We start from the raw sequence: 115,343 nt of genomic DNA on the forward strand, positions 1-115,343 counted from the left end.
CAGGTTCCTGGCCTGCGAGGTGCGCGACATTTTCCCCTCCCGGGAAAATACTCTCAATATTCCGAGTAGACAGAGCGAAGAGGATCCTATTTTGCGGCTTTGCTCTCTTTTTGCCCACCCCTGACCGGGACAATATTTTTTTATCAAAAGTCCGTCTTGATAGAGAGTTTTTATCAAAATGCAGGAATAATTCAAATAATGGCAAATCGTGCTTTTCACAGGGCGGTTTTGCACAGGTATAGTAAGTGAATCAGGGTGTCATGACGATTCGGGAAGGAGTTGAAATATCTATGTTTGGCTATCGCAGTAACGTGCCAAAAGTGCGCTTAACCACTGACCGTCTGGTCGTGCGTTTAGTGCATGAGCGTGATGCCTGGCGTCTGGCGGACTATTACGCGGAAAATCGTCATTTTTTAAAGCCCTGGGAACCGATTCGCGATGAAAGCCACTGCTATCCTTCCGGATGGCAGGCACGGCTGAGTATGATTAGCGAATTTCATAAGCAGGGCTCGGCCTTTTACTTTGCGCTGCTTGACCCGGAAGAAAAAGAGATCATCGGCGTGGCAAACTTTTCAAACGTGGTCCGCGGTTCATTTCATGCCTGTTATCTGGGCTATTCGATTGCGCAAAAATGGCAGGGACAAGGGCTGATGTTTGAAGCGCTCAGCGCCGCTATTCGCTATATGCAGCGCACGCAACATATTCATCGCATTATGGCAAACTACATGCCGCACAATAAACGCAGCGGTGATTTACTGGCGCGACTCGGCTTTGAGAAAGAGGGTTACGCCAAAGATTATCTGTTGATTGACGGGCAGTGGCGCGACCACGTGCTGACGGCGTTAACGACAACGGAATGGACCCCCGGACGGTGAGGAGAAAATAATGAAATACGAATTAACCGCCACGGAAGCCCGCGTGATTGGCTGCCTGCTGGAAAAACAGGTCACGACACCAGAACAGTATCCACTTTCCGTGAACGGCGTGGTCACCGCCTGTAACCAGAAGACCAACCGCGAACCGGTGATGAACCTGTCGGAACACGAGGTGCAGGAACAGCTTGATAATCTGGTTAAACGTCACTTCCTGCGCACAGTAAGCGGTTTTGGCAATCGCGTCACCAAATATGAACAGCGCTTCTGTAATTCCGAATTCGGAAACCTGAAGCTGAGCCCGGCGGAAGTGGCGCTGGTCACGACATTGCTGCTGCGCGGGGCGCAAACGCCAGGGGAATTGCGTAGCCGCGCCTCGCGGATGTATGAGTTTAGCGACATGGCTGAAGTTGACGCCACGCTGGAACAACTGGCGACGCGCGAGGATGGCCCTTACGTTGTTCGTCTGGCGCGTGAACCGGGTAAGCGCGAAAGCCGTTTCATGCATTTGTTTTGCGGCGAAGTGGATGAACTGGCATTGGCAAGCGACGCGGGCGTCTCCGCGGCGTCAGGCGATCTGCTGGCGCGGGTAGAGGCGCTGGAAGGTGAGGTTGCGGAGCTCAGGCAACGACTCGAGTCACTGTTGGCGCACCTGGGGGAGTAACGTGAAAAAATTACGCATCGGGGTGGTTGGATTGGGCGGTATCGCGCAAAAAGCCTGGTTGCCGGTTTTAGGCGCATCCGCAGACTGGACGCTCCAGGCTGCGTGGTCGCCATCGCGCGAAAAAGCAGAGAAAATCTGTGCAAGCTGGCGCATCCCTTACGCGGGCTCGCTGACCAGCCTGGCAAGCGACTGCGACGCGGTTTTCGTCCACTCAAGCACCGCAAGCCATTATGCGGTCGTCAGTGAATTGCTGAATGCGGGGGTGCATGTTTGTGTCGACAAGCCGCTGGCTGAGAATCTGCGTGATGCTGAGCGACTGGTGGCGCTGGCGGCGGAGAAAAAGCTCACGTTGATGGTTGGCTTTAACCGCCGCTTTGCACCGCTGTACCGCGAACTGAAAGCGGAGCTCGGCAACGCCGCTTCGCTGCGCATGGATAAACACCGTACCGACAGCGTGGGACCACACGACCTGCGGTTCACCCTGCTCGATGATTATCTGCACGTTGTCGACACCGCGCTGTGGCTGGCGGGCGGGACTGCCGCGCTCAGCAGCGGGAGTCTGCAAACCAACGACGCAGGCGAAATGCTGTATGCGGAACACCATTTCGCCACCAGCCGACTCCACATCACCACCAGTATGCACCGTCGGGCGGGAAGCCAGCGGGAATGGGTGCAGGCGGTGACCGACGGCGGCCTGATTGATGTTACCGATATGCGCGAATGGCGCGAGGAGCGCGGGCAGGGGGTGGTGCATAAACCGATTCCCGGCTGGCAGAGCATCCTTGAACAGCGCGGTTTCGCCGGTTGTGCGCGTCATTTTATCGAATGCGTGCAGAATCAGACGGTTCCGGAAACCGCTGGCGAGCAGGCGATCCTGGCCCAGCGGGTAGTGGAAAAGCTCTGGCGCGAGGCGATGAGCGAATAATCATCTGTCACAACTGCCGGTAGTAATTCAGCATAATCACGGTAGACTAAGCGCCTCTTCCAACGCCTGCACTGCAGGCGTTTTGCCGTAGGGTGTGGAATAACAAGAAATGAACTTATTGAAATCGCTGGCGGCCGTCAGCTCAATGACCATGTTTTCGCGCGTGCTTGGCTTTGCGCGTGATGCGATTGTCGCCAGAATCTTTGGCGCAGGTATGGCGACCGACGCCTTTTTTGTGGCATTCAAATTACCTAATCTGTTACGCCGCATTTTTGCCGAAGGCGCATTTTCTCAGGCTTTTGTGCCGATTCTGGCGGAATACAAAAGTAAGCAGGGCGAAGATGCGACCCAGGTATTTGTCTCGTATGTGTCGGGACTGCTGACGCTGGCACTGGCGGTGGTGACAATCCTCGGGATGCTGGCCGCGCCGTGGGTGATCATGGTGACCGCGCCTGGCTTTGCCGATACTGCCGATAAATTCGCGCTGACCACCAAACTGCTGCAGATCACCTTTCCCTATATTTTGCTGATTTCACTGGCCTCGCTGGTGGGGGCGATCCTCAATACCTGGAACCGCTTCTCGATCCCGGCGTTTGCGCCGACCTTTCTGAACATCAGCATGATCGGCTTCGCACTGTTCGCGGCGCCTTATTTTAACCCACCGGTACTGGCGCTGGCGTGGGCGGTGACTGCAGGCGGGGTGCTGCAACTGGTGTACCAACTGCCTCACCTGAAGAAAATCGGCATGCTGGTACTGCCGCGCATTAATTTCCGCGATGCGGGGGCGATGCGGGTAGTCAAACAAATGGGGCCGGCGATCCTGGGGGTGTCGGTCAGCCAAATTTCACTGATTATCAACACTATTTTCGCCTCTTTTCTGACGTCGGGATCGGTATCGTGGATGTACTACGCGGATCGTCTTATGGAGTTTCCGTCCGGCGTACTGGGCGTGGCGCTGGGGACCATCCTGCTGCCGTCGCTGTCGAAAAGTTTTGCCAGCGGCAATCATGACGAGTATTGCCGCCTGATGGACTGGGGGCTGCGTCTGTGCTTTCTGCTGGCGCTGCCAAGCGCGGTGGCCCTGGGGATCCTCTCCGGGCCGCTGACCGTCTCGCTGTTTCAGTACGGTAAATTTACCGCCTTTGACGCGCTGATGACGCAAAAAGCGTTGATAGCCTATTCGGTGGGGCTGATGGGATTAATCGTGGTAAAAGTGCTGGCGCCGGGCTTCTATTCTCGTCAGGACATCAAAACGCCGGTTAAAATCGCGATTGTGACGTTGATCATGACCCAGTTGATGAACCTGGCGTTTATTGGCCCGCTGAAGCACGCGGGGCTGTCTCTTTCGATCGGTCTTGCCGCCTGCCTCAATGCTTCCCTGCTGTACTGGCAGTTACGCAAGCAGGACATTTTTACGCCGCAGCCGGGCTGGCTGGGCTTTTTCTCGCGTCTGGTCATTGCGGTGCTGGTGATGTCCGCTGTGCTGGTGGGAATGCTGCACATCATGCCGGAATGGTCCCAGGGCACGATGCCGTGGCGTCTGCTACGCCTGATGGCGGTGGTGGTGGCTGGCGCTGCCGCTTACTTTGCCGCGCTGGCGGTGCTGGGCTTTAAAGTGAAAGAGTTTGCGCGCCGGACGGCGTAATGGTTGTCATTGCCGGAGGGCGGCGTTCCGCCTTTTCCGGCCTGTGCCGATCGTCATTGCGAATGCCTGAAACGTCGGGCGACATCGGGCAACGCTAAATAGAGAATTTTTTCCCACCGCGGTGGGCTGAGGCAGTTTGACCGTTCGCGCCGTAAAGCGTCGGTTCCTGATACGGTTTCAGCACGTCGAGCGCCTGTCGGTTGCGAACAATCTGATCCTCCAGCAGCCAGCCGTTATGCTGGTTCAGGTCGCGCAGATGCTGTGTTTTTTCGGTAATCGCCTGCCAGCGCGCGCTGATATCATCATCGCCGCCATGCCCGGCATTCTGCTCAATGCGTCGCTGCTGTTCAAGGTAGTCAAGGGTCGCCAGCAGAGAACTTTTTTCTTCTGTAATCCGCTGCAGCTGGCTACCGTTAATATGGCCGACGGAAAGCTGTTGTTGTTCGGCATCCATTACCCTTTTCAGGTCATTGAGTACCGCCGTCATGTGGTCAAGTATTTCTGCCAGACGAGTCATACGTTTATTTACTCTGGAGATAGCTCTGCGCCTCGCGGATCAGCGCGTCGGCAATATTGCCAGTGTCCATTTTCAGCTCGCCGTTGCGAATCGCCGTTTTTAACGCTTCAACGCGCTCCATGTTGATATCGCTGGCGCCGGGCTGCATCAGTTTGGCCTGAGCATCGCTTAACGTCACGCTGGTGCTGTTTGCCGTCGAGGTTTTTTCCTGACGGGTCTTTTGTACCGGCGTATCGCTGGTTTCACGCGGTTGCACGGTGCTAACGGGTTTCAATGGTGAGGTACGGTCAATGCTCATTTTATCATCCTCATCGAGGGGCTACGCTGTCGCGGCCAGCTATCATCAAATGTTTCTTCACTATCGGCAGCCGCCACAAAATCTTTAACTGATTACAGATTAATAAGAATATTCCCATCAGGACCAACGGTACCGCTGACGACCTGACCCGATAACATCCTCACGCGCGCATTCTGGGCTACCGCAGCGTTGTTCAGCGCCTGCCCTTCGGCATTAACGCTAAATCCCTCGCCGCTGGCAACCACCAGCACGCGCTGACCGGCCTTGATTCGCCAGGCCTGGCGCAGCATCGTAAGCTGAATCGGTTGTCCAGGCGCGAGATCGCGCAGGCTGACCGCGTCCTGAATCTGATTGATATCCAGCACGGTGCGCGGAGGCAACTGATCCAACCGTCCACGCTTTAACGTGACGCTGGCAGGTCCGAGCTTGCCGCCACGCGCAACGGGCCCCGCGGCGACCACATAGTTTCCCGTCGCCTGCACATTGACTTGCAAATAACGCTTTTCGTTGGCGCAGCGCGTGAGCACGTTAACGTTTCCCCATAGCTTCGCGCTGCCGGTTACGCTAAAGGCGGGGGATTCACAACGTGGCAACAGATTCGGCGCGGTACGAAGTGTCACAACCACCTCATCGCTAAACCCGGCCAGCCGCTGGGTAAACCAGTCAGTCAACTGGGCGTTTAAATCCTGCGCCAGCGTCAGGGGACTGAACAACAGCGCCGCCAGGGCTATTCCACGCTTTAACGTTTGCATTGTCATCTCCCGCTGTTTCAGCAATGACAGGATTCTACCCGTGTGACGCAACCATCAACGCAATAAATAGCGACGCATTTTGCGTTTATTCCGGCGATAACGCGCGCGTAATGGGATTTAAGCTGTCGGCTGAATTTTGTCATCCGCGGGGGAGATATGCTCGATAAGCTCGATGCCGCTTTACGTTTTCAACAGGAAGCGCTGAATCTGCGCGCGCAGCGGCAGGAGGTACTGGCTGCCAATATCGCGAACGCGGACACGCCGGGTTACCAGGCGCGCGATATGGATTTTGCCAGTGAGTTAAAAAAAGTCATGGTGCGGGGAAGGCCGGAAACCAGCGGCATTTCCCTGGCATTGACCTCTGCGCAGCACATTCCCGCCCAGACCTTCTCGTCACCGTCTACGGAATTGCTTTACCGCGTTCCCGACCAGCCGTCGCTGGATGGCAATACCGTTGATATGGACCGCGAGCGCACGCAGTTTGCAGATAACAGCCTGAAATACCAGATGAGCCTGACCGCATTGAGCGGACAGATTAAAGGCATGATGAACGTGCTACAGGGAGGGAACTAATCCGTGGCGCTGCTGAATATTTTTGATATCGCCGGTTCGGCCTTAACGGCGCAATCCCAGCGCCTCAACGTGGCGGCCAGTAATCTGGCGAACGCCGACAGCGTGACGGGACCGGACGGTCAGCCGTATCGCGCGAAGCAGGTGGTTTTTCAGGTGGATGCGGCGCCCGGTGCGCCGACGGGCGGCGTGAAGGTGTCCAACGTGATTGAAAGCCAGGCGCCGGACAAGCTGGTCTATGAGCCGGGTAATCCTCTGGCGGACGCCAATGGCTACGTGAAAATGCCGAACGTGGATGTGGTGGGCGAAATGGTCAACACCATGTCCGCCTCCCGCAGCTATCAGGCAAACGTAGAAGTTCTCAACACCGTTAAAAGCATGATGCTTAAAACGCTGACACTTGGCCAGTAAAGGAGACGGCAATGTCTATCGCGGTAAACGTTAACGATCCGACTAACACCGGTGTGAAGAGTACCGGTAGCGGCAGCTCGCTGACCGGCAGCAACGCTTCCGATCTGCAAAGCAGCTTTCTGACGCTGTTGGTGGCGCAACTGAAAAACCAGGATCCCACCAATCCGATGCAGAACAACGAGCTGACCACTCAGCTTGCGCAGATCAGTACCGTCAGCGGTATCGAAAAGCTTAACACCACGCTGGGCGCTATTTCGGGCCAAATCGATAACAGCCAGTCGCTGCAGGCCAGCGCGCTGATTGGTCACGGGGTGATGATCCCCGGCACCACGATTCTGGCGGGCAAGGGAACGGAAGAGGGCGCGACCACCACGACCACGCCGTTTGGCGTTGAGCTACAGCAGCCCGCCGATAAAGTCACCGCCACGATCACCGATAAAGACGGCAAAGTGGTGCGCACTATTGAGATCGGCGCGCTGAAAGCGGGCGTTCATACCTTTACCTGGGACGGCACACTGACCGACGGCACCACGGCGCCAAACGGTTCGTATAACGTGGCGATCAACGCCAGCAACGGCGCGACGCAACTGGTGGCGCAGCCGTTGCAGTTTGCGCTGGTGCAAGGGGTGATCCGCAGTAACGGCGGCAATACGCTCGATCTCGGCACTTACGGAACCACCACCCTCGACGAAGTACGGCAGATCATTTAAGCCTTCTCACTTATCAGGAGTCAACATGGCCTTTTCACAAGCGGTTAGCGGTCTGAATGCCGCAGCCACCAACCTCGATGTCATTGGTAACAACATCGCTAACTCCGCCACGTACGGTTTTAAATCGGGTACCGCCTCGTTTGCGGATATGTTCGCCGGTTCCAAAGTCGGGCTGGGGGTAAAAGTGGCGGGTATCACCCAGGACTTTACCGACGGCACCACCACCAATACCGGACGCGGCCTTGATGTCGCCATCAGCCAGAACGGTTTTTTCCGTCTGGTGGACAGCAACGGCGCCGTTTTCTACAGCCGCAACGGCCAGTTCAAACTGGACGAAAACCGTAATCTGGTGAATATGCAGGGGATGCAACTGACAGGTTACCCGGCAGCCGGCACGCCGCCGACCATTCAGCAAGGGGCGAACCCGGGGCCGATTACTATCCCGAACACGCTGATGGGCGCGAAAAGTACCGATACCGCGGCGATGCAGATTAACCTTAACTCGTCAGATAAAGTGCCCGCTAACAAGCCGTTTTCACCGACCGATGCTGACAGCTATAACAAGCGCGCTCCGCTGACCGTATTCGACAGCCAGGGCAACCAGCACGACATTAACGTGTTTTACGTGAAAACCGGCGATAACACCTGGGACGTCTGGACTCAGGATTCCAGCGTAGCCAACTCGCCGCTGGTGAAAGCCGCCCAGATGAAGTTCGACGAGAACGGCGCACTGGATAACGTAGAAGAATATACCCCAGACGCTGGCGTACCGGCCCAGGACTGGGTGCTGAGCGGCACGCCGAATGCCACGCCAACCTTCCGGATCACCTCCGGCACGGTTAACGGCGCGGAACCGGCGGAATTCACCTTAAGCCTGCAGAACTCCATGCAGCAGAACACCGGTGCGAACAACGTCATTGCCACCACCCAGAACGGCTACAAGCCGGGGGACCTGGTCAGCTACCAGATTAACGACGACGGTACCGTGGTGGGCAACTACTCCAACGAGCAAAAGCAGGTGCTGGGGCAGATCGTGCTGGCGAACTTCGCCAACAACGAAGGGCTGTCGTCACAGGGCGATAACGTTTGGGCGGCGACCCAGGCATCCGGCGTCGAGCTGCTGGGTACGGCGGGCACGGGTAACTTCGGCAAACTGACCAACGGCGCGCTGGAGTCCTCGAACGTGGATCTCAGTAAAGAACTGGTGAACATGATCGTCGCGCAACGTAACTATCAGTCGAACGCGCAGACCATCAAAACCCAGGATCAGATCCTCAATACGCTGGTTAACCTGCGCTAAGCGCCTGACGGGATAGCTTAATGGATCACGCAATCTATACCGCAATGGGGGCAGCGAGCCAGACCCTGAATCAGCAGGCGGTAACGGCCAGCAACCTGGCAAATGCCTCGACGCCGGGCTTCCGCGCCCAGCTTACCGCACTGCGAGCGGTTCCGGTTGAAGGGCTGTCGCTGCCCACCCGGACGCTGGTAACGGCCTCCACGCCGGGGGCGAACATGACGCCGGGCCAGATGGACTACACCTCGCGTCCGCTGGACGTGGCGCTGCAGCAGGACGGCTGGCTGGCGGTGCAAACCGCCGACGGCGGCGAAGGGTATACCCGCAACGGCAATATTCAGGTGGGCCCCACCGGTCAGTTGACCATTCAGGGGCATCCGGTGATTGGCGAAGCCGGGCCGATAGCGGTGCCTGAAGGGTCGGAGATAACCATTGCCGCCGACGGCACTATCTCGGCGCTGAATCCGGGCGATCCGGCGAACACGGTGGCCCCGGTAGGACGTCTGAAGCTGGTAAAGGCTGAAGGGAATGAAGTACAGCGCGGCGACGACGGAATGTTCCGTCTGACCGCCGCGACTCAGGCCGCCCGTGGTCCGATATTGCAGGCTGACCCGACGATCCGCGTCATGTCAGGGGTACTGGAAGGCAGTAACGTCAATGCGGTGGCCGCGATGAGCGACATGATCGCCAACGCCAGACGTTTTGAAATGCAGATGAAGGTTATCACCAGCGTGGATGACAACGCCGGGCGCGCTAACCAACTGCTGTCGATGAGTTAATACAGGACATTTTATGATCAGTTCATTATGGATCGCCAAAACCGGCCTGGACGCGCAGCAAACCAATATGGATGTGATTGCCAACAACCTGGCAAACGTCAGCACGAATGGTTTTAAACGCCAGCGCGCGGTATTTGAAGATCTGCTCTACCAGACGATTCGCCAGCCTGGCGCACAGTCTTCCGAGCAGACTACCCTGCCTTCGGGCCTGCAAATCGGTACCGGCGTACGACCTGTCGCGACCGAACGCCTGCACAGCCAGGGCAACCTGTCGCAGACTAACAACAGTAAAGATGTGGCGATTAAAGGTCAGGGCTTCTTTCAGGTAATGCTGCCGGACGGCACGTCGGCGTACACCCGCGACGGTTCGTTCCAGGTTGACCAGAATGGTCAACTGGTGACGGCGGGCGGCTTCCAGGTACAACCTGCGATCACCATTCCGGCGAACGCGCTGAGCATTACTATTGGCCGCGACGGCGTTGTCAGCGTGACCCAGCAGGGACAGGCAGCCCCGGTGCAGGTGGGGCAGCTCAACCTGACCACCTTTATGAATGACACCGGCCTGGAGAGTATCGGCGAAAACCTGTACACCGAAACCCAGTCTTCCGGCGCGCCGAATGAGAGCACGCCGGGGCTGAACGGCGCGGGCTTGCTGTATCAGGGCTATGTCGAAACCTCAAACGTTAACGTCGCGGAAGAACTGGTCAACATGATCCAGGTTCAGCGCGCTTACGAAATCAACAGCAAAGCGGTCTCAACGACCGATCAGATGCTGCAAAAACTGACGCAACTCTAAGGTGATGCCCGGTGAGGCGAAAGCCTCCCCGGCACCCGGTTTCAGAAGATAAAGGCAATGCAAAAAAACGCTGCGCACGCTTACCCGATCATGGCCCTGCTGGTGGTTTCGCTGTCAGGATGCGCCTGGATCCCTTCCACGCCGCTGGTACAGGGCGCGACCTCGGCCCAGCCTGTTCCGGGACCGACGCCGGTGGCGAATGGTTCGATTTTTCAGTCCGCGCAGCCCATCAACTATGGCTATCAGCCACTGTTTGAAGACCGTCGCCCGCGCAATATTGGCGACACGCTGACCATCGTATTGCAGGAAAACGTCAGCGCCAGTAAAAGCTCGTCGGCGAACGCCAGCCGCGACGGCAAAACCAACTTTGGTTTTGATACCGTGCCGCGTTATCTGCAAGGACTGTTTGGCAATGCCCGTGCCGACGTAGAAGCGTCCGGCGGTAACACCTTTAACGGTAAAGGGGGGGCAAACGCCAGCAATACCTTCAGCGGCACGCTGACCGTGACCGTCGATCAGGTGCTGGTCAACGGTAATTTACATGTTGTGGGTGAAAAACAGATCGCCATCAATCAGGGGACTGAATTCATCCGCTTCTCCGGCGTGGTTAATCCACGCACCATTAGCGGCAGTAACTCCGTTCCGTCAACCCAGGTGGCGGATGCCCGTATCGAATATGTCGGAAACGGCTATATCAACGAAGCGCAAAATATGGGCTGGCTCCAGCGTTTCTTCCTTAACCTGTCCCCGATGTAAGCGAGGTCTTCCATGTTTAAATCTGTAGTTGGACTGGTCCTGGTTCTCGCCGCCACGCTGGCCCATGCCGATCGTATTCGCGATCTCACCAGCGTACAGGGCGTACGTGAAAACTCGCTCATTGGCTACGGGCTGGTGGTAGGGCTGGACGGTACCGGCGACCAGACCACCCAGACGCCGTTTACCACCCAAACGCTGAACAACATGCTTTCCCAGCTCGGCATCACGGTGCCAACCGGCACCAATATGCAACTGAAAAACGTGGCGGCAGTTATGGTGACCGCCACCTTCCCGGCGTTTGGTCGTCAGGGGCAAACCATCGACGTGGTGGTGTCTTCGCTGGGTAACGCCAAAAGTCTGCGGGGCGGCACGCTACTGATGACCCCCTTAAAAGGGGTCGACAGCCAGGTGTATGCGCTGGCGCAAGGGAACATTCTGGTCGGCGGCGCGGGCGCCTCCGCGGGCGGCAGCAGCGTGCAGGTGAACCAGCTTAACGGCGGGCGCATCACCAACGGGGCGATTATCGAGCGCGAGCTGCCCAGCCAGTTTGGAGCGGGTAATACCCTGAATCTGCAGCTTAATAATGAAGATTTCACCATGGCCCAGCAGATCGCGGACACCATCAACCGCGCCCGTGGCTTTGGCAGCGCCACCGCGCTGGATGCACGAACCATTCAGGTGCGGGTGCCGAGCGGCGGCAGTTCGCAGGTCCGCTTCCTCGCCGATATTCAGAACATGGAAGTCAACGTCACCCCGCAGGACGCGAAGGTGGTGATCAATTCACGTACCGGCTCGGTGGTGATGAATCGTGAAGTGACCCTCGACAGCTGCGCCGTGGCTCAGGGGAATCTCTCTGTAACGGTTAACCGTCAGGCGAACGTCAGCCAGCCGGATACACCGTTCGGCGGCGGGCAAACGGTGGTGACGCCACAGACGCAGATCGACCTGCGCCAGAGCGGCGGCTCGCTGCAAAGCGTGCGGTCCAGCGCCAACCTGAACAACGTGGTGCGGGCGCTCAACGCGCTGGGCGCGACGCCAATGGATCTGATGTCGATCCTCCAGTCGATGCAGAGCGCGGGCTGCCTGCGCGCCAAACTGGAAATTATCTGATGATTAGCGACAGCAAACTGCTGGCCAGCGCCGCCTGGGACGCGCAGTCCCTGAACGATCTGAAGGCCAAAGCGGGCCAGGACCCGGCGGCGAACATGCGTCCGGTGGCGCGTCAGGTGGAGGGGATGTTTGTACAAATGATGCTGAAAAGCATGCGTGAAACGCTGCCGAAGGATGGCCTGTTCAGCAGCGATCAGACGCGTTTGTATACCAGCATGTACGACCAGCAGATCGCCCAACAGATGACTGCCGGTAAAGGGCTGGGTCTGGCGGAAATGATGGTTAAACAGATGACCCAGGGGCAGGCGCAACCGGTGGAAGAGGTGCCGCAGGTACCGATGAAATTCCCGCTGGAAACGGTGACCCGCTATCAACATCAGGCCTTGACCCAACTGGTGAGCAAGGCAATGCCGAAAGCGCCGGTCAGCAGCGACGAACCGCTCTCCGGCGACAGCAAAGATTTTCTGGCGCAGCTTTCGCTGCCGGCGCGACTGGCCAGCGAGCAGAGCGGCGTGCCGCATCATCTGATTCTGGCGCAGGCGGCGCTGGAGTCTGGCTGGGGGCAGCGGCAAATTCGCCGCGAGAACGGCGAGCCGAGCTTCAACCTGTTTGGCGTGAAGGCGTCCGCCAGCTGGAAAGGGCCGGTGACAGAAATCACCACCACCGAATACGAGAATGGCGAAGCGAAAAAGGTGAAGGCGAAGTTTCGCGTTTACAGTTCGTATCTGGAGGCGCTGTCGGATTATGTCGGTCTGCTCACCCGCAATCCGCGCTATGCCGCCGTTACGACGGCCGCCACGGCCGAGCAGGGCGCTCAGGCGCTACAGAAAGCCGGTTATGCGACCGACCCCCACTACGCGCGTAAACTGACCACCATGATCCAACAGCTGAAGTCGATGAGCGAGAAGGTAAGCAACGCCTACAGCGCAAATCTCGACAATCTCTTCTAAATGGCTCAAGTCCCGCGACCTGCTGCCGATAATGGTTTGTAACTGAAGGATTAAAAGGAACCTCCATGTCCAGCTTGATTAATAACGCCATGAGCGGGTTGAATGCAGCCCAGGCGGCGCTGAATACTGCCAGTAATAATATTTCCAGTTATAACGTGGCGGGATATACCCGACAAACCACGATTATGGCGCAGGCCAACAGCACGCTGGGCGCTGGCGGCTGGGTAGGTAACGGCGTGTATGTGTCCGGCGTACAGCGCGAATACGATGCGTTTATTACTAATCAGTTGCGCGCCGCGCAGAACCAGAGCAGTGGCCTGACGACCCGTTACGAGCAGATGTCGAAAATCGATAACCTGCTGGCGAGCAAAACCAGTTCCATTTCGACCTCAATGCAGGACTTTTTCACCAGTCTGCAAACGCTGGTGAGCAACGCCGAAGATCCGGCGGCGCGCCAGACGCTGATTGGCAAGGCGAACGGTCTGGTGAATCAGTTTAAGACCACCGACCAGTACCTGCGCGACCAGGACAAACAGATCAATATTTCGATTACCTCCAGCGTCGATCAGATCAATAACTACAGCAAGCAAATCGCCAGTCTGAACGACCAGATTTCGCGTCTGACCGGCGTGGGCGGCGGGGCATCGCCGAACGATCTGCTGGACCAGCGCGACCAGTTGGTCAGCGAACTGAATAAACTGGTTGGCGTGGAAGTCAGCGTGCAGGACGGCGGCACCTATAACATCACAATGGCGAACGGCTATTCGCTGGTACAGGGCAGTAATGCGCGTCAACTGGCGGCGGTTCCGTCCCATGCCGATCCGTCGCGTATTACCGTGGCGTATGTTGACGAGCAGGCCGGGAATATTGAAATTCCGGAAAAACTGATTTCAACAGGTTCGCTGGGGGGACTGCTCAGCTTCCGTACCGAAGAACTCGACAAGACGCGTAACACGCTGGGACAGCTGGCGCTGGCGTTTGCGGACGCATTTAACCAGCAGCACCGCAAGGGCTATGACGCCAACGGCAATACCAATACGGATTTCTTTACCATCGGCAGCCCGGCAGTACTGAAAAACGACAAGAATACCGGTAGCGCAGCCGTGAGCGCAGCGGTGACCGATGCCTCAGCGGTACAGGCAACCGACTATAAAATGGTCTACGACGGGGCAAAATGGCAAATCACTCGCCTGGCCGATAATACCCGCTTTGAAGCGACCGCCACCAATGGAAAACTGACCTTTGACGGTCTGGAAGTGACGGTGGGAACCGGGGCGAATGCTAACGACAGTTTCACGCTGAAGCCAGTCGGCGACGCCATAATGAATATGAGCGTTAAGGTGACCAATGAATCGCAAATCGCCATGGCGCAAGACGCCACGTCAGGGGCGAGCGATAACCGTAACGGCCAGGCGCTGTTAGATCTGCAAAACGACGGCACCACCGTGGGCGGGTCAAAATCGTTTAACGACGCTTATGCCACCCTGGTGAGCGATGTTGGCAGTAAAACTGCGACGCTGAAAACCAGCAGCACCACTCAGAACGATGTGGTTACGCAGTTGACCCGACAACAGCAATCGATCTCCGGGGTCAACCTTGACGAAGAGTATGGCAACCTGCAGCGCTTTCAGCAGTACTATCTTGCCAATGCCCAGGTGCTGCAAACGGCGAACTCATTGTTTGATGCTCTGTTGAACATCCGCTAAGGGAGAAGGAACTCATGCGTATCAGTACCCAAATGATGTACCAGCAGAACATGCGTGGTATCACCAATGCTCAGGCCGAATGGATGAAATACGGTGAGCAGATGTCGTCGGGGAAGCGGGTTATTAATCCTTCAGATGATCCTATCGCGGCATCCCAGGCCGTGGTGCTTTCACAGGCGCAGGCGCAAAACAGCCAGTTCGCGCTGGCCCGTACTTTTGCCACGCAGAAGGTCTCGCTGGAAGAAAACGTGCTGAATCAGGTGACAACGGCGATTCAGACGGCACAGGAGAAAATTGTCAGTGCGGGAAACGGCACCTTAAGCGACGACGACCGTGCCTCGCTGGCGACCGATCTGCAGGGGATCCGCGATCAGCTGATGAACCTGGCGAACAGCACCGACGGCAATGGTCGCTATATTTTTGCTGGCTATAAAACCGAAACGCCCCCGTTCGCGCAGGCGGACGGGACCTATAACGGCGGTACCGAAAGCATTAAGCAGCAGGTGGACTCGGCGCGCTCGATGGTCATTGGTCATATTGGCAGCGACATCTTCAATTCCATTACCAGCAACGCGGTACCGGAGCCTGACGGTAAACCATCCGAAACGAACCTGTTCAGAATGCTGGACTCAGCCATCGACTCGCTCAATACCGCGGTAGGCGACGATGAAGCGTTGAAAGAGCAAGCTCAGGCGGTGATTGATAAAACCAACCGCGGGCTGAAAAATTCACTGAACAATGTGCTGAGCGTACGGGCGGAGCTGGGTACGCAACTGAGCGAACTCAGTTCTCTCGACACGTTAGGCAGCGACCGCGCGCTGGGACAAAAGCAGCAGATGAGTAATCTGGTCGACGTTGACTGGAACGAGGCGATCTCCTCGTACGTTATGCAACAGGCGGCGCTGCAGGCCTCGTATAAAGCCTTTACAGACATGCAGGGAATGTCGCTGTTTCAGCTCAACCGTTAACCGCACGTTTTGAAACATATCAAGAAACTGGGTATGTTTTGTCTGCCCGCTCCAGTACACCCCGGGGCGGGCATTTTTTTAGCGTTCTGTCTGCGGCTGTGCAGGTTGGCGTTTTGCCGTCATGCGGATAGCCAGCGCAACGGCACCGCATAGCGTTGCCAGCGTCACGACACCTGGCCAGTTTGCCCGCGCGTAAACCTGACTGCCGACCACCGACCCCAGCGCCATACCGATAAACACGACCGTGAACAGCAGGGCGTTGAGGCGACCCCGGGCCTGAGGCTCAAGGCTGTACACCAGATTCTGATGCGCCACCAGGCTTGACTGCAGCCCCAGATCGAACCCGACGGCGCAAAGCGCGATCAGAACCCATTGACCCGGCGCGGACAGGAACGGTAAGGCATACATTACGGCGAAAGAGAGTGTCACCAACAGCGCGCCGAGTTGCGCAACTTTCTCCACGCCCATTTTATCCGCCAGATGGCCTGCCAGCGGGGCCGCCAGCGCGCCTGCTGCGCCGGCGATGCCGAACGCGCCCGCCGCAGCGCTGCCCATCCGGTAGTGTTCCGCCAGCATCACGGCAAGCGTTGACCAGAAGGCGCTAAAGGCGACAGAAAGCGCACCCTGCGCCAGCGCCGCCCGGCGCAGGGTTGGGTAACGCCGCCATAGCTGCGCCATGGTGCCTAACAGCGCCGGATAGTTCAGGGTGGAGTGGGCGGCAAACGGCGGCAGCGCTTTCCATAGCAGCAGACCTGCCAGCGCGATGCTGACCGCGGCAAGCTGATACATCTCACGCCAGCCAAACGCTTCGCCCACCAGGCCGCTGACGGTACGCGACAGCAGGATCCCCAACAACAGGCCGGTCATCACTGTGCCTACGGTCTTTCCCTTTTTCCCTTCCGGCGCCAGGATCGCCGCCGCCGGAACAATATCCTGCGCCATGGTGGCCGCCATGCCAATGAGAAGGCTGACCAGCAGCAGGGAAGAGGCGTATTCGCTCACGCTACAGATCAGTAGCAGCAGGGCAAGGACGACGCTCTTTATCAGAATCAACATCCGGCGGTCAAAACGGTCGCCCAGCGGCAATAAAAACAGAATACCTGACGCGTAACCGGCTTGCGTCAGGGTGGGAACCAACCCCATGCCGGTGATGCTCATGCCAGGATCTTCCCCCATTAACGGCAACAGCGGCTGGGAATAATAAATGGCGGCAACGCTAAATCCGGCGCCCAGCGCCAGTACTAAAATAAGCCAACGGGAAGGTGTGTTCATACTGCTGTCCTCAATGACGGGTGTGAGGCTATTTTTCTCTCATACGCCGTGGTCGGGTAGCAGGCGAAATGGTAAAACAGTTATACGTTTAACGTATGGGAAAAAAGCACATGCTAAAAAATGAACGTATAGACAGGGTGGAGCTGATGCGGACGTTTGTGCGTATTGTCGAAGCCGGATCGCTCTCGGCAGCGGCAAGACAGTTAAATACTACCCAGGCCACTATCAGCCGTCGTTTACAGTCGCTTGAAGCCATGCTGGGCGTCAAACTGTTGTTACGTACCACTCATGCAATGAAGCTGACAGACGACGGCGAGCGCGGTTATCAGCACGCGAAACACATCATTGACGCCTGGCTGGCGCTTGAGGACGGGCTTAACGCGGCGGAAGACGAACCCGTAGGTACGCTGCGGGTACGCGCGCCGCATGCTTTCGGCCAGCAGCAGCTCCTGACGCCGTTACTCCATTTTTTGTCCCGTTACCCGAATCTGTCAGTGGAGTGGATGCTCAACGATAAAACGGTCGACTTCCTGAGCGACAACATTGATTGCGCTATTCGGGTGGGGGCAGAGGTTGATCCGGCCACGGTGTCGGTGTTGCTGGCGGAAGTGCCGCGTAGCGTGGTGGCGACGCCAGAGTTACTGGCGGAATTTGATCCTGTCAGCGAACCGCATCAGTTGTCTGCGCTGCCCTGGATCGCGCTCAACACTTTCTATCAACATAACGTCTCGCTGAGCCATCAGACTAGTCGCCAACCGGTGAGCTTCCCGATTACGCCACGGCTGAGTACTGACAGTATTTACGTCGCACGCAATGCGGCGCTGGCGGGGCTGGGCGTTGCGATTGTCTCCAGCTGGACGGTGGAAGAAGATATCGCCAGCGGGCGTCTGGTTGAACTGGTTGCCGACTGGCAGGCTGCGCCGTTACCGGTACATCTGGTCTATCCGTGGGCGCGTTATTATCCTTCCCGACTGCGCCGTTTCCTGGAATTAATGAAAGAGGTGATGCCAGAACTGGCGGGAATGCGCCAACCGCAGGGGGAATAAAAAAGCCGACCCGGAGGTCGGCTTTCTCAGACAGTCCGCCTGTTATTCGACAGGCTGAGGGCGGGTCGGACCCGCAGACGCGTGATGCGTCGCGCTGTGGCCGCCAGCGGCGCCTTTACCTTCAAAGGCGAAGGCAGGACGCTGCCAGTCGCTGTGGCGCGGTGCTTCCGGCACGTACTCCGGCGCAGGCGCGCGGGTCATCGGTGCGGTAGCGTGGCTGTGCTCAACCGGCGCGACGACAACGGCAGGTTTTTCCTCTTTTGCCGCTTCAACCTGGACGGCAACAGGCGCAGGGGAAACGACCACTTCCACTTCATCCTGTGCTTCAACGTCCTGTTCGTTAACCGGTTCGGCAATGACTTCAGGCTCAACGGCAACCGGTTCCGCCACGGCTTCAGGCTCAACGACCACGACATCGGCGGGTTGTTCTGCGACCGGCGCAGTCTCCTGCGTTTCGGCGACCGGCTCTGCTTCGGCGGCGACGTTTTCAGCAACGGGCGCATCGGCGTCGGCAATGATTTGCGGCTGTTCATCAACCGGGGCGGCAATCACCTCCGGATGCGTCGTTTCCACCGTATCCTGCGGCTGAACAGGCGCGTCGGCAATCGTCTCCGCCATGGCCTGAACCGGCTCAACGGCAGCGGCTACGGCCTGCGCTTCAGTTACCGCTGGCTGCGCCTGAACCTGCCCGAGTTCCTGCTCTTGCTGCTCGATATCCTGAGGACGGGCCACCGGGTAGCGGATCCACACTTTACCGGACGCCATCTCCGGCGATGCGCAGGCAACGGTCAACGGCATGGGTGACTGGAGCGGATAGCGTTCGTCACGGTAGCGACGACGGCGTTGACCGCTTACACGCAGGTGACGTGGAGAACGACGGGAGCGACGCGGCATACCGGCGTTATCACGCGCGTCGCCATTATCTTCCTGCTCCTGAGCAACCTCGGCAACGACCGGCAGCGGGACTTTTGCCAGCTCGGTGCTCTGCGCAGGCGCGGTCTCTGCCACGACCGGCGCGGCAACGGTATCTTCGTTTGCTGCCGTACTTACCGCATCCGCTTCCGTCGCATTGTCGGTGTAACGCACTTTTTGACTCAGCTGGCGTTGTTTACGGCGCGGCTGCGCCTGACGAACACGTTCTTCCTGCTCGGTATCCTGAGTCTGCTGCTCGTCCAGATTCAGCGCTTTCACTTCCTGCTGGGCCTGGCGTTTTTCTTCGCTACGGCGACGATTACGTTCGCGACGCTGCGGCTGTTGCGGCTCATCGCCTGCCTTCGCTTTTTCCGCCACGTCACTGGACTGCTGACGGCTATCGCGTTCGGTATTCTGCTGGGCCTGACGACGATTACGGCGGTTCTCGTCACGGCTTTCACCGTTTTCTGAACGGTCGCCGCGTTCGCTGCGATTATCGCGGTTGTCACGGCGCTCGCTGCGATCGTTACGGTCGCGGCGGTTGTTCTGACGTTTACGACGATCCTGCTGGCGTTCCGGTTTTTCTGCCGCTTTTGGCGCGGGTTGCTCTGCAGGCTTCGCTTCTTCACTGCCGCTGAACAGCGACTTCAGCGCGCCAAAGAAGCGGCTGAGCAGACCCGGTTCTGCAGGCGTAGCCGGTGCGGCTGCGGCTTTCGGCGCGGCAGTTTTGACCACCGGTTCGGCAGCCGCCGGCGCTGGCGCAGGCGGAACATCCGGCATTGCAAAAGTCGCAAGGGCAGGCTGTTCCGGACGTTTACGCTCGGCGTACTCTTCTTCAGACGGCAACGCCATCGCTTCTTCATGCAGTTTTGGCAGCATGTAGCTCAGGGTTGGTGTCTCTTCGCCTTTACGTACGCGCAGTACGGAGTAATGCGGCGTTTCCATCTGATCGTTAGGGACGATCACACAGCGCACACCGTTCTGACGCGTTTCAATCGCGTTAACGGCAGTACGTTTTTCGTTAAGCAGGTAGGACGCAATCGGCACTGGAACAATCGCATGAACTTCCTGAGTGTTCTCTTTCAGCGCTTCTTCTTCGATCAGGCGCAGAATGGACAGCGACAGCGACTCGTTGTCACGAACGGTGCCGGTACCGCTACAGCGCGGACAAACGTGATGGCTGGATTCGCCCAGTGACGGACTCAGGCGCTGACGGGACATTTCCAGCAGGCCAAAGCGCGAAATATGGCTGATCTGAATGCGGGCCCGGTCCTGACGCACCGCTTCACGCAGACGGTTTTCCACCGCGCGCTGGTGGCGAACCGGCGTCATGTCGATGAAGTCGATAACAATCAAGCCGCCAAGATCGCGCAGACGCAACTGGCGAGCGATTTCATCGGCCGCTTCAAGGTTGGTGTTAAACGCGGTTTCTTCGATATCGCCGCCGCGGGTGGCGCGAGCGGAGTTGATGTCGATAGCGGTTAACGCTTCGGTGCTGTCGATTACAATGGAACCGCCGGACGGCAAGCGTACTTCACGCTGGAACGCGGACTCAATTTGCGACTCGATCTGGTAATGGCTGAACAGCGGTATTTCACCGGTGTACAGTTTAATTTTGCTGCTGAAGTCCGGACGACCCAACGCGGCGATATGCTGGCGCGCCAGTTCAAGCACTTTCGGGTTATCGATGAGAATTTCACCGATATCCTGACGCAGGTAGTCGCGAAACGCGCGAACAATCACGTTGCTTTCCTGATGGATCAGGAATGGCGCCGGGCGGCTTTCCGCTGCTTTCTGGATGGCTTCCCAGTGCTTCAGACGGAAGCTTAAGTCCCACTGCAACGCGTCGGCAGACTTGCCGACGCCTGCGGTGCGCACAATAAGCCCCATGCCGTCGGGCAGCTCAAGGCTTGCCAGCGCTTCTTTCAGTTCAGTGCGATCGTCGCCTTCGATACGGCGAGAGATGCCGCCCGCGCGCGGGTTGTTTGGCATCAGCACCAGATAACTACCCGCCAGGCTGATAAAGGTGGTCAGCGCAGCGCCTTTGTTGCCGCGTTCTTCTTTATCAATCTGAACAATGACTTCCTGACCTTCGCGCAACACATCTTTAATGTTGGGACGACCATGCGCGTTGTAACTGGCGGGGAAATATTCGCGGGCAATTTCTTTTAACGGGAGGAAACCGTGACGTTCAGCGCCGTAATCAACAAAAGCCGCTTCCAGACTCGGTTCAATACGGGTAATTTTGCCTTTATAGATGTTCGCTTTTTTCTGCTCGTGTCCAGGACTTTCAATATCCAGATCGTACAGACGCTGCCCATCTACAAGGGCAACACGCAACTCTTCCTGCTGAGTTGCGTTGATTAACATTCTTTTCATCGTAACTTACTCATTATTCTTACATTGACGACTAAGCTGCGGGCAGAGTATCGCCTTTCCGGGTGTGAACCGATGGCCTCGTGTCTATTCGCGTCGCCAACCTCACGGTTATCGTCAGCTCAAAGAGGCGCAGAGTGTCGGTTGCCTGTATTTCATACGGAAACACAGCGCAATTATCAGGGGAACTGCCTGGGTGTTACTCTCCAGAGAAGATCCGATCTACCGGTAAGGACTGCAACCCGCAGCCCGCTAACTGCCTGAAAGATCAATACGTCTTACGCCATTGCTGCGTGGATGATCGTTCGGGCAAAATGGGTCATTCCGTAAAATTGCTTGTTCTAACAAGTTTTGACACGGAAACGGTGACATTATTCCACTGCTAACCTTGTTATAGCAAGATGACTTTTACCATTTATCTCCCACTTACTCACAGTTTTTTCACTTATCCGCGGTGATTGGTTTAATAACCACCAAATCTATGGCGAATACGCTGTGCGGCGGCAGATAAAGATAAATATAAGCATAGAAAAATGAGTGGCGCGAATCCTTGCCGCTATTTAGAATCGGCCCCCATGAAAACAGAGACTCCATCCGTAAAAATTGTTGCTATTTCCGCTGACGAAGCAGGGCAACGCATCGATAACTTTTTGCGTACGCAGTTAAAAGGCGTGCCGAAAAGTATGATTTATCGCATTTTGCGCAAAGGCGAAGTGCGGGTGAATAAAAAACGCATCAAGCCCGAATATAAACTCGAAGCGGGCGATGAAGTGCGTATTCCGCCTGTTCGCGTGGCCGAGCGGGAAGACGACGCCGTGTCGCCACACCTGCAAAAGGTGGCGGCGCTGGCCGATGTCATCCTGTACGAAGATGACCATATCCTGGTGCTCAATAAGCCCTCGGGCACGGCGGTGCATGGCGGCAGCGGCCTGAGCTTCGGCGTGATTGAAGGATTGCGCGCTCTGCGTCCGGAGGCGCGGTTCCTCGAACTGGTGCACCGCCTCGACCGCGACACCTCTGGTGTGCTGCTGGTGGCGAAAAAGCGCTCGGCGCTACGTTCGCTGCATGAGCAACTGCGTGAGAAAGGGATGCAGAAAGACTATCTGGCGCTGGTTCGCGGCCAGTGGCAATCGCACGTGAAAAACGTGCAGGCGCCGCTATTAAAGAACATCCTGCAAAGCGGCGAGCGTATCGTCCGTGTGAGTCAGGAAGGTAAGCCTTCAGAAACCCGCTTTAAAGTTGAAGAGCGTTATGCCTTTGCCACGCTGGTGCGCTGTAGCCCGGTTACCGGCCGTACGCACCAGATCCGCGTGCATACCCAGTATGCCGGGCATCCGATTGCGTTTGACGATCGCTACGGCGACCGCGAATTTGACAAGCAACTGGCGGGAACCGGGCTTTCGCGCCTCTTCCTGCATGCTGCCGCGCTGAAGTTTACCCATCCGGGAACGGGGGAGATACTGCGCATTGAGGCGCCGATGGATGAGCAGTTAAAAAGATGTCTCCAGACATTGCGTAAATGAGTCTGATCGCGTCGCTGACGTGTTTTATCAGACGACGTTTGCCTCCCGCGCCTTTCCGCGGGTCTGAAAGTGAAGCGCCATCAGGCGCTTCACTGCGTTAGGCTTTCAGCGGGTTCATCTCTTCCCGACGCAACATCTGGCACAGGGCGATCAGCGGTAAGCCAATCAGCGTATTGGGGTCCCGACCCTCTAAGCGCTCAAACAGCGCAATGCCCAGTCCTTCGCTTTTAAAACTCCCGGCACAATGCAGCGGACGCTCTTTGCGCACGTAGTCTTCTATCTCTGCTTCGCTCAGATGACGAAAATGGACGTCAAACGGTTCCACTTCCGTCTGTAAATGGCCGGTCGCGGAATTATACAGCGCCAGCCCCGTATAGAAGGTGATGATGTTGCCGCTGGCTTTCGCCAACTGCTGGCAGGCTTTTTCTTCTGTTAACGGCTTGCCGGCGATTTCGCCATCCAGCACACATACCTGATCGGAGCCAATAATCAGGTGAGCAGGGAAGCGGTGGGCCAGCGACTGCGCCTTTTCTTTCGCCAGACGACTGACCAGGTGACGGGGACTCTCGCCAGGCATCGGCGTTTCGTCAACGTCCGGCGCGGCGCATTCAAAGAGGATCGCCAGTTTTTCCAGCAGGGCGCGACGCCAGGGCGAAGTAGAAGCGAGAATAAGATTAGGCATATTTTTTCTACCAGATATAGCGTATTGATGAGACCCATTTTAAACTATGTCTTTCGTCATTCAGACGCGCAAGCAGGGCGTCTGCTGAGCGAAAATAAGTCTGTTAACCGCAATGTGTGCGAATTATTGGCAAAAGGCAACCGCAGGCTGCCTTTTTCTTTGACTATATGACGTTACAAAGTTAATATGCGCGCCCTATGCAAAAGGTAAAATTACCCCTGACTCTGGATCCGGTTCGTACGGCTCAAAAACGCCTCGATTATGAAGGTATCTATACTTCCGATCTGGTAGAGCGCGTCGCCGATTCTGTGGTCAGTGTGGACAGTGATGTGGAATGCTCGATGTCGTTCGCTATCGACAACCAACGTCTCGCCGTAATTACCGGCGACGCTGCGGTTTCGGTCACGCTCGAATGTCAGCGTTGCGGTAAGCCGTTTACCCATCAGGTTCACACAACGTATTGTTTTAGTCCGGTTCGTTCTGACGAACAGGCTGAAGCACTCCCGGAAGCGTATGAGCCGATTGAGGTTAACGAATTCGGTGAAATCGATCTGCTTGCAATGGTTGAAGATGAAATCATCCTCTCCTTGCCGGTAGTTCCGGTGCATGATTCTGAACACTGTGAAGTGTCCGAGGCGGACATGGTCTTTGGGGAACTGCCTGATGAAGCGCAAAAACCAAACCCATTTGCCGTATTAGCCAGCTTAAAGCGTAAGTAATTGAGGAGTAAGGTCCATGGCCGTACAACAGAATAAACCAACCCGTTCCAAACGTGGCATGCGTCGTTCCCATGACGCGCTGACCGCAGTCACCAGCCTGTCTGTAGACAAAACCTCTGGTGAAAAACACCTGCGTCACCACATCACCGCCGACGGTTACTACCGCGGTCGCAAGGTCATCGCTAAGTAATCACGCGTTATTCGCGTGATGAAGCTTAGTGAGGAATTTCCCCGTTCAGGCGGGGAATGACCAAACCAGGCGGCGAAGATACCTTGACACGTCTAACCCTGGCGTTAGATGTCATGGGGGGAGATTTCGGCCCTTCCGTGACAGTGCCTGCAGCATTGCAGGCACTGAATTCTAATTCACAACTCACACTTCTTTTAGTCGGGGATCCCGATACAATCACGCCATTACTTGCTAAAGCTGACTTTGAACAACGTTCGCGTCTGCAGATTATCCCTGCGCAGTCAGTTATCGCCAGTGATGCCCGGCCTTCGCAGGCTATCCGCGCCAGTCGCGGTAGTTCCATGCGGGTGGCGCTGGAACTCGTGAAAGAAGGGCGAGCGCAGGCCTGTGTGAGCGCCGGTAATACTGGGGCGCTGATGGGTCTGGCAAAATTATTGCTCAAGCCGCTGGACGGCATTGAGCGTCCCGCGCTGGTCACGGTGTTGCCGCATCAGCAAAAAGGGAAGACGGTGGTCCTGGATTTAGGGGCTAACGTCGATTGCGACAGCACGATGCTGGTGCAGTTTGCGATTATGGGCTCGGTGCTCGCGGAAGAAGTGGTTGGCATTGATAACCCTCGCGTGGCCTTGCTCAACATCGGCGAAGAAGAAACTAAGGGTCTCGACAGTATTCGGGACGCTTCGGCTGTGCTAAAAACGATCTCCTCCATCAATTACATCGGCTATCTCGAGGCCAATGAATTATTGACGGGAAAAACGGATGTGTTGGTATGTGACGGTTTTACAGGCAATGTCACATTAAAGACGATGGAAGGGGTTGTCAGAATGTTCCTTTCACTGCTGAAATCTCAGGGTGAGGGTAAAAAACGGTCGTGGTGGCTGCTGATAGTAAAACGTTGGTTACAAAAAAGCCTGACGAGGCGATTCAGTCACCTCAACCCCGACCAGTATAATGGCGCCTGTCTGTTAGGATTGCGCGGCACGGTGATTAAGAGTCATGGTGCGGCCAATCAGCGAGCCTTCACAGTCGCGATTGAACAGGCAGTGCAGGCGGTGCAGCGACAAGTTCCTCAGCGAATTGCCGCTCGCCTGGAATCTGTATACCCGACTGGATTCGAACGGCGGGACGTGGGTCATGGCGACACATCGCAGCCACACTGACAGCGATGTGGCTAACGCGCCCGGCCTCTTCGTCGTTGTTGATCCGCGGTATATAACCAAAAAGTGACTGAGCGTACATGTATACGAAGATTATTGGTACTGGCAGCTATCTGCCTGAACACGTGCGGACTAACGCCGATCTGGAAAAAATGGTCGATACCTCTGACGAGTGGATTGTCACTCGCACAGGTATCCGTGAGCGCCATATTGCCGCCCCGGATGAAACCGTCTCAACGATGGGATACACCGCAGCGCAGCGGGCGCTGGAAATGGCGGGCATTGATAAAGATCAGATTGGCTTGATAGTGGTGGCGACCACCTCAGCAACTCATGCTTTCCCCAGCGCGGCATGCCAGATCCAGAGCATGCTGGGCATTAAAGGATGCCCGGCGTTTGACGTCGCGGCGGCCTGTGCGGGCTTCACCTACGCGCTCAGCGTGGCCGATATGTACGTGAAATCCGGCGCCGTTGACTATGCGCTCGTCGTCGGGTCCGACGTGCTGGCTCGTACCTGCGATCCGACCGATCGCGGCACTATTATTATTTTTGGCGATGGCGCAGGCGCGGTTGTGCTCGGCGCATCCGAAGAGCCGGGCATTATCTCCACCCATCTACATGCGGATGGCAGCTACGGTGAATTACTGACGCTGCCCAATGCCGATCGTGTGAATCCGGACAACCCGATTCACCTGACGATGGCGGGTAACGAAGTGTTCAAAGTGGCGGTAACCGAGCTGGCGCATATCGTTGACGAGACGCTGGCGGCCAATAATCTGGACCGTTCGCAGCTCGACTGGCTGGTTCCTCACCAGGCTAACCTGCGTATTATCAGCGCGACGGCGAAGAAACTGGGTATGTCGATGGACAACGTTGTGGTCACGCTGGACCGTCACGGCAACACGTCTGCGGCTTCCGTACCGTGCGCGCTGGATGAAGCCGTGCGCGACGGGCGTATCAAAGCCGGGCAACTGGTTCTGCTTGAAGCCTTCGGCGGTGGTTTCACCTGGGGCTCCGCGCTGGTTCGTTTCTAGTATAAGGATTTAAACATGACGCAATTCGCATTTGTGTTCCCTGGACAGGGTTCGCAGACCGTTGGGATGCTGGCCGATATGGCGGCAAGCTATCCGGTTATAGAAGAAACGTTTGCTGAAGCTTCAGCGGCGCTGGGCTACGACCTGTGGGCGCTGACTCAACAGGGGCCAGCGGAAGAATTGAACAAAACCTGGCAGACCCAGCCTGCGCTGTTAGCGGCGTCTGTCGCACTATACCGCGTCTGGCAGCAGCAGGGCGGTAAAGCGCCTGCGCTGATGGCGGGTCATAGCCTGGGTGAATACTCTGCGCTGGTGTGCGCGGGCGTCATCAATTTTGCTGATGCGGTGCGTCTCGTGGAACTGCGTGGTAAATTTATGCAGGAAGCGGTACCGGAAGGCACAGGCGGCATGTCTGCTATTATCGGTCTGGATGATGCTTCCATCGCTAAAGCCTGCGAAGACGCGGCGGAAGGCCAGGTGGTTTCGCCAGTGAATTTTAACTCGCCGGGACAGGTGGTTATCGCCGGGCACAAAGAGGCGGTAGAGCGCGCGGGCGCCGCGTGTAAAGCTGCCGGCGCGAAACGTGCGTTGCCGCTGCCGGTAAGCGTACCGTCGCACTGTGCGTTGATGAAACCCGCTGCGGAAAAACTGGCCGTTGAATTAGCGAAAATCACCTTCAGCGCGCCGACAGTGCCGGTAGTGAACAACGTGGATGTGAAATGTGAAACCGAGGCTGACGCGATTCGTGATGCGCTGGTTCGCCAGCTGTACAGCCCGGTTCAGTGGACCCGTAGCGTTGAGTTTATGGCCGCGCAGGGCGTGGAACACCTTTACGAAGTCGGTCCGGGTAAAGTCCTCACCGGTCTGACGAAACGCATTGTCGATACCCTGACCGCCTCGGCGCTGAATGAACCGGCGGCGGTATCTGCGGCGCTTGAGCAATAAAAGAGGAAAACCATGAGTTTTGAAGGAAAAATCGCGCTGGTTACCGGTGCAAGTCGCGGTATTGGCCGCGCTATTGCAGAGACGCTCGTTGCCCGTGGCGCGACCGTTATCGGTACAGCGACCAGCGAAAATGGCGCTCAGGCCATTAGCGATTACTTAGGTGCGAAAGGCAAAGGTCTGATGTTGAACGTGACCGATCCTGCATCTATCGAATCCGTTCTGGAAAAAATTCGCGCAGAATTTGGTGAAGTCGATATCCTGGTCAATAATGCCGGTATCACTCGCGACAATCTGCTGATGCGAATGAAAGATGATGAGTGGAACGATATTCTCGAAACCAATCTTTCATCTGTTTTCCGCCTGTCAAAAGCGGTAATGCGCGCTATGATGAAAAAGCGTCATGGACGTATTATCACTGTCGGTTCTGTGGTTGGTACCATGGGAAATGCGGGTCAGACCAATTACGCTGCGGCGAAAGCAGGTCTGATTGGCTTCAGTAAATCGCTGGCGCGCGAAGTTGCGTCACGCGGCATTACTGTAAACGTTGTTGCTCCGGGCTTTATTGAAACGGACATGACGCGTGCGCTGACCGATGAGCAGCGTGCGGGTACGCTGGCGGCAGTACCTGCGGGTCGTTTAGGCGATCCAAAAGAAATTGCCAGCGCGGTTGCATTTTTAGCTTCTGACGAGGCGGGTTACATCACTGGTGAAACCCTGCACGTCAATGGCGGAATGTATATGGTTTGACCACGAGCTACGCAAATTCGGCCAGGCTGGAGCAGTCTGAAGGAAAATGCGTAGAAAAATATTTGCGTTATTTGGGTGAAAAGCCGCAAAATAGCGTAAAATCGTGGTAAGACCTGCCGGGATTTAGTTGCAAATTTTTCAACATTTTATACACTACGAAAACCATCGCGAAAGCGAGTTTTGATAGGAAATTTAAGAGTATGAGCACTATCGAAGAACGCGTTAAGAAAATTATCGGCGAACAGCTGGGCGTTAAGCAGGAAGAAGTTACCAACAATGCTTCTTTCGTTGAAGACCTGGGCGCAGATTCTCTTGACACCGTTGAGCTGGTAATGGCTCTGGAAGAAGAGTTTGATACTGAGATTCCGGACGAAGAAGCTGAGAAAATCACCACCGTTCAGGCTGCCATTGATTACATCAACGGCCACCAGGCGTAAGTGAACATCTCCAGGCGGTCATTCGACCGCCTGAGTTTTATCTTTTTGTCCCACTAGAATTTTTTTCCCTCCCTGGAGGACAACCGTGTCTAAGCGTCGTGTAGTTGTGACCGGACTGGGCATGTTGTCTCCTGTCGGCAATACCGTAGAGTCTACCTGGAAAGCTCTCCTTGCCGGTCAGAGTGGCATCAGCCTGATCGACCATTTCGATACTAGCGCCTATGCAACGAAATTTGCTGGCTTAGTAAAGGATTTTAACTGTGATGACATCATCTCGCGTAAAGAACAGCGCAAGATGGATGCCTTCATTCAATATGGAATTGTCGCTGGCGTCCAGGCCATGCAGGATTCTGGCCTTGAAGTAACGGAAGAGAACGCAACCCGTATTGGCGCCGCTATTGGTTCCGGTATCGGTGGTCTCGGTCTGATTGAGGAAAACCACAGTTCTCTGGTGAACGGTGGACCGCGTAAGATCAGCCCATTCTTCGTTCCGTCGACGATTGTTAACATGGTGGCAGGCCACCTGACCATCATGTATGGCCTGCGTGGGCCAAGCATTTCTATCGCAACCGCCTGTACCTCAGGCGTACACAACATCGGTCATGCCGCACGTATCATTGCTTACGGCGACGCGGACGCGATGGTTGCGGGCGGTGCTGAAAAAGCCAGTACGCCGTTGGGCGTGGGGGGCTTTGGCGCAGCGCGTGCGTTGTCCACACGTAACGACAACCCGCAAGCGGCAAGCCGCCCGTGGGATAAAGAGCGTGACGGTTTTGTGCTCGGCGACGGTGCCGGGATGGTTGTACTCGAAGAGTATGAACATGCGAAAAAACGCGGCGCGAAAATTTATGCTGAAGTCGTTGGCTTCGGGATGAGCAGCGATGCATACCATATGACGTCGCCGCCGGAAAATGGCGCAGGCGCGGCGTTGGCGATGGTCAACGCACTGCGTGATGCGGCGATTGAACCGGGCCAGATTGGCTATGTCAACGCGCACGGGACCTCTACCCCGGCAGGCGATAAAGCTGAAGCGCAGGCGGTTAAGTCTGTCTTTGGCGAAGCGGCAAGCCGCGTGATGGTCAGCTCTACCAAATCCATGACCGGTCACTTGTTGGGTGCGGCAGGCGCGGTAGAATCCATCTACTCCATCCTGGCGCTGCGCGATCAGGCTGTTCCGCCAACCATTAACCTGGATAATCCGGATGAGGGTTGCGATCTGGACTTCGTTCCGCACGAAGCGCGTCAGGTCAGTGGAATGGAGTATGCGCTGTGTAACTCCTTCGGTTTTGGCGGCACGAACGGTTCTTTGATCTTCAAAAAGATCTAACCGCCTGTCCGTTGTTGCTTAAAGGTCCGCTCGTCGGGCCTTTTTTATTGCGTTTTCTTCCCTTGTCCTGCACTCGTCATCCTGCCACACTAACGGGCCACCGATGAGGAGCCACTATGTTCTTGATAAATGGTCGTGAACAGGAATCGCTTACTGCAAGCGATCGCGCAATACAGTTTGGCGATGGCTGCTTTACTACCGTACGTATTTTAGACGGTCAGCTTTGCCATCTGGCTGCGCATCTCCGGCGTTTGCAGGATGCCTGTAATAAACTGCTGATCGCCTTTGAGTTCTGGGATGAGCTTGAGCGTGAAATGAACACGCTTGCCATGGGGCATTCACGTGGCGTGCTGAAGGTGATCATCAGCCGCGGCAGCGGCGGTCGAGGCTACAGCGCGGCAAACTGCTCGCAGCCTACCCGAATTCTGTCCGTTTCGCCGTATCCGACGCATTTCGATGACTGGCGAAATCGAGGAATCACGCTAACCCTCAGCCCGGTTCGTCTTGGTCGCAACCCGCTGCTTGCCGGGATCAAACATCTTAACCGTCTTGAACAGGTCCTGATTCGTTCTCATCTTGAGCAGACGGAGGCGGATGAGGCGCTGGTTCTTGACAGCGAAGGTTGGGTTACGGAATGCTGTGCGGCTAATGTGTTCTGGCGAAAAGACAATGTGGTCTATACACCGCGTCTCGATCTGGCAGGTGTCAACGGCATAATGCGACAATTCTGTTTGCAGCAGCTGGCACAATCGTCTTTTCGGGTTGTCGAAACCAGTGCCCGTGAAGAAGATGTCCGCCGCGCTGACGAAATCGTGGTTTGTAACGCGCTGATGCCGGTTATTCCTGTCTGCGCTTTTGACGCTGTGCCGCTCTCTTCACGCGCGCTCTATGAATTCCTGGCCCCACTGTGTGAGTATCCGAATTAGTCATGAAAAAATTGTTATACGCTGTCCTCTTATTGGGTGTGGTATTAGGCATTGCTGGGGGAGTGGGAATGTGGAAGGTTCGCCAACTGGCGGACAGCAAGATCCTGATTAAAGAAGAAACCATTTTTACCCTCAAACCGGGAACGGGTCGTCTGGCGCTCGGTGAGCAACTGTATGCCGACCGGGTTGTGAACCGTCCCCGGGTATTTCAGTGGCTGCTGCGCGTTGAACCGGCGCTTTCGCACTTCAAAGCGGGCACGTATCGCTTAACGCCAGGAATGACCGTGCGGGAGATGCTGCAACTGCTGGAAAGCGGAAAAGAGGCACAATTTCCGCTGCGCTTTGTGGAAGGGATGCGGCTTAGCGACTATCTCAAACAGCTGCGCGATGCGCCTTACGTCAAGCATACCCTGACCGACGATAGCTACGCGAGCGTGGCAAAGGCGCTCGAACTGAAAGAAACCGACGGTCTCGAAGGCTGGTTCTGGCCTGATACCTGGATGTACACCGCCAACACAACCGATGTGGCCTTGCTTAAGCGCGCGCGTCAAAAAATGGTGAAAGTGGTTAATGAGGTTTGGGAAGGCCGCGCGGAGGGGTTACCGTATAAAGATCAGAATCAACTGGTCACCATGGCCTCGATCATCGAAAAAGAGACGGCGGTTGCCAGCGAACGCGATCAGGTTGCGTCGGTATTTATCAACCGACTGCGCGTCGGAATGCGACTGCAGACCGATCCTACGGTGATTTACGGGATGGGTGAGCGCTATAATGGCAAGATCTCACGTGCAGATCTGGAAACCCCGACGGCCTATAACACCTATACCATCACCGGGCTGCCGCCGGGACCGATCGCCATGCCGGGCGAAGCCTCGCTGAAGGCGGCGGCGCATCCGGCCAAAACGCCGTATCTCTATTTTGTCGCCGACGGCAAAGGGGGCCATACGTTTAATACCAATCTTGCCAGCCATAACCGGTCTGTGCAGGACTACCTGAAAGTGCTTAAGGAAAAAAATGCGCAGTAAGTATATCGTCATCGAGGGGCTGGAAGGCGCCGGTAAAACGACCGCGAGAAATATCGTGGTTGAGACGCTCGAACAGCTCGGCATCCGCGACATGGTTTTTACCCGCGAGCCGGGCGGCACGCAACTGGCGGAAAAACTGCGCAGTCTGGTGCTGGACATCAAATCTGTCGGCGATGAGATCATCACCGATAAAGCCGAAGTGCTGATGTTTTATGCAGCGCGCGTCCAGCTTGTGGAAACGGTCATCAAACCCGCGCTGGCAAAGGGGACGTGGGTGATTGGCGACCGTCACGATCTTTCCACCCAGGCGTACCAGGGCGGCGGACGCGGTATCGATCAGCAGATGCTTGCCACACTGCGTGACGCAGTACTCGGCGATTTCCGGCCGGATTTGACGCTTTATCTGGATGTTACGCCTGAAGTTGGGCTGAAACGCGCGCGCGCGCGCGGCGAGCTGGACCGTATTGAGCAGGAGTCTTTTGACTTTTTTAATCGCACCCGCGCCCGCTATCTGGAGTTGGCGGCCCAGGATGCAAGCATTCGCACGATTGATGCGACGCAGCCGCTGGACGTTGTAATGAATGCTATTCGTACCACTGTGACCGGGTGGGTGAAGGAGCAGGGCGCATGAAATGGTATCCATGGTTACGACCGGACTTTGAAAAACTGGTAGCAAGCTATCAGGAAGGACGGGGTCACCATGCGCTACTGATCCAGGCACTGCCGGGAATGGGCGATGATGCCCTGATCTACGCGCTCAGCCGATTTCTGCTCTGTCAGCAGCCGGACGGTCATAAAAGCTGCGGCCACTGCCGCGGCTGCCAGCTGATGCAGGCGGGCACGCATCCGGACTATTATTCCCTGTTTCCGGAAAAAGGGAAAAACGTGCTGGGCATCGACGCGGTTCGCGAAGTGGGGGAGAAACTCTACGAGCGGGCGCGTCTTGGCGGGGCGAAAGTGGTGTGGATCCCCGACGCGGCGCTGTTGACCGATGCCGCGGCGAACGCCTTGCTTAAAACCCTGGAGGAACCGCCTGAGCAAACGTGGTTCTTTCTCGCTACGCGGGAGCCTGCGCGTCTTCTGGCGACGTTGCGCAGCCGCTGTCGTTTGCATCACCTTGCGCCACCTGCGGAAAACTATGCGATCACGTGGCTCGCGCGCGAAGTGACGGTGTCACAAACGTCGCTGTTGACCGCGCTGCGCCTGAGCGCAGGCTCGCCGGGCGCGGCGATGGCGTTACTGCAATCCGACGGTTGGGCGCAACGCGAAGCGCTGTGCCAGTCGCTTTCAGGCAGCGTGCCCGGCGGTGACTGGTACAGCTTGCTGCCGGTGTTGAATCATGAGCATGCGCCCGCGAGACTACACTGGCTGGCGACCCTGCTGATGGATGCGCTGAAGCGCCAGCATGGGGCGACATGGTTAACCAATGCGGATGCCGGAGAGCTGGTGGCAATGCTTGCCGGGCAATTGTCTACAAACCGGATCCAGGCGATCCTGAGCGCCGTCTGCCATTGCCGTGAACAGTTGCTCAGTGTGACGGCAATAAACCGTGAACTGGTCTTAACCGATCTCCTTTTACAAATTGAGCATTACCTGCAACCTGGCGCCGTGTTGCCAGTTTCCCATCTTTAAGAGAGACATTATGTTTTTAGTCGACTCGCACTGCCATCTTGATGGCCTGGATTATCAATCTCTGCATAAGGACGTGGACGATGTGCTGACGAAAGCCGCCGCACGCGATGTGAAGTTCTGTCTGGCGGTGGCGACCACGCTGCCAGGCTACCGCGCGATGCGCGAGCTGGTGGGTGAGCGCGATAACGTGGTGTTCTCCTGCGGCGTACATCCGCTTAACCAGGATGAGCCGTTCGAAGTGGAAGAACTGCGGCGACTGGCGGCAGAAGAGGGCGTTGTGGCGATGGGGGAAACCGGGCTGGACTATTATTACACCCCCGAAACGAAGGTTCGTCAGCAGGCGTCATTTATTCATCATATTCAGATTGGCCGTGAGCTGAACAAACCGGTGATTGTGCACACTCGTGACGCCCGCGCCGACACGCTGGCGATTCTGCGTAATGAAAAGGTGACGGATTGCGGTGGCGTACTACACTGTTTTACTGAAGACAGAGAAACGGCGGGTAAATTACTGGATTTAGGCTTTTATATCTCCTTTTCCGGTATTGTGACCTTCCGTAACGCCGAGCAGTTACGCGATGCCGCACGCTACGTGCCGTTGGATCGCCTGTTGGTGGAGACGGATTCTCCTTATCTCGCTCCGGTTCCGCACCGTGGCAAAGAGAACCAGCCGGCAATGGTACGTGATGTTGCGGAATACATGGCCGTATTGAAGGGTGTTGCCGTTGAAGAACTGGCGCAAATCACCACCGATAACTTTGCCCGCCTGTTCCATATCGACGCGTCCCGCCTGCAATCCGCCTCTTAAGCGAGTTTTTTTAAAGCTCGTAATTAATCAGCAAAGCGAGTAAAGTTCACCGCCACAAACTGGGCGGTGAATGAACAGCTTGACACATTATGAAACGATTTTTGTCAAAATGTGCAACTTATGGCATCGGGCGGAGTTGAAACGTGATGGTCGTCAAACAAAAATAAGCTGATTTATTTTACTCTGTGTAATAAATAAAGGGCGCTTAGATGCCCTGTCCACGGCGAGGCTCTCCCCCCTTGCTAATGCGTGAAAACGTAGAAAAACACCAATACTCAGGAGCACTCCTAATTATGTTTAAGAATGCATTTGCTAACCTGCAAAAGGTCGGTAAATCGCTGATGCTGCCGGTATCCGTATTGCCTATCGCAGGTATCCTGCTGGGCGTCGGTTCCGCAAACTTCAGCTGGCTGCCAGCCGTTGTCTCGCATGTCATGGCAGAAGCAGGCGGTTCTGTTTTTGCAAACATGCCGCTTATTTTCGCTATCGGTGTCGCGCTTGGTTTTACCAACAACGACGGCGTGTCCGCTCTGGCGGCGGTGGTTGCCTATGGCATCATGGTGAAAACCATGGCCGTGGTTGCGCCGCTGGTTCTGCATTTACCGGCTGAAGAGATCGCAGCAAAACACCTTGCGGATACCGGTGTTCTCGGGGGGATTATCTCCGGTGCGATTGCGGCGTACATGTTCAACCGTTTCTACCGCATCAAGCTGCCTGAGTATCTTGGCTTCTTTGCTGGTAAGCGCTTTGTGCCGATCATCTCCGGCCTGGCGGCAATCTTTACCGGCGTGATCCTCTCCTTTATCTGGCCGCCTATCGGTACGGCTATCCAGACGTTCTCGCAGTGGGCGGCTTACCAGAACCCGGTTGTGGCGTTCGGTATCTACGGCTTCATTGAGCGTTGCCTGGTGCCGTTTGGTCTGCACCATATCTGGAACGTTCCTTTCCAGATGCAGATCGGCGAATACACCAACGCGGCAGGTCAGGTCTTCCACGGCGACATTCCTCGCTATATGGCGGGCGACCCGACGGCGGGCAAACTGTCCGGCGGCTTCCTGTTCAAAATGTATGGTCTGCCGGCGGCGGCTATCGCCATCTGGCACTCGGCAAAACCGGAAAACCGCGCGAAAGTGGGCGGTATCATGATCTCCGCAGCGCTGACCTCGTTTCTGACCGGTATCACCGAGCCGATCGAGTTCTCCTTCATGTTCGTTGCGCCGATCCTGTACATTATCCATGCGATCCTGGCCGGTCTGGCGTTCCCAATCTGTATCCTGCTGGGTATGCGTGACGGTACTTCCTTCTCGCACGGTCTGATCGACTTTATCGTCCTGTCCGGTAACAGCAGCAAACTGTGGCTGTTCCCGATTGTCGGCGCAGGTTATGCGATCGTTTACTACACCGTCTTCCGCGTTCTGATCAAGGCGCTGGACCTGAAAACTCCGGGTCGTGAAGACAGCACTGACGACGCGAAAGCGGGCGCGACCAGCGAAATGGCTCCGGCACTGGTGGCGGCATTTGGTGGTAAAGAAAACATCACCAACCTGGACGCGTGTATTACCCGTCTGCGTGTCAGCGTGGCTGACGTCGCGAAAGTGGATCAGGCTGGCCTGAAGAAACTGGGTGCGGCAGGCGTGGTTGTTGCGGGTTCTGGCGTTCAGGCGATTTTCGGTACAAAATCCGATAACCTGAAAACGGAAATGGATGAATATATCCGTAACAGCTAAGCAGTAAGACGTTGGGGAGAACTAAGGCAGCCGCATGGCTGCCTTTTTTACATCCTGATCGGTGCGTATGAAAAGCCGAACAGGGTCCGGCAGCTATATCAGAACTGATACGTGGCGGTGATGCTCACGTTACGCGGTTCGCCGTACACGATAGACCCTTCGATGTTGGTGTCGTAGGTTTTATCAAACAGATTGTTCACGTTACCCTGCAACGAAAAGTTTTTGGTCACCTGGTAGCGGGTGAAAAGATCCACCAGCGCGTAGCTGCCCTGTTCCGCGCGGAAAGTGCCGTATGGCGTGACGGTATCGCTGTAGACGCGGTTCTGCCAGTTAACGCCGCCGCCAACGGTCAGTTCTGGCATCGCCGGCAGGCGATAACGGGTGAACAGTTTGACCGACGTGCGCGGCAGATATGGATTCACCGCATTGCCTTCGTTATCGTCAGCGAGGTAGCGCGTTGCGCCAAAGGTCATCTGCCAGTTATCGGTGATCGCGCCGTTGATCTCAAATTCGACCCCTTTGCTGACGGTGCCGTTCGCGGCTTTATACGCGGTCTCTCCGTTGCTCCCGGCGATAGGTGAACCGGTGGACTGAGCAAGGTTGTCCTGCTCGATGCGGAACAGAGACAGGGTGGTGGTCAGACGGCTATTCATCCAGTCAGATTTCAGGCCCACCTCATAGTTATTTCCGGTGATGGGGGAAAGGTATTTACCCGAGCTGTCGCGCTTGTTCTGCGGCTGGAAGATCGATGTATAGCTGGCATAGGTGGACCAGTTATCGTTGATGTCATAAACCAGACCGGCATACGGCGTGGTATGGTTTTTCTCCATGCTGTAGGTCAGGGTGTCGATACGCCAGTTAGTGTAGCGCGCGCCGAGGATCAAATGCAGCGGGTCAGCCAGAGAAACACGGGTCGCGGCATACAACGACTTCATATGCGTGGTGTCATCCTGGGCCAGCGACTGCGGCGTCCATTGAGTTTGTGGGAAATGGCCGTCGAAGTCAGCGAAATTGCCAATTTCGTCCGGGAAAACATTCGCCCACGAGCTGAAATAGCGGTTATTTTGCTTACTGTAGCTACCACCGAACATCAGGTTATGCTGACGACCAAACAGGTCGTAGCCGCCGTCGGCAAACAGATCCACCGCGTCGACCTTACGCTTACCGCTGTTCCAGCCGGTACCGCCTACGTAGTCAAAACCGGGGCCATAGCTGGCGTAAGGGCCAACCAGCGTACCGTCGGCTTTATTGACTAACGCATCGATATACATTGTCTTACTGTCGAATTTCACTTCAGAGTGAGTGGCATTCATTGTTGCCTGCCAGGTATCGGCAAAGCGCTGCTTGAGTGTGACGAAAACCTTGTTGATCTCTTTATCGTTGTAAGCCCAGTCCGGCGCTGTGCTACGGGCGCGATCATAGCTGTTTTTGCTGCCGTCGGTGTTCCAGCGCGGCAGGCCGCCCCATGTCGGGCTGTTCACATCGATTTTTTGATATTCATAACCTGCCGCCAGGCTGGTGCTCTCGCCCAAATCCGCGTCGAGAATACCGGAGAAGAAGGTTTTTTCGCTATTGTAGCGATCCAGCCATGAGTCATTATTTTGATAACCGGCCACGACGCGCGCGCGAACATTTCCGTCATCCGTAAGCGGACTTTGCAGATCCATCACGTAACGCTGTTTATTCCAGCTGCCGTATTCCGCAGAAACATCTCCCGTAAACTCCCGACGGGTGGCATGCTTGCGGATCATATTGATGGAGGCCGACGGGTTGCCGGTTCCTGTCATCAGACCGTTGGCGCCGCGTACCACTTCCACGCGTTCAAAAAGCGCGGTGTCGGACAACGCGTCACCGAGATTCCAGCGCGATTCAAAGTACGTAGGAATACCGTCGACCATATAATTGTCGATCTCAAACCCGCGCGAATAATAGCTGCTGCGGTCTGAATCCGCCTGGCTTCGGCTAATTCCCAGCGTGTTATCCATCACGTCACCGAGAGTGTGCAGTTGTTGGTCTTCCATACGCTGCTGGCTGACGATGCTTACCGATTGCGGAATATCGCGCTGCGTCATTGCCATTTTCGTGGCGGCGTTGGTGGTTTTTACGCTGTAATCGTGTTCATCGCTGGCATCAGAAATGTCCGGGACGGAACCGTCCACAATGACGGTATCTTCGGTAACGGAAGCTGCGAAACTTGCGGAGGGCATCATTGCCACTGCGATACAGGCTGCCAGCAACGATGGGGTTGCGGCAGGTTGGCGCTGTTCGTCCCTGCGGTGTGTGATGAAAGACATGAGAAAACCCTTAATAGTGAAGATAGTGATTCAGGCTGCGCGGGGCGGCGATGAACCCTTTTTTATTGTCTGGCTTATCATTGCGCATGAAAATGCAAATGAGAAATATACGCATTCATATTCACTGTGTAAACAGAGGTTACAGGCTTTCTGAAATCTTGTTTCAGAACTTTTAGACGTCGCGGGGAGGGGAAAGCAGAGAACCTGTACGGCGATGCGCGTTTTTTGCTTAAGAAATCGTGGCTTAAGGTTGAAAGAGCGGCTTTAAGTCGATCATACTCTATACTGGCAGTGTGGCTCAGCGTAGCATGGCATCACGCATGGCAATTTTAAGAAAAGGAAAACGTCGTGGCAGAAGAAACTATATTCAGCAAAATTATTCGTCGTGAAATCCCGTCAGACATTGTTTACCAGGATGAACTGGTTACCGCATTCCGGGATATCTCACCGCAGGCGCCCACCCACATCCTGATTATCCCCAATATTCTGATCCCGACGGTCAATGATGTCACTGCCGAGCATGAACAGGCGCTGGGACGGATGATCACCGTAGCGGCGAAAATTGCTGCGCAGGAAGGCATCGCAGAAGATGGCTATCGCTTGATTATGAATACTAACCGTCACGGCGGCCAGGAGGTGTATCACATCCACATGCACCTGCTGGGGGGCCGCGCGCTGGGGCCTATGCTTGCGCATAAAGGGCTGTAATGATGAAAAAAGGATGCCTTGCGCTTTCGCTGGGACTGCTGCTGCTGGCGGGGTGTCGTTCGCATCCTGAAATACCGGTCAGCGACGAGCAGTCTCTGGTGATGGAATCAACGCTGCTGGCTGCGGGGATCACGGCGCAGCCGCCGTCGTTGAGGACCTCTGATCTTCAGCCTTCCGCGTCCTCAGTGCTGTACAACGAAAGGCAAGAGCCCGTTACCGTTCATTATCGTTTTTACTGGTATGACGCCAGAGGATTAGAAATGCATCCTCTGGAAGCGCCACGCAGCGTGACAGTTCCGGCGCGTTCGTCGGTCACGCTCTATGGCAGCGCCAATTATCTGGGGGCGCACAAAGTCAGACTTTATCTTTTTTTGTAAGGGGTGAATCTTGAAGAGTAAATTGAGTCGCTATGCACTGTTAGTCGGGCTGGCGATAGTGCTTTCCGGCTGTGTGGCGCAGCGTGAGCCTGCGCCAGTGGAAGAAGTCAAACCGGTGCCGGAGCAGCCCGCGCAGCCTCAGCAGCCTGCGCCTGTCGTACCTTCTGTGCCGGAAATACCGGGTCAGCCTGGTCCAATTGAGCATAAAGATCAGACGGCGGCGCCTGCGCCCCGCGTTCGTCACTACGACTGGAATGGCGCCATGCAGCCGATGGTGGCTAAAATGCTGCAGGCCGATGGCGTAACCTCGGGCAGCGTGCTGCTGGTGGACAGCGTCAACAACCGGACAAACGGGTCGTTGAACGCGAGCGACGCCACGGAAACCCTGCGCAACGCGCTGGCTAACAACGGCAAATTTACGCTGGTCTCCGCCCAGCAGTTGTCGATGGCGAAACAGCAGTTAGGCCTTTCTCCGCAGGACAGCCTGGGAACGCGTAGTAAAGCCATTGGTATTGCCCGCAACGTTGGCGCGCACTATGTGCTGTATTCCAGCGCCGCCGGCAACGTCAATGCGCCATCGCTGCAAATGCAATTAATGCTGGTACAAACTGGCGAGATAATCTGGTCAGGTAAAGGTGCCGTTCAGCAACAATAACGCGCTGTCGCGCGACGAGGTCTTGTCGCGCTTCTTTCCGCATTATCGCCCCGTTGCTGACGGTCAGACCGGTCTCAGCGGCGGGAGCGTTATCCTGGCCAGCGCCGAAACGCGTCTGGTGCTTCGCCGCCATCACGATCCCGATGCGCGCGGATACCCATTTTTGCGCCAGTACCGTGCGCTTAATCGCCTACCTGAACGTCTTGCGCCGAAGCCGCGTCTGTATATTCCCGGCTGGATGGCGGTGGACTATCTGCGCGGCGAGGTAAGATCGCAATTGCCGGATACCGACGATCTCGCGGGCTTGCTGTATTATCTGCATCAGCAGCCGCGCTTCGGTTGGCGTATTCACCTTCTGCCGCTGCTTGAACAGTACTGGCGAGGCAGCGATCCGTCACGCAGAACGCCGCGCTGGCTGAGGCGGTTAAAACGTTTGCGTCAGCAAGGGGAGCCACAACCGCTGCGTCTGGCGCCACTGCACATGGATGTCCACGCCGGAAACATCGTACACACTGAGTCGGGGCTGAAGTTAATCGACTGGGAGTACGCCGGGGACGGCGATATCGCGCTTGAGCTGGCGGCGGTGTGGGTGGACGATGTGGCCCGGCGCCGGCAACTGGTGAACGACTATGCGGTGCGCGGCAATATGTCGCCGGAAAGCCTGTGGCAGCAGGTCCGACGCTGGGATCCGTGGGTACAGATGCTGAAGGCTGGATGGTATGAATACCGCTGGCGACAGACCGGCGAACAACACTTTATCGGGCTGGCCGACGCAACCTGGCGGCAGCTTTTAACGAAGGATTAAGGAGAGCAGTGTGGGTCCAGTTATGTTGGATGTCGAAGGGTTTGAACTGGATGCGGAAGAACGGGAAATTTTGGCCCATCCGCTGGTCGGTGGTTTGATCCTCTTCACGCGTAATTATCACGATCCGGCGCAGCTGCGCGAACTGGTGCGCCAGATCCGCGCGGCGTCGCGCAATCATCTGGTGGTGGCGGTGGACCAGGAAGGCGGCCGCGTACAGCGCTTTCGCGAAGGCTTTACCCGACTGCCTGCCGCTCAGTCTTTTGCCGCGCTACACGGGATGGAAGAGGGCGGCAAACTGGCGGAAGACGCAGGCTGGCTGATGGCCAGCGAAATGATAGCAATGGATATCGACATCAGTTTTGCGCCGGTACTTGATGTCGGGCATATCAGCGCCGCGATTGGCGAGCGATCCTATCATGCCGATCCGGCAAAAGCGCTGGCGATGGCGACGCGCTTTATCGACGGGATGCATGCCGCGGGCATGAAAACCACCGGTAAACATTTTCCGGGTCACGGCGCGGTGACCGCCGATTCGCATAAAGAGACGCCGACCGATCCGCGCCCGGAAGCGGAAATTCGCGCTAAAGATATGTCCGTGTTCCGTTCGCTGATTACCGACAACAAACTTGATGCGATTATGCCTGCGCATGTGATTTACAGCGAGGTTGATCCGCGTCCGGCAAGCGGCTCGTCGCACTGGCTGAAAACGGTCCTGCGTCAGGAGCTGGGTTTTGACGGGGTGATTTTCTCCGACGATCTCTCGATGGAAGGGGCGGCGATCATGGGCAGCTATGCCGAGCGCGGCCAGGCGTCGCTGGATGCAGGTTGCGATATGATCCTGGTCTGCAATAATCGTAAAGGTGCGGTCAGCGTGCTGGATAATCTGTCGCCGATCAAAGCAGAACGTGTTACACGTTTGTATCATAAAGGTTCATTTTCTCGTCAGGAACTGATGGACTCGGCACGCTGGAAACAGGTCAGCGCGCAGCTCAACCAGTTACACGAACGCTGGCAGGAAGAAAAAGCAGGTCATTAACGCAAGTTTGGTGAGGGTGCGATGATTATCTATTTACACGGTTTTGACTCTAACAGCCCGGGTAACCACGAAAAAGTGTTGCAGTTGCAGTTTATCGACCCGGACGTCAGGCTGATCAGCTACAGCACGCGGCATCCGAAACATGACATGCAACATCTGCTGAAGGAAGTGGACAAAATGTTGCAGCTTAACGTTGACGATCGTCCGCTGATTTGCGGTGTGGGTCTGGGAGGCTACTGGGCCGAGCGCATCGGCTTTCTGTGCGACATCCGTCAGGTGGTGTTTAATCCGAACCTGTTCCCGTATGAGAACATGGAAGGCAAAATCGACCGCCCGGAAGAATACGCCGATATCGCCACCAAATGCGTGACGAACTTCCGTGAAAAGAACCGCGACCGCTGCCTGGTGATTCTTTCCCGTCATGACGAAGCGCTTGACAGTCAGCGCTCTTCTGAAGAACTGCACCATTTTTACGAAATTGTATGGGATGAAGAACAGACGCATAAGTTCAAGAATATTTCACCCCATCTGCAGCGAATCAAAGCGTTCAAAACGCTGGGTTGACCGTCAACCACTGCGTATGCGCGTCCTGACCGCCAGCCTTCGGGCTGGTTTTTTTTTGGCGAAATGGCAGAAGGTGTCTATCTTTTCAGCATCAAAACTTGATGCACATCAATTTTGGTATGACCAATGCACCGCATGTGTTATTCTCACTCTCGAAGAACATTTTCATTGTCGTAACCTGTTGTTAATTAAAGGCTATGTTAATAACTTTTAATTAACAATTGGTTAATCATTTAAGGGGGTCGCGTTGACTACACCATTGAAAAAGATCGTGATTGTCGGCGGGGGTGCTGGCGGGCTGGAAATGGCTACGCAACTGGGGCACAAACTGGGCCGCAAGAAAAAAGCGAAGATTACGCTGGTTGACAGAAATCATAGCCATCTGTGGAAACCCCTGCTGCACGAAGTGGCGACGGGGTCTCTTGATGAAGGCGTGGATGCGCTGAGCTACCTGGCGCACGCGCGGAATCACGGCTTCCAGTTCCAGTTGGGGTCGGTAATGGATATCGATCGCGAGGCCAAAACAATTACCATTGCCGAACTGCGCGACGAGAAAGGCGAACTGTTGGTGCCGGAGCGCAAAATCGCATACGACACGCTGGTGATGGCGCTGGGCAGTACTTCTAACGATTTCAACACGCCGGGGGTGAAAGAGCATTGCATCTTCCTCGATAACCCGCATCAGGCGCGCCGTTTCCATCAGGAAATGCTCAACCTGTTCCTGAAATACTCCGCGAACCTGGGCGCGAACGGCAAGGTGAATATCGCCATTGTCGGCGGTGGGGCAACCGGCGTTGAGCTTTCGGCTGAACTGCATAACGCAGTGAAACAATTGCACAGCTATGGCTACAAAGGGCTGACCAACGAAGCGCTGAACGTCACGCTGGTGGAAGCGGGCGAGCGCATCCTGCCTGCGCTGCCGCCACGCATTTCTGGCGCGGCGCATAATGAACTGAGCAAACTGGGCGTCCGCGTACTGACCCAGACAATGGTGACCAGCGCCGACGCGGGCGGTTTACACACGAAAGACGGCGAATACATTGAAGCCGACCTGATGGTCTGGGCGGCAGGGATTAAAGCGCCGGACTTCATGAAGGAGATCGGCGGGCTCGAAACCAACCGTATTAATCAACTGGTGGTGGAGCCCACGCTGCAAACCACCCGCGATCCTGACGTGTATGCGATTGGCGACTGTGCTTCCTGCGCGCGTCCGGAAGGCGGATTTGTTCCACCGCGCGCCCAGGCTGCGCATCAGATGGCGACCTGCGCGATGAATAACATTCTGGCGCAAATGAACGGTAAACCGCTGAAGGCTTACCAGTATAAAGACCATGGCTCGCTGGTTTCGTTGTCTAACTTTTCTACCGTTGGCAGTCTGATGGGGAACCTGACCAAAGGTTCGATGATGATCGAGGGGCGCATTGCCCGCTTCGTGTACATCTCTTTGTACCGGATGCACCAGATTGCATTGCACGGTTACTTCAAAACCGGGTTGATGATGCTGGTGGGCAGTATTAACCGCGTTATCCGTCCGCGTCTGAAGCTGCATTAATTACCTTCCTCCCAGCGTCGCCAATGGCGGCGCTGGGCGTCTGCGCCGTTCTGCACACTGAATATTCCTGTCGCTCTCCTCAGAGTTCTCTGAATCATGCTGTTTTAAGGTCAACCCACGATATTTTCATCCGCAATCTGATGTGCTTCTGCTTGCTTTAGTTGCAATATTGTTACCAATAGCAAAGAAGGAGGATTTCCCGTGAATAAATCAATGTTGGCGGGTATAGGGATTGGCGTAGCTGCTGCGCTGGGCGTGGCGGCGGTGGCCAGTCTGAACGTCTTTGATCGCGGCCCGCAGTATGCGCAAGTGGTTTCTGCAACACCTATCAAAGAAACCATTAAGACCCCACGTCAGGAGTGCCGTAACGTCACGGTGACCCACCGCAGACCTGTCCAGGATGAAAACCGCATCGCCGGTTCTGTTCTTGGCGCAGTGGCTGGCGGAGTGATTGGTCATCAGTTTGGCGGGGGCCGTGGTAAAGATGTCGCCACTGTTGTCGGGGCGCTGGGCGGTGGTTACGCGGGTAACCAGATCCAGGGATCAATGCAGGAAAACGACACCTACACCTCTACGCAGCAGCGTTGCAAAACCGTCTATGACAAATCGGAAAAAATGCTCGGCTACGACGTGACCTACAAGATCGGCGATCAGCAGGGCAAAATCCGGATGGATAAAGATCCGGGTACACAAATTCCGCTGGATAACAACGGCCAGTTGATTCTGAATAACAAAGCATAAAAAAGCTGTACTCTGCTGATTAGCCCCTCATTCGCTCAGGCTGAGGGGCTTTTTTTATCAGAAAGTTAACGCGTAGTTCAGGCCAAAGGTCCGCCCGCGGCCCTTGTATTCATACTGCGATGGGCTGCCGTAGGTTGGGCTGTACAGCAGCGGCGCGCGCTGTCCCCAGAGGGTGGTGTAGTCTTCGTCCAGCAGGTTTTCGATGCTGAAGGTCAGTTTACCCAGCGGGAGCTGATAACTGCTGATAACGTCAACGGTATTGTATCCATCCAGTTTATTACCGCTGGCATCCGTCAGATCGAAAGACTGTTGGGTTTGCACCCGCAATGACCACGGCTCTGGCGCCCAACCCACCCAGGCGGTGGCTTTTGACGGCGAGGCCAGCGTCACATCCCATTTTTCCCATTTCCCGTTTTGCTTCACTTCAGACTTCAGTACGTTGAAGTTTGCGCCGAGGCTCCAGTCGCTGTCAGGAATGAAATAGTCCACAGCGCCTTCCACGCCGTAAATCCGGCGGTCGTCAGGTTCCACGCGAATGGTCATATCGCTGCGGTTAATCACAATGGATTTGTCGGAGGTAGAGTAATAGGCCGCCAGTTGCGTGCGCAGACTCTCGCCGGTATAGCGCCATCCCAGTTCATAGGAGTTGACTTTGATCCCTTTCAGACGCGAGTCAGCGACGTTTACGCTGCGCTGAAGCTGGTAATGATCGCCTATCAACTGATAGGTGCCGTTACCATAGTATTTCCCCGGATCCGGCAATTCGACGCCCTGGGAAAAGTTGAACCACGCCTGCTGGCGTTCGGTCAGATGCGCAAGCAGCCCGGCGTTGAACAGGACGTTATCGTAATCGGTTTTGCCGCCCGGTATCGCATCGGCAGAACTCGCCAGCCCATTGGCGATCCCCTGCTGCTGCGCGTAGCCGATGAAATCATCAACCCGGTTTTCAGTCCATTGATAGCGGATGCCGCCGCTCAGGGTGAAAATATCGTTGATGTCATAACTGCTTTGCAGGAACGGCGCGAAATTAGTGATGCTGTAGCCGGGGTAACGTCCGGTGGTATAGGCCGTACGGTTGTCCATGCCGCCGGAGGGAAGCGACCATGCGAGGTCGAAAAATTTCTGATTAGCGTCGAAGGTCTCGTGATCCGCATCGATACCCCAGGTCAGTTCCCAGTTATCCATCAACTGACTGTTGAGGGTAATTTTGGCGCCGTACTGATCGGTGTCCTGCTGCGAGGCAGAAAAGCTGGTGACCTGACCCCTGGTCAGCGACGGGAAGGGATAAAATTTCAGCGATTCATCACGGTAATAAATTTGGCTGACCAGATTTTGACCGAAGAAGTCGGCGTCTGAATATTGCAGGCTAATCAGATGACGCTCTGTTCCGGGGATGCGATCGGCGCTGAGTCCGCTACGGGTGCTGGCTTTACCGTCACCAGTGACGGCAGACATATTTTCGCCCAGATACAGGCCGTAGTCGTCATCGCCCTGGCTTTTATAATATTGGGTCACCAGCTGTAGCTGACGGTTGTCGTCAATCTCAATAGTGCCCGTACCCATCACATCCAGACGATCGGAGTGCTGCAAGCCGGTTTGCGTATTGTCGAGCATTAGCGCATCGCCGTTGCCATCGTACCAGCCGCCGAAGCGCTGCCAGGCGACAGAGAGACGGCCAGAGGCGCGATCCGTCCCCCCGCTGACCGCGGCGGCAACGCGCTCGTCACGATCGTTACTGTTATTGAAGCCCGATTTAGCACCCAGTTCTAGTTCCACTTCGCGTTCCGGCTGGCCTTTTTTGGTCACGATGTTGATCAGGCCGCCAGTACTGCCGCCGCCATAGAGCGACGTCGCGCCGGAAATCACTTCAATGTGGGCAATGTTGAACGGATCGATGGCGTCCAGCTGTCGGCTGTCGGTACGCGAAGAGTTAAGGCGTACGCCATCAATCAGCACGACCAGCGCGCGCCCGCGCATATTCATACCATAGTTGGTTCGTCCCTGGCTGCTGACATCAATACCGGGGATCAACTGCGCCAGCACATCTTTAAACTCTTTGCCGCCCTGAACCTGTTGTTCAATTTCCTGACCCTCGATCACCCAGGTGGTCTGTGCCATTTCCGCCACCGTTTTTTGACTCCGGTTAGCGCTGACGATGAGGTTTTCTTCTTCTGTTTGCGTCGCTGCCGTTGCAGGCAGGGTTAACGCAAGCAGGACTGGGTTGAGCACCCAAAGACGCTTATTCATTCGCATTCCCTTCTGAAAATATCTGTAAAAGTGGTGTTCTTCTTGCCGGGCAGGCTCCGGCTGTTACATTGTGAAACAGATAGAAAATCAAATGCGAATATTGCTGATAATGGTTTCTATTATCAAATAATATTTTAAGAAATTTGAGTCTAACCCAGTGAAAACATTACTGTTTGTAGGGGAAAGGTGAGAGAAGGACCGGGAAACGGATTCCCCGGTCAGCAGGATCAATCAGGCTTTTAACAGCTCGGGCCACAGGCGAAGAGTGGTACGGGTGATCTGCATCAGTGTGTCAAACGACGCGCCTTCGCGGGCGCTGATCGACATCCCCTGTAAGATGCAGTTCAGGTATTCGGCAAGGTGCTGTACGTTGCACTGCGCCGGGATCTCTGCGCGCATCTGGCGCTGTTGCAGGAAACGGGTCAACGTTTGCTCCTGCATGGCGTGGCGTGATTTCACCGTATGCGCAATATCCCGTGACGCGGCAGCGAGCGTCGGCGAAGTGTTGATCATAAAACAACCCGCCGGGGTGTCTTTACTGGTAAAACAGGTAGCCACGGCGGTGAAGTAATCTTCCAGCGCGGCCTCCACGCTTTTTTCTTCGCAAAATAGCTGCGCTTCATGCTTTGCGGCGAAACGGGCGATGTACCTGTCGAGCACCGCGCGAAATAGACCTTCTTTATTGGTGAATTCTGCGTAAAGCGTGGGGGCTTTCGCCCCTGTCGCTTCAACAAGATCAGAGAGCGACGTCGCCTCATAACCGTGCTGCCAGAAGAGTGTCATGGCCTTATCAAGCGCGGCTTCCCTGTCGAACACTTTTGGTCGGCCACGGCTTTTTTTTACACAACCTGTCGAGTCAGTTGTCATGATGCCGGTGTACCTGTCTGGGTTTAATGAATAACCATTATAAAAATAAAACCGTCCAGTCTCCAGCGCATTCCTGTGAAAAATAATTACGTTGCATTGTCATGAAAGATAAGTGCTTTTTAATTTATATAACGACCGTTATAAAAAAGAGTTGACGTGTGACCTGGATCACATCTATCATTTATCTATCGATCGTTAAGTAAATACTTACGACCCCGTTCATCTGCAAAAGGTTACTATTATGAAAAACGTCAAAGCCCTCATCGCTGCTGCTGTACTCAGCTCTCTTTCATTCGCCAGCTTCGCTGCCGTTGAAGTGCAATCTACGCCTGACGGCCAGCAAAAAGTTGGGACCATCTCTGCCAGCGCAGGTACTAACCTGGGTTCTCTGGAAGAACAACTGGCGCAAAAAGCAGATGAAATGGGGGCGAAATCTTTCCGCATTACCTCGGTTACTGGCCCGAACACGCTGCACGGTACCGCGGTAATTTATAAATAAGCATTAACCCCTCATTAATGCCTGACTAAGATTTGCCACTGCACAAAAAAGCCCCGCTGAACCACAGTTCAGCGGGGCTTTTTCGTTCAGGCTTACAGGGATTGCTGTTTAACGTCGTGATGTCGAGTGACGTCGACCGGCATGCCGGAGCGGACATCCATTACATGCTGCATCAGTGGCGCATCGGTTTGCGCGGCATCTTTAAATGCCTGCAATGTGCTGTTCAGGACGATAGGCAAAACCTGCGGGTCATCATCAATATTTTTTGACAGCGGCTGATGTACCTCAACCAGACGTACGCCGCCTGGCTCGACTGAGGCTTTGATCGGCGTATTAATAATGTTGACTTTGGTTCCCGGGGTAACCTGCTTAAACAGCGTTTCAATATCGCCATCACGCAGGCGAATGCAGCCGGAACTGACCCGCATTCCGATGCCGAAATCGGCGTTGGTGCCGTGCAGCAGATACACGCCGCCGTAGGCGGCTAAACGAATCGCGTGGTGACCCATCGGGTTATCCGGCCCGGCAGGGACAACCGCAGGCAAATCGATCCCCTGTGCTTTATAGCGGGCGCGAATATTGGCCGTCGGCGTCCAGGTCGGATTCGCACGCTTGTCGGAAACGGTGGTTACCATGGTGGGTGTAAGCGTATCGCCCCCCAGTTGACCAATGCCGATAGGGTAAACCGTGACCACGTTTTTACCCGGTGGATAATAATAAAGGCGCAGTTCAGCAAGGTTAATGACGATACCTTCGCGCGGCGCATCCGGCAGGAGGGTTTGCAGCGGAATGGTCAAGACGCTGCCAGCGCGCGGCACGTAGGGATCAACGCCGGGATTTGCCTGTAACAGCGCCAGGAATCCAACGTTGTATTTCTTCGCAATGGCCTCCAGGGAACCGCCGTTGTTTTCGACAACGTGATATTTATTTTCGCCCACCAGTTTGCTGCCGGGCGGCGGAAGTGGCCAGGTATTCGCCTGCGCAGGTAGCGCAAGCGCCATGCCGGCGGCAAAGGTGACAAACGCCAGCCAGCGGGAAAGTCGCAGAGTTTTCATTATCATCATAAATCAAAGGGTTATTGGAATAAAAGACGCCAACGATCATTATGGCGGGTTGGCATGTCCTGAAATGCAAGGGAAGTGCAAAGAGTTGTAAAGATCTGCGAGGCGGGGGAGATCATGCCGGACGGCGGTTTCGCCTTATCCGGCATCGGGTTATTACGCGACCGCGTTTTCTTCCAGTTGCGCCATAAACTGACGCACCCAGTCCATACGCGTTTTCCGCTCCGTCAGATCCTGCATAAACTTCAGGCGGGTCGGACCGTCGAGGCGGAAGTGCTGAGGCTGCTTTTGCAGCAGACCGATAAGCCAGCCCGGGTTCACGTGATTTTTCTCGGCGAATTCAATGGTGCCGCCTTTCTCGTTACCTTCGAGTTTACGGATCCCCAACTTTTGCGCCTGCTGACGCAAACGGGCGATATCCAGCAGATTACGCGCGGGATCCGGCAGAAGACCAAAGCGGTCGATAAGCTCCACTTTGATCTCTTCCAGCTCGTTTTCGCTTTTGGCGCTGGCGATTCGCTTGTAGAACGACAGGCGCGTATTGACGTCGGGGATATAATCATCCGGTAGCAGCGACGGCATTCGCAGTTCGACTTCTGTCTGCTGGCTGGTGAGATCTTCCAGCGACGGTTCCCGTCCGGCTTTTAGCGCATCGACGGCGTTTTCCAGCAGTTCCATATACAGCGAGAAGCCAATGGTTTCCATCTGCCCGCTCTGGTCTTCGCCAAGCAGTTCGCCCGCGCCGCGAATTTCCAGATCGTGTGTCGCCAGCGCAAAGCCCGCGCCCAAATCTTCCAGTGACGCAATCGCCTCCAGACGCTTTTGCGCGTCGGTGGTCATCGCTTTCGGATGCGGCGTCAACAGCCAGGCGTACGCCTGATGATGCGATCGGCCCACGCGTCCGCGCAACTGATGCAACTGCGCCAGTCCAAAGTGATCCGCGCGTTCGATGATAATGGTGTTGGCGGTCGGGATGTCGATCCCGGTCTCGATAATCGTGGTACACACCAGCACGTTAAAGCGCTGATGGTGGAAGTCGTTCATTACCCGTTCCAGTTCGCGCTCGCGCATCTGCCCATGACCAATCGCGATGCGCGCTTCCGGCACCAGTTCCGCCAGACGGTCGGCGGCTTTCTGGATGTTTTCGACGTCGTTATACAGGTAATAGACCTGGCCGCCGCGCAGGATTTCACGCAGGATCGCCTCGCGCACGACCAGGTTATCGTATTCACGGACGAAGGTTTTCACCGCCAGCCGTCGCGCCGGTGGGGTGGCAATGATCGACAGATCGCGCATCCCGCTCATCGCCATATTGAGCGTGCGCGGGATGGGCGTGGCGGTCAGGGTCAGAATATCGACGTCGGCGCGCATCGCTTTGATACGCTCTTTATGACGCACGCCGAAACGGTGCTCTTCGTCGACAATCAATAAGCCCAGATCTTTCAGTTTGACATCGCTTTGTAACAGCTTGTGCGTGCCGATCAGGATATCGATTTTCCCTTCAGCCGCCTGTTCGAGGATCTGCGCCTGTTCTTTGGCGCTACGGAAGCGGGACAGCATTTCGATACGCACCGGCCAGTTGGCAAAGCGGTCGCGGAAGTTGTCGAAGTGCTGCTGGGCGAGCAGGGTGGTCGGCACCAGAACGGCCACCTGCTTATGGTTTTCAACGGCGAGAAACGCCGCGCGCATTGCCACTTCGGTTTTGCCGAAGCCCACGTCGCCGCAGACCAGACGGTCCATCGCCAGCGGCTGACACATGTCGCTGAGTACAGCGTTAATGGCCTGGGCCTGGTCGGGCGTGGTCTCGAACGGGAAGCTGTCGCAAAATAGCTGGTACTGCTCGCGGTCGTGCTTAAAGGCAAAGCCTTCTTTCGCCGCACGTTGGGCATAAATATCCAACAGTTCCGCCGCCACGTCGCGGACTTTTTCCGCTGCTTTTTGCCGCGCGCGGGACCAGGCGTCGCCGCCAAGCTTATGCAGCGGCGCGTTTTCCTCGGCTCCGCCTGCATAGCGGCTGATGAGATGCAACGAGGAGACCGGCACATACAGTTTGGCGTCGTTGGCGTAGGTGAGCATCAGATATTCACCCTTGATGCCGCCCGCTTCCAGGGTCGTCATTCCAGCATAACGACCAACGCCGTGTTCCAGATGAACCACCGGCTGACCCGTATGCAGTTCGGCCAGGTTACGGATCAACGTGTCCGGATTAATGGTGCGGCGTGAATCCTGGCGGCGACGCGCCACGCGCTCGCCGAGCAGGTCGCTTTCGCAAATCATCGCCAGGTTGCGCTGGGTATCGACAAACCCGCGTTCCGCGGCGCCGATCATCAGATAGCGCCCGTTACCACTTGCTTCATCAAGACGCAGAATGCGCTTCGGCGCGAGCTTAATTCGCGCGAGCAGTTCGCCGAGCGCCTCGCGGCGGCCTTCGCTCTCCACGGAAAAGACAACCGGACCCGTGAACGACTCGAGGAATTTGCGCAAAGCGTCAAGCGGCGCTTTTTGCTGCGCCTGTACCGCCAGATCGGGCAATTGCTGGAAACCCAGATTGGTATTGGCCGCTTTGTCCGGCAGGTGCTCCGTTTTAAGCTGAATGCGCGGCCAGCGCTTCAGTTCCGAGAACAGCGCGTCAACGCGCAGCCAGAGCGATTCTGGCGGCAGGAGCGGGCGCATCGGGTCAACGCCCCGGTTCTCGAAACGCGCCAGCGTGTCGGCCTGGAAGCGTTCGGCGCTGGCTTCCAGATCGCCGGTATTGACAAGTAAGGTGTTGGCCGGGAAGTAACTGAACAGTGGGGGCAGCGGTTCGCTGAAAAACAGCGGTTGCCAGTATTCAATCCCCGCAGGCAGCGTGCCTTTACTGACCTGCTGATAAATATGTTCAGCGTCGCGTTTCACTTCAAATGTATCGCGCCACTGGCTGCGGAACAGCTCGATGGCGGTTTTATCAGTCGGAAACTCATGCGCTGGCAGCAGGTTGATGGCATCCACTTCTTCCAGCGTGCGCTGGGTATCCGCATCAAACAGGCGAAGGCTGTCAATTTCGTCGTCAAAGAAATCCAGACGGTAGGGTTGTTCGCTACCCATCGGGAAGAGATCCAGCAGCGCGCCGCGCGTCGCGTATTCGCCGTGTTCCATTACCTGATCAACGTGCCGATAGCCTGCGCTGTCGAGCTGCGCGCGCAGGGCGTCGCGCGATAATCGCTGACCTTTTTTCATTACCAGCGCATGGCCGTGCAAATAACTGTGCGGGCAGACGCGCTGCATCAGCGTATTCACCGGCACAATCAACACGCCGCGTTGCATAGAAGGCAACTGATACAGGGTGGAAAGGCGTGATGAGATGATTTCCTGATGCGGCGAGAAGCTGTCGTAAGGAAGCGTTTCCCAGTCCGCGAGGTTCATCACCATCTGGTCGGTAAACTGGCGGATTTCATCATGCAGGCGCAGGGCGTTTTGCATATCCGGGGCGATGAGTACGACGGGGCCGGGATGGCGTTCAGCAATGTCCGCCACCAGCGTGGCGCAGGCAGCCCCGGTCAGTTCGCCCAGCAGGCGCTGATCGCCCGCTTTGACGGGCAGCGTGTAACGTTGTTGTTCAGGCATTCGGTTGTCAGAATCTCTTTTAGGTATACGTCTGATAAGCAATGCTCTTTATTATCCGCGATCGTTTCTCTTTAGCAAATTGAATCGCCCTCGGTATCGTCATGCGTAATATTCTTCATTTGGATGATTCAGGAGAAAGATCAGAACGGTAAGCGCGCCGGGGAAAGAATATATTTAGCATATCGATTTCTCATCCCCTCTCACGGGTACGCTGACGAACACTTACGGTTCAGACGTTTACCCATTCCGCTTTCGCTTATATACTCGTGACTTTGCTAATCGCAACCAGACGGATTTCATGTACCAACCTGTCGCTCTATTCATCGGCCTGCGCTACATGCGTGGGCGTGCAGCAGACCGCTTCGGTCGCTTCGTCTCCTGGCTTTCCACCATCGGCATTACCCTTGGGGTGATGGCGTTGGTCACGGTTTTGTCAGTGATGAACGGCTTTGAACGTGAACTGCAAAATAACATCCTGGGCCTGATGCCGCAGGCCATTCTTTCCGCTGAGCAAGGCTCGCTGAATCCCGGCCAGTTACCGGAAAACGCCGTCAAGCTCAACGGCGTGAGCCGTGTCGCGCCGCTGACCACCGGCGATGTGGTTCTGCAAAGCGCGCGCAGCGTGGCGGTGGGCGTAATGCTGGGTATCGATCCGGCGCAAAACGATCCGCTGACGCCGTATCTGGTCAATGTCAGACAAACCGATCTCCAGCCGGGTAAGTATAATGTCATCCTCGGCGAACAGCTTGCGGGGCAGCTTGGCGTTAATCGCGGCGACCAAATCCGCGTGATGGTGCCCTCAGCCAGCCAGTTCACGCCGATGGGGCGTTTGCCGAGCCAGCGTCTGTTTACCGTCATTGGCACGTTTGCGGCGAACAGTGAAGTCGACGGCTATCAGATGCTGACCAACATTCAGGATGCGTCGCGTCTGATGCGCTATCCGGCGGGAAACATTACCGGCTGGCGTTTATGGCTTAACGAGCCGCTGAACGTGGACTCTCTCAGTCAGCAGACGCTGCCGGAAGGCACGAAATGGCAGGACTGGCGCGAGCGCAAGGGCGAACTGTTCCAGGCCGTAAGGATGGAAAAGAACATGATGGGACTGCTGCTTAGCCTGATCGTGGCGGTGGCGGCGTTCAATATTATTACCTCGCTGGGTTTGATGGTGATGGAGAAGCAGGGCGAAGTAGCGATTCTGCAAACGCAAGGGCTGACGCCGCGCCAGATCATGATGGTCTTTATGGTGCAGGGAGCCAGCGCCGGGATTATCGGCGCAGTGTTGGGGGCGGCGCTTGGCGCGTTGCTTGCCAGTCAGTTAAACAACCTGATGCCGGTTATCGGTGTGCTGCTCGATGGCGCTTCGCTGCCGGTGGCGATCGAGCCGCTACAGGTGATTGTGATTGCGCTGGTGGCCATGGCCATCGCGCTGCTTTCTACGCTTTATCCTTCCTGGCGCGCTGCCGCCACTCAACCCGCTGAGGCTTTACGTTATGAATAAGATCCTGTTGCAATGCGACAAATTGTGCAAACGCTATCAGGAAGGCGCCGTGCAGACCGACGTGCTGCACGATGTCAGCTTCAGCGTGGGCGAAGGAGAGATGATGGCGATTGTCGGTAGCTCCGGCTCCGGCAAAAGTACGCTGCTGCATCTGCTGGGCGGACTGGATACGCCGACCTCTGGCGATGTGATTTTCAGCGGTCAGCCGATGAGCACACTTTCCCCGGCGGCGAAAGCGGAACTGCGAAACCAAAAACTTGGCTTCATTTATCAGTTTCACCACCTGCTGCCGGACTTCACCGCGCTGGAAAACGTAGCGATGCCGCTGCTGATCGGCAAGAAAAAGCCGTCGGAGATCGACCAGCGGGCGCGTGAGATGCTGAAAGCGGTAGGGCTGGATCATCGTGCGAACCATCGTCCGTCTGAACTTTCCGGCGGTGAGCGTCAGCGCGTGGCTATCGCGCGCGCGTTGGTGAATAACCCGCGTCTGGTGCTGGCGGATGAACCGACCGGTAACCTCGATGCGCGCAATGCGGACAGCATTTTCCAGTTGCTCGGGGAACTGAATCGTTCGCAGGGCACCGCGTTTCTGGTGGTGACGCACGATCTGCACCTGGCGAAGCGCATGAGTCGCCAGCTGGAAATGCGTGACGGACGCCTGACCGCGGAACTGAGCCTGATGGGGGCGGAGTAATGGCGTCGCCTTTATCGTTATTGATTGGTTTGCGCTTTAGCCGGGGACGTCGGCGTGGCGGTATGGTGTCATTGATTTCGGTGATCTCCACCATCGGCATTGCGCTGGGCGTGGCAGTGCTTATCGTTGGCTTAAGCGCGATGAACGGCTTCGAGCGTGAGCTGAATAACCGCATTCTGGCGGTGGTGCCGCACGGTGAAATCGAGGCCGTCAATCAGCCATGGAACAACTGGCGCGACGCGCTGGAAAAAGTGCAGAAGGTGCCGGGCATCACGGCGGCGGCCCCTTATATCAACTTTACCGGTCTGGTGGAAAGCGGAGCCAATCTGCGCGCCATCCAGGTCAAAGGCGTCGATCCGCAGCAGGAGCAGCGGCTGAGCGCGCTACCGTCCTTTGTGCTGAATAACGCCTGGTCCGGCTTTAAGGCCGGAGAGCAACAGATCATCATTGGCAAAGGCGTCGCCGATGCGCTGAAAGTGAAGCAGGGGGATTGGGTGTCGATCATGATCCCCAACGCCAGTGCCGATCATAAACTGATGCAGCCAAAACGCGTCCGCCTGCACGTTGCCGGCATCCTGCAACTGAGCGGTCAGTTGGATCACAGCTTTGCAATGATCCCGATGGCGGATGCCCAGCAGTATCTCGACATGCCTGACACGGTTTCCGGTATTGCGCTGAAGGTTAACGACGTCTTTAACGCGAACAAATTGGTTCGCGCCGCGGGCGAAGTCACCAACAGCTACGTTTACATCAAGAGCTGGATTGGCACTTACGGCTATATGTACCGCGATATCCAGATGATCCGCGCGATTATGTATCTGGCGATGGTGCTGGTGATCGGCGTGGCTTGTTTTAACATTGTTTCAACATTAGTGATGGCGGTTAAAGACAAGAGCGGCGATATTGCGGTATTAAGAACGCTGGGGGCGAAAGATGGTCTTATTCGCGCCATTTTTGTCTGGTACGGCCTGCTGGCGGGACTGTTTGGTAGCCTGATTGGCGTGGTGATTGGCGTGGTGGTTTCGCTTCAGTTGACCCCAATTATCAACGGCATTGAGAAACTGATCGGCCATCAGTTCCTCTCCGGCGATATCTATTTTATTGACTTCCTGCCATCGGAGTTGCACTGGCTGGATGTGATTTACGTGCTGGTCACGGCATTGTTGCTGAGCCTGTTAGCAAGCTGGTATCCGGCGCGGCGCGCCAGCAATATTGACCCGGCAAGAGTGCTCAGCGGCCAGTAACGCCAAAAGAAAAAAGACAAGGAGCGGCAATGTATTACGGGTTTGATATTGGCGGTACAAAAATTGCGTTAGGCGTGTTTGACAACCAGCGCAAACTCCAGTGGGAAAAACGTATACCTACGCCACGCGACGGTTACGCGGCCTTTTTAGACGCCGTATGTCAGCTGGTGGCGGAAGCTGACCAGCGCTTTGGCGTCAAAGGATCGGTCGGTATTGGTATTCCGGGCATGCCGGAAACTGAAGATGGCACCCTGTATGCCGCGAACGTTCCCGCCGCCAGTGGCAAACCCTTGCGTGCAGACCTTAGCGCGCGTCTTGACCGTGATGTTCGCCTCGATAACGATGCGAACTGCTTTGCGCTTTCTGAAGCCTGGGACGATGAATTCACCCAATATCCGTTGGTGATGGGGTTGATCCTCGGCACCGGCGTAGGCGGTGGTTTGATCCTTAACGGAAAACCGATCACTGGCCGCAGTTATATTACCGGCGAATTTGGGCATATGCGTCTGCCGGTTGATGCCCTCACGCTGATGGGGTTCGACTTTCCGTTGCGTCGCTGCGGCTGCGGTCAACTGGGCTGCATTGAAAATTATCTTTCCGGGCGGGGATTTGCCTGGCTGTATCAGCATTATTATCATCAACCGCTGGAGGCGCCTGAAATCATTGCGCTGTGGGAGCAGGGCGACGAACAGGCGCGGACGCATGTTGAACGTTATCTGGACTTACTGGCCGTTTGTCTGGGAAATATCCTGACGATTGTCGATCCGGATCTGGTGGTTATTGGCGGCGGCTTGTCGAATTTTACCGCCGTCACCACGCAGCTGGCAGACAGACTGCCGCGCCACTTATTGCCTGTCGCACGCGTACCGCGTATTGAACGTGCGCGTCACGGCGACGCGGGCGGAATGCGCGGTGCGGCCTTCTTACATCTTACCGATTAATCAATAGAGGTTGCTATGCTGTCGCGTCGGGGTCATCGGTTAAGTCGATTTCGTAAAAACAAACGCCATCTACGCGAACGTCTGCGTCAGCGGATCTTTTTCAGAGACAGAGTGGTGCCGGAAGTGATGGAAAAACCGAGAGTATTAGTGCTTACAGGGGCTGGCATTTCTGCGGAGTCCGGAATTCGCACCTTCCGCGCGGCGGACGGTTTATGGGAAGAACATCGCGTCGAAGACGTAGCGACGCCGGAAGGCTTCGCCCGTGACCCGGAGCTGGTGCAGTCATTCTATAATGCGCGTCGTCGACAGCTGCAACAGCCTGAAATTCAGCCGAATCCGGCGCATCTCGCACTGGCGAAGCTGGAAGAGGCGCTGGGCGATCGTTTTATGCTGGTAACGCAAAATATCGATAACCTGCATGAACGGGCGGGTAATCATAATATTATTCATATGCACGGCGAGCTGTTGAAGGTGCATTGTTCGCAGAGCGGGCAGATTCTGGCGTGGACCGGTGACGTTACGCCGGACGATAAATGCCATTGCTGCCAGTTCCCGGCGCCGCTGCGCCCGCATGTCGTCTGGTTTGGTGAAATGCCGATTGGCATGGATGAGATCTATATGGCGCTGGCCATGGCGGATGTCTTTATCGCCATTGGCACTTCCGGGCACGTTTATCCGGCGGCCGGTTTTGTCCACGAAGCGAAACTGCACGGCGCGCACACGGTTGAGCTGAACCTTGAGCCCAGTCAGGTCGGCAGCGAATTCGATGAGAAGTATTATGGCCCCGCAAGCCAGGTGGTGCCTGAGTTCGTCGAGAAGTTACTGAAAGGACTGTGACGCGTTACTGCCCGGAAAGAATGCCGGGCAGCATTTCTCCGTTTTAGCGCAACAGCACCTTGCCCGTCAGATAGGTCGTTGCCTGCCCACCGATGTAAACCCGATCCCCCTTTAGCTGGCAGCGTAGTTCGCCGCCGCGTTCACTCCCCTGATACGCGAGCATCTGCGTTTTATGCAATTTTTCAGCCCAGTAAGGGATGAGCATGGTGTGCGCTGAACCGGTGACCGGATCTTCTGCAACCGCTTCACCGGGGCAGAAGAAACGGCTCACAAAGTCGTATTCCCCGGCACCGGGCGCGGTGACGCACACCATTTTCTCAAGAGGCAGCATGGCGCTGATATCCGGGCACAGCGCTTCCACCTCGCGCTGATGTTCCAGGACCACCAGATAATCTCGTGCGGCGCGCACTTCTGTGTACTGCGTAATGCCTAATGCCTCAAGCAATAAAGGCGGTGGCGTGACGGGATCCGTCTGCCAGGCCGGAAAATCCAGCGTCAACCACTCGCCGCTGCGGGTGACGGTCAGCGGCCCGACAAATCGGGTATCGAAGTGAATGGTCGAATAGGGATAATTCAGATGTTCGAAGATGACGTGCGCCGCCGCAAGGGTGGCATGTCCACACAGATTAATTTCCCCCTGAGTGGTAAACCAGCGCAGCGTAAAACCCTTGTCGTTGACCACAAAGAAAGCGGTTTCCGATTGATTATGCTGCTTCGCCATTTTTAAAAGTGTCTCATCGGGCAGCCATTCGGTAAGCGGGCAGACCGCCGCGGCATTACCGCCAAAGGTGGTGTTGGCAAAGGCATCTATCATGTAGAAATCAATTTGTTGCATAGCGTCAACCTCACGGCATATCCGGAAAACTTACACCTTATCATGACACGGCAATGCGTAGTTTGATTCTCTTTCCCAAGACCGAAGCGCGGCCTGCAATTTAAGGTAGGTATGGTTTCAGATGATTTGCTCTTTCACGTATGCCGGTAACATTCTGCCTGCCAGGTGTGGGGGCTGGTGCGTGAAACACTGGCATGGCGCTGCTCCTGAGATGGCCATGTCGCATATCGCCATTGCCGGGGCGCAGGAAGGCAAGGGTGTTGACTGGATGGAACACGGGGCCAGCGAAATGATCATACATGTGAAAAATGAAGCGAAGCGTCAGCATGGCGTGTAATGTGTGTATGTCGCTTTATTCCGTTGACAGATAATTTGTATTCCCACGGGGACCAACACAATGAAGATGGATGCGTTTGCTTTTGGCACAACGAACTGGAACGAAGTTGAAAGAACAGAGTACCCTGGAGAAACGGGCATCGCTTACTGGCGTACACAATACTTTGGTAACAAACCCAATCAAATCCGTGTACGTATGGTTGAGTATACGCCTGGCTACCTTGCGGACCATTGGTGTCAAAAAGGGCATATCCTTTTCTGTGTTGAAGGCGAGTTAAAAACCGTGCTGGAAGATGGACGAGAATTTGTCCTGAAGGCCGGAATGAGTTATCAGGTTGGCGATAACGCTGAGCGGCATCAATCCAGCACAACGACAGGCGCAACGCTGTTTATTGTTGATTAACGTGCCAGCAAACCTGGTTGCCATAAAACGTGCTTTTGGTTCAAAGGACAAAATATAACTTACTGATATAATTACCGAATTGAATGAAACTGCCATCCCTCACGTTGTGTTTTGTCAGGGCAATCATCCAAAAAAATCCACGCTAAGGCGTGGATTTTGCAGAGTGTGAATGAACAGGAATTAGCGCTTCCTGATGCATCAATGCCGTTAGACGTTGAACAAGAAGTTCATCACATCACCGTCTTTAACGATGTAATCTTTACCTTCGGCGCGCATCTTACCGGCTTCTTTCGCTCCCTGTTCGCCCTTATAGGTAATGAAATCGTCAAACGCAATAGTCTGCGCGCGAATAAACCCTTTTTCGAAGTCAGTATGGATTTTTCCTGCCGCCTGCGGGGCTGTTGCGCCGACAGGGATAGTCCAGGCACGGACTTCTTTCACGCCAGCGGTGAAATAGGTCTGCAGGTTAAGCAGGCGATAGCCCGCGCGAATCACGCGGTTCAGACCCGGTTCTTCCAGCCCCAGTTCCTGCATGAACTCGTCGCGTTCTTCATCGTCCAGCTCAGCGATATCGGCTTCAACAGCGGCACAAACTGGAACAACCACGGAGCCTTCTTTCGCCGCGATTTCACGAACCTGATCCAGGTATGGGTTGTTCTCGAAACCGTCCTCGTTGACGTTGGCGATGTACATGGTAGGTTTCAGGGTCAGGAAGCTCAGGTAGCGGATTGCCGCTTTATCTTCGTCGGTCAGATCCAGAGAGCGCAGCATTCCCGCTTCGGCCAGGTGCGGCAGACATTTTTCCAGCGCCGCCAGTTCGGCTTTAGCGTCTTTATCACCGCCTTTCGCTTTTTTCTGCACACGGTGAATCGCTCGTTCACAGGTATCGAGGTCCGCCAGCGCCAGCTCGGTATTGATAACGTCGATATCTTCCGCCGGGTTAACTTTACCTGCAACGTGAATGATGTTGTCGTTCTCGAAGCAGCGCACGACGTGGCCGATCGCTTCGGTCTCACGAATGTTGGTCAGGAACTGGTTACCCAGACCTTCACCTTTGGACGCGCCTTTTACCAGACCCGCGATATCCACGAACTCCATGGTCGTCGGCAGAATTCGTTGCGGTTTAACGATCTCAGCCAGTTGATCCAGACGCGGGTCAGGCATCGGTACGACGCCGGTATTCGGTTCGATCGTACAGAACGGGAAGTTGGCCGCTTCAATACCGGCTTTGGTCAGCGCGTTGAACAGGGTGGATTTCCCGACGTTGGGTAAACCAACGATACCGCATTTGAATCCCATGATTTAAATCACCTTAATAACTTGATAATCAACCTGTTACAGAAAACAGATTGTAGAAATGAAAACAACTTTGCCTATTATACACAGCGTACGGCAAAAATGCCGCACATCCCGGTTTATTGTGCCTTAAAGGTATGCAAGCGGCTTGTCGCTTTGGTCAGACCGTCTTTAAACCAAATCTCCGTACAGCGAGCCGCTTCGTCAATCGCGTCGTCAATCAGCTTCTGTTCAGAGACCGGTGGCTTTCCTAACACAAAGCCTACAACTTTATTTTTATCGCCCGGATGGCCAATTCCGATGCGTAAGCGATGAAAGTTTGGGTTATTGCCAAGTTTGCTGATAATGTCCTTCAGGCCGTTATGACCGCCATGCCCACCGCCCAGCTTAAATTTGGCAACCCCTGGCGGCAGATCCAGCTCATCATGCGCCACTAAAATCTCATCAGGATTAATGCGATAGAAACTGGCCATCGCGCTGACCGCTTTCCCGCTCAGGTTCATAAACGTGGTAGGGACCAGCAGGCGAACATCTTCACCCTCAACGGTTACCCGGGACGTATAGCCAAAGAACTTCGGCTCTTCGCGTAACGGCGCTCGCAGCCGCTCAGCCAGTAAATCGACGTACCATGCGCCCGCATTGTGTCGTGTTGCTGCATACTCCGCGCCGGGGTTTGCCAGGCCGACAATCAGTTTAATCGTCACGTTTTCTATCCTGCATAGGTCAATCACTGGCGCGTAGTGTACTGTCTGCAGCCCCGCTTGACAAAAAACAGCGTCAGAGGAGAGAGAAATGAATAGTTGCTGCTGTCGACTATTAGAAAGTCAAGGGCTTCAGGGGCTTATTTGTAAAGTTTTGTTGAATGCGACGTTGTATTTGTGATCGCACCCGCACTCAGAATGGTGCGTGTTGTCTATACTTTACACATAAGGATTAGGGGTATTCCCTGAAACAACCCAAAAGTTCCGGAGGTGACATATGAAACGCAAAAACGCTTCGTTACTCGGTAATGTGCTAATGGGGTTGGGGTTAGTGGTGATGGTTGTTGGCGTTGGTTATTCAATTTTAAACCAACTGCCGCAATTTAACCTGCCACAATTTTTCGCACATGGTGCAGTGCTGAGTATTTTCGTCGGCGCCATTCTCTGGCTTGCAGGGGCGCGTGTTGGCGGGCATGAACAAGTTTGTGACCGCTACTGGTGGGTACGCCACTACGATAAACGTTGCCGCCGTAACGACAATCGCCGTCATAGTTAACGCTGATTGCCGGATAGCGAGCCAAATGTCGTCTCCGGTCTGACAGTTGGCAAGAAAGGGAGGCCCGGTAAGCGTGAACGCCACCGGGCTTTTGCTTATTTATGTCAAATCCGCCAGGGCGGCGTCGCGATTCGGGAAAAACGCCAGGCGTCCCGGAATCGGCTGGATGCCGGCGCGCGCCATGGTGCGCAGCGGCTGAAATTCAAGATTGCTCACCCGCAGTTCGCATCCCTCCGGCAGCCTTTTAACAAAGCGCTGGAACGCATCCAGTCCGCCCGCATCCAGCACAGGCACTGCGTCCCACTTCAGTACGACAACGCGCTTGCCTTCAATACGTGATTCCAGATCGGTAAACAGCCCTTCAGCGGCGGCAAAAAACAGCGGGCCAATTACGCGCAGCACCAATACATCCTCCGGCACGTCCACGTTAACCGCCGCCAGGCGCGTCATACGCGCGATACGCCGCATAAACAGCAGGGATGCCAGCACAATGCCCACGCTGATGGCGATCACCATATCAAACAGTACCGTCAGCGACATACACATCAGCATCACGATAATGTCGTCTTTCGGCGCATGGCGCAGCAGGTCCACCACTTTATGCGCTTCGCTCATATTCCACGCCACCATCAGTAGCAGCGCGGCCATCGCCGACAGCGGCAACCAGGAGAGCAGCGGCGCCAGCACCAGCAGCGCGAGGATCACCAGAATCGCGTGAATGACGGCGGAGATCGGCGACGTCGCGCCAGCGCGTACGTTTGCGGCGGAACGGGCAATCGCGGCGGTGGCGGTGATCCCGCCAAAGAACGGCGCGACAATGTTGCCGAGCCCTTGTCCTATCAGTTCGCTATTGGCTTTGTGCTTGGTGCCGGTCATTCCGTCAAGCACCACGGCGCACAGCAGCGACTCGATAGCCCCGAGCATCGCCATTGAAAAAGCCGCAGGCAGCAGGGCGCGCAGCGAGTCCCAGCTTAACGTAAAATCGGAATCCGGCAGGTTCCATGGCAGCACCAGCTGAGGTAACAACTGTGGGATCCCGTTGCCCTGAGAACCGTCGGCGAGGATGTAATGAAACTGCGAACCGATGGTTGCGACATGACCGCCGAACAGGTTAACTATCCCCATCACCGCGCAGCCCAGCAGCAGAGCCGGAAGGTGACCGGGCAGACGAATACCCAGCCGTGGCCAGAAAATCAGAGTGCCCAGCGTCACGATGCCAATGGCGGCGTCGCCGAGGTTGATCGTTGGCAGCGCCATAAACAGCGCGCCCACTTTCTGCAGATAATGCTCGGGAACGTGCGCCATCTGCAGACCCAGAAAGTCCTTGATTTGCATGGTACCAATGGTGATACCAATCCCTGACGTAAAGCCTAACGTCACGGAAACCGGAATGTATTCGATCAGGCGGCCAAAGCGGGCCAGTCCAAAGAGGATCAGAAATATGCCGGACATCAGGGTCGCGACCAGCAGGCCTGCCAGCCCAAACTGTTGCGACACCGGGTAGAGGATCACCACAAAGGCGGCGGTAGGGCCAGAGACGCTAAAGCGCGAGCCGCCGGTTAAGGCAATGACAATACCTGCAACCGCCGCGGTGTAGAGACCGTATTGGGGAGCGACGCCGCTGCCTATAGCCAGCGCCATTGCGAGCGGAATCGCAATAATCCCGACCGTTATCCCGGCGATGAGATCACGGGTAAACCGTGAAGCGGTATATTTTTCTTTCCAACAAGCGTCGATGAGGGCGCGGAAAGGCATCACATGTGAGGAAAAGATTCTGTTCACAATAATGTTTCATCCATGAGCGCATCATCTGTCAACTAAATGGCAGATGAAGGAGGCATAAGTCATACAAATAGTGGTTAAAGATAAAAAAACCGCCGTAGCGGAAGTTCTGAAATGACAGGCCGTGTGCATCGTCCAAAAACGTTGCCGCTTACCGGGCTGATTCATCATCAAAAAAACCCGCCGCAGCGGGTTTTTGCGCCGGGTTCGATTAATGTTCGAACATGGCAGAGATGGATTCTTCATTGCTGATACGACGAATCGCTTCGGCCAGCATACCCGACAGGGTCAACGTACGTACGTTCGGCAGCGCTTTGATTTCATCGGTCAGCGGAATGGTATCGCAGACGACGACTTCATCAATCACGGAATTACGCAGGTTGTTAGCTGCATTGCCAGAGAAGATCGGATGCGTTGCGTAAGCGAATACGCGTTTTGCGCCACGCTCTTTCAGGGCTTCTGCGGCTTTGCACAGCGTACCGCCGGTGTCGATCATATCATCAACCAGCACGCAGTCACGGCCCGCAACGTCACCGATGATATGCATCACCTGAGAAACGTTTGCACGCGGACGACGTTTGTCGATGATCGCCATGTCGGTGTCATTCAGCAGCTTAGCGATAGCGCGGGCACGCACGACGCCACCGATATCCGGAGAAACCACAATCGGGTTATCCAGATTCAGCTGCAGCATATCTTCTAACAGAATTGGGCTACCGAATACGTTATCAACCGGTACGTCGAAGAAGCCCTGGATCTGTTCAGCATGCAGGTCAACGGTCAGGACGCGGTCCACGCCGACGCTGGACAGGAAGTCCGCGACAACTTTAGCCGTGATTGGCACACGTGCGGAACGGACGCGACGGTCCTGGCGCGCATAGCCAAAGTAAGGGATAACGGCGGTGATGCGGCCTGCGGAAGCACGGCGCAGGGCATCAACCATAACGACCAATTCCATCAGGTTGTCGTTAGTGGGGGCACAAGTGGACTGGATGATGAAAATATCACCACCGCGTACATTTTCGTTGATTTGTACGCTGACTTCGCCGTCGCTAAAGCGACCTACAGCGGCGTCGCCGAGAGAAGTGTACAGGCGGTTGGCAATACGTTGTGCTAGTTCCGGGGTGGCGTTACCAGCAAAAAGCTTCATATCAGGCACGAGAAGAACCTCAGGCATGCGTCCATTGGTGGAAAGAATCTGCCAAAAACTGTGCGGGCCAGGCAGGATTCTCTCCATGCGGTGTATTAAAGAGCGCGATGCAACGTCTGGAACAGGGTGACGTTGTCACCGAAACTCAGCTTGCCCGGCTTACTCGCCATCATTCCTCTCTCATGTATGTTGGCTCTAATGCTTCACACCCGTCACATACTGAAGTACGCGGCTGGTGATTCGTCATCTCGCCATCTTCCTGAAACGTGGATGATTTAGAGTAACGCCCGATGCAAAGGGGAGAGGTTGACGCCTTTCGCCACAAAGCCTTCGAGCCATTCCGGGGCTTGCTCAAGCACCTGGCGAGCACGAGACTCTGTATCGAATTCAGCAAAGACACAGGCCCCTGTACCAGTCAGGCGCGACGGCGCGTATTCTAACAGCCAGGAAAGCGCGGCATCAACCTCGCGAAAACGTTTTCTTGCGATAACCTCGCAATCATTGCTGAATTCACAATTTAATAACGTTTCTATTGACCTTTTTGGCGTGTTACGGGGCAAATCCGGATCGTTGAAGATCGCCGGAGTCGGAATACTGACGCCCGGATGCGCCACCAGATACCATTTTTCGGGCGGATTAACCGGCGTGAGGATTTCTCCCACGCCTTCGGCGAAGGCGGCATGGCCACGAACAAATACCGGGACGTCCGCGCCAAGCTGGATCCCCAGTTCCGCCAGTTCATCCACCGACAGGCCGCATTGCCAGAGGTGGTTAAGCGCCACAAGGATCGTCGCAGCGTTAGAGGAACCGCCGCCGAGTCCGCCGCCCATCGGCAGACGCTTGTCGATGCGAATATCCGCGCCGCTGCCGGCCGGCAGACGACCGTGTTGCGCGGCTGTTTTCATCAGCAAACGCGCGGCGCGAACGATCAGGTTATCCTCATGCGCCACGCCGTCTACCGGCGTCAGCAGACGAATCTCGCCGTCGCTGCGCGGCGTAATGTCGATCGTGTCGCCGTAATCGAGGAACTGAAACAGGGTTTGCAGCGTGTGATAACCGTCCGCGCGCTGGCCGGTAATGTATAAAAACAGATTCAGTTTTGCCGGGGATGGCCAGTGGGTCATCATTTCACAATCCAGTTATCCATTTTCAACTTGATGCGCAGGTCGCCATCCGAAAGTTCCATATTGGCAGGCATGGCCGGTTGCGTTTTACTGTCATAGGCGCTGTAAACGACCTTCCAGTTTTTGCCATCCTGACGGTAATTCACTTCGCGCAGGCGATACTGATCGTCAAGTTTATAGTCGGTAGCGTCACCCGGCAGGCCCAGAATCCACTGGCGCAGGCTGTTCAGCGGAATCGGCATCCCGGTCAGCTTGCCGATCATCGCTTCGCCGTCTTCGGCGGTATAGCGTTGGCCCTTGTTATCCACCAGTTGAACGTGACCTGGCTGCGCGTTCAGCTCCAGCTCAGTGCTGCCCAGCGGGTTCGTCAGCAGCAGGCGATAGCGGTCCTGGCCGGTTTGCTGCCAGAAGAAGCGGGCATAGACCTTCTGATCGTCAGAAATAAAGGCAAACGCCCCGCGGGTCTGATACTGATTTAACTGAAGCACAGCCTGCTGGTGCTGTCGCCACTGCGGGGAATCGGGACTTTTGCCCGGTCCTTTTGGCGCGTTGATCGTACAGGCGGTGAGTACCAGGCTTGCCAGCGGAAGCAGGCGGATCAGGCGAAAGTCAGGCAGGGTCATAGTGATGACGAATCCTTGTGATACGTTGCAATAATAACCCTTAATGCTAGCGCCGCGCGGGTATATCGTCTACGTTCACGTTATCTTAATTTAAGCGTTAAGCGATTACTCCAAAAGGGGGCGCTCTCTTTTATTGATTACGCGCATCCTGTATGATGCGAGCAGACTAACCATATCAACGCTGGTACTACTCCCGCAGACATGACCCTTTTAGCGCTCGGCATTAACCATAAAACGGCACCTGTATCGCTGCGAGAACGTGTAACGTTTTCGCCGGACACGCTCGATCAGGCGCTGGACAGCCTGCTCGCGCAGCCTATGGTGCAGGGTGGGGTGGTGCTGTCGACCTGTAACCGTACAGAGCTGTATCTCAGCGTTGAAGAGCAGGACAATTTGCAGGAGGCGCTGATTCGCTGGTTATGCGACTACCATAGCCTTAACGAAGACGATCTGCGCAGCAGCCTCTACTGGCATCAGGATAACGCCGCCGTTAGCCACCTGATGCGCGTCGCCAGCGGGCTCGACTCGCTGGTACTCGGCGAACCGCAAATCCTCGGCCAGGTGAAAAAAGCCTTTGCCGATTCGCAGAAAGGCCACCTCAACGCCAGCGCGCTGGAACGCATGTTCCAGAAATCCTTCTCCGTCGCGAAACGCGTGCGCACTGAAACCGACATCGGCGCCAGCGCGGTATCCGTCGCCTTCGCCGCCTGTACGTTGGCGCGCCAGATCTTCGAATCACTGTCTACTGTCACCGTGCTGCTGGTCGGCGCAGGAGAAACCATCGAGCTGGTGGCGCGTCATCTGCGCGAACACAAGGTGCAGAAGATGATCATCGCTAACCGTACTCGCGAACGGGCGCAGGTGCTGGCCGATGAAGTCGGCGCCGAGGTCATCGCGCTGAGCGACATCGACGCGCGTTTGCAGGAGGCGGACATTATTATCAGTTCCACCGCCAGCCCGCTGCCGATCATTGGCAAAGGGATGGTGGAGCGCGCGCTGAAAAGCCGCCGCAACCAGCCGATGCTGCTGGTGGATATCGCTGTCCCGCGCGATGTCGAGCCGGAAGTCGGCAAGCTGGCGAATGCCTATCTCTACAGCGTTGACGATCTGCAAAGCATCATTTCGCATAACCTGGCGCAGCGTAAAGCCGCGGCCGTGGAAGCCGAAACCATCGTGGCGCAGGAAACCAGCGAATTTATGGCCTGGCTGCGCGCGCAAGGCGCCAGCGAGACCATCCGCGAATACCGCAGCCAGTCTGAACAGGTGCGCGACGAGCTGACCGCCAAAGCGCTGGCTGCGCTGGAGCAGGGCGGCGATGCCCAGGCGATTATGCAGGATCTGGCCTGGAAGCTGACCAACCGCTTGATCCACGCCCCAACCAAATCTCTACAGCAGGCTGCCCGTGACGGGGACGACGAACGCCTGAATATTCTGCGCGACAGCCTCGGGCTGGAGTAGCAGCACACCCCTCTTTTTTTACAAGGTGCATTTACGCCTATGAAGCCTTCTATCGTTGCCAAACTGGAAGCCCTGCATGAACGCCATGAGGAAGTTCAGGCGTTGCTGGGTGATGCGGGAACCATCGCAGACCAGGAACGTTTTCGCGCGCTGTCGCGTGAGTATGCACAATTAAGCGATGTTTCTCGCTGTTTTACGGACTGGCAACAGGTTCAGGAAGATATCGAAACGGCACAGATGATGCTCGACGATCCTGAAATGCGTGAAATGGCGCAGGAAGAACTGCGCGAAGCAAAAGACAAAAGTGAACAACTGGAACAGCAGCTCCAGCTTTTGCTGCTGCCCAAAGATCCGGACGACGAGCGCAACGCGTTCCTCGAAGTGCGCGCCGGCACCGGCGGCGACGAAGCGGCGCTGTTTGCCGGCGATCTGTTCCGCATGTACAGCCGCTACGCCGAAACCCGTCGCTGGCGGGTAGAGATCATGAGCATGAGCGAAGGCGAACACGGCGGTTATAAAGAGATCATCGCCAAAATCAGCGGCGACGGGGTCTATGGGCGACTGAAGTTTGAGTCCGGCGGTCATCGCGTCCAGCGCGTACCGGCAACGGAGTCACAAGGACGTATCCATACCTCCGCCTGCACCGTCGCGGTGATGCCGGAACTGCCGGAAGCAGAACTACCGGATATTAACCCGGCCGATCTGCGCATTGATACCTTCCGCTCCTCGGGCGCGGGCGGTCAGCACGTTAACACCACCGACTCGGCGATCCGTATTACTCACCTGCCGACCGGCATTGTGGTGGAGTGCCAGGACGAACGTTCGCAGCACAAAAACAAAGCGAAAGCGCTCTCTGTGCTCGGCGCGCGTATTCGCGCGGCGGAAGTGGCGAAGCGCCAGCAGGAAGAGGCCTCCACCCGCCGAAACCTGTTAGGCAGCGGCGATCGCAGCGACCGTAACCGTACCTACAATTTTCCACAGGGGCGGGTCACCGACCACCGTATCAACCTGACGCTGTATCGCCTGGACGAAGCGATGGAAGGCAAGCTGGATATGCTGATCGAGCCCATCGTGCAGGAATACCAGGCTGACCAACTGGCGGCGCTGTCCGAGCAGGAATAATGAATTTTCAACACTGGTTGCGTGAAGCCATAAGCCAGCTACAGGAAAGCGATTCGCCACGTCGTGACGCCGAGATCCTGCTTGAATATGTCACCGGCAAGGGGCGCACCTGGATTCTGGCGTTTGGCGAAACGGAATTAACCGACGCCCAGCGCCAGCAACTGGCTGCGCTGCTGGCGCGCCGTCGCCGTGGCGAACCGATCGCCCATCTGATCGGCGAACGGGAATTCTGGTCGCTGCCGCTGTTTGTCTCGCCAGCTACTCTGATCCCGCGCCCGGATACCGAATGTCTGGTTGAACAGGCTCTGGCGCGTCTGCCTGCTGCGTCATGCCGGATCCTGGATCTGGGCACCGGTACCGGGGCGATTGCGCTGGCGCTGGCTTCCGAGCGCCCTGACTGCGACGTCACGGCGGTGGACCGGATGCCGGAGGCCGTTGCACTGGCGCAGCGAAATGCCACCCGACACGCCATCACAAACGTCAGAATCCTGCAAAGCGACTGGTTCAGCGCCTTAGCCGGGAACCAGTTTGAGATGATTGTCAGCAACCCGCCGTACATCGATGAGCAGGATCCGCATCTTTCGCAGGGCGACGTTCGCTTTGAGCCGCTGACGGCGCTGGTCGCGGGCGATCACGGGATGGCGGACATCAAGCACATCATCGAACGTGCGCGCGCCGTTCTGATGCCGGAGGGCATGTTGCTACTGGAACACGGCTGGCAGCAGGGGACCGCGGTGCGCGACGCTTTTGTCCGCGCGGGCTATCACGACGTGGAGACCTGCCGGGACTACGGCGATAACGAGCGGGTGACGCTGGGACGCTGGCGGCCGTGAGTAGCTTTACGCTTTTGCTTACCCTCCACTTGCTGAGCATCGCCCTCTCAGTCAGCCTGTTTGTGCTGCGTTTCTGGTGGCGGGAAAGCCATTCTCCGCAGGCTGATGCCCGCTGGACGCGAGTTGTACCGCCCGTTGTTGATACGTTCCTGTTACTCAGCGGTATCGGCTTAATCGCTAAAACGCACATCCTGCCATTCACCGAACAGTGCTCATGGCTGACTGAGAAGCTGTTTGGCGTTATCATTTACATCGTTTTGGGTTTTATCGCGCTTGATTACCGTCGGGCGCGCAGTCGGCAGACGCGGTGGATCGCGTTTCCGCTGGCGTTGGTGGCGCTGTACATCATCGTTAAACTCGCCACCACAAAAATATCGTTACTGGGGTAAGTCATGAGATCGTTAGCTGATTTCGAATTTAATAAAGCGCCACTGTGCGACGGAATGATTCTGGCGTCGGAAGCTATCCGCCTGGATTTTCCCTCACAAACTGTCTACGACGAGCTGGAACGTCTGGTCAGCCTGGCGCAAGAAGAAATTAGCCAGCTCCTGTCTCAGGATGAGCAACTGGAAAAATTGCTGGCACTTTTTTACGGCGAATGGGGCTTTACTGACAGCCGCGGCGTCTACCGTTTGTCCGATGCATTATGGCTTGACCAGGTCCTGAAAAACCGTCAGGGCAGCGCGGTGTCGCTGGGCGCGATCTTACTGTGGGTCGCCAACCGCCTGTCATTACCGCTGGTGCCGGTCATTTTCCCGACGCAGCTTATTTTGCGCATTGAGTCGCTGGAAGGGGAAATGTGGCTGATTAATCCCTTCAACGGCGAAACGCTGAATGAGCATACGCTGGAAGTCTGGCTGAAAGGCAATATCAGTCCGGTCGCGGAACTGTTTAACGAAGATCTGGACGAAGCCGATAACGCGGAAGTCATTCGCAAGCTGCTCGACACGCTGAAATCCTCTCTGATGGAAGAACAGCAGATGGAACTGGCGCTGCGGACCAGTGAAGCGTTGCTGCAATTTAATCCGGAAGATCCGTATGAAATACGCGACCGGGGATTAATCTATGCGCAACTGGAATGTGAACACGTGGCGTTGACCGATTTAAGCTATTTCGTTGAACAGTGTCCGGAAGACCCGATCAGCGAAATGATTCGTGCGCAGATTAATAACATCTCGCACAAGCAAATTGTTCTGCATTAATTTATCGACACTCTTACTCACCATTAAGGCGATCCTATGAAACAAAAAGTGGTTAACATTGGCGACATCAAGGTAGCGAACGATCTGCCGTTCGTGCTGTTTGGCGGCATGAACGTGCTGGAATCCCGCGATCTGGCGATGCGCATTTGTGAGCACTACGTAACCGTGACCCAGAAGCTGGGTATCCCTTACGTGTTCAAAGCCTCTTTTGATAAAGCCAACCGTTCCTCTATCCACTCTTACCGTGGTCCAGGCCTGGAAGAAGGGATGAAAATTTTCCAGGAACTGAAGCAGACCTTTGGCGTAAAAGTGATCACCGACGTTCACGAAGCGAGCCAGGCGCAGCCTGTTGCTGATGTGGTGGATGTCATTCAGCTGCCGGCGTTCCTCGCCCGTCAGACCGATCTGGTGGAAGCGATGGCGAAAACCGGCGCGGTGATTAACGTGAAAAAACCGCAGTTTGTTAGCCCGGGCCAGATGGGAAATATCGTGGATAAGTTCCACGAAGGCGGTAACGATAACGTTATTCTTTGCGATCGCGGCGCTAACTTCGGCTATGACAACCTGGTCGTGGATATGCTGGGCTTCAGCGTGATGAAAAAAGTGTCCGGTAACAGCCCGGTGATTTTTGACGTGACGCACGCGCTGCAGTGCCGCGACCCGTTTGGCGCGGCAAGCGGCGGTCGTCGCGGTCAGGTGACCGAACTGGCGCGTGCCGGTATGGCAGTGGGTCTGGCCGGTCTGTTTATTGAAGCGCATCCGGATCCGGACAACGCTAAATGTGACGGTCCGTCCGCGCTGCCGCTGGCGAAGCTGGAACAGTTCCTGGTGCAGATGAAGGCGATTGACTCCCTGGTGAAAAGTTTCGACGAACTGGATACCGAGAGCTGAGTTTCGCTGAGAGAAAACCGCAAGCGCAATGCCGTTCCGCTGACGTGAACGGCATTGCGGTATTCAGTACGGGCGCCGTCAGAAGGCTATCGCCACGTTGAGCTGGCCCGCGACGCCATCATCGCTGTGCGTATCGGCGGTGAGATAATCCACCCGAGTGCCGACGGTGATAGTGTTAAAGGTCGCGCTCAGTTGCAGGCCCGCTTTATAAAGCGCTTTGCTGCCGAAGGCCGAGGTTTGATCGACGCCCAGCCCATAGAGCGTGGCATGACTGCTCGTCGATTTATCATTCAGCATCCGCTCATAGCCCAGCGCAATGCCCGGTTTCAGCGTCCAGTTTCCCACCTGCTGCGGCAATATCCCGATCCCTAAGTCAGCCGTCAGGCTGGTTTGCGTCTGGTTCACCCCATCCACGTCGAGCGCCGCTTCACTGCCGCGTTCACGAAAGCCGTCGAGGGTTAAATGCGTCACCTGCACGCCGATGGCCGGGTCGAGAGTCAGCGTTGAAACGGTACTGAACCAGCCGAGAGAGGCTCGTCCGCTGTAGAACTGGCCGTGGGTATCGCCCGATGCGGCGCCCAGCCCGCCGCCGAGACGGCGGTCGCTCTGGTAGTCGATATACCCGGCGCTGCCCTGCAGACCGACCCAGGGGCCGCTGTCCAGCGAGGAGAGCGCGTAGCGTGCGCCGAGTCCCAGCGTCGGGGTATGGGTTTTCACCTTGCCGCCTGCCGAAGAGATACTGCCGTCGCCATAGCCAATCGAGGCGTTTGCCGCGCTGCGCGCGTTGAAGCGATGAGTGACGCCGACCAGCGTTCCCCAGCTGTGTTCGCTGCTGGAGCTGGCTTCACTGCTCGCATCCGTTCCCAGATAGGTCGCCAGCCCCTGCAACCAGACCTGAGACTCTTCGTCCTGAAGGCCGCGGGCGGAAATCACCGGGGCGAGCGCATCGTACAGGCGTGACGGCTGGCGCAGCAGATAGCTGCTGGCGTCGGCGAAAACCTGTCCGCCAATCTGTTTTTCAACCCCGCCGAGGGAGCCTTGATCGATAGCGCTTTGCAGATAGTAGTTATATGCCGTGTCACGTCCCGACAGCGGGGAGTCCTGCAGGGCGTTCAGCAGCGACGCCCCCTGCGCGGCGTTGCCGCTGAAGCCGGATTCGCCGGGCAGCGTCTGATAGCGCACCATTTTGCCGCGCAGTACATAGATCGTCGCCTGATCGAGGCCGAGGCCCGTTTTCAGATAGTTGTCCATCGACCCGTAGCTGGCGATAACGCTATCCAGCCCGGCCTGCAGCCAGCTGGCGCGAACGCCCATCAGCGCGCCGTAAGTATCGCGCATGGATGTCGGCATCGTGGCAAGCGTCGCACTGATACGATCGGCGGTGTAGTCGTTGGTCGCCAGATAGTTTGCCATGATATCCCTGTCGCTGACGCCCGCGATGGTTTGCAGCACGGCGCTGACCCAGCCGGTACGATCTTTGCCCGCGGTGCAGTGGAACAGGGCGGCGTCATCTGCGGCGGCAAGCTCGCGGAAAACCTTGCCCAGTCCCTGACGGGCGTAGTCGCTGGTAACGAAGCTGCGCTCGCCGTCCTGCATCATTTTGTCGATGTCGCTGACGTTCATATTGTTGAGATCGATGACGAAGGCGCCGTTATTACCGATTAAATCGACGGCGACATAACGGCTGCCCGCCGGCAGTGTGTCGGCCTGAGCGGTGATTTCTGCCGGGGAGCGCAAATCAACGACCGTGGTGACCTGCAGATCTTCCAGTGCCGCCAAATCGTTTCCTGTCGGCGTCAGGGCGTTTGAGCGATAGAATACACCCGCGCGCATCACGCCGTTATGGGCGGTGGTATAGGCGGTGGTTAGCCCGGCGATATCGCGGAAGTTGTCGATACCGCTTAGACGTGGGGTATTGAGTAAAAGATCTGCAGCCTGCGCGTTGACGCAGGTGAAAAGAACAAGTGCTGTAAGCGGGCTCAGGGATGCTTTCATGACCAAACTCCTTGTCTGTTAACGTTAACAGGCGCGGAGTATAGGGAGCATGCGTGAACAATTTGTGACGGTTCGGCAATTTAACTGCGAAAATAGATTAATGATTACAGTCGGTTAATGGGTGATACAGCAGTCGTTAACCCTCAGGCCAGGCGATGTCGCGAAACATCGGCCCGGCCGTCGCTGGGCCGTCAGGCGAAAATCGTCATCAGATAGGCGGCAAACAGCGCCAGGTGCGCCGCGCCGTTCAGCACATTCGTCCTTCCCGTTGAGAACGAAATTTGGCACAGCAGCAAAGAGGCCACCATCACCACCATTTGCGGAGCGCCTAAGCCGAACAGCAGCTCGTTACCTGTTGCCCACGCAATCAGCGTCACGACGGGTACCGTCAGTGAAATGGTCGCCAGCACCGAGCCGAAGAACAGGTTCATCGCCCGCTGTACCTGATTATTCAGCACCGCTTTCAGCGCGCCAAGCCCTTCCGGGGAGAGGATCAGAAGCGCCACGAGGAAGCCGGTAAACGCCACCGGGGCATTCATTTCCGTCAGCAAGGTTTCCAGCGGATTCGCGTTCATTTTAGTCACGGCGATCACGGCAACCAGATGTACAATCAGCCACGCCGCATGCCATATGTTGCTGTGTGCGGAGGGTTTACCATGGTGCGGATCGTCGTCATCGCCTTCGTCTTCATGCTCATAGACAAACAAGCTCTGGTGCGTCTTGGTCTGAATCAGCAGGAATACGCCGTACATCGCCGCGGAAATCAGGGCCACGAGCAGCGCCTGACTGGTGGAGAAGTTGGCGCCGGACAACGTCATGGGAAAGACCAGCACAATAATGGCCAGCGGAAACAGAGCAATCAGATACTGCTTGATGCCATAGAGATTCATATACTGCGTGGCGAATTTACGTCCGCCGAGCAGCAGAGAAAAACCGACCAGGCCGCCGGTGACGATCATAATGATGGAATAAAGCGTATCGCGCATCAGCGTTGGCGCAGCGTCGCCGGTGGCCATTAATGCCGATATCAGGCTGACTTCAAGAATAACTACCGACAGGCTTAAGATAAGCGAGCCGTAAGGCTCACCGAGGCGGTGGGCTAATACATCGGCGTGACGAACCACGCTAAACGCGCTACTCAAAATCCCAATCAGGGCAAGAATATTAATACCGATCACCGCTGGTAGTGACTGGCTGCTCCCCCACAGGAACAGCACTACCAGCGCCAGAACCGGGAAAATAAGCGATGTCTCCTTGTGGCGGGTTTTCACCGCCTCCTGTGCATGTGTCATTCATACTCTCCATTAAAGTGATGCAGGCAAACTGTCGTTATAAATGTAATAAAGATGATAAAAAATAACAGAAAACGTAAGGTTGTAGGGGCATTTTTACGAAATTTTACCCCAACTCTCCGTTTTAATTGTGAAACGATAAAAAGAAGCGCTTTTGTTTATAGAATAATTCAATAACAGTGAGTTAGATAAAGTGTTTTAGCAAAACATCCACCTGGGTGGCGAAATAAAGGGGCGTTGACCACACTTAAGGTTTAGCCGAAAGAGGAGGCAACCATGCCGTATAAATCGAAAAAAGATTTGCCGGAAAGCGTACAGAATGTGTTACCCGCTCATGCTCAGGATATTTATAAAGAGGCTTTTAACAGCGCCTGGGATCAGTACAAAGACAAGGCGGATCGGCGGGATGACGCCAGCCGCGAAGAGACAGCGCACAAGGTCGCGTGGGCGGCGGTCAAAAATGATTATGAAAAGGGCGATGATGATAAATGGCATAAAAAATCATAAGCGCTTCAAATGTAAGGTTTAACAAAATGACCGTGTTCAGTCGCTTCGCGAATCGTGCTGCCTGACCCTGTCGCCGCCTTGCAAGCGGCCCGCGAATTGCATATTGTCCTGCTGTTGGTTTCAAAATGAGCAGTTAAAAGGCCCGGAAGGCGTCAAAAGTTGTCGCAGGGAAGTAGGCAGTGGCGGAGGTGTAAGGTGTTAACGCGTGATTTCTTGATGAATGCCGATTGCAAAACGGCATTTGGCGCTATTGAAGAATCACTCTTATGGTCGGCAGAGCAACGTGCGGCGTCCCTTGCGGCGACGCTGGCCTGCCGACCGGACGACGGACCGGTGTGGATCTTCGGGTATGGATCATTGATGTGGAACCCGGCGTTGGAGTTCGATGAGTCGTGTACCGGTACGCTGGTGGGCTGGCACCGGGCCTTTTGCCTGAAGCTGACCGCCGGACGCGGGACTGCCTGCCAGCCTGGACGGATGCTTGCACTGAAAGAGGGCGGACGCACCACTGGCGTGGCCTATCGCCTGTCGGATATCTCGCTTGAACAAGAATTGACTCTGCTATGGAAGCGCGAAATGATCACCGGCTGTTACCTGCCAACCTGGTGTCAGCTGGCGCTGGACGATGGTCGCACGGTGAACGCGCTGGTGTTTATTATGGATCCGCGTCATCCGTTGTATGAGTCGGACACTCGCGCGCAGGTGGTTGCGCCGTTGATCGCCAAAGCCAGCGGTCCGCTTGGCACCAATGCGCAGTATCTGTTTTCGCTGGAACTAGAGCTGAAGAAGCTGGGCATGCAGGATGATTGTCTGAACGATCTGGTGGCGAACGTGCGGGGGCTGTTAGAGGAAACGCTGCCCGAAGGGGTAATGCGTCCCGGCTTCGCGTAGCGCCAGGTTATTTTGCCCGGTCAGCGTCAGCGCGGCCGGGCTTATAATTATCAGGCTGCGATATAGCTGATGGAATGTTCCAGCGACTGGCTGTGACTGTCGATGAGTACATTCCAGACGCCGGTGTAAGGGACGGTCAACCACGCGTTATCACGATCCTGCACGCTTAAAATGTCGGTCTGCGTGTCTTTTACGTGTTTTTTCTCGCTCATCAGGTGGATGTGACAACGCTCCGAGCAGCGCACCACTACGGTATCTCCACCAAATAACTTCAGACTTGCTTTCACTAATGCCATTTTTCACCCCGTTATTGAAAACAACCCACTTCCTCGCGGAAGTATTGCGTGATGTTGTTCACATTTCACTCAGTGCATAACACCAAAGAGTGAGTCGGGGAATGCTGATTTTGATCAAAAAATGGCATAACGATTAAACAAAAATGACAAAATCGGGCGAAAAAGCGTGATCGGGCGCACTTACTTTTGCGGGAAATGCGCCACGGGAAGATTAAATTCGGCAATTCCCGGTCGTTACAGCAAGCCGGGCTGCGCAACCGTCAGAAGGTGAGTACTTTATCGGCAGCCAGCGTCCACTGCGCCAGCTCCACCAGCGTGCCGACTTCCACGCCGTCGATCAGCGGCAGAGCGGTGATCCCGCGCCCGTCGGCGCAGGTTTTGCACAGCTTCACCGGTACGTTCTGGGCGGTGAGGATCTCAATCATCTGCTGAATATTATACCCTTCCGCCGGTTTCTGGCCGCGCAGTCCTGCCGTGACGGCATCTGACATCAAAAACAGTCGGAGGTCGAGTTCGGGCGACTGTTCACGTAACGCAATGGCGAGACGCAGGCTGTTAAACAGGGACTCACTTCCGTAGGCCGCACCGTTGGCGACGATCGCTATCTTTTGCATTTTAACTCCTGTTGTCTGAAGGGGCATGGATATTGCTTACTCCTGAATAAATCTGTTATCCGGGAGAGCTGACATGATGACAAACGTGGAAACGCCAGGGGCGACGCAATGGTTCCGCTACGCGCGCCAGCTTGAAAACACGCAGCTTCGGCAACTGGCGCAGTCCGGAAAACTGGTCTCGCGCATCAGCCATCTGGTGCATATGCTACAGTGCGAACGCGGGGCTTCCAACATTTGGTTATGCTCTCAAGGCACGCTGTATGTGGCAGAAATCCGTGCCAGCCGGGCGCTGGTGGATGAGGAGCACCGGCGGTTGCAGCACCTGCTACAGGACTATTTGCCGACAGCCAACAGCGCGCTGTGTCATCGCATTGCCAGCGCGGTATGGTGTCTTGAGCAATTACCGGCGCTGCGCGATAGCGTCAGCGGACGCAATCAGCCCGCGCTACAGGCGATGGAACAGTACAGCCGACTGTTACGCCATTTACTGAGTATCGTGCCGGAGCTTAACGACAGTATCGATCATCCGCACGTCGCCGGAGGTTTAGTCGCCCTGTACAGCTTTATGCAGGGAAAAGAGCTGGTTGGCCAGGAGCGGGCGCTGGGGGCGATAGGCTTCACCCACGGTGAATTTAGCCCGCAGATGCGTCAGGAGCTGGTTGATCGCATCGATGGTCAGCAGCTCTGCTTTGATACCTTTCTTTCACTGGCGTCCCCGGCGGTGGTGCATCAATTCCGCCAGTATGGCGAGGCGGAAGGGGCGGTCGAACAACTGCGACGCCATGCCTGTACCCGCCAGCCTGACGCCGACAACGGCACAAGCGCGTTACGCTGGTTTACCCTTCAGACTCAGCGCCTCGAGCAGTTGCGCGCTATCGAAGAAATGCTGATTGCTGAGTTGATGAACGCGGTAGAGCGTCGACTGAACCAGCAAGAGTGCGCACTGCCGCTGGAAAGCTGGCTCAACGACGCCGCCGCGGATACCTTCTCGCTGCGGCGCGATAAACAGTTACTGCTGGTGGTGCGCCAGCAGGCGCGACAGCTGGAGCAGCTCAGTGGGCAGTTGGCTTCGCTACAGGACTCGCTGGAAGAGCGCAAGGTGATTGATAAAGCGAAAAGCGTGTTAATGAATCACCAGCAGCTCAGCGAAGAACAGGCCTGGCAAACGCTGCGCAAAATGGCGATGGATAAAAACCAGCGAATGGTGGATATCGCCCGCGCAGTGCTTACCGTGAAATCGCTGATGCAAAGCGCGCGCTAAGACACGCTGCACGGTGAATGGGCAAACGTTGCCTGTTTGCGGTGCAGCGCGGCGACACACTACACCGTTTGTCCGCCAGACAGGCCTCTGCAAAGTTGGCATCTGAATTGCAAATCGTATTACAGACATTTTAGCGACGGACCAACGGCGGTCTGTTCGTTTTGAGGATAAAGGCGTCCTGCAATGCGTTGGCATTGCCGGGCGCTTTTTTTTTGCCATGGGGAGCGGATATGGAGAACAACACGGTTTCGTTAACGCGCAGGCGACTGCTTCAGGCCAGCGCTGTGCTGGGCGCAACCTGCCTGCTGCCGGGGGCGATGTCAGCGGTCTGGGCGGCAGGGTCGGACAAGCCCGAGCAGGCGACAGTGAGAGTGGGATTTATTCCGCTGACTGACTGCGCGCCGGTGATTATCGCCGCCCTGAAGGGCTTTGATAAAAAGTACGGTATTACCCTCGTACCCACCAAAGAAGCCAGCTGGGCAGCTGTGCGCGACAAGTTGGTTTCCGGCGAACTGGACGCCGCCCACGTGCTGTATGGCCTGCTGTATGGGCTTGAACTGGGAATAGCCGGCAAAGCGCAGCCGATGGCGAACCTGATGACGCTGAATCAGAACGGTCAGGCGATCACGCTTTCTGCGGAATTACAGGCGCAGGGCGTCACCGATGCGGCGGCGCTGAAAAAGAGGATCGCCGCGCAGGCGCCCGGTACGTTTACCTTTGCGCATACCTTCCCGACAGGCACCCACGCCATGTGGCTGTACTACTGGCTTGCCAGCGCGGAGATTAATCCGTTTACCGATGTCCGGACTGTGGTTGTTCCACCGCCGCAAATGGTGATGAACATGCGCATTGGAAACATGAGCGGTTTTTGCGTCGGCGAACCGTGGAACGCACGGGCGATTAACGATCGGATCGGGTTTACCGCCGCCACCTCGCAGGCGATCTGGCCCGATCATCCGGAAAAAGTGCTTGGCGCGCGCCGCGCATGGGTGCAACAGAACCCACATACCGCGCGGGCGCTGGTCTGCGCGGTGCTGGAGGCTTCGCGCTGGATTGACGCGTCGGAAGGGAATAAACGCGAAACGGCGCAGATCCTCTCTCGTCGGGCGTGGCTGAATACCAAAGAACAGTATCTGACCGGGCGCATGCTGGGGGAATACGACAACGGCGCAGGGCGTCGTTGGCAGGATCCGCATCCGATGCGTTTCTTCCGGGAGGGTGAAGTGAGCTTTCCCTGGCACTCCGACGGCATGTGGTTTCTGACCCAATTCCGTCGCTGGGGATTGCTGAAGGATGCGCCCGACTACGCCGCCATTGCCGCGCGGGTCAACCGTACCGACATCTGGCGTGACGCCGCCACCGCCATTGGCGGCGGCATAACCGCGCCTTCTGGCCTGTTGCGCAGCAGCACGCTGCTGGACGGTTCCGTCTGGGACGGGCGCGAGCCGGAAACCTACGCCACCCGTTTCTCGCTTAACCGTATGGGAGTCTGATATGCAGAACAACACACAAAAGAAAGTGGCTGAACCCGTCGTGGCCGACGTGGTCGTCCTGCCGCCGGTACAGGTCCGCAGGCGCGCGTCTCCGCTTTCCGGCTGGTTGCGTCATGGGGTGCAGCGAACGGTGCCGGCGGGGCTGGGAATCGGCCTTCTGCTGTTCTGCTGGCAGCTGGCGGCCATCAACAGTAAAGGCTTTCCCACGCCGCTCAGCACCCTTGACTCGGCGCTGACGCTATTCGCCGACCCCTTTTACAATGGCGGACCCAACGACATGGGGATTGGCTGGAACGTGCTGGCGTCGTTACAGCGGGTGGCGACGGGCTTTGGCCTTGCCGCGCTGGTCGGGATCCCGCTGGGCTTTCTGATTGGCCGCTTCACCTTCTTCTCAAACATGTTTTCGCCGCTTATCGCGCTGCTGCGCCCGGTCAGCCCGCTGGCCTGGCTGCCTATCGGCTTGTTGTTGTTTCAGAAAGCGGAACCCGCCTCAAGCTGGACCATTTTTATCTGCTCGATCTGGCCGATGGTCATCAACACCGCAGAAGGCGTGCGGCGCATTCCCGCTGACTATCTCAATGTCGCCCGGGTGCTACAGCTGTCCGAGTGGACGATCATGCGCCGCATTCTGTTCCCCGCCGTTGTGCCTGCCGTTCTGACCGGCGTTCGACTGTCTATCGGCATCGCCTGGCTGGTGATTGTCGCCGCCGAAATGCTGACCGGGGGGCTGGGTATCGGCTTCTGGATCTGGAACGAGTGGAACAACCTCAATGTGGAAAACATTCTCATCGCTATCGTGATCATCGGCGTGGTTGGCCTGCTGCTGGAGCAGGGTCTGATGCTGATGGCGCGGCGTTTTAGCTGGCAGGATAAATAGGAGGCAAACATGAAACCGTTAATACAGATACAGGCGGTCAGCCAACGCTTTTCAACCGCCAGCGGCGAGTTTCTGGCGCTGCAAAATGTCTCCTTTGACATTCACGAAGGGGAAACCGTCAGTTTGATCGGCCACTCGGGCTGCGGTAAATCCACGCTGCTGAACCTTATTGCCGGCATCACATTGCCCAGTGAAGGCGGGTTGATTTGCGATAACCGCGAAATTGCCGGACCGGGGCCGGAGCGGGCGGTGGTGTTTCAGAATCATTCACTGCTGCCATGGCTGACCTGTTTCGACAACGTGGCGCTGGCGGTGGATCAGGTCTTTCGTCGCACCATGAGCAAAGCCGAGCGGCGCGACTGGATCGAACACAATCTGGCGCGCGTGCAGATGGGCCACGCCATGCGCAAACACCCCGGCGAAATTTCCGGCGGCATGAAGCAGCGCGTGGGGATCGCAAGGGCGCTGGCGATGAAGCCGAAAGTGCTGCTTATGGATGAGCCGTTCGGCGCGCTTGACGCACTGACCCGCGCGCATCTGCAGGACACGGTGATGCACATCCAGCAGTCGCTCAACACCACTATCGTGCTGATTACCCATGACGTCGACGAGGCGGTACTGCTGTCTGACCGTGTGCTGATGATGACCAACGGTCCGGCGGCGACGGTAGGCGAGATTTTAGCGGTGAATCTGCCGCGCCCGCGCCATCGCGTGCAGTTGGCAGACGACAGTCGTTATCACAACCTGCGTCAGCGGGTGCTCCATTTCCTCTACGAAAAACAGCCGAAGGCGGCGTAAGGAGGAGCAGATGACGCGACTGGTGATTATCGGCAACGGTATGGCGGCCACCCGACTGGTGGAAATACTCGTTGCCGACGAACGGCGTCGGTATCGCATTACTCTGATTGGCGATGAGCCGCAGCCTGCTTACAACCGCATCCTGCTGACGCCGGTGCTCGGTGGCGAAAAACCCTTTGCTGAAACGGTGCTGCACGCGCCGCAATGGTATCGCGACCACGGTATTACGGTACTGAACGGGGAGGCGGTGATCGCCGTCGATGTCCACGCCAGAACGCTTACCACCACCCGGCGCAGCCTGGGCTGGGATGAGCTGGTTTTTGCCACCGGTTCCGACCCTTTTATCCCGCCGGTTGAGGGGGCTGACCAGGCGCATGTCACGGCGTTCCGCACCGTCCAGGATGTAGAAAAGATCCGGCAGACAGGTGGCCCCGCGATAGTACTGGGCGGCGGGGTGCTCGGGGTAGAAGCCGCCGCGGCGTTACGCTATTTGTGTGACAACGTCACGTTGGTGCACCGGGCAGATCGTCTTATGGAACAACAGCTTGACCATCAGGCCAGTGCGCTACTGGAAGCGCAACTCACCACCCGCGGGATCCACTGTTTCCTTTCATCCGGCATCGCGCGTATTGCAGAACAGACCGTGACGCTACAGGACGGGCGGGTATTGGCGGCAAATCGGGTGATTATCGCCACCGGCGTGAAGCCCAATATTCGTCTGGCGCAGGAAAGCGGCATTGCGTGCCAGCGCGGCATTGTTGTTGATGCGCAGTTACGTACCAACATAGCGAATGTCAGCGCCATGGGCGAGTGCTGTGAAATCAACGGTCAGACATGGGGGCTGGTCGCGCCATGTCTGGCGCAGGCGGCGGTGCTGGCGGCCCGTCTTTGTGGCGCGCCGCAGGACGGTTTTCGCTGGCAGGAGTCGGGAACCCGCCTGAAAGTGACCGGCATTGACCTGTTCAGCGCAGGCGCGGTGGAAACCCTTCCCGGCGACGAGGTGTATTCCAGCCTTGATCCACTCAGCGGACATTATCGGCGTCTGCTTATTCGTGGCGGCAAACTTGCCGGCGCGTTACTGATGGGCGATTGCCGCAGCGCCGCGCCGTTTACCGAACTGCTGGCGCAGCGCGCGACGGCACATCCTGACTGGTTATTCGACCACTTTGACACGCAACCGACGGTTGCAGGACTGAAGACGATGACAAAACCGACGCTGGCCGTTGTGGGACATGGAATGGTAGGCCACCATTTCCTTGAGCAGTGCGTAAGCCGCAACCTGCATGAGCAGTATCAGATTGTGGTATTCGGTGAAGAGCGCCACGCCGCCTATGACCGGGTACATTTGTCGGAATACTTTGCCGGACGTAGCGCGCAGTCGCTGTCGCTGGTGGAGGAGGGCTTTTTTATCCGCTACGGCATTGAGTTACGACTGTCGCAGCGCGTCGTCGCTATCGACAGGGAGAGGCGGATAATTCGTACCGCCAGCGGTCATGAAACCCACTGGGATAAGCTGGTGCTGGCTACCGGATCGTATCCGTTCGTGCCGCCGGTCAAGGGCAATGATTCGCCTGGCTGCTTTGTTTACCGCACGCTGGACGATCTGGACGCCATTGCGGCGAAGGCCAAAGCGGCGCGTCGTGGGGTTGTGATCGGCGGCGGGTTGTTGGGGCTGGAAGCGGCAAACGCGCTGCGCCAGCTTGGGCTGGAAACGCACGTTGTTGAATTTGCGCCAAACCTGATGGCAGTGCAGCTGGATGACGCTGGCGCGGCGATGTTGCGCGAGAAAATCGACGCGCTGGGCGTAGGCGTGCACACCGCGAAAGCGACCACCGGGATTGTGACCACGGCGGACGGTCTGATCCTGCATTTTGCCGATGGCGAGCGTCTGGAAACCGATATGGTGGTCTTTTCTGCCGGGATCCGCCCGCAGGATGCGCTGGCGCGCGACGCCGGATTAGCCGTCGGTGAACGCGGGGGGATCCGCATAGACAGCCGGTGTTTGACCTCTGATGACGCCATTTACGCCATTGGCGAATGCGCGCTCTGGGAAGGGCGGATTTATGGACTTGTTGCGCCGGGGTATCAGATGGCGCGAGTGGTTGCCGCCGGACTGGCGCAGGAGTCGGCGTGTTTTAGCGGCGCGGACATGAGCACCAAACTGAAACTTCTGGGCGTGGATGTCGCCTCGTTTGGCGACGCGCAGGCCCGCACGCCAGGCGCAAAAAGCTACCAGTGGACCGACGGTCCTGAGCAAATCTATAAAAAAATCGTCGTTAGCGCCGACGGCAAAACGTTGCTCGGCGGTGTGCTGGTGGGGGACGTGAGCGACTACGCCACGCTGTTGCCGATGATGCTGAACGGGATTGCGCTTCCCGCCCGGCCGGAGTCGCTGATTTTACCTGCGCTTTCCGCTGGCGCGCCTGCTGCCCTCGGCGTGGCGGCGCTTCCGGACAGCGCGCAGGTTTGCTCCTGTCATAACGTCAGCAAAGCGGATATCTGCCAGGCGGTCAGCGCGGGCGCAACCGATATCCCCGCGATCAGGCAGTGCACCAAGGCGGCGACCGGCTGCGGCGGCTGTAGCGCGCTGGTTAAACAGGTGATGGAACATCAGCTTGCCGCTCAGGGCGTGGAGGTCAAAAAGGATATCTGCGAACACTTCTCGTATTCGCGTCAGGAGATCTATCACCTGGTGCGGGTTAACCGGATCCATACCTTTGAGCAATTGATTAGTCGCTACGGACAGGGCCACGGCTGCGAAATTTGTAAGCCGCTGGTCGGTTCGGTGCTGGCCTCGTGCTGGAACGACTATCTGCTGAAGCCTGCGCACAGGCCGCTACAGGATACCAACGATCGTTTTTTCGCCAATATTCAGAAAGACGGTACCTATTCGGTTGTGCCAAGAATGGCGGCGGGAGAAGTGACGGCTGAGGGGTTGATCGCGATGGGCGAGATCGCCAAACGCTATCGGCTGTACAGCAAAATTACGGGCGGTCAGCGCATCGATCTCTTTGGCGCGCGACTGGAGCAACTGCCGGATATCTGGCGCGACCTGATTGCCGCCGGATTTGAAACCGGGCACGCCTACGGCAAGTCGCTGCGGACGGTGAAATCCTGTGTTGGCTCGACCTGGTGTCGCTACGGCGTACAGGACTCCACCGGACTGGCGGTGAGGCTGGAGCATCGCTATAAAGGGCTGCGCGCGCCGCATAAAATCAAAATGGCGGTGTCCGGCTGTACCCGAGAATGCGCCGAAGCACAGGGCAAAGATGTCGGGGTTATTGCTACCGATAAGGGCTGGAACCTGTACCTGTGCGGCAATGGCGGCATGAAGCCGCGTCACGCCGATCTGTTTGCCAGCGATATGGACAGCGACACGCTGATACGCACCATCGATCGCTTTCTGATGTTCTACATTCGCACGGCCGACCGCTTACAGCGTACCAGTACCTGGATGGATAATCTCGAAGGCGGCATTGCTTACCTCCGCGAGGTGATCCTCAACGATAGCCTCGGCATTGCCGACGAGCTGGAGCAGGAGATGGCGCGCGTGGTGGAAAGCTACCAGTGTGAGTGGCAAACCACGTTGAACGACCCGCAGCAGTTGGCGTTGTTCCGGTCAACCCTCATCAGCCAGCCGCAGGAGGAAAACCAGCGACCCTGGCAGGCGGTGTGCGACGTTGAGGCGATCCCGGAACGCCTGGGCGTCGGCGCGCGACTGGGTGAGCGGCAGATTGCGCTGTTCCGCTTTGGCGAAACGGTGTTCGCGCTGGACGATCGCGAGCCGGGCAGCGACGCCAACGTGCTTTCCCGCGGCATTCTGGGCGACGCCGGCGGCGAACCGATCGTCATTTCACCACTGTATAAACAGCGTATTCGCCTGCGCGATGGCCGTCAGTGCGACAGCGGCGAACCGATGGTACGCGCGTGGCCGGTGAAAGTGGAAGGCGGGACGGTGTGGGTCGGCAATCAGGCGCTGCTGCTGCGCGCGGAGGCATCATGAGCGAAACCCGAACCACTTGTCCCTACTGCGGCGTCGGCTGCGGGGTAATTGCCGAGGTAAGCGAAAAGGGCGTCACCGTAAGAGGCGATCCGTCGCATCCGGCAAACTATGGGCGGCTGTGCGTGAAAGGCGCAGCACTCGGCGAAACCACCGGGCTGGCGGAACGTTTACTGCACCCGACCGTGGACGGTGAAGTCACCGACTGGCAGCAGGCGCTGGATACCGCAGGCCATCGGCTGCAGGCGATTATTGACCGTTACGGTCCGAAGGCGGTCGCGTTCTATGCCTCAGGTCAGTTGCTCACCGAAGACTATTACGCGGCGAACAAGCTGATGAAAGGTTTTATCGGCGCCGCCAATATCGACACCAACTCCCGACTTTGCATGTCGTCGGCGGTAACCGCCTACAAACGCGCCTTTGGCGCAGACGTGGTGCCGTGCAGTTACGAGGACGTCGAGCAGAGCGAACTGGTGATCCTGGTCGGCTCAAACGCCGCCTGGACGCATCCGGTGCTCTACCAGCGCCTGGCGCAGGCAAAGGCCGACAACCCGTCGATGCGGGTGGTGGTGATCGATCCGCGCCGTACGCCCACCTGTGACATCGCCGACCTTCATCTTCCTCTCGCGCCGGGCAGCGACGGCGGGCTGTTTGTCGGTCTGCTCCACGCGCTTCAGCAGAGTGGGCTGGCGAACAGCGACTTTGTCGATGGTCAGGCGGCGCTGGCGCTGGCTGACGAATGGCCGCTGGCGCGGGTGTCGGAATTTTGCGAGCTGGAACGGCAGACCGTCGCCACCTTCTATGACTGGTTTCTCAGCGCCCGGACCGCCATCACGCTTTATTCCATGGGCATTAACCAGTCGGCCAGCGGCAGCAACAAGTGTAATGCTATTATCAACGTTCACCTCGCCAGCGGAAAGGTCAACCGCGCAGGCTGCGGCCCCTTTTCGCTGACCGGACAGCCAAACGCGATGGGCGGTCGCGAGGTCGGCGGACTGGCGACCCAGCTTGCCGCTCACATGGATTTTGAACCCGCTGACGTGTCGCGCGTCGCCCGTTTCTGGGGGACGGAACGCCTGGCGCAAACGCCGGGGCTGATGGCGGTCGATTTGTTTGCGGCTATCGCCAGCGGCGAGGTCAAAGCGGTGTGGATCATGGGCACCAATCCTGCGGTGTCGCTACCGGACAGCCATGCGGTATGTCAGGCGCTGGCGGCGTGCCCACTGGTGATTGTCTCCGAGGTAATGGAAAAGACGGATACCAGCCGTTATGCGCATATCCGTTTTCCGGCGCTGGCGTGGGGGAAAAAGATGGCACAGTAACCAACTCCGAACGGCGGATCTCGCGCCAGCGGGCGTTTTTACCCGCGCCCGGCGAAGCGCGCGCCGACTGGTGGATTGTGGCGCAAATGGCGAAACGACTGGGATTCGCCAGCGCATTTGCCTGGCAGGACGCGTGGCAGGTCTTTCGCGAACATGCGGCGCTTTCCGGGTTTGAAAATAACGGTGAGCGGGCATTTGATATCGGCGCGCTGGCGGCACTCTGCCGTGAACAGTGGCAGGATCTGACGCCTGTACGCTGGCCGGTAAGCCGCACGCAAGACGCGCCGCCGGCATGGCGGCGTCTGCGGATGGTGCCGGTTGCGCCGCAGGGCATGAATACCTGCGGCGATCCGCTGTATCCGCTGGTGCTCAATACCGGGCGCATTCGCGACCAATGGCATACGCTGACCCGCACCGGAAATGTCCCACGCCTGATGCAGCATATCAGCGAACCGACCGTCGAGCTGTCGCCGCAGGATGGCGCGCGACTTCAGCTTGTTGACGGCGCTCTGTGCCGGATCCATTCGCCGCGCGGCGTGATGGTCGCAAGGGTGATGATACACCCCGGTCAGCGCGAGGGGAGCGCTTTTGCACCTATGCACTGGAACAATCAGTTTGCCCGTCAGGGGAGGGTGAACGCGCTGGTCGCGCCGGTGTGTGACCCGCATTCCGGTCAGCCGGAAAGCAAACAGACGGCGGTGCGTATCACCCCGTGGCAGCCGCGCTGGCAGGGGGAGCTGTTCTGCCGCGATCCGCTGACGCTACCGCCTTATGTTCACCGCTGGCGAAAAGCCACGCGATGCGGGCTGCGCTATACGCTGGCTGCCGATCGTCCCGTTACCGACTGGCTGGAAAATCACTACACTGAGCAGGGCTGGCAGATACAGCGGGCCACGACGCCGTACGGGCAGCATCTGCTCGCCTGGCATCAGGGAAGGCTGATGTCCGGGTTCTGGTCAGGAACGTTACTGCCTGCGCTTGATGAGGCGCTGATCGTCTCCGCTTTTCGCCAGCCGCCGGAAACCGCCAGGGCGCGCCATGCGCTGCTGAGCGGAAACGCTGACGGCGAGCAAGCCGATCCGGGGGCGATCGTCTGCAGTTGCTTTAGCGTCGGGGAGAAAACCATTGCTCAGGCCATAGGTCAGGGGTGCGACTCGGTGGCGGCGTTGGGGTTAAGCCTGCGTTGCGGTACGCACTGCGGCTCCTGCGTACCGGAGCTAAAAGCGATTCTGGCGCGGATGCTTCCCTGCAAAGCGTAAGGATTATCCTGAAAGTGTGAGAAAGCCTGCAAAACGGCGAAAAATCGGATAGGCTTTTACCGTGTTTTATTGATCGATAGACGTAAGAAGCCGCCGCTGATTTGAGCCGTTTTGTTTCTCATCCCACGCTGTTCTCCCTGTTCCTGCTGCTGGCGGGCGGTCACGCCTGCGCGCAATCTACGTTTATCCATCAGGCCGAGAATCCGTTCGATAATAATCAGGATGGTTTGCCCGACCTGGGAATGACCCCAACGTCAAACGAGGGGGAAAAGCATTTCGCGGAAATGATGAAGGCCTTTGGCGAAGCAAGTATGACCGATAACGGCCTGGATGCGGGCGAGCAGGCGAAACAGTTCGCCTTCGAACAGGTGCGCGACGCCCTCAGCGAGCAGGTGAACCAGCAACTGGAAACCTGGCTGTCGCCGTGGGGCAACGCCAGCGTCAATGTCCAGGTCGACAACGAAGGCAATTTCAACGGTAGCCGCGGAAGCTGGTTTATCCCCTGGCAGGATAACACCCGCTACCTCACCTGGAGTCAACTGGGCCTGACGCAACAGGACGATGGGCTGGTGAGCAATGTCGGTATCGGACAGCGTTGGGCGCGCGACGGCTGGTTGCTGGGCTATAACACCTTTTACGACAATCTTCTCGATGAAAACCTGCAGCGCGCAGGGCTGGGAGCGGAAGCGTGGGGAGAATATTTACGCCTGTCCGCGAATTATTACCAGCCGTTCGCCTCCTGGCAGACGCACACGGATACGCTGGAACAGCGGATGGCGCGCGGATATGACCTCAGCGCGGAAATGCGTATGCCGTTCTACCAGCACCTCAATACCCGGGTCAGTGTGGAACAATATTTTGGCGACAGCGTCGATCTGTTTGACTCCGGGACGGGCTACCATAATCCGGTGGCGGTGAGTCTGGGGCTCAATTACACTCCGGTGCCGCTGGTCACGGTGACCGCCCAGCACAAGCAGGGCGAGAGCGGCGTCAGCCAGAACAATCTTGGCCTGAACCTCAACTATCGCTTCGGCGTACCGCTGAAAAAGCAATTGTCAGCCAGCGAAGTGGCGGCCAGTCAATCACTGCGCGGCAGTCGCTATGACAATCCACAGCGTAACAACCTGCCTACCATGGAATATCGTCAGCGCAAAACGTTGAGCGTGTTTCTGGCGACGCCGCCGTGGGATCTGCATGCCGGAGAAACGGTAGCGCTGAAACTCCAGGTGCGCAGTCTGCACGGAGTGCGCCACCTGACCTGGCAGGGCGATACCCAGGCGCTGAGCCTGACCTCCGGGCCTGATCCTGACAGCATTGATGGCTGGACGATCATTATGCCAGCATGGGACAGCAGTGAAGGAGCGACCAACCGCTGGCGGCTGTCGGTGGTGGTGGAAGACGAAAAAGGTCAGCGTGTCTCCTCCAATGAGATCACGCTTGCGCTAACGGAGCCGTTTATGGCGATGCCGGATGACGATCCGCGCTGGCGACTGCTCCCGGAGGAGTAATCAGAAGATACGTTCCTGATGCACCCATACCGCGGCTTCTACACGCGATTTCAGTTTCATTTTTTTCAGCATATGTTTGACGTGAACTTTTACCGTGCTTTCGGTGATGTCCAGACGGCGGGCGATCATTTTATTTGGCAGACCCTGGGCGATGAGCTTCAGGATATCGCGCTCGCGCGGGGTAAGCTGGGTCACGTCGCGGTCAGAAGTGGCGCGGTTGGCGCGCAGGCTGGCGGCCAGCACTGGCGTTAACGCTTCGCTCAGCACCATTTCGCCGGCGGCGGCCTGCTGTAAGGACTTCAACAGATCTTCCGGCTCCATATCTTTTAGCAGGTAGCCATCCGCGCCGCGTTTGAGCGCGGTGACCACGTCTTCTTCATGGTTTGAGACGCTGAACACAACGATACGGCCGGACAACGCCTTTTCCCGTAGCTTGTCGAGGGTTTCCAGACCGTTCATGCCAGGCATATTCAGGTCCAGCAGGATCAGATCCGGGTCAAGCGATTCCGCCAGTTCAATACCCTGTTCGCCATTGCTGGCCTCGCCGACCACGGTAATGTCCGCGGCCATGCTGACAAGCTGTTTGACGCCGGTCCGCAGCATCGGATGATCGTCGATGAGCAGGATGGTTGCCTGTTCCGGATTATTCATGGGTATCTCCTTGCACTTCAGTGAAGTATTTTTCGGGAATAAAGGTGACAGCGACTTCAGTGCCTCCCGTCTCGCGACGGCGCACCCGGCAATCACCGCGCAGGCTCTGGGCCCGGTCACGCATAATGATCATGCCATAGTGATTGCTGCGTTCGGCGTTTTCAGGCACGCCGCAGCCGTTGTCCTGGACGGTTAATTTCACCTGCTTACCTTTTAGCGCCGCAGTGACGACCACTTCATCGGCCTGCGAATGTTTGAGTGCGTTGCTTAACGCTTCGCGGGCAATTTGCAGCAGGTGAATAGCCTGATGCGACGGCACCAGGCGGGGCGGCAACTGGTAATCCAGTTTTACCGTAAAGCCAAAGCGGGCACTGTATTCCTGGCAACTGGCTTCCAGCGCAGGACGCAGTCCAGGCTCGGTCAGCTGTAGCCGGAAAGTGGTTAACAGTTCGCGCAATTGCGCCCACGAGGCGTTCAGTTCATTGCGGATCTGGCTCAGCAACTCGCGGCTGCTTTCCGGTAACGTGTCACCCTGCATTTGCAAACAACTGACCTGCATCTTCATACAGGACAGCGATTGGGCAATGGAATCATGCAGTTCGCGCGCAATGGTTGCACGCTCTTCCATGACAATCAACTGCTGCTGGCGTTCCTGATGACGATCCAACGCCAGCGTAGCGGTAAGCTGTTCGACTAACGTGTCGACCAGTTGCTGCTGATCGTGGCTCAGGTGTCCGCCCGGCGGCAGGGTTGCCAGCAGAATGCCGTACTGGGTGTGGGTGTCGGTCAGACGCCATTTCAGGGTCATGCCGCCGTCACTCTCCGGCAATGTTCCGCGCGGACACAAATGGCAGCCCTTGTCGTCGCAGCTACTGTCAGACTGACAGGTAAATTCCTGATGATTATCTTCATCTTCCTGGTCATAAACTCGCAGCTCAATGTCGTGCAGCAGCGTTAAGTTTTGCAGTACGTTCAGCACTGGCGAGAGACGCTCGCACAGCGGCGCCTGCGAGTGCAGACGGCGGTTTGCCTGCCAGAGGAACGAAAGGATTTGATTCTTTTGCTCCAGCCCGGCGGTTTTCTCTTTTACCCGCTGCTCGAGAACTGAATAGCTTTCCGCCAGTTCGTCAGACATGTTGTTCAGCGCATCGCCGAGCATTGCCATCTCGTTACGTCCGCTGATGCGTGCGCGCTGGGTAAAGTCGCGATGGCTGACGGCGCGGGCCATCGACAGCAACTGTTTCCAGGGTTGAAGCAAGCGCGCGCGTAACCAGATGATGGTAAAGACCAGCAGCAGCGCCATAAAAATCGCCATCATCCGATGTACCATCACCACGCGTTCGATACGCATTTCCGTGGTATGGTCAAACGCCGAAACCAGATTATCCAGACCGGTAACGAAGCGTCCGACGTCAGCGGCGACCGCCTCGCGGCTGTTGGCCTGTTGCAGACCGGGCAACAGCTCGCTGCGCCAGTATGCCTGTAAGGCCTTAAGCTGAGCCTGCTGGCCGTCGCGCTGCGCGGCGCGGGTGAGCTCCGGGCTAAATGCCGTCTGTTCCATCTCGTCCAGCAATTTCTGATCGTTACCCTGTAGCGGCACCGCGGCGAGCAGGCGATAGCTCTGCATGCGCAGCGAACCGGCTTTGTTGATGGCGTGGGCGCTGCCCTGAACGCCCTGTACCAGCCAGCCGGAAACAGCCATTCCCGCCATCCCAAGAGCCGTGGAGAGCATGACGATAAGCGCTACCTGGTTGACCAGCGTGAGCGGAGAGAGACAACGTTTAAGCATAAAACCTTCTTCCTTCAGGTCACTGGCTGCGGGGAGTCGTGACCCCAATGAATGACGATACTGCGGGCGAGGGCGGGCAGTGGCGTTATTCTCGGCTATCACCTGGAGTATACCCATACCTAAAACGAGTTACCTCTTAATTGCCGCGAGTGGCAGGGGTTTTGCGAAGGAGGGAGTAGGGTGACTCAGTATGGTGAAAAACCACATATTTTTTACCGATACGCGCTACTCACTTAGGGTGATCATCATTTTTTGGGCCGCAGAATGACGGCTTTTCCTTTGATTTATATCAACTTACCAAATCCCGTAAACCCTAAGGTGGCAGACATTAAATCGAGTATCAGAGGTGTCTATGAGTCATTCATCCGTCCCTGAAAGGGCATCTGGAGCAGTAATTACAGAATGGCGTCCGGAAGATCCGGCATTCTGGGCGCAACGGGGTCATCGCATCGCCAGCCGCAACCTGTGGATTTCCGTCCCTTGTCTGCTGCTGGCGTTTTGCGTATGGATGTTGTTCAGTGCTGTGGCGGTCAATTTGCCGAAGGTAGGATTTAACTTCACCACCGATCAACTGTTTATGCTGACTGCGTTGCCGTCAGTTTCCGGCGCGCTGCTGCGTGTGCCGTACTCTTTCATGGTGCCAGTATTTGGCGGTCGCCGCTGGACCGCCTTCAGCACCGGGATTTTGATTGTGCCATGCGTATGGTTAGGATTTGCGGTACAGGATACCTCCACGCCGTTCAGCACTTTTATTCTGATCTCTCTGCTGTGCGGTTTTGCCGGGGCTAACTTTGCCTCCAGTATGGCGAACATCAGCTTTTTCTTTCCAAAACAGAAGCAAGGTGGCGCGCTGGGTCTGAACGGTGGTCTCGGCAACATGGGCGTGAGCGTCATGCAACTGGTTGCGCCGCTGGTGGTTTCGCTGTCCATTTTCGCCCTCTTCGGCAGTCACGGTGTTGAACAACCCGACGGTTCGCAGCTGTACCTGGCGAACGCCGCGTGGATTTGGGTGCCGTTCCTGGCCATTTTCACCCTGGCCGCATGGTTTGGTATGAATGAACTGGCGACTTCCAAAGCGTCTCTGAAAGAGCAGCTACCGGTCCTGAAACGCGGCCACTTGTGGATCATGAGCCTGCTGTATCTGGCGACGTTTGGCTCGTTCATCGGCTTTTCTGCCGGGTTTGCGATGCTGTCGAAAACTCAGTTCCCTGATGTACAGATTCTGCATTACGCCTTCTTTGGACCGTTTATTGGCGCGCTGGCGCGCTCGGCGGGCGGGGCTATTTCCGACCGTCTCGGCGGTACCCGCGTCACGCTGGTGAACTTCGTGCTGATGGCGATATTCAGCGGTCTGTTGTTCCTGACGCTGCCCACAAACGGTACCGGCGGCAGCTTTATCGCCTTCTTTGTGGTGTTCCTCGCCTTGTTCATGACCGCCGGGCTGGGGAGCGGTTCAACGTTTCAGATGATCTCGGTGATTTTCCGTAAGCTGACGATGGACCGCGTAAAAGCGGAAGGCGGTTCGGAAGAGAAAGCGATGCGAGAAGCGGCTACCGACACGGCGGCAGCGCTGGGCTTTATCTCGGCCATTGGCGCGATTGGCGGTTTCTTTATCCCGAAAGCGTTCGGCACATCGCTGGCGTTAACCGGTTCGCCGGTTGGTGCAATGAAAGTGTTCCTGTTCTTCTATATCGCCTGCGTGGTTATCACCTGGCTGGTATATGGGCGTCATTCCAATAAATAAAAAAGTCGTTATTGATTATCCTTTGCGCGGTGTTAGACCGCGCTTTTTTTATCCTGCAATTAGTTACAACATACTGATGAGTTTTTAGACGCTTAGCCCGTCGGTTACATCGGCGTAAAGGGGTCATGCAGGGGGCATACCCCTTAATACCCATCCCGGTAAAATTTAACATTTAGCGTATCAATGCCTGAAAATATTTTCATTAAAAACAGTGACTTATTTATCTTTGTTAAATCCCCCCAAAGGGGTATAACCAAATTTACCCGTCGTTTTGTTCCCGGTCTGCCTTGATCGTTATCAATTCCCACGTCCTTTCAGCGCGTTACCGTCAGCAGCAATTAAGCAATGTCGATTTATCAGAGAGCCGTCAGGCTCCCACAGGAGAGAACCGATGAGTAAATTCCTGGATCGGTTTCGCTACTTCAAGCAGAAGGGCGAAACCTTTGCCGATGGGCACGGCCAGCTTCTCGAAACTAACCGGGACTGGGAAGATGGATACAGAAGCCGCTGGCAGCACGATAAAATCGTGCGTTCGACACACGGGGTAAACTGCACCGGCTCATGCAGCTGGAAAATCTACGTCAAGAACGGTCTGGTGACCTGGGAAACCCAGCAAACCGATTACCCGCGTACCCGTCCCGACATGCCGAACCACGAGCCGCGAGGCTGCCCGCGTGGGGCGAGCTACTCCTGGTATCTCTACAGTGCTAACCGACTGAAATATCCGCTGATGCGCAAACGTCTGATGAAGATGTGGCGTGAGGCGAAAAAACTGCACAGCGATCCGGTTGATGCATGGGCATCCATCATTGAAGACGCCGACAAAGCAAAAAGCTTCAAGCAGGCGCGCGGTCGCGGCGGCTTCGTGCGTTCTTCCTGGCAGGAAGTGAATGAACTGATTGCTGCCTCGAACGTCTATACCGTTAAAACCTACGGCCCGGACCGCGTTGCGGGCTTCTCGCCGATCCCGGCGATGTCGATGGTCTCTTATGCCTCTGGCGCGCGTTATCTCTCTTTGATAGGCGGCACCTGCCTGAGCTTCTACGACTGGTATTGCGACCTGCCTCCGGCGTCTCCGCAGACCTGGGGCGAGCAGACCGACGTGCCGGAATCCGCCGACTGGTATAACTCCAGCTACATCATTGCCTGGGGATCCAACGTTCCGCAGACCCGTACTCCGGATGCCCACTTCTTTACAGAAGTGCGCTACAAAGGCACCAAGACCGTTGCGGTCACGCCGGACTATGCCGAGATCGCCAAGCTGTGCGACCTGTGGCTGGCGCCGAAGCAGGGCACCGATGCGGCGATGGCGCTGGCGATGGGCCACGTTATGCTGCGCGAATTCCATCTCGACAACCCGAGCCAGTATTTTACTGACTATGTGCGTCGCTACACCGACATGCCGATGCTGGTGATGCTGGAAGAGCGCGACGGTTATTACGCCGCAGGCCGTATGCTGCGCGCCGCCGACCTCGTCGATGCGCTGGGCCAGGAAAACAATCCGCAGTGGAAAACTGTCGCCATGAACAGCAACGGCGACATGGTGGCGCCGAACGGCTCAATTGGTTTCCGCTGGGGCGAAAAAGGCAAATGGAACCTCGAGCAGCGCGATGGGACGACCGGCGCTGAGACAGAATTGCAACTGAGCCTGCTGGGCAGCCAGGACGAGATCGCCGAAGTTGGCTTCCCGTACTTTGGCGGGGAAGGCACAGAACATTTCAACAAAGTTGAACTGGAAAACGTTCTGTTGCACAAACTGCCGGCCAAACGTCTGCAACTGGCGGACGGCACCTCTGCGCTGGTCACCACCGTGTACGACCTGACGATGGCCAACTATGGTCTGGAGCGTGGCCTGAACGACGCCAACTGCGCGACCAGCTACGACGACATTAAAGCGTACACTCCGGCGTGGGCTGAGCAAATCACCGGTGTCCCACGCGCGCACATCGTGCGCATCGCCCGTGAATTTGCCGATAACGCCGATAAAACCCACGGTCGTTCAATGATCATTGTTGGCGCCGGGCTGAACCACTGGTATCACCTCGATATGAACTATCGCGGTTTGATCAACATGCTGGTGTTCTGCGGTTGTATCGGCCAGAGCGGCGGCGGTTGGGCGCACTATGTCGGCCAGGAAAAACTGCGTCCGCAGACCGGCTGGCAGCCGCTGGCCTTTGCGCTCGACTGGCAGCGTCCTGCGCGCCATATGAACAGCACCTCTTATTTCTACAATCACTCCAGCCAGTGGCGCTACGAAACGGTCACCGCGCAGGAATTGCTGTCGCCGTTGGCGGACAAATCCCGCTATAGCGGGCATCTGATCGACTTCAACGTGCGCGCTGAGCGTATGGGGTGGTTGCCGTCGGCGCCGCAGTTGGGCACCAACCCGCTGACCATCGCAGAAGAAGCTAAAAAAGCAGGCATGACACCGGTCGATTACACCGTTAAATCGCTTAAAGACGGCTCAATTCGCTTTGCGGCCGAACAGCCGGAAAACGGTAAAAACCATCCGCGTAACCTGTTTATCTGGCGCTCCAACCTGCTGGGGTCTTCCGGTAAGGGCCATGAGTACATGCTCAAGTATCTGCTCGGTACCGAAAACGGGATTCAGGGGAAAGATCTGGGACAGCAGGGCGGCGTGAAGCCGGAAGAAGTCGAATGGCGGGACAATGGCCTCGACGGCAAGCTGGATCTGGTGGTGACGCTGGATTTCCGTCTGTCGAGCACCTGTCTGTACTCCGACATCGTGTTGCCGACCGCGACCTGGTACGAAAAAGACGACATGAATACCTCGGATATGCATCCGTTTATTCATCCGCTTTCCGCCGCCGTCGACCCGGCCTGGGAATCGAAAAGCGACTGGGAAATCTATAAAGGCATCGCGAAAAAATTCTCTGAGGTGTGCGTCGGCCATCTCGGCCAGGAAACAGACGTCGTCACGCTGCCAATCCAGCATGACTCAGCCGCCGAGCTGGCGCAGCCGCTGGACGTGAAGGACTGGAAAAAAGGCGAATGCGACCTGATTCCGGGCGTCACCGCGCCGCACATCATGACCGTGGAGCGCGACTATCCGGCAACCTATGAGCGTTTCACCTCTATCGGCCCGCTGATGGAGAAAATCGGTAACGGCGGTAAAGGTATCGCGTGGAATACCCAAAGCGAAATGGATCTGCTGCGCAAACTCAATTACACCAAGGCAGAGGGGCCGGCGAAAGGCCAGCCGATGCTCAACACGGCGATTGATGCGGCAGAGATGATACTGACGCTGGCGCCGGAAACCAACGGTCAGGTGGCGGTTAAAGCCTGGGCGGCGCTCAGCGAGTTTACCGGTCGTGACCATACGCATCTGGCGACAAATAAAGAGGAAGAGAAAATTCGCTTCCGCGATATTCAGGCGCAGCCGCGTAAGATCATCTCCAGCCCGACCTGGTCTGGCCTGGAAGATGAGCATGTGTCCTATAACGCCGGTTACACCAACGTTCACGAGCTGATTCCGTGGCGAACCCTGTCTGGTCGCCAGTCGCTGTATCAGGATCACCAGTGGATGCGTGATTTTGGCGAAAGCCTGCTGGTTTACCGTCCGCCAATCGACACCCGTTCGGTGAAAGCGGTCATGGGCGAGAAATCCAACGGTAACCCGGAAAAAGCGCTCAACTTCCTGACGCCGCACCAGAAGTGGGGTATCCACTCTACCTACAGCGACAACCTGCTGATGCTGACGCTCTCTCGCGGCGGTCCGATTGTCTGGATGAGCGAAATCGATGCGAAAGATCTGGGGATTGAAGATAACGACTGGATCGAAGTATTTAACAGCAACGGTGCGCTGACCGCGCGCGCAGTCGTCAGCCAGCGCGTGCCTGCGGGGATGACCATGATGTACCACGCGCAGGAACGTATCGTGAACCTGCCGGGCTCAGAAATCACGCAGCAGCGCGGCGGGATCCACAACTCGGTTACCCGTATTACGCCGAAACCAACCCATATGATCGGGGGTTATGCGCAACTGGCCTACGGTTTTAACTACTACGGCACCGTCGGCTCTAACCGCGATGAATTTGTGGTGGTACGTAAGATGAAGAACATTAACTGGTTGGATGGCGAAGGCAATGACCAGGTACAGGAGAGCGTAAAATGAAAATTCGTTCACAAGTCGGCATGGTGCTGAATCTCGATAAGTGCATCGGCTGCCACACCTGTTCAGTGACCTGTAAAAACGTCTGGACCAGTCGTGAAGGCATGGAATACGCCTGGTTCAACAATGTGGAAAGCAAACCGGGCGTCGGCTTCCCGAACGACTGGGAAAACCAGGAGAAATGGAAGGGCGGCTGGATCCGTAAAATCAACGGCAAACTGCAGCCGCGCATGGGTAACCGTGCGATGCTGCTCGGTAAAATTTTCGCCAACCCGCATCTGCCGGGCATTGATGATTACTACGAGCCGTTTGACTACGACTATCAGAATCTGCACAACGCGCCGGAAAGTAAGCATCAGCCGATCGCCCGTCCGCGCTCGCTGATCACTGGCAAGCGGATGGACAAGATCACCAGCGGCCCGAACTGGGAGGAGATTCTGGGCGGCGAGTTTGAAAAACGCGCCAAAGACCAGAACTTCGAAAACATGCAGAAGGCGATGTACGGTCAGTTCGAAAACACCTTCATGATGTACCTGCCGCGTCTGTGCGAACACTGCCTGAACCCGGCATGTGTGGCGACCTGTCCGAGCGGCGCCATTTATAAGCGTGAAGAAGACGGCATCGTGCTGATCGACCAGGACAAGTGCCGCGGCTGGCGTATGTGCATCACTGGCTGCCCGTACAAAAAAATCTACTTCAACTGGAAGAGCGGCAAGTCAGAGAAGTGCATCTTCTGTTACCCGCGTATCGAAGCCGGTCAGCCGACCGTGTGCTCTGAAACCTGTGTCGGTCGTATCCGCTACCTCGGCGTGCTGTTGTACGACGCCGATGCGATTGAGAATGCCGCCAGCACCGAAAACGAGAAGGACCTGTATCAGCGTCAGCTTGATGTGTTCCTCGATCCGAACGATCCGGCAGTGATCGAACAGGCGCTGAAAGACGGCGTGCCGCAGAGCGTGATTGACGCGGCGCAGCAGTCGCCGGTGTACAAAATGGCGATGGACTGGAAGCTGGCGCTGCCGCTGCATCCGGAATACCGTACGCTGCCGATGGTCTGGTATGTGCCGCCGCTGTCGCCGATTCAGTCTGCCGCGGATGCGGGCGAACTGGGCAGCAACGGTATTCTGCCGGACGTGGAGAGTCTGCGTATTCCGGTTCAGTACCTGGCGAATCTGCTGACGGCAGGGGATACCCAGCCGGTGCTGCTGGCGCTGAAACGTATGTTGGCGATGCGTCATTACAAACGTGCGGAAACCGTAGACGGCAAAGCGGATACTCGCGCGCTGGAAGAAGTGGGCTTAAGTGAAGCGCAGGCTCAGGAGATGTATCGTTATCTGGCGATCGCTAACTACGAAGATCGTTTTGTGGTGCCGAGCAGCCACCGTGAACTGGCGCGTGATGCGTTCCCGGAGAAAAGCGGCTGTGGCTTTACCTTCGGCGACGGCTGCCACGGTTCTGACAGCAAGTTCAACCTGTTCAACAGTCGCCGCATTGATGCCATCGATGTGACCAGCAAAACGGAGTCGCACCAATGATTGAACTCGTCATTGTTTCGCGTCTGCTCGAGTACCCTGATGCTGCCCTGTGGCAGCATCAGCAGGAGCTTTACGAAGCACTCGCGTCATCGGAAAACCTCGATAAAGAGGATGCGCATCAGCTCAGCGTTTTCCTGCGTGATTTAACCGCACAGGACATGCTGGATGTGCAGGCCAGGTACAGCGAACTGTTTGACCGCGGGCGCGCTACGTCGCTGCTGCTGTTTGAACATGTGCACGGCGAGTCACGCGATCGTGGTCAGGCGATGGTTGACCTGATGGCGCAGTATGAGCAGCACGGGTTGCAACTCGACAGCCGCGAATTGCCGGATCATCTGCCGCTGTATCTCGAATACCTGGCGCAGTTGCCGAAAAACGAGGCGCTGGGCGGTTTGCAGGATATCGCGCCGATTCTGGCGTTGCTGAGCGCGCGCTTGCAACAGCGTGAAAGCCGCTATGCGGTGCTGTTCGACCTGCTGCTTAAGCTGGCGAAGACCACCATCGACAGCGACAAAGTCGCCGAAAAAATTGCGGATGAAGTGCGCGACGATACGCCGCAGGCGCTTGATGCGGTCTGGGAAGAAGAGCAGGTGAAATTCTTTGCCGATCAGGGCTGCGGCGAGTCGGAAATCGCTGCTCACCAACGTCGTTTTGCTGGCGCCGTCGCGCCGCAATACCTGAATATCACCACCGGAGGACAGCAATAATGCACTTCCTGAATATGTTCTTCTTTGATATCTACCCGTACATCGCCGGGTCGGTCTTTCTGATTGGCAGTTGGCTACGCTATGACTATGGTCAGTACACCTGGCGTGCCGCATCCAGCCAGATGCTGGATCGCAAGGGGATGAACCTGGCGTCTAACCTGTTCCATTTCGGCATTTTGGGGATCTTTGCCGGTCACTTTCTCGGTATGTTAACGCCTCACTGGATGTATGAATCCTTCCTGCCTGTCGACGTAAAGCAAAAGATGGCGATGATCGGTGGCGGGGCGGCGGGCCTGATGACCCTGGTCGGCGGCGTACTGCTGCTGAAACGCCGTCTGTTCAGTCCACGCGTACGGGCAACGACCACTGGCGCAGATATTCTGATCCTGTCGCTGCTGGTGATTCAGTGCGCGCTGGGGCTGCTGACGATACCGTTCTCCGCTCAGCATATGGACGGTAGCGAGATGATGAAGCTGGTCGGCTGGGCGCAGTCTGTCGTGACTTTCCACGGTGGCGCCTCGGCGCATCTTGACGGCGTGGCGTTTATTTTCCGTCTGCACCTGGTACTCGGGATGACGCTATTCCTGCTGTTCCCGTTCTCCCGTCTCGTGCATATCTGGAGCGCGCCGGTAGAGTACCTGACGCGCAAATACCAGATTGTGCGTGCACGTCGCTGATTCGATGGCTGTCTGATGATAAACCCTGCTTCGGCGGGGTTTTTTGTTTTCAGTGAAAGCGTAGGATGGCGGCTGCGCCTCGCCCTTCGGGTCGTTGCCTGCGGCAACGCTTTCTCGCTACGCTCGAATCGAACCTTAGTCGACGCTTCTCATCCTTCCCCGCAATGGAAGAACATAAGGCATTGTGCTTTAGGGTAGTATTGGGATATTTGGAAGTGATGGTGGTGGGGGAAGGATTCGAACCTTCGAAGTCTGTGACGGCAGATTTACAGTCTGCTCCCTTTGGCCGCTCGGGAACCCCACCAGGGGTAATTCATCGTTTGAGGTACAGCTCGGAAATGGTGGTGGGGGAAGGATTCGAACCTTCGAAGTCGATGACGGCAGATTTACAGTCTGCTCCCTTTGGCCGCTCGGGAACCCCACCACGGGGTAAAGCGTTTACTGGCCTGCTTCCTTTTGGGAAGCGGGGCGCATCATATCAAATGACGCGCCACTGTAAAGCATTCCGGTGACAAAAATGAACTGGTTGCCTGATTTTTGCCCGTAAAGACGCAAAGGTAACCAATTCATTTCGCTGCCGATTAAAGAATGATCGTTCGGTTACCGTACACAAAGACGCGCTGGGCCAGCACCTGATATAACGCGCGGCTCAGCACGTTCTTCTCTACGTCACGACCCGCGCGCATCATATCCTCCGCGGTATAGGTATGATCCACGTGGATTACGTCCTGCATGATAATAGGGCCTTCATCCAGATTGTCGTTGACATAGTGCGCTGTCGCGCCAATGATTTTTACGCCGCGCTCGTAGGCCTGATGGTACGGACGCGCGCCGATAAAGGCAGGCAGGAACGAGTGATGAATATTGATGATCTTGTTCGGGAAACGCGCGACGAACGCTGGCGTCAGTACCCGCATATATTTTGCCAGCACGACGTAGTCCGGCTGGTGCGCGTCAATGGCGTCCGCCATCTGCTTATCATGCTCTTCACGAGTCAGACCCTCATGGCTGACCAGCTCGAAAGGAATCTCAAAACGCTCCACTAAAGAACGCAGGGTCTCGTGGTTGCCTATCACAGCGGCAATTTCAACATCCAGTCCGCCATAATTGGCTTTCATTAGCAGATCGCCAAGACAATGCGCTTCTTTCGTGACCAGAATCACCACACGACGACGTCCTGCCGGATTCAACTCGCGAATGGAGCCTTCAGGCAATGCGCTGTCGAGATCGGCCAACAGCGTGGCGTCGTTAAAAATTCCTTCCAGTTCGGTACGCATAAAAAAACGTCCGGTGCGGTGGTCTACGAACTCATTGTTCTGCACAATGTTCAGTTCGTGCTTGTAGCAAATATTAGTAATACGCGCGATAAGGCCCTTTTGATCCGGGCAAATAGTACGAAGCACTTTGCGTTGTAATGAATGCATTTGCAGCGGTAATCCTGTTGAGAATGTTTGCATAAGGAATGCTGTCGGGCGTTACTGACCGCAGCATTTTTTGAATTTTTTACCTGATCCGCAGGGGCAGGCGTCATTTCGTCCAATTTGTGGGCGTGTGCCGTCTATATAGTACCACCGACCGTTTTCTTTTAAAAAACGAGAACGTTCAAGGATGACGCCCGCTTTGCCGTTTTCACGAAAACGGGCGACAAAGCTGACGTAGCCGAGTTCATCGCTTTCGGCGCCGCTCTGTTCAAACACGGTTAAGCCGAGCCATTCGGTACTGGCGAACCCGGCGCTTATCTCATCGCGGAACGCCGCGGCATTGCAGTCCGGATGCCAGGTTTTGATTAAATAATCTGCGTCTTTCATCACAAAAGCGCAGTAGCGAGAACGCATGAGATGTGACGGATCGGGCGCAACTTGCTCGCCAGACACATATTGGTGGCAACATAGGCTATACTCGACAGCGCTACCGCAGGGACAAAGCTGTGACACGAATAGTCTCCCTGATAAAAAAACAGCGGATAAAAAGTCCAGGTGGCGCTATGTTAACTGAGCGATGGAGATGTTGCTACGCTCGAAAGCCAGGGGAAGTTTGTAGGTCACATGAGAAAGATGAAAATAGGTCTGGCGCTGGGGTCTGGTGCGGCGCGGGGCTGGTCACATATTGGTGTCATCAAAGCGCTCAGGCACATGGGCATTGATATTGACATCGTCGCCGGCTGTTCCATCGGTTCGTTAGTCGGCGCGGCGTATGCCAGTGATAAATTACCTGCGCTGGAAAAGTGGGTTTGCTCGTTCAGCTACTGGGATGTCCTTCGCCTGATGGATCTCTCGTGGCGACGGGGAGGACTGCTGCGCGGCGAGCGCGTGTTCAATCACTATCGTAATATCATGCCGGTGGAGACTATCGAACAGTGCTCGCGGCGTTTCGCCACGGTCGCCACTAACCTCAGTACCGGTCGCGAACTGTGGTTTACCGAAGGCGATCTGCATCTTGCGGTACGGGCCTCCTGCAGTATTCCTGGTCTGATGTCTCCTGTCGCACATAAGGGATACTGGCTGGTGGACGGCGGTGTGGTAAATCCCGTTCCTGTTTCACTGACCCGCGCCATGGGCGCCGATATCGTGATTGCCGTTGATCTGCAGCACGATGCGCATCTGATGCAACAAGATCTCCTCTCACCCAATGTCAACGGCGACGGCGCTGAGACTGACGTTGAAGGCCTGTCCTGGCGTGCGCGCTTAAAAGAACGTTTGGGCAGTATGACGGCACGACGTGTAGTGTCCGCGCCAACCGCGATGGAAATCATGACGACGTCTATCCAGATTCTGGAAAATCGTCTTAAGCGTAACCGCATGGCGGGCGATCCGCCTGACATATTAATACAACCGTTCTGTCCACAAATATCCACACTGGATTTTCATCGTGCCCATGCCGCCATTGAAGCAGGGCGGCTTGCGGTGGAAAAAAAGATGGACGAACTATTACCTCTGGTGCGTGCTGAAGTTTGACGCATCTTTTTTATCTACACTTAAGCAAATTCTGACAGGCAGGTGTGGCAATACCATGCCACTATTGATCAAAGCCAGTCAGGGGAGAGAACATGACGCAGCCATTGGTCGGGAAACAGATTCTTATCGTTGAGGATGAGCCGGTATTTCGCTCGCTTCTGGATTCGTGGTTTTCCTCATTGGGAGCGACAACGGCACTGGCGAGTGATGGGGTTGAGGCACTGGAGCGTTTTGATGAATTCACGCCCGATCTCATGATATGCGATCTTGCGATGCCGAGAATGAACGGACTCAAACTTGTCGAGCAATTACGTAACCGTGGGGACCAGACGCCGATACTGGTTATCTCCGCGACGGAAAATATGGCCGATATTGCTAAGGCGCTACGGTTGGGGGTCGATGACGTATTGCTAAAGCCGGTAAAGGATCTCAATCGTCTTCGCGAAACCGTCTTCGCCTGTCTTTATCCCAATATGTTCAATTCGCGGGTGGAAGAAGAAGAAAGGCTGTTCCGCGACTGGGATGCGATGGTTGGCGATCCGACTGCCGCCAGAAAATTACTGCAGGAGCTGCAGCCGCCGGTGCAGCAGGTTATTTCTCGCTGCCGCGTGAATTACCGGCAGTTAGTCTCAGCGGATAAACCGGGGCTGGTTCTGGATATCGCGCCGCTGTCGGACAACGATTTGGCTTTTTATTGTCTGGACGTAACACGCGCAGGGGATAATGGCGTACTGGCGGCATTACTCCTGCGGGCCTTATTTAATGGTCTGTTGCAGGAGCAGCTCGGGCATCAGAATCAACGCCTGCCTGAATTGGGCGCAGTGCTAAAACAGGTCAACCATCTGCTCCGCCAGGCCAATTTACCCGGTCAATTTCCGCTGCTGGTGGGGTATTACCATAGCGGGATTAAAAATCTGATACTGGTTTCTGCCGGGTTGAATGCAACATTAAATACCGGCTCACATAATGTACAAATCAGTAATGGCGTTCCGCTTGGGACGTTAGGAAATACTTATCTCAACCAAATTAGCCAGCGCTGCGAGTCGTGGCAATGTCAAATTTGGGGAGCAGGCGGCAGGTTGCGTCTTATGTTGTCTGCGGAATGAACAATCGGGCAGGCGCAAGCAAATTGCTTTACCCTGCCTTTCTCTGCCGGTGTTACTATCGGCGCCAGTTTTATACGTATTTGTCTTAATTATACGCATGCGCATCCTTTTCGGACCTGAGGCTTCTGTCAGTGCTGATATACTCGATGCGGTACAGATTGATGAACACGTTCAATACATGAACAGTCCAGGAGAATTTAAATGGCTGCCATTAACTCGAAAGTCAAAAAAGCCGTTATCCCGGTAGCGGGATTAGGAACCAGGATGTTACCGGCGACAAAAGCGATCCCGAAAGAGATGTTGCCGCTGGTTGATAAGCCATTAATTCAGTATGTCGTTAACGAATGTATTGCTGCGGGCATCACTGAAATTGTGCTGGTGACTCACTCTTCGAAAAATTCGATCGAAAACCATTTTGATACCAGTTTTGAACTGGAAGCGATGCTGGAAAAACGTGTTAAGCGTCAGCTGCTCGAAGAGGTACAGTCTATTTGCCCACCGCACGTAACGATTATGCAGGTACGTCAGGGGCTGGCAAAAGGGTTAGGTCATGCCGTATTGTGCGCGCATCCCGTCGTGGGTAACGAGCCTGTCGCGGTTATTCTGCCGGACGTTATTCTGGATGAGTACGAATCCGATCTCTCTCAGGATAACCTGGCCGAAATGATTCGCCGTTTTGACGAAACCGGTAATAGCCAGATTATGGTGGAGCCGGTCGATGACGTAACCGCTTATGGTGTCGTAGACTGCAAAGGCGTTGAATTAACCCCGGGCGAGAGCGTTCCGATGGTTGGCGTGGTAGAGAAGCCGAAAGCGGACGTCGCGCCGTCTAATCTGGCGATTGTGGGCCGTTATGTCCTGAGCGCAGATATCTGGCCACTGCTGGCGAAAACGCCTCCGGGAGCCGGTGACGAGATTCAGCTGACCGATGCAATCGACATGCTGATCGAAAAAGAAACCGTTGAAGCTTACCATATGAAAGGCAAGAGCCATGACTGTGGCAATAAATTAGGCTACATGCAGGCGTTTGTGGAATATGGTATCCGCCATAATTCTCTGGGTAGCGAATTTAAGGCCTGGCTTGAAGACGAAGTGGGTATTAAGCGGTAACCGGACGTTATAATTAACGTGATTAAGCGGCGCGGCACTCCAGCGCCGTTTTTTATGCGCCGCGTCTGGGGATTTTGGGAAATTACAGGCAAAAAAAATCCCGCGAGACGCGGGATTTCAGGCAAGTAAATACCGATTATTCCTTGATCAGGAAGTCTTCCAGCTGTTTACCTTGCTCTTCCATTGCTTTTTTGATCACTGCCGGAGTACGGCCCTGGCCGGTCCAGGTTTTGGTTTCGCCGTTTTCGTCTACGTAGCTATATTTAGCCGGACGTGCTGCACGTTTAGCTTTAGTGCCGGATTTAACCGCAGCCATGCTATTCAGCAGTTCATTCGGGTCAATGCCATCAGCAATCAGCATTTCGCGGTATTGCTGCAGTTTACGAGTGCGTTCTTCAACTTCAGCCGCTGCCGCGCTTTCTTCTTCACGACGCTCGTTAACAACAACTTCTAATTTTTCCAGCATTTCTTCCAGCGTTTCCAGGGTGCATTCTCTTGCCTGCGCACGAAGAGTACGGATGTTGTTCAGAATTTTAAGTGCTTCGCTCATTTTAGTAATCTCAAACTTATATTGGGGTGGTTTGTTGAGCTAATAATAGAGCGTTAAATTCAGATGTGCAATAGCCAGGAATGTAAGGAATTCAAAATTGCGCTTTATTTTTTGCCCCCAATTAATATCCGAACTTAAAATTTTCTTGAAGGAACGCACAAAAAAGAGCTTATTGGCAGAGCGGTTACTCCTTTTTTTACCCGACGGCGGACGGATTCAGCTCACATTTTATGTGGCGAAATAGTTACGCAATTCAGTGATTTCAACCTTTTGTATTAGTTTCCCACGGGGCTATACGCTATTACTTTGCAAGAGTTATGTAGAACAGTAACAATAAGTACAGGGTTTCCATTTAGCTGGCGTTGATAAGCGCTATTGATGTATATCGCGTCTGCAATATCGCAACAATGGGATTTGTCGCCTGATGTTTGTTCAATTGTTAATTCGTATTTTCCTTACGGTCGCCGTCGCAACGTGAACGCGCGGAAGGCGGAAGCGCGCATTCCGCATCCCGTTAACGCGCTATCCGACGCTGAACAACGGGAAATTATGGTACACTCGGCCCCGTCTTTATTCACTCTGGTGAGGGTCTGTGGCCGATGGCGCAGCTATATTTCTACTATTCAGCAATGAATGCAGGTAAGTCGACTGCCTTACTGCAATCTTCCTACAATTATCAGGAACGTGGGATGCGCACCGTCGTATATACCGCGGAAATAGACGACCGTTTTGGCGCAGGAAAAGTCAGTTCGCGTATAGGGTTGTCATCTCCTGCCAAATTGTTTAATCAACAATCATCTTTGTATGCAGAGATTGCCGCTGATAATACGCGCGAGCCGATACACTGTGTGCTGGTTGATGAATGTCAGTTTTTAACTCGCCAGCAGGTTTATGAATTATCGGAAGTTGTTGACCAACTCGACATTCCGGTGCTGTGTTACGGCTTGCGCACCGATTTTCGCGGTGAACTGTTTACGGGCAGTCAGTATCTGCTTGCATGGTCAGATAAGCTGGTTGAATTAAAAACGATCTGCTTCTGTGGTCGTAAGGCGAGCAGGGTATTACGCCTTGACCAGGCGGGCAGACCGTATAATGAAGGGGAGCAGGTGGTGATTGGCGGCAATGAGCGCTATGTCTCCGTTTGCCGTAAGCATTATAAAGAGGCGCTGGAAGAAGGCTCTCTGACGGCGATACAGGAACGTCACTGCCACCGTTAAGCTGCCCGCAGAGGGCGACTGAGGAGCCCTGACGGCATTCTTGTGAGCATGCGTGTGCAGTCGTGGATCAGCCATAAAAAAGCGGCCTCATCAGAGGCCGCTTTTAGTATGCTTTCGCAGAACTGCAATTAGGCGGATTTCTTCGCTTTTTTGTCAGCTTTTGGAGCCACAACGGCTTCAGCTTTTGCGGTTACGCCTTCGCTGAACTCACGACCGTAGTAGGTATCCAGCAGAATCTGTTTCAGCTCGGAGATCAGCGGGTAGCGCGGGTTAGCGCCGGTGCACTGGTCGTCGAAGGCATCTTCAGACAGCTTGTCAACGTGAGCCAGGAAGTCTGCTTCCTGAACGCCGGCTTCGCGGATAGACTTCGGAATACCCAGTTCAGCTTTCAGGCTTTCCAGCCAGGCCAACAGTTTCTCGATCTTCGCCGCTGTACGGTCGCCCGGTGCGCTCAGACCCAGATGGTCAGCGATTTCAGCATAACGACGACGCGCCTGCGGACGGTCGTACTGGCTGAATGCCGTCTGCTTGGTCGGGTTGTCGTTGGCGTTATAACGGATAACGTTGCTGATCAACAGGGCGTTCGCCAGACCGTGTGGAATGTGGAACTGGGAGCCCAGTTTGTGCGCCATGGAGTGGCACACGCCGAGGAAGGCGTTAGCAAATGCGATACCGGCAATGGTCGCGGCGCTGTGTACGCGTTCACGGGCAACCGGGTTTTTCGAACCTTCGTTGTAAGACGCCGGCAGGTTTTCTTTCAGCAGTTTCAGCGCCTGCAGCGCCTGACCGTCAGAGAACTCAGACGCCAGCACGGAAACGTAGGCTTCCAGGGCGTGAGTCACCGCATCCAGACCACCGAACGCACACAGTGACTTCGGCATATCCATCACCAGGTTAGCGTCGACAATCGCCATATCCGGCGTCAGCGCGTAGTCTGCCAGCGGATATTTCTGACCGGTCGCGTCGTCGGTTACCACCGCAAACGGCGTCACTTCTGAACCGGTACCGGACGTGGTGGTGACAGCGATCATTTTCGCTTTCACACCCATTTTCGGGAACTTATAGATACGTTTACGGATATCCATAAAGCGCAGCGCCAGTTCTTCGAAGTGAGTTTCCGGATGTTCGTACATTACCCACATGATTTTCGCCGCATCCATCGGGGAGCCGCCGCCCAGCGCGATGATCACGTCTGGTTTGAAAGAGTTGGCCAGTTCAGCGCCTTTACGTACAACGCTCAGGGTTGGGTCAGCTTCCACTTCAAAGAACACTTCGGTTTCAACGCCAGCCGCTTTCAGCACAGAGGTGATCTGGTCTGCATAGCCGTTGTTGAACAGGAAGCGGTCGGTCACGATGAGCGCACGTTTGTGGCCATCGGTAATCACTTCATCCAGCGCGATCGGCAGGGAGCCACGGCGGAAGTAGATAGATTTCGGAAGTTTGTGCCACAACATGTTTTCAGCTCGCTTAGCAACGGTTTTCTTGTTGATCAGGTGTTTTGGACCAACGTTTTCAGAGATGGAGTTACCACCCCATGAACCACAACCCAGCGTCAGGGACGGTGCGAGTTTAAAGTTGTACAGATCGCCGATACCGCCCTGGGAAGCCGGGGTGTTGATCAGGATACGGGCGGTTTTCATCATCTGACCGAAGTAAGCGACGCGTTCCGGCTGGTTGTCCTGGTCGGTGTACAGGCAGGAGGTATGACCGATACCGCCCATTGCCACCAGCTTCTCGGCTTTGTCCACCGCATCTTCGAAATCTTTCGCGCGGTACATTGCCAGGGTCGGGGACAGTTTTTCGTGTGCGAACGGCTCGCTTTCGTCAACCACTTTGACTTCGCCAATCAGGATTTTGGTGGTTGCCGGTACGGAGAAGCCTGCCAGTTCAGCGATTTTATATGCTGGCTGACCCACGATAGCGGCGTTCAGCGCGCCATTTTTCAGGATAACGTCCTGAACGGCTTTCAGCTCTTTGCCCTGCAGCATGTAGCCGCCGTGGCTGGCGAAGCGTTCGCGAACCGCATCATAAACAGAATCAACAACAACGACAGACTGCTCAGACGCACAGATAACGCCGTTATCAAAGGTTTTGGACATCAGCACGGACGCAACGGCACGTTTGATGTCGGCGGTTTCGTCGATAACAACAGGCGTGTTACCCGCGCCCACGCCGATGGCCGGTTTACCGGAGCTGTAGGCCGCTTTCACCATACCCGGACCGCCGGTCGCGAGGATTAGGTTGATGTCCGGGTGGTGCATCAGGGCGTTGGACAGCTCAACCGAAGGCTGGTCGATCCAGCCGATCAGATCTTTTGGCGCACCGGCAGCGATGGCCGCCTGCAGAACGATATCCGCCGCTTTGTTGGTGGCGTCTTTGGCACGCGGGTGCGGAGAGAAGATGATGGCGTTACGGGTCTTCAGGCTGATCAGCGATTTGAAGATAGCTGTGGAGGTTGGGTTAGTGGTCGGTACGATACCGCAGATGATACCGATCGGTTCAGCGATGGTAATCGTCCCGAAAGTGTCGTCTTCAGACAGCACACCACAGGTCTTTTCATCTTTATAGGCATTGTAGATGTATTCGGAAGCAAAGTGGTTTTTGATCACTTTATCTTCAACGATACCCATGCCGGATTCGGCTACGGCCATTTTGGCGAGGGGGATACGGGCATCTGCGGCTGCCAGAGCGGCGGCGCGGAAGATTTTGTCGACCTGTTCTTGAGTGAAACTGGCATATTCACGCTGGGCTTTTTTGACGCGCTCGACGAGTGCGTTAAGTTCAGCGACATTAGTAACAGCCATAATGCTCTCCTGATAATGTTAAACTTTTTTAGTAAATCATCTGCGCGATACGTGAGTATAGACAGAGGGCATAAGTTTGTATAACAACCGAAAAATCAAATGGTTACTTAACGTCCAGTTCGCTCTGATTTACTAAAAGAGCTTATACGTCAGCGTCATCTAACTCTAACGCGTTACTTCCAGGTGGCGTAAGCAAGGTTACTCACTTCTGAGTAGCGATTACGTGATCCAGATCAAAATTTCGCAAAGCTGACACCTTTCAGCAGGGCATTTTAGCGCTAAACGTTAAGTGTTGATTAATTGTATAGGTGAATGGTCTTTAAGTTAGCATAATTAATACATATTAATAACACTCAGGAAAGGGAGCAATTTTGCGTGAAGCAGGTGAAAAGTGCTGTGAAAAGGCGTATCTTCAGCACGGTTTTTACCCTTTACTCTTTGATTAACTTTATACGGCTAACGCTGCGGAGCTAACCGTGACTCAAACGCTGTTTGATTTTCCTGTTTATTTTAAATTTTTCATAGGGTTATTTGCGTTAGTGAACCCAGTCGGGATTATCCCCGTCTTTATCAGCATGACCAGCTACCAGACGGCGGCGGCACGTAATAAGACCAACCTGACGGCGAACCTGTCCGTTGCCATCATTTTGTGGACCTCTTTGTTCCTTGGCGATGGCATTCTCCAGGTCTTTGGCATTTCTATCGACTCATTCCGTATTGCTGGCGGCATTCTGGTCGTGACCATCGCCATGTCGATGATCAGCGGTAAGCTGGGGGAAGACAAACAGAACAAACAGGAAAAATCAGAAACGGCGATTCGGGAAAGCGTGGGCGTAGTGCCGCTGGCGCTGCCCTTGATGGCGGGGCCGGGGGCAATCAGTTCCACTATCGTCTGGGGAACCCGCTACCATAGCCTGATGTATTTGTTTGGCTTCTTTATTGCCATTGCGCTCTTCGCGCTTTGCTGCTGGGGATTGTTTCGCATGGCGCCGTGGCTGGTGCGCGTCCTCGGGCAAACCGGAATTAACGTGATTACGCGTATTATGGGTCTGCTGCTCATGGCGTTGGGCATCGAATTTATCGTTACCGGTATTAAGGCGATATTCCCCGGTCTGTTAAGTTAATACCTTTCAAATGAAAGAATAGGCGGAGCATTAATGGCTCCGTTTTTCTCCCGTCATTATTTTCACTTTCCGTTGCGCTTGTACTGCAGTCGTTCGTCTGCGGTATAGATACCATTTATTTATTGCATTGATTTAGCAGAGATTCTCTACAAAAGGCTGGTGCACAAGGTGTAAATTTTTTCACATCACAATCCGGGACTTGATGAAGGATTATTGAAATGTTATTAGTTATTTCAATGACCTCTCAGATGAATGTGCTAAATAATAAACAATTGTTAATTTTTTGTGCATTTGAGTTCATGGGTGAAAGCGCAGGATGTCAAAATCAGTTAATTATAGATTACATGTTATTTAACAGTGAGTTATGCGTTAATTCGCGGTTTTGATGCGTTCTGTTGGGGCGGTTTTTTTTCTACAAAAGAGAATTGCTTAACAAATCTGTAAATTGTATTGGCGGACGAGAAACGCATTTGTTACTTTCCGACACTCTATTTCTCAGCAGAATGTGCGTTGATGAGAATTAATATCAACACGCTTTTTGCCCGAATACGGCGCGCGTTTCTGACAGGGTAAGCGCGCAAAAAGAATCGACGTAAGGCGGTCGTTCGAATCGCCAGAATAAATAATAAAGTCGGTGATAGCAGGCAGTAAAGCACCTGACAGCAGAAAGTCTCCGGGGCTGATCAGGGATCCTTAGCGGGATTAACAGGCTGGTAATAAAACCAGTAATTATAATGAGGGAGTACAAACACAATGACCAACACGAAAAAAAGTTTAGTGGCCGCAGGGGTTCTCTCTGCGCTCCTCGCCGGAAATGCGGCAATGGCTGCGGTCGTTCCCCCAGGCGTGCAGCTGGCGGAAAAGCAAACGCTGGTGCGCAATAATGGCTCGGAAGTTCAGTCTCTCGATCCGCATAAAATCGAAGGGGTACCGGAATCCAACATCAGCCGCGACCTGTTCGAAGGGCTGATAATAAGCGACGTAGAGGGCAAACCCTCTCCCGGCGTGGCGGAAAAGTGGGACAATAAAGACTTTAAAGTCTGGACGTTCCATCTACGTAAAGATGCAAAATGGTCCGACGGCTCCCCAGTGACCGCTCAGGATTTCGTTTATAGCTGGCAGCGTCTGGCCGATCCCAACACCGCTTCGCCTTATGCCAGTTATCTGCAGTACGGACATATCGTGAATATTGACGATATCGTCGCCGGTAAAAAACCGGTGACCGATCTGGGCGTTAAAGCCCTCGACGATCATACTTTTGAAGTGACGCTGAGCGAGCCGGTGCCTTATTTCTATAAGCTGCTGGTGCATTCGTCTGTTTCTCCGGTACCGAAGGCGGTGGTTGAAAAATTCGGTGATAAGTGGACGCAGCCAGCGAATATAGTCAGTAACGGCGCTTACAAACTGAAGGACTGGGTGGTTAACGAGCGTATCGTCCTTGAGCGTAACCCCCAATACTGGGATAACGCCAAAACCGTTATTAATCAGGTCACCTACCTGCCGATCTCCTCAGAAGTCACTGATGTTAACCGCTACCGTAGCGGTGAAATCGACATGACCTACAACAACATGCCGATTGAACTGTTTCAGAAGCTGAAGAAAGAGATCCCGAACGAAGTACACGTTGACCCGTATTTGTGCACCTACTATTACGAAATCAATAACCAGAAAGCCCCGTTTACGGATGTGCGCGTGCGTACCGCGCTCAAGCTGGCGCTGGATCGCGATATCATCGTCAACAAAGTGAAAAACCAGGGCGACTTGCCAGCCTACAGCTTTACGCCGCCGTATACCGACGGGGCAAAACTGGTGGAGCCGGAATGGTTTGGCTGGACGCAGGAAAAGCGTAACGAAGAAGCGAAAAAACTGCTGGCTGAAGCCGGTTATACCGCCGATAAACCGCTGACCTTTAACTTGCTGTACAACACCTCCGATCTCCATAAGAAACTGGCCATTGCCGCCGCATCTATCTGGAAGAAAAATTTAGGCGTCAACGTGAAACTGGAAAACCAGGAGTGGAAAACCTTCCTGGATACGCGTCATCAGGGGAATTATGACGTTTCCCGCGCCGCCTGGTGTGCGGATTACAACGAGCCGACCTCTTTCCTGAATATGGTGCTGTCTGACAGTTCGAACAACACCACGCATTATAAGAGCCCGGCGTTTGACAAGATCATTGCCGATACGCTGAATGCACAAGATGACGCGCAGCGTTCTGAACTCTATGCTCAAGCCGAGCAGCAGTTGGATAAAGACTCTGCAATAGTGCCGGTGTTCTATTATGTCAACGCTCGCCTGGTTAAACCGTGGGTAGGGGGTTACACCGGTAAAGACCCGATGGATAATATTCACGTTAAAGACTTGTATATTATCAAGCATTAATG

The 115,343-nt window shown here is 55.8% G+C and carries 102 protein-coding genes, 2 tRNA genes, 1 other RNA gene and 1 pseudogene (1 of these 106 cut by a window edge); 74 read left to right on the forward strand and 32 right to left on the reverse strand.

The genetic code is table 11. The features are described 5' to 3' along the window. Positions 1–30: the start of a multidrug efflux MFS transporter MdtH gene (gene mdtH / locus OGY07_RS05505; protein WP_042283786.1), read on the reverse strand. The gene continues 1,179 nt to the left of window position 1, outside the view; 30 of the gene's 1,209 nt are visible here — the first part of the coding sequence; its start codon is at positions 28–30; its stop codon lies off the left edge, out of view. Positions 31–290: 260 nt separating this feature from the next. On the opposite strand from mdtH, the gene rimJ reads away from it, so the two are divergent. From rimJ to murJ, 4 genes are all read left to right on the forward strand, one after another. Continuing rightward, positions 291–875, forward strand: coding sequence for a ribosomal protein S5-alanine N-acetyltransferase (gene rimJ / locus OGY07_RS05510; RefSeq protein ID WP_042283783.1), 585 nt, complete (start codon positions 291–293; stop codon positions 873–875). Between the two features lie 10 nt (positions 876–885). Further along, on the forward strand, positions 886–1,536 hold the full coding sequence (locus tag OGY07_RS05515) for a YceH family protein (RefSeq protein ID WP_286599178.1): 651 nt from the start codon (positions 886–888) through the stop codon (positions 1,534–1,536). A 1-nt stretch (position 1,537) separates the two neighbouring features. Continuing rightward, positions 1,538–2,461 carry a Gfo/Idh/MocA family protein gene (locus OGY07_RS05520; protein WP_200033415.1) on the forward strand — a complete coding sequence of 308 codons (924 nt, stop codon included), beginning with the start codon at positions 1,538–1,540 and terminating at the stop codon, positions 2,459–2,461. A gap of 109 nt (positions 2,462–2,570) precedes the next feature. Then, complete coding sequence (gene murJ / locus OGY07_RS05525; protein WP_286599181.1) at positions 2,571–4,106, forward strand: murein biosynthesis integral membrane protein MurJ; 1,536 nt, start codon at positions 2,571–2,573, stop codon at positions 4,104–4,106. 94 nt (positions 4,107–4,200) lie between these two features. Here the strand turns inward: murJ and flgN are convergent, their stop codons facing one another. From flgN to flgA, 3 genes are all read right to left on the reverse strand, one after another. Beyond that, on the reverse strand, positions 4,201–4,623 hold the full coding sequence (gene flgN / locus OGY07_RS05530; RefSeq protein WP_181823044.1) for a flagella biosynthesis chaperone FlgN: 423 nt from the start codon (positions 4,621–4,623) through the stop codon (positions 4,201–4,203). 4 nt (positions 4,624–4,627) lie between these two features. Next, a complete protein-coding gene (gene flgM / locus OGY07_RS05535; RefSeq protein ID WP_042283772.1) occupies positions 4,628–4,921 on the reverse strand; it encodes a flagellar biosynthesis anti-sigma factor FlgM in 294 nt (97 codons plus the stop codon). Positions 4,922–5,013: 92 nt separating this feature from the next. Then, positions 5,014–5,673, reverse strand: coding sequence for a flagellar basal body P-ring formation chaperone FlgA (gene flgA, locus OGY07_RS05540; RefSeq protein ID WP_042283769.1), 660 nt, complete (start codon positions 5,671–5,673; stop codon positions 5,014–5,016). 156 nt (positions 5,674–5,829) lie between these two features. Between flgA and flgB the strand changes: the two genes are divergently transcribed. The 11 genes from flgB to flgL all read left to right on the forward strand — a co-directional run bounded on the left by flgB (position 5,830) and on the right by flgL (position 15,726). Continuing rightward, on the forward strand, positions 5,830–6,246 hold the full coding sequence (flgB, locus tag OGY07_RS05545) for a flagellar basal body rod protein FlgB (RefSeq protein ID WP_042283766.1): 417 nt from the start codon (positions 5,830–5,832) through the stop codon (positions 6,244–6,246). A 3-nt stretch (positions 6,247–6,249) separates the two neighbouring features. Continuing rightward, positions 6,250–6,654, forward strand: coding sequence for a flagellar basal body rod protein FlgC (gene flgC, locus OGY07_RS05550; RefSeq protein WP_042283764.1), 405 nt, complete (start codon positions 6,250–6,252; stop codon positions 6,652–6,654). A gap of 11 nt (positions 6,655–6,665) precedes the next feature. Continuing rightward, positions 6,666–7,364: a flagellar hook assembly protein FlgD gene (gene flgD, locus OGY07_RS05555; RefSeq protein WP_060571351.1), complete on the forward strand. Its 699-nt coding sequence runs from the start codon at positions 6,666–6,668 to the stop codon at positions 7,362–7,364. Between the two features lie 25 nt (positions 7,365–7,389). Further along, positions 7,390–8,664: a flagellar hook protein FlgE gene (gene flgE, locus OGY07_RS05560; RefSeq protein WP_181823047.1), complete on the forward strand. Its 1,275-nt coding sequence runs from the start codon at positions 7,390–7,392 to the stop codon at positions 8,662–8,664. 20 nt (positions 8,665–8,684) lie between these two features. After that, on the forward strand, positions 8,685–9,440 hold the full coding sequence (locus OGY07_RS05565; protein WP_286599188.1) for a flagellar basal body rod protein FlgF: 756 nt from the start codon (positions 8,685–8,687) through the stop codon (positions 9,438–9,440). A 13-nt stretch (positions 9,441–9,453) separates the two neighbouring features. After that, positions 9,454–10,236, forward strand: coding sequence for a flagellar basal-body rod protein FlgG (gene flgG / locus OGY07_RS05570; protein WP_042283756.1), 783 nt, complete (start codon positions 9,454–9,456; stop codon positions 10,234–10,236). A 57-nt stretch (positions 10,237–10,293) separates the two neighbouring features. Continuing rightward, positions 10,294–10,992: a flagellar basal body L-ring protein FlgH gene (flgH, locus tag OGY07_RS05575; RefSeq protein ID WP_042283754.1), complete on the forward strand. Its 699-nt coding sequence runs from the start codon at positions 10,294–10,296 to the stop codon at positions 10,990–10,992. Positions 10,993–11,004: 12 nt separating this feature from the next. Further along, the gene (locus OGY07_RS05580; RefSeq protein ID WP_042283752.1) at positions 11,005–12,102 is read left to right on the forward strand and encodes a flagellar basal body P-ring protein FlgI; all 1,098 of its coding nucleotides are present in this window, start codon (positions 11,005–11,007) and stop codon (positions 12,100–12,102) included. Further along, positions 12,102–13,052 carry a flagellar assembly peptidoglycan hydrolase FlgJ gene (gene flgJ / locus OGY07_RS05585; protein ID WP_286599193.1) on the forward strand — a complete coding sequence of 317 codons (951 nt, stop codon included), beginning with the start codon at positions 12,102–12,104 and terminating at the stop codon, positions 13,050–13,052. Before OGY07_RS05580 ends, flgJ begins: the two co-directional genes overlap by 1 nt. A 65-nt stretch (positions 13,053–13,117) precedes the next feature. Next, entirely contained in the window at positions 13,118–14,758 is a 1,641-nt protein-coding gene (gene flgK / locus OGY07_RS05590; RefSeq protein ID WP_042283749.1) for a flagellar hook-associated protein FlgK, read from the forward strand. Positions 14,759–14,772: 14 nt separating this feature from the next. Further along, positions 14,773–15,726 (forward strand): flagellar hook-associated protein FlgL, encoded by a 954-nt coding sequence (gene flgL, locus OGY07_RS05595; protein WP_042283746.1) that lies wholly within the window; start codon positions 14,773–14,775, stop codon positions 15,724–15,726. Between the two features lie 78 nt (positions 15,727–15,804). On the opposite strand, the gene OGY07_RS05600 is transcribed toward flgL, so the two are convergent. Then, on the reverse strand, positions 15,805–16,998 hold the full coding sequence (locus tag OGY07_RS05600; protein WP_286599196.1) for an MFS transporter: 1,194 nt from the start codon (positions 16,996–16,998) through the stop codon (positions 15,805–15,807). Positions 16,999–17,093: 95 nt separating this feature from the next. On the opposite strand from OGY07_RS05600, the gene OGY07_RS05605 reads away from it, so the two are divergent. After that, on the forward strand, positions 17,094–18,044 hold the full coding sequence (locus OGY07_RS05605; RefSeq protein WP_286599198.1) for a LysR family transcriptional regulator: 951 nt from the start codon (positions 17,094–17,096) through the stop codon (positions 18,042–18,044). Positions 18,045–18,086: 42 nt separating this feature from the next. Here the strand turns inward: OGY07_RS05605 and rne are convergent, their stop codons facing one another. After that, complete coding sequence (gene rne / locus OGY07_RS05610) at positions 18,087–21,335, reverse strand: ribonuclease E (RefSeq protein ID WP_286599200.1); 3,249 nt, start codon at positions 21,333–21,335, stop codon at positions 18,087–18,089. Between the two features lie 572 nt (positions 21,336–21,907). On the opposite strand from rne, the gene rluC reads away from it, so the two are divergent. Further along, a complete protein-coding gene (gene rluC / locus OGY07_RS05615) occupies positions 21,908–22,855 on the forward strand; it encodes a 23S rRNA pseudouridine(955/2504/2580) synthase RluC (protein WP_042283737.1) in 948 nt (315 codons plus the stop codon). 97 nt (positions 22,856–22,952) lie between these two features. Here rluC and OGY07_RS05620 read toward each other — a convergent pair whose 3' ends face one another. After that, positions 22,953–23,537 carry a Maf family protein gene (locus tag OGY07_RS05620; RefSeq protein ID WP_286599203.1) on the reverse strand — a complete coding sequence of 195 codons (585 nt, stop codon included), beginning with the start codon at positions 23,535–23,537 and terminating at the stop codon, positions 22,953–22,955. Positions 23,538–23,734: 197 nt separating this feature from the next. Here OGY07_RS05620 and yceD point away from each other — a divergent pair, with 197 nt between their 5' ends. The 14 genes from yceD (at position 23,735) to ptsG (ending at position 36,211) form a co-directional block, all read left to right on the forward strand. After that, on the forward strand, positions 23,735–24,256 hold the full coding sequence (gene yceD / locus OGY07_RS05625; protein WP_042283732.1) for a 23S rRNA accumulation protein YceD: 522 nt from the start codon (positions 23,735–23,737) through the stop codon (positions 24,254–24,256). 16 nt (positions 24,257–24,272) lie between these two features. Continuing rightward, a complete protein-coding gene (gene rpmF / locus OGY07_RS05630) occupies positions 24,273–24,446 on the forward strand; it encodes a 50S ribosomal protein L32 (RefSeq protein ID WP_000290727.1) in 174 nt (57 codons plus the stop codon). An 83-nt stretch (positions 24,447–24,529) separates the two neighbouring features. Next, on the forward strand, positions 24,530–25,606 hold the full coding sequence (plsX, locus tag OGY07_RS05635; RefSeq protein WP_072014948.1) for a phosphate acyltransferase PlsX: 1,077 nt from the start codon (positions 24,530–24,532) through the stop codon (positions 25,604–25,606). A gap of 77 nt (positions 25,607–25,683) precedes the next feature. After that, positions 25,684–26,637 carry a beta-ketoacyl-ACP synthase III gene (gene fabH, locus OGY07_RS05640; RefSeq protein ID WP_042283728.1) on the forward strand — a complete coding sequence of 318 codons (954 nt, stop codon included), beginning with the start codon at positions 25,684–25,686 and terminating at the stop codon, positions 26,635–26,637. Positions 26,638–26,652: 15 nt separating this feature from the next. Next, positions 26,653–27,582, forward strand: a complete 930-nt coding sequence (fabD, locus tag OGY07_RS05645) for an ACP S-malonyltransferase (protein ID WP_042283726.1) — start codon at positions 26,653–26,655, stop codon at positions 27,580–27,582. A 12-nt stretch (positions 27,583–27,594) separates the two neighbouring features. Next, positions 27,595–28,329, forward strand: a complete 735-nt coding sequence (fabG, locus tag OGY07_RS05650; protein WP_042283724.1) for a 3-oxoacyl-ACP reductase FabG — start codon at positions 27,595–27,597, stop codon at positions 28,327–28,329. A gap of 200 nt (positions 28,330–28,529) precedes the next feature. Beyond that, a complete protein-coding gene (gene acpP / locus OGY07_RS05655; protein WP_000103754.1) occupies positions 28,530–28,766 on the forward strand; it encodes an acyl carrier protein in 237 nt (78 codons plus the stop codon). Positions 28,767–28,851: 85 nt separating this feature from the next. After that, complete coding sequence (gene fabF / locus OGY07_RS05660; RefSeq protein ID WP_042283721.1) at positions 28,852–30,093, forward strand: beta-ketoacyl-ACP synthase II; 1,242 nt, start codon at positions 28,852–28,854, stop codon at positions 30,091–30,093. A 116-nt stretch (positions 30,094–30,209) separates the two neighbouring features. Beyond that, positions 30,210–31,019, forward strand: coding sequence for an aminodeoxychorismate lyase (gene pabC / locus OGY07_RS05665; protein ID WP_211935646.1), 810 nt, complete (start codon positions 30,210–30,212; stop codon positions 31,017–31,019). A 2-nt stretch (positions 31,020–31,021) separates the two neighbouring features. Continuing rightward, positions 31,022–32,044: a cell division protein YceG gene (gene yceG, locus OGY07_RS05670; RefSeq protein WP_286599216.1), complete on the forward strand. Its 1,023-nt coding sequence runs from the start codon at positions 31,022–31,024 to the stop codon at positions 32,042–32,044. After that, positions 32,034–32,675 (forward strand): dTMP kinase, encoded by a 642-nt coding sequence (tmk, locus tag OGY07_RS05675; RefSeq protein WP_042283713.1) that lies wholly within the window; start codon positions 32,034–32,036, stop codon positions 32,673–32,675. Before yceG ends, tmk begins: the two co-directional genes overlap by 11 nt. Continuing rightward, positions 32,672–33,676 carry a DNA polymerase III subunit delta' gene (gene holB / locus OGY07_RS05680; RefSeq protein WP_286599219.1) on the forward strand — a complete coding sequence of 335 codons (1,005 nt, stop codon included), beginning with the start codon at positions 32,672–32,674 and terminating at the stop codon, positions 33,674–33,676. The genes tmk and holB overlap by 4 nt, the downstream gene beginning before the upstream one ends. A 10-nt stretch (positions 33,677–33,686) precedes the next feature. After that, positions 33,687–34,484: a metal-dependent hydrolase gene (locus OGY07_RS05685; protein ID WP_060571342.1), complete on the forward strand. Its 798-nt coding sequence runs from the start codon at positions 33,687–33,689 to the stop codon at positions 34,482–34,484. 293 nt (positions 34,485–34,777) lie between these two features. After that, positions 34,778–36,211: a PTS glucose transporter subunit IIBC gene (ptsG, locus tag OGY07_RS05690; RefSeq protein WP_042283707.1), complete on the forward strand. Its 1,434-nt coding sequence runs from the start codon at positions 34,778–34,780 to the stop codon at positions 36,209–36,211. A 98-nt stretch (positions 36,212–36,309) separates the two neighbouring features. Here ptsG and fhuE read toward each other — a convergent pair whose 3' ends face one another. After that, a complete protein-coding gene (fhuE, locus tag OGY07_RS05695; protein ID WP_181823056.1) occupies positions 36,310–38,505 on the reverse strand; it encodes a ferric-rhodotorulic acid/ferric-coprogen receptor FhuE in 2,196 nt (731 codons plus the stop codon). Between the two features lie 348 nt (positions 38,506–38,853). On the opposite strand from fhuE, the gene hinT reads away from it, so the two are divergent. From hinT to OGY07_RS05735, 8 genes are all read left to right on the forward strand, one after another. Next, complete coding sequence (gene hinT / locus OGY07_RS05700) at positions 38,854–39,213, forward strand: purine nucleoside phosphoramidase (protein WP_042283701.1); 360 nt, start codon at positions 38,854–38,856, stop codon at positions 39,211–39,213. 2 nt (positions 39,214–39,215) lie between these two features. Beyond that, positions 39,216–39,590, forward strand: coding sequence for a YcfL family putative periplasmic lipoprotein (locus OGY07_RS05705; RefSeq protein WP_042283698.1), 375 nt, complete (start codon positions 39,216–39,218; stop codon positions 39,588–39,590). A 10-nt stretch (positions 39,591–39,600) separates the two neighbouring features. Continuing rightward, complete coding sequence (gene lpoB, locus OGY07_RS05710) at positions 39,601–40,245, forward strand: penicillin-binding protein activator LpoB (RefSeq protein ID WP_286599224.1); 645 nt, start codon at positions 39,601–39,603, stop codon at positions 40,243–40,245. Continuing rightward, positions 40,226–41,050 (forward strand): thiamine kinase, encoded by an 825-nt coding sequence (gene thiK / locus OGY07_RS05715; protein ID WP_286599226.1) that lies wholly within the window; start codon positions 40,226–40,228, stop codon positions 41,048–41,050. The genes lpoB and thiK overlap by 20 nt, the downstream gene beginning before the upstream one ends. 10 nt (positions 41,051–41,060) lie before the next feature. Next, entirely contained in the window at positions 41,061–42,086 is a 1,026-nt protein-coding gene (gene nagZ, locus OGY07_RS05720) for a beta-N-acetylhexosaminidase (protein WP_042283690.1), read from the forward strand. A gap of 21 nt (positions 42,087–42,107) precedes the next feature. Further along, entirely contained in the window at positions 42,108–42,650 is a 543-nt protein-coding gene (gene ycfP, locus OGY07_RS05725) for an alpha/beta hydrolase YcfP (RefSeq protein ID WP_042283688.1), read from the forward strand. A gap of 247 nt (positions 42,651–42,897) precedes the next feature. Continuing rightward, positions 42,898–44,202 (forward strand): NADH-quinone dehydrogenase, encoded by a 1,305-nt coding sequence (ndh, locus tag OGY07_RS05730; protein ID WP_042283686.1) that lies wholly within the window; start codon positions 42,898–42,900, stop codon positions 44,200–44,202. Positions 44,203–44,403: 201 nt separating this feature from the next. Beyond that, positions 44,404–44,943, forward strand: a complete 540-nt coding sequence (locus OGY07_RS05735; RefSeq protein ID WP_060571338.1) for a glycine zipper 2TM domain-containing protein — start codon at positions 44,404–44,406, stop codon at positions 44,941–44,943. A gap of 57 nt (positions 44,944–45,000) precedes the next feature. Here the strand turns inward: OGY07_RS05735 and OGY07_RS05740 are convergent, their stop codons facing one another. Further along, positions 45,001–47,190 (reverse strand): TonB-dependent siderophore receptor, encoded by a 2,190-nt coding sequence (locus OGY07_RS05740; protein WP_286599231.1) that lies wholly within the window; start codon positions 47,188–47,190, stop codon positions 45,001–45,003. Positions 47,191–47,421: 231 nt separating this feature from the next. Further along, positions 47,422–48,057: a TetR family copper-responsive transcriptional repressor ComR gene (gene comR / locus OGY07_RS05745; RefSeq protein WP_286599233.1), complete on the reverse strand. Its 636-nt coding sequence runs from the start codon at positions 48,055–48,057 to the stop codon at positions 47,422–47,424. A gap of 241 nt (positions 48,058–48,298) precedes the next feature. Between comR and bhsA the strand changes: the two genes are divergently transcribed. Next, the gene (gene bhsA, locus OGY07_RS05750; protein ID WP_042283675.1) at positions 48,299–48,556 is read left to right on the forward strand and encodes a multiple stress resistance protein BhsA; all 258 of its coding nucleotides are present in this window, start codon (positions 48,299–48,301) and stop codon (positions 48,554–48,556) included. A gap of 92 nt (positions 48,557–48,648) precedes the next feature. Here the strand turns inward: bhsA and ldtC are convergent, their stop codons facing one another. Continuing rightward, the gene (gene ldtC, locus OGY07_RS05755) at positions 48,649–49,614 is read right to left on the reverse strand and encodes a L,D-transpeptidase LdtC (RefSeq protein WP_072197186.1); all 966 of its coding nucleotides are present in this window, start codon (positions 49,612–49,614) and stop codon (positions 48,649–48,651) included. 159 nt (positions 49,615–49,773) lie between these two features. Beyond that, positions 49,774–53,220: a transcription-repair coupling factor gene (mfd, locus tag OGY07_RS05760; RefSeq protein WP_042283673.1), complete on the reverse strand. Its 3,447-nt coding sequence runs from the start codon at positions 53,218–53,220 to the stop codon at positions 49,774–49,776. 298 nt (positions 53,221–53,518) lie between these two features. Here mfd and lolC point away from each other — a divergent pair, with 298 nt between their 5' ends. The 5 genes from lolC to cobB are packed head-to-tail and all read left to right on the forward strand — an operon-like array spanning position 53,519 to position 58,434. Continuing rightward, the gene (lolC, locus tag OGY07_RS05765) at positions 53,519–54,718 is read left to right on the forward strand and encodes a lipoprotein-releasing ABC transporter permease subunit LolC (protein WP_199957819.1); all 1,200 of its coding nucleotides are present in this window, start codon (positions 53,519–53,521) and stop codon (positions 54,716–54,718) included. After that, the gene (lolD, locus tag OGY07_RS05770) at positions 54,711–55,412 is read left to right on the forward strand and encodes a lipoprotein-releasing ABC transporter ATP-binding protein LolD (protein WP_060571334.1); all 702 of its coding nucleotides are present in this window, start codon (positions 54,711–54,713) and stop codon (positions 55,410–55,412) included. Before lolC ends, lolD begins: the two co-directional genes overlap by 8 nt. Continuing rightward, the gene (gene lolE, locus OGY07_RS05775) at positions 55,412–56,656 is read left to right on the forward strand and encodes a lipoprotein-releasing ABC transporter permease subunit LolE (protein WP_042283667.1); all 1,245 of its coding nucleotides are present in this window, start codon (positions 55,412–55,414) and stop codon (positions 56,654–56,656) included. Before lolD ends, lolE begins: the two co-directional genes overlap by 1 nt. A gap of 29 nt (positions 56,657–56,685) precedes the next feature. Beyond that, positions 56,686–57,597 carry an N-acetylglucosamine kinase gene (gene nagK / locus OGY07_RS05780; protein ID WP_060571333.1) on the forward strand — a complete coding sequence of 304 codons (912 nt, stop codon included), beginning with the start codon at positions 56,686–56,688 and terminating at the stop codon, positions 57,595–57,597. 15 nt (positions 57,598–57,612) lie between these two features. Beyond that, positions 57,613–58,434: a Sir2 family NAD+-dependent deacetylase gene (cobB, locus tag OGY07_RS05785; RefSeq protein ID WP_286599242.1), complete on the forward strand. Its 822-nt coding sequence runs from the start codon at positions 57,613–57,615 to the stop codon at positions 58,432–58,434. A 43-nt stretch (positions 58,435–58,477) separates the two neighbouring features. Here the strand turns inward: cobB and OGY07_RS05790 are convergent, their stop codons facing one another. Beyond that, complete coding sequence (locus OGY07_RS05790; RefSeq protein WP_286599244.1) at positions 58,478–59,269, reverse strand: PhzF family phenazine biosynthesis protein; 792 nt, start codon at positions 59,267–59,269, stop codon at positions 58,478–58,480. 181 nt (positions 59,270–59,450) lie between these two features. Here OGY07_RS05790 and OGY07_RS05795 point away from each other — a divergent pair, with 181 nt between their 5' ends. Then, on the forward strand, positions 59,451–59,606 hold the full coding sequence (locus OGY07_RS05795; protein ID WP_407057095.1) for a cupin domain-containing protein: 156 nt from the start codon (positions 59,451–59,453) through the stop codon (positions 59,604–59,606). A gap of 60 nt (positions 59,607–59,666) precedes the next feature. Then, positions 59,667–60,008: a DHCW motif cupin fold protein gene (locus OGY07_RS05800; RefSeq protein ID WP_286599246.1), complete on the forward strand. Its 342-nt coding sequence runs from the start codon at positions 59,667–59,669 to the stop codon at positions 60,006–60,008. A 207-nt stretch (positions 60,009–60,215) separates the two neighbouring features. Here the strand turns inward: OGY07_RS05800 and ychF are convergent, their stop codons facing one another. Together ychF and pth are read right to left on the reverse strand one after the other, a co-directional pair. Next, on the reverse strand, positions 60,216–61,307 hold the full coding sequence (ychF, locus tag OGY07_RS05805) for a redox-regulated ATPase YchF (RefSeq protein ID WP_042283652.1): 1,092 nt from the start codon (positions 61,305–61,307) through the stop codon (positions 60,216–60,218). A gap of 116 nt (positions 61,308–61,423) precedes the next feature. Continuing rightward, positions 61,424–62,008 carry an aminoacyl-tRNA hydrolase gene (gene pth, locus OGY07_RS05810; protein WP_042283649.1) on the reverse strand — a complete coding sequence of 195 codons (585 nt, stop codon included), beginning with the start codon at positions 62,006–62,008 and terminating at the stop codon, positions 61,424–61,426. 274 nt (positions 62,009–62,282) lie between these two features. On the opposite strand from pth, the gene ychH reads away from it, so the two are divergent. Beyond that, positions 62,283–62,561, forward strand: coding sequence for a stress-induced protein YchH (gene ychH, locus OGY07_RS05815; protein ID WP_012906045.1), 279 nt, complete (start codon positions 62,283–62,285; stop codon positions 62,559–62,561). A gap of 99 nt (positions 62,562–62,660) precedes the next feature. Here ychH and dauA read toward each other — a convergent pair whose 3' ends face one another. The 4 genes from dauA to lolB form a co-directional block, all read right to left on the reverse strand. Continuing rightward, positions 62,661–64,343 carry a C4-dicarboxylic acid transporter DauA gene (gene dauA / locus OGY07_RS05820; RefSeq protein ID WP_181823067.1) on the reverse strand — a complete coding sequence of 561 codons (1,683 nt, stop codon included), beginning with the start codon at positions 64,341–64,343 and terminating at the stop codon, positions 62,661–62,663. Between the two features lie 211 nt (positions 64,344–64,554). After that, on the reverse strand, positions 64,555–65,502 hold the full coding sequence (prs, locus tag OGY07_RS05825; RefSeq protein WP_001518537.1) for a ribose-phosphate diphosphokinase: 948 nt from the start codon (positions 65,500–65,502) through the stop codon (positions 64,555–64,557). Between the two features lie 266 nt (positions 65,503–65,768). Next, entirely contained in the window at positions 65,769–66,620 is an 852-nt protein-coding gene (gene ispE, locus OGY07_RS05830; RefSeq protein WP_211935660.1) for a 4-(cytidine 5'-diphospho)-2-C-methyl-D-erythritol kinase, read from the reverse strand. Then, on the reverse strand, positions 66,617–67,240 hold the full coding sequence (gene lolB / locus OGY07_RS05835; RefSeq protein ID WP_211935661.1) for a lipoprotein insertase outer membrane protein LolB: 624 nt from the start codon (positions 67,238–67,240) through the stop codon (positions 66,617–66,619). The genes ispE and lolB overlap by 4 nt, the downstream gene beginning before the upstream one ends. A gap of 201 nt (positions 67,241–67,441) precedes the next feature. Here lolB and hemA point away from each other — a divergent pair, with 201 nt between their 5' ends. The 6 genes from hemA to kdsA are packed head-to-tail and all read left to right on the forward strand — an operon-like array spanning position 67,442 to position 72,746. Then, positions 67,442–68,698 carry a glutamyl-tRNA reductase gene (hemA, locus tag OGY07_RS05840; RefSeq protein ID WP_286599253.1) on the forward strand — a complete coding sequence of 419 codons (1,257 nt, stop codon included), beginning with the start codon at positions 67,442–67,444 and terminating at the stop codon, positions 68,696–68,698. Positions 68,699–68,737: 39 nt separating this feature from the next. Continuing rightward, complete coding sequence (gene prfA, locus OGY07_RS05845) at positions 68,738–69,820, forward strand: peptide chain release factor 1 (protein ID WP_042283633.1); 1,083 nt, start codon at positions 68,738–68,740, stop codon at positions 69,818–69,820. After that, positions 69,820–70,653, forward strand: a complete 834-nt coding sequence (gene prmC / locus OGY07_RS05850; RefSeq protein ID WP_205612101.1) for a peptide chain release factor N(5)-glutamine methyltransferase — start codon at positions 69,820–69,822, stop codon at positions 70,651–70,653. Before prfA ends, prmC begins: the two co-directional genes overlap by 1 nt. Further along, a complete protein-coding gene (gene sirB2 / locus OGY07_RS05855; RefSeq protein ID WP_286599261.1) occupies positions 70,650–71,042 on the forward strand; it encodes an invasion regulator SirB2 in 393 nt (130 codons plus the stop codon). Before prmC ends, sirB2 begins: the two co-directional genes overlap by 4 nt. A 3-nt stretch (positions 71,043–71,045) precedes the next feature. Next, positions 71,046–71,855 (forward strand): invasion regulator SirB1, encoded by an 810-nt coding sequence (gene sirB1, locus OGY07_RS05860; protein ID WP_042283626.1) that lies wholly within the window; start codon positions 71,046–71,048, stop codon positions 71,853–71,855. 36 nt (positions 71,856–71,891) lie between these two features. Continuing rightward, complete coding sequence (gene kdsA, locus OGY07_RS05865) at positions 71,892–72,746, forward strand: 3-deoxy-8-phosphooctulonate synthase (RefSeq protein ID WP_060571320.1); 855 nt, start codon at positions 71,892–71,894, stop codon at positions 72,744–72,746. 78 nt (positions 72,747–72,824) lie between these two features. On the opposite strand, the gene OGY07_RS05870 is transcribed toward kdsA, so the two are convergent. Beyond that, on the reverse strand, positions 72,825–74,741 hold the full coding sequence (locus tag OGY07_RS05870) for a tyrosine-protein phosphatase (protein WP_286599265.1): 1,917 nt from the start codon (positions 74,739–74,741) through the stop codon (positions 72,825–72,827). 191 nt (positions 74,742–74,932) lie between these two features. After that, positions 74,933–76,033: a sodium-potassium/proton antiporter ChaA gene (gene chaA / locus OGY07_RS05875; protein ID WP_286599267.1), complete on the reverse strand. Its 1,101-nt coding sequence runs from the start codon at positions 76,031–76,033 to the stop codon at positions 74,933–74,935. 276 nt (positions 76,034–76,309) lie between these two features. Here chaA and chaB point away from each other — a divergent pair, with 276 nt between their 5' ends. Together chaB and OGY07_RS05885 are read left to right on the forward strand one after the other, a co-directional pair. After that, entirely contained in the window at positions 76,310–76,540 is a 231-nt protein-coding gene (gene chaB, locus OGY07_RS05880) for a putative cation transport regulator ChaB (RefSeq protein WP_060571318.1), read from the forward strand. A gap of 195 nt (positions 76,541–76,735) precedes the next feature. Further along, complete coding sequence (locus OGY07_RS05885) at positions 76,736–77,431, forward strand: gamma-glutamylcyclotransferase (RefSeq protein ID WP_042283609.1); 696 nt, start codon at positions 76,736–76,738, stop codon at positions 77,429–77,431. Between the two features lie 50 nt (positions 77,432–77,481). Here the strand turns inward: OGY07_RS05885 and OGY07_RS05890 are convergent, their stop codons facing one another. Both OGY07_RS05890 and OGY07_RS05895 read right to left on the reverse strand, forming a co-directional pair. Beyond that, positions 77,482–77,727, reverse strand: a complete 246-nt coding sequence (locus tag OGY07_RS05890; protein WP_042283606.1) for a DUF1883 domain-containing protein — start codon at positions 77,725–77,727, stop codon at positions 77,482–77,484. A 260-nt stretch (positions 77,728–77,987) separates the two neighbouring features. After that, positions 77,988–78,341: a DsrE/DsrF/TusD sulfur relay family protein gene (locus OGY07_RS05895; protein WP_200033380.1), complete on the reverse strand. Its 354-nt coding sequence runs from the start codon at positions 78,339–78,341 to the stop codon at positions 77,988–77,990. Positions 78,342–78,414: 73 nt separating this feature from the next. Between OGY07_RS05895 and nasR the strand changes: the two genes are divergently transcribed. From nasR to OGY07_RS05930, 7 genes and pseudogenes are all read left to right on the forward strand, one after another. Then, the gene (gene nasR / locus OGY07_RS05900) at positions 78,415–79,602 is read left to right on the forward strand and encodes a nitrate regulatory protein NasR (protein ID WP_120714936.1); all 1,188 of its coding nucleotides are present in this window, start codon (positions 78,415–78,417) and stop codon (positions 79,600–79,602) included. Positions 79,603–79,832: 230 nt separating this feature from the next. Further along, complete coding sequence (locus tag OGY07_RS05905; RefSeq protein ID WP_286599273.1) at positions 79,833–81,095, forward strand: CmpA/NrtA family ABC transporter substrate-binding protein; 1,263 nt, start codon at positions 79,833–79,835, stop codon at positions 81,093–81,095. Between the two features lies 1 nt (position 81,096). Next, a complete protein-coding gene (gene ntrB / locus OGY07_RS05910; protein ID WP_060571315.1) occupies positions 81,097–81,972 on the forward strand; it encodes a nitrate ABC transporter permease in 876 nt (291 codons plus the stop codon). Between the two features lie 9 nt (positions 81,973–81,981). Continuing rightward, the gene (locus tag OGY07_RS05915; RefSeq protein ID WP_042283593.1) at positions 81,982–82,770 is read left to right on the forward strand and encodes an ABC transporter ATP-binding protein; all 789 of its coding nucleotides are present in this window, start codon (positions 81,982–81,984) and stop codon (positions 82,768–82,770) included. A gap of 10 nt (positions 82,771–82,780) precedes the next feature. After that, complete coding sequence (gene nirB / locus OGY07_RS05920; protein ID WP_286599277.1) at positions 82,781–86,773, forward strand: nitrite reductase large subunit NirB; 3,993 nt, start codon at positions 82,781–82,783, stop codon at positions 86,771–86,773. Further along, a pseudogene (locus tag OGY07_RS05925) lies at positions 86,770–89,351 on the forward strand (nitrate reductase). The gene nirB and the pseudogene OGY07_RS05925 overlap by 4 nt, the downstream one beginning before the upstream one ends. 101 nt (positions 89,352–89,452) lie before the next feature. Beyond that, entirely contained in the window at positions 89,453–90,859 is a 1,407-nt protein-coding gene (locus OGY07_RS05930) for a YchO/YchP family invasin (RefSeq protein WP_199957888.1), read from the forward strand. Here OGY07_RS05930 and narL read toward each other — a convergent pair whose 3' ends face one another. Then, a complete protein-coding gene (gene narL / locus OGY07_RS05935; protein WP_012906023.1) occupies positions 90,860–91,510 on the reverse strand; it encodes a two-component system response regulator NarL in 651 nt (216 codons plus the stop codon). After that, positions 91,503–93,299, reverse strand: coding sequence for a nitrate/nitrite two-component system sensor histidine kinase NarX (narX, locus tag OGY07_RS05940; RefSeq protein ID WP_286599281.1), 1,797 nt, complete (start codon positions 93,297–93,299; stop codon positions 91,503–91,505). The genes narL and narX overlap by 8 nt, the downstream gene beginning before the upstream one ends. Before the next feature lie 352 nt (positions 93,300–93,651). Between narX and OGY07_RS05945 the strand changes: the two genes are divergently transcribed. From OGY07_RS05945 to narI, 5 genes are all read left to right on the forward strand, one after another. Next, a complete protein-coding gene (locus OGY07_RS05945) occupies positions 93,652–95,043 on the forward strand; it encodes a NarK family nitrate/nitrite MFS transporter (protein ID WP_042283584.1) in 1,392 nt (463 codons plus the stop codon). Between the two features lie 391 nt (positions 95,044–95,434). After that, positions 95,435–99,178 (forward strand): nitrate reductase subunit alpha, encoded by a 3,744-nt coding sequence (locus OGY07_RS05950; RefSeq protein WP_042283581.1) that lies wholly within the window; start codon positions 95,435–95,437, stop codon positions 99,176–99,178. After that, on the forward strand, positions 99,175–100,710 hold the full coding sequence (gene narH, locus OGY07_RS05955; protein WP_269535779.1) for a nitrate reductase subunit beta: 1,536 nt from the start codon (positions 99,175–99,177) through the stop codon (positions 100,708–100,710). The genes OGY07_RS05950 and narH overlap by 4 nt, the downstream gene beginning before the upstream one ends. After that, positions 100,707–101,417 carry a nitrate reductase molybdenum cofactor assembly chaperone gene (gene narJ, locus OGY07_RS05960; protein ID WP_042283577.1) on the forward strand — a complete coding sequence of 237 codons (711 nt, stop codon included), beginning with the start codon at positions 100,707–100,709 and terminating at the stop codon, positions 101,415–101,417. The genes narH and narJ overlap by 4 nt, the downstream gene beginning before the upstream one ends. Then, positions 101,417–102,094: a respiratory nitrate reductase subunit gamma gene (gene narI, locus OGY07_RS05965; protein WP_042283575.1), complete on the forward strand. Its 678-nt coding sequence runs from the start codon at positions 101,417–101,419 to the stop codon at positions 102,092–102,094. Before narJ ends, narI begins: the two co-directional genes overlap by 1 nt. Positions 102,095–102,143: 49 nt before the next feature. On the opposite strand, the gene OGY07_RS05970 is transcribed toward narI, so the two are convergent. The 5 genes from OGY07_RS05970 to OGY07_RS05990 all read right to left on the reverse strand — a co-directional run bounded on the left by OGY07_RS05970 (position 102,144) and on the right by OGY07_RS05990 (position 104,028). After that, positions 102,144–102,268: non-coding RNA, RtT sRNA (locus tag OGY07_RS05970), on the reverse strand. Between the two features lie 45 nt (positions 102,269–102,313). Continuing rightward, positions 102,314–102,398, reverse strand: a tRNA-Tyr gene (locus tag OGY07_RS05975). A 35-nt stretch (positions 102,399–102,433) separates the two neighbouring features. Continuing rightward, a tRNA-Tyr gene (locus OGY07_RS05980) sits at positions 102,434–102,518 on the reverse strand. Positions 102,519–102,675: 157 nt separating this feature from the next. Next, positions 102,676–103,518 (reverse strand): formyltetrahydrofolate deformylase, encoded by an 843-nt coding sequence (gene purU, locus OGY07_RS05985; protein ID WP_042283572.1) that lies wholly within the window; start codon positions 103,516–103,518, stop codon positions 102,676–102,678. A gap of 51 nt (positions 103,519–103,569) precedes the next feature. Next, complete coding sequence (locus OGY07_RS05990) at positions 103,570–104,028, reverse strand: YchJ family protein (RefSeq protein WP_060571310.1); 459 nt, start codon at positions 104,026–104,028, stop codon at positions 103,570–103,572. Between the two features lie 111 nt (positions 104,029–104,139). Here OGY07_RS05990 and rssA point away from each other — a divergent pair, with 111 nt between their 5' ends. The 3 genes from rssA (at position 104,140) to galU (ending at position 107,264) form a co-directional block, all read left to right on the forward strand. Beyond that, positions 104,140–105,048, forward strand: coding sequence for a patatin-like phospholipase RssA (gene rssA / locus OGY07_RS05995; protein WP_042283565.1), 909 nt, complete (start codon positions 104,140–104,142; stop codon positions 105,046–105,048). Between the two features lie 92 nt (positions 105,049–105,140). Further along, positions 105,141–106,154, forward strand: coding sequence for a two-component system response regulator RssB (gene rssB, locus OGY07_RS06000; RefSeq protein ID WP_042283560.1), 1,014 nt, complete (start codon positions 105,141–105,143; stop codon positions 106,152–106,154). A gap of 201 nt (positions 106,155–106,355) precedes the next feature. Continuing rightward, positions 106,356–107,264, forward strand: a complete 909-nt coding sequence (gene galU / locus OGY07_RS06005; protein WP_042283556.1) for a UTP--glucose-1-phosphate uridylyltransferase GalU — start codon at positions 106,356–106,358, stop codon at positions 107,262–107,264. A 136-nt stretch (positions 107,265–107,400) separates the two neighbouring features. Here galU and hns read toward each other — a convergent pair whose 3' ends face one another. After that, complete coding sequence (gene hns, locus OGY07_RS06010; protein WP_012906011.1) at positions 107,401–107,814, reverse strand: histone-like nucleoid-structuring protein H-NS; 414 nt, start codon at positions 107,812–107,814, stop codon at positions 107,401–107,403. Between the two features lie 599 nt (positions 107,815–108,413). Here hns and tdk point away from each other — a divergent pair. Next, positions 108,414–109,031 carry a thymidine kinase gene (gene tdk, locus OGY07_RS06015; RefSeq protein ID WP_042283545.1) on the forward strand — a complete coding sequence of 206 codons (618 nt, stop codon included), beginning with the start codon at positions 108,414–108,416 and terminating at the stop codon, positions 109,029–109,031. A gap of 128 nt (positions 109,032–109,159) precedes the next feature. Here the strand turns inward: tdk and adhE are convergent, their stop codons facing one another. Then, complete coding sequence (adhE, locus tag OGY07_RS06020) at positions 109,160–111,835, reverse strand: bifunctional acetaldehyde-CoA/alcohol dehydrogenase (protein ID WP_211935676.1); 2,676 nt, start codon at positions 111,833–111,835, stop codon at positions 109,160–109,162. 476 nt (positions 111,836–112,311) lie between these two features. On the opposite strand from adhE, the gene OGY07_RS06025 reads away from it, so the two are divergent. Together OGY07_RS06025 and oppA are read left to right on the forward strand one after the other, a co-directional pair. Beyond that, positions 112,312–112,959: a YchE family NAAT transporter gene (locus OGY07_RS06025; RefSeq protein ID WP_042283539.1), complete on the forward strand. Its 648-nt coding sequence runs from the start codon at positions 112,312–112,314 to the stop codon at positions 112,957–112,959. 753 nt (positions 112,960–113,712) lie between these two features. Continuing rightward, on the forward strand, positions 113,713–115,341 hold the full coding sequence (gene oppA, locus OGY07_RS06030) for an oligopeptide ABC transporter substrate-binding protein OppA (RefSeq protein WP_286599299.1): 1,629 nt from the start codon (positions 113,713–113,715) through the stop codon (positions 115,339–115,341). Positions 115,342–115,343: the final 2 nt, after the last annotated feature.

The organism is Citrobacter sp. Cs237, assembly GCF_030332325.1.
In the GTDB taxonomy this organism is placed as follows: Bacteria; Pseudomonadota; Gammaproteobacteria; order Enterobacterales; family Enterobacteriaceae; genus Citrobacter_A; species Citrobacter_A sedlakii.

Excerpts from the sequence above, each read along its gene's own strand:
- rimJ (WP_042283783.1), top strand. The coding sequence starts at position 291 with ATGTTTGGCTATCGCAGTAACGTGCCAAAAGTGCGCTTAACCACTGAC.
- OGY07_RS05515 (WP_286599178.1), top strand. The coding sequence starts at position 886 with ATGAAATACGAATTAACCGCCACGGAAGCCCGCGTGATTGGCTGCCTG.
- murJ (WP_286599181.1), top strand. The coding sequence starts at position 2,571 with ATGAACTTATTGAAATCGCTGGCGGCCGTCAGCTCAATGACCATGTTT.
- flgN (WP_181823044.1), bottom strand. The coding sequence starts at position 4,623 with ATGACTCGTCTGGCAGAAATACTTGACCACATGACGGCGGTACTCAAT.
- flgM (WP_042283772.1), bottom strand. The coding sequence starts at position 4,921 with ATGAGCATTGACCGTACCTCACCATTGAAACCCGTTAGCACCGTGCAA.
- flgA (WP_042283769.1), bottom strand. The coding sequence starts at position 5,673 with ATGCAAACGTTAAAGCGTGGAATAGCCCTGGCGGCGCTGTTGTTCAGT.
- flgB (WP_042283766.1), top strand. The coding sequence starts at position 5,830 with ATGCTCGATAAGCTCGATGCCGCTTTACGTTTTCAACAGGAAGCGCTG.
- flgD (WP_060571351.1), top strand. The coding sequence starts at position 6,666 with ATGTCTATCGCGGTAAACGTTAACGATCCGACTAACACCGGTGTGAAG.
- flgE (WP_181823047.1), top strand. The coding sequence starts at position 7,390 with ATGGCCTTTTCACAAGCGGTTAGCGGTCTGAATGCCGCAGCCACCAAC.
- OGY07_RS05565 (WP_286599188.1), top strand. The coding sequence starts at position 8,685 with ATGGATCACGCAATCTATACCGCAATGGGGGCAGCGAGCCAGACCCTG.
- flgG (WP_042283756.1), top strand. The coding sequence starts at position 9,454 with ATGATCAGTTCATTATGGATCGCCAAAACCGGCCTGGACGCGCAGCAA.
- flgH (WP_042283754.1), top strand. The coding sequence starts at position 10,294 with ATGCAAAAAAACGCTGCGCACGCTTACCCGATCATGGCCCTGCTGGTG.
- OGY07_RS05580 (WP_042283752.1), top strand. The coding sequence starts at position 11,005 with ATGTTTAAATCTGTAGTTGGACTGGTCCTGGTTCTCGCCGCCACGCTG.
- flgJ (WP_286599193.1), top strand. The coding sequence starts at position 12,102 with ATGATTAGCGACAGCAAACTGCTGGCCAGCGCCGCCTGGGACGCGCAG.
- flgK (WP_042283749.1), top strand. The coding sequence starts at position 13,118 with ATGTCCAGCTTGATTAATAACGCCATGAGCGGGTTGAATGCAGCCCAG.
- flgL (WP_042283746.1), top strand. The coding sequence starts at position 14,773 with ATGCGTATCAGTACCCAAATGATGTACCAGCAGAACATGCGTGGTATC.
- OGY07_RS05600 (WP_286599196.1), bottom strand. The coding sequence starts at position 16,998 with ATGAACACACCTTCCCGTTGGCTTATTTTAGTACTGGCGCTGGGCGCC.
- OGY07_RS05605 (WP_286599198.1), top strand. The coding sequence starts at position 17,094 with ATGGGAAAAAAGCACATGCTAAAAAATGAACGTATAGACAGGGTGGAG.
- rne (WP_286599200.1), bottom strand. The coding sequence starts at position 21,335 with ATGAAAAGAATGTTAATCAACGCAACTCAGCAGGAAGAGTTGCGTGTT.
- rluC (WP_042283737.1), top strand. The coding sequence starts at position 21,908 with ATGAAAACAGAGACTCCATCCGTAAAAATTGTTGCTATTTCCGCTGAC.
- OGY07_RS05620 (WP_286599203.1), bottom strand. The coding sequence starts at position 23,537 with ATGCCTAATCTTATTCTCGCTTCTACTTCGCCCTGGCGTCGCGCCCTG.
- yceD (WP_042283732.1), top strand. The coding sequence starts at position 23,735 with ATGCAAAAGGTAAAATTACCCCTGACTCTGGATCCGGTTCGTACGGCT.
- rpmF (WP_000290727.1), top strand. The coding sequence starts at position 24,273 with ATGGCCGTACAACAGAATAAACCAACCCGTTCCAAACGTGGCATGCGT.
- fabH (WP_042283728.1), top strand. The coding sequence starts at position 25,684 with ATGTATACGAAGATTATTGGTACTGGCAGCTATCTGCCTGAACACGTG.
- fabD (WP_042283726.1), top strand. The coding sequence starts at position 26,653 with ATGACGCAATTCGCATTTGTGTTCCCTGGACAGGGTTCGCAGACCGTT.
- fabG (WP_042283724.1), top strand. The coding sequence starts at position 27,595 with ATGAGTTTTGAAGGAAAAATCGCGCTGGTTACCGGTGCAAGTCGCGGT.
- acpP (WP_000103754.1), top strand. The coding sequence starts at position 28,530 with ATGAGCACTATCGAAGAACGCGTTAAGAAAATTATCGGCGAACAGCTG.
- pabC (WP_211935646.1), top strand. The coding sequence starts at position 30,210 with ATGTTCTTGATAAATGGTCGTGAACAGGAATCGCTTACTGCAAGCGAT.
- yceG (WP_286599216.1), top strand. The coding sequence starts at position 31,022 with ATGAAAAAATTGTTATACGCTGTCCTCTTATTGGGTGTGGTATTAGGC.
- tmk (WP_042283713.1), top strand. The coding sequence starts at position 32,034 with ATGCGCAGTAAGTATATCGTCATCGAGGGGCTGGAAGGCGCCGGTAAA.
- holB (WP_286599219.1), top strand. The coding sequence starts at position 32,672 with ATGAAATGGTATCCATGGTTACGACCGGACTTTGAAAAACTGGTAGCA.
- OGY07_RS05685 (WP_060571342.1), top strand. The coding sequence starts at position 33,687 with ATGTTTTTAGTCGACTCGCACTGCCATCTTGATGGCCTGGATTATCAA.
- ptsG (WP_042283707.1), top strand. The coding sequence starts at position 34,778 with ATGTTTAAGAATGCATTTGCTAACCTGCAAAAGGTCGGTAAATCGCTG.
- fhuE (WP_181823056.1), bottom strand. The coding sequence starts at position 38,505 with ATGTCTTTCATCACACACCGCAGGGACGAACAGCGCCAACCTGCCGCA.
- OGY07_RS05705 (WP_042283698.1), top strand. The coding sequence starts at position 39,216 with ATGAAAAAAGGATGCCTTGCGCTTTCGCTGGGACTGCTGCTGCTGGCG.
- ycfP (WP_042283688.1), top strand. The coding sequence starts at position 42,108 with ATGATTATCTATTTACACGGTTTTGACTCTAACAGCCCGGGTAACCAC.
- OGY07_RS05740 (WP_286599231.1), bottom strand. The coding sequence starts at position 47,190 with ATGAATAAGCGTCTTTGGGTGCTCAACCCAGTCCTGCTTGCGTTAACC.
- comR (WP_286599233.1), bottom strand. The coding sequence starts at position 48,057 with ATGACAACTGACTCGACAGGTTGTGTAAAAAAAAGCCGTGGCCGACCA.
- bhsA (WP_042283675.1), top strand. The coding sequence starts at position 48,299 with ATGAAAAACGTCAAAGCCCTCATCGCTGCTGCTGTACTCAGCTCTCTT.
- mfd (WP_042283673.1), bottom strand. The coding sequence starts at position 53,220 with ATGCCTGAACAACAACGTTACACGCTGCCCGTCAAAGCGGGCGATCAG.
- lolC (WP_199957819.1), top strand. The coding sequence starts at position 53,519 with ATGTACCAACCTGTCGCTCTATTCATCGGCCTGCGCTACATGCGTGGG.
- lolD (WP_060571334.1), top strand. The coding sequence starts at position 54,711 with ATGAATAAGATCCTGTTGCAATGCGACAAATTGTGCAAACGCTATCAG.
- lolE (WP_042283667.1), top strand. The coding sequence starts at position 55,412 with ATGGCGTCGCCTTTATCGTTATTGATTGGTTTGCGCTTTAGCCGGGGA.
- nagK (WP_060571333.1), top strand. The coding sequence starts at position 56,686 with ATGTATTACGGGTTTGATATTGGCGGTACAAAAATTGCGTTAGGCGTG.
- cobB (WP_286599242.1), top strand. The coding sequence starts at position 57,613 with ATGCTGTCGCGTCGGGGTCATCGGTTAAGTCGATTTCGTAAAAACAAA.
- OGY07_RS05790 (WP_286599244.1), bottom strand. The coding sequence starts at position 59,269 with ATGCAACAAATTGATTTCTACATGATAGATGCCTTTGCCAACACCACC.
- OGY07_RS05800 (WP_286599246.1), top strand. The coding sequence starts at position 59,667 with ATGAAGATGGATGCGTTTGCTTTTGGCACAACGAACTGGAACGAAGTT.
- ychF (WP_042283652.1), bottom strand. The coding sequence starts at position 61,307 with ATGGGATTCAAATGCGGTATCGTTGGTTTACCCAACGTCGGGAAATCC.
- ychH (WP_012906045.1), top strand. The coding sequence starts at position 62,283 with ATGAAACGCAAAAACGCTTCGTTACTCGGTAATGTGCTAATGGGGTTG.
- ispE (WP_211935660.1), bottom strand. The coding sequence starts at position 66,620 with ATGATGACCCACTGGCCATCCCCGGCAAAACTGAATCTGTTTTTATAC.
- lolB (WP_211935661.1), bottom strand. The coding sequence starts at position 67,240 with ATGACCCTGCCTGACTTTCGCCTGATCCGCCTGCTTCCGCTGGCAAGC.
- hemA (WP_286599253.1), top strand. The coding sequence starts at position 67,442 with ATGACCCTTTTAGCGCTCGGCATTAACCATAAAACGGCACCTGTATCG.
- prfA (WP_042283633.1), top strand. The coding sequence starts at position 68,738 with ATGAAGCCTTCTATCGTTGCCAAACTGGAAGCCCTGCATGAACGCCAT.
- prmC (WP_205612101.1), top strand. The coding sequence starts at position 69,820 with ATGAATTTTCAACACTGGTTGCGTGAAGCCATAAGCCAGCTACAGGAA.
- sirB1 (WP_042283626.1), top strand. The coding sequence starts at position 71,046 with ATGAGATCGTTAGCTGATTTCGAATTTAATAAAGCGCCACTGTGCGAC.
- kdsA (WP_060571320.1), top strand. The coding sequence starts at position 71,892 with ATGAAACAAAAAGTGGTTAACATTGGCGACATCAAGGTAGCGAACGAT.
- OGY07_RS05870 (WP_286599265.1), bottom strand. The coding sequence starts at position 74,741 with ATGAAAGCATCCCTGAGCCCGCTTACAGCACTTGTTCTTTTCACCTGC.
- chaA (WP_286599267.1), bottom strand. The coding sequence starts at position 76,033 with ATGACACATGCACAGGAGGCGGTGAAAACCCGCCACAAGGAGACATCG.
- chaB (WP_060571318.1), top strand. The coding sequence starts at position 76,310 with ATGCCGTATAAATCGAAAAAAGATTTGCCGGAAAGCGTACAGAATGTG.
- OGY07_RS05890 (WP_042283606.1), bottom strand. The coding sequence starts at position 77,727 with ATGGCATTAGTGAAAGCAAGTCTGAAGTTATTTGGTGGAGATACCGTA.
- OGY07_RS05895 (WP_200033380.1), bottom strand. The coding sequence starts at position 78,341 with ATGCAAAAGATAGCGATCGTCGCCAACGGTGCGGCCTACGGAAGTGAG.
- nasR (WP_120714936.1), top strand. The coding sequence starts at position 78,415 with ATGATGACAAACGTGGAAACGCCAGGGGCGACGCAATGGTTCCGCTAC.
- OGY07_RS05905 (WP_286599273.1), top strand. The coding sequence starts at position 79,833 with ATGGAGAACAACACGGTTTCGTTAACGCGCAGGCGACTGCTTCAGGCC.
- ntrB (WP_060571315.1), top strand. The coding sequence starts at position 81,097 with ATGCAGAACAACACACAAAAGAAAGTGGCTGAACCCGTCGTGGCCGAC.
- OGY07_RS05915 (WP_042283593.1), top strand. The coding sequence starts at position 81,982 with ATGAAACCGTTAATACAGATACAGGCGGTCAGCCAACGCTTTTCAACC.
- nirB (WP_286599277.1), top strand. The coding sequence starts at position 82,781 with ATGACGCGACTGGTGATTATCGGCAACGGTATGGCGGCCACCCGACTG.
- narL (WP_012906023.1), bottom strand. The coding sequence starts at position 91,510 with ATGAATAATCCGGAACAGGCAACCATCCTGCTCATCGACGATCATCCG.
- narX (WP_286599281.1), bottom strand. The coding sequence starts at position 93,299 with ATGCTTAAACGTTGTCTCTCTCCGCTCACGCTGGTCAACCAGGTAGCG.
- OGY07_RS05945 (WP_042283584.1), top strand. The coding sequence starts at position 93,652 with ATGAGTCATTCATCCGTCCCTGAAAGGGCATCTGGAGCAGTAATTACA.
- OGY07_RS05950 (WP_042283581.1), top strand. The coding sequence starts at position 95,435 with ATGAGTAAATTCCTGGATCGGTTTCGCTACTTCAAGCAGAAGGGCGAA.
- narH (WP_269535779.1), top strand. The coding sequence starts at position 99,175 with ATGAAAATTCGTTCACAAGTCGGCATGGTGCTGAATCTCGATAAGTGC.
- narJ (WP_042283577.1), top strand. The coding sequence starts at position 100,707 with ATGATTGAACTCGTCATTGTTTCGCGTCTGCTCGAGTACCCTGATGCT.
- narI (WP_042283575.1), top strand. The coding sequence starts at position 101,417 with ATGCACTTCCTGAATATGTTCTTCTTTGATATCTACCCGTACATCGCC.
- purU (WP_042283572.1), bottom strand. The coding sequence starts at position 103,518 with ATGCATTCATTACAACGCAAAGTGCTTCGTACTATTTGCCCGGATCAA.
- rssA (WP_042283565.1), top strand. The coding sequence starts at position 104,140 with ATGAGAAAGATGAAAATAGGTCTGGCGCTGGGGTCTGGTGCGGCGCGG.
- rssB (WP_042283560.1), top strand. The coding sequence starts at position 105,141 with ATGACGCAGCCATTGGTCGGGAAACAGATTCTTATCGTTGAGGATGAG.
- galU (WP_042283556.1), top strand. The coding sequence starts at position 106,356 with ATGGCTGCCATTAACTCGAAAGTCAAAAAAGCCGTTATCCCGGTAGCG.
- hns (WP_012906011.1), bottom strand. The coding sequence starts at position 107,814 with ATGAGCGAAGCACTTAAAATTCTGAACAACATCCGTACTCTTCGTGCG.
- tdk (WP_042283545.1), top strand. The coding sequence starts at position 108,414 with ATGGCGCAGCTATATTTCTACTATTCAGCAATGAATGCAGGTAAGTCG.
- adhE (WP_211935676.1), bottom strand. The coding sequence starts at position 111,835 with ATGGCTGTTACTAATGTCGCTGAACTTAACGCACTCGTCGAGCGCGTC.
- oppA (WP_286599299.1), top strand. The coding sequence starts at position 113,713 with ATGACCAACACGAAAAAAAGTTTAGTGGCCGCAGGGGTTCTCTCTGCG.